Below are 115,343 nucleotides of genomic sequence, written 5' to 3'. Positions count from 1 at the left end.
GAAGCCGAGGATGAAGGCCAACAGGTCGCCGGAGCCCGCCAGTTGGACCAGCATCAGCGGCAGCAGCGCGATCACGGTGGTGGCGCACGCGGTGATGCGCACGGCGCGTCCCGGCATCCGCCGGGCGAGCGCGTCCCCCATGGTGAACCGGCCCGCGTTGCGCAGCGGTTCGGCCAGCAGGAACATCAGCAGCACGAGGGACAGGGCGGTGCTCAGCGCGAGGACGACACCGTCGTAGCCGGTCAGCGCGATGATGCCGCCGGTGGCCAGGACCGTCGCCGCGGAGATGTAGTCCCCGGCGATGGCGAGGCCGTTGCGCATCGGCAACAGTGAGCGGTACCCCGTGTAGAACTCGTCGAGGTCGTCACGGTCGGGCCCCGTCAGCACGCACAGCAGCAGGGTGACCGTCGCCACCGCCGTGAACGCCACCAGCGACATCGTCTGCGCCGAGCTGCTGAACCCGGTCACCGTGCCGCCTCCCGCCTGGCGTTCAGCTCGGTCTGTATACGGATCCGGTCCGCCATCGGGTCGACACTCCGGCTCGCCGTGTACTCGTACAGCCCGATCGCCAGGCACATCACCGGGACCTGGAGCAGGCCGAGCAGCAGTCCGGTGGAGACTCCGCCGGTCAGCTCCCTCGTCATCAGGCCCGGCGCGAACGCGGACAGCAGGAGGAAGAGGAGGAAGTAGCCGAGGGCGGTGAGCGTCGCCACCCGGCGCAGTCTGCGGTACGCCGTTCGCAGGAGGCGGATGTCGCTGTGCCGGCCCATCGCCCGGTGGCGGGGCAGTCGCCGTCTCGCGGGTTCCGGGAGCGGCTGCTGCCAGGGATAGGTCAGGGGGGAGGGCGCGCGATCGGGGTGGGGCCTCTGGTGCCGATGAGGGCGCGGGTGCGGCGGTTGGGGCTCCGGGGGCGGGTGTGGGGACGAGGACGCGTCGGACATCCCTTTTCTCCTTGCGTGACTCGGGTCCGGGGCGGACCGCAGGGAGCTGGGGGGTGCGGGCGACGCACGCTACCCGCAGGTGGGCGGGTGTGTCGCGCTTTCGGCGAACTGGACGGCCGGTGGTGATCGGGTACCGGCGGAGGCCGCGTGGACGGGCCGGCGGCCTCAGTCCTCCGCGGTCTTGATCACCGGGAATCGTCGTGGCGCGATCAACAGCAGCACCAGGAAGGCGATCCCGGCCGCGCAGGCCGCGCCGAAGTAGACGGAGTGAACCGCCGCGGCGACCGCGCGGCGCAACTCCTCGGAGGCGCCGCCCGGTTCGTCCAGCGCGCGGGTCACCGCGTCCAGGTCGCCCGCGCCGCCGAGCCGCGCGGCCAGCACGCCGTTGGCGACGGCGCCGAACAGGGCGGCGCCCAGGGTCTGGCCGGTCTGGCGGCAGAAGAGGACGGACGCGGTGGTGGTGCCGCGCTCGGCCCAGCCGACCGTCGACTGGACGCCGATGAGCAGGGGGAGTTGGAAGAGGCCCAGGGCGCCGCCGAGCAGCAGCATGAGGAGAGCCGGCTGCCAGGGCTCGCCCGGGTAGGGGAGGAAGGGGAAGGCCAGCAGGATCACCGTCGCCGTGCCGATGCCGATCATCGCGGTGTTGCGGAAACCGATGCGGCGGTACACGTGCTGGCTGAGCGCGGCCGACAGCGGCCAGCTCAACGTCCATACGGAGAGCACGAATCCGGCGGCGATCGGGCCCAGGCCCAGCACCGCCTGGGCGTAGGTGGGCAGGAAGACCGTCGGCGCGACCATGAGCAGTCCGAGCGCACCGCAGGCCAGGTTCACCGCGGCGATGGTGCGCCGCCGCCACACCCAGCCGGGGATGATCGGCTCGGCGGCCCGCCGTTCGATGACCACGACGGCCACGATCAGCACGACTCCCGTACCGAGCAGGGCCGTTGAGGGCGGGGACAGCCAGCCCCAGGCGACGCCGCCCTGCACCAGCGCGGTCAGCAGGACGCCGCCGCAGGCGAAGACGGCGAGCGCGCCCGCCCAGTCGACGCGGGGTCGGGGGACCGGTTCGCGCCGGGGCTCGTGCAGATGGCGGACGATCAGCCACAGGGCGACCGCGCCGATCGGCAGGTTGATGAGGAAGATCCACCGCCAGTCGGCGTACGCCGCGAGGACACCGCCGAGCGCGGGGCCCGCGACCGCCGAAGTCGCCCACACCGTGGACAATTTGGCCTGGATCTTCGGGCGTTCCTTGAGCGGGTAGAGATCGGCGGCGAGTGTCTGGACCGTGCCCTGGAGGGCGCCGCCGCCCAGCCCCTGCACGACGCGGAAGGCGATGAGCGCGGCCATGTTCCAGGCGGTGGCGCAGAGCAGTGAGCCCACCATGAAGAGGACGGAGCCGGCGATCAGCACCGGCTTGCGGCCGAAGGTGTCGGAGAGCTTGCCGTAGACGGGGAGCATCACGGTCACGGCCAGCAGATAGCCCGAGAACAGCCAGGAGAAGACCGAGAAACCGCCCAGGTCGCCGACGATCTGCGGCACGGCCGTCGACACGATGGTGGCGTCGAGCGCCGCCAGCGCCATGGACAGCATCAGCGCGGCGACGACGGCGCCTCGCTTGTCCGTGCCGGCGGCGGGGCCCTGAGCGGCGTCGGGTATGGCGGGTCGGGTACGGCCCACTGGATTCCTTCCCCCTGCAACTATCTGCCGGGGACACTCTGCCACTTGACCCTCACGTCGCGGCAGGGTGGACGCTGGAGCGGGCCGCGGGTGGAGACGACCCTGAGGAGCACTCCGCCCACGGGTGGACAGCCCCTAGGGGTATCTCCGCATCGGAGGCAGGGGCGGGGTCGTACCGACGGAGGACGAGATGGCGAAAGGCCGTCCTTAACCTGGCTTTATGCCGCTGAGAGCAGTGCGACGGCACGGCTCGGGGCGGCGGACCGGACCCACACGGGTGGCCGGCCGCACCTTCGGGGGTGGGGTTTTCCCCCGCACAAGACGGGTCCGGGCACCAGCGCGCCGGACCCCCTCCGGCCAGCAGACTCATCGACGTAACCAGTTGAAGCGAATCATCCACGCACCACCTGACGCGGGTCATCCGCTGACCGACTTAGGAGACATACCGTGACTTCGGCTGTAACCATTCCCAGGCACGGGGGCACTGGAGAGCGTACGGCCGTCGCCGCACGAGCGCGGCAGGTCGTGAAGGCGTACGGGTCCGGTGAGACCCGCGTCGTCGCCCTGGACCAGGTCGACGTGGACATCGCGCGGGGGCAGTTCACCGCGATCATGGGCCCCTCGGGGTCCGGCAAGTCCACGCTGATGCACTGCCTCGCCGGGCTCGACACCGTGTCGAGCGGACAGATCTTCCTCGACGAGACCGAGATCACCGGGCTCAAGGACAAGAAGCTCACACAGCTTCGCCGGGACCGGATCGGCTTCATCTTCCAGGCCTACAACCTGCTGCCCACGCTGAACGCGATCGAGAACATCACGCTCCCGATGGACATCGCCGACCGCAAGCCCGACAAGGGCTGGCTGGCCCAGGTCGTGGAGACCGTCGGTCTCAAGGACCGCCTCAAGCACCGGCCCAACCAGCTCTCCGGCGGACAGCAGCAGCGCGTCGCCGTCGCCAGGGCACTGGCCGCCCGGCCCGAGATCATCTTCGGTGACGAACCGACCGGAAACCTGGACTCCCGCGCGGGCGCCGAGGTCCTGGGCTTCCTGCGGCGCAGCGTCGACGAGCTCGGCCAGACCATCGTGATCGTCACGCACGACCCGGTGGCCGCCTCGTACTCGGACCGCGTGCTGTATCTCGCGGACGGCCGGATCGTCGACGAGATGTACCAGCCGACCGCCGACCAGGTCCTGGACCGCATGAAGGACTTCGACGCCCGGGGACGTACGTCATGACTGTCATGAAGACCTCCAGGCGCAACTTCTTCGCGCACAAGGGGCGGATGGCCCTGTCGGCCGTGGCCGTCATGCTGTCGGTGGCGTTCGTGTGCGGCACGCTCGTCTTCACCGACACGATGAACACGACGTTCGACAAGCTGTTCGCGGCGACCTCCTCCGACGTGACCGTCAGCGCCAAGGACGCCTCGGACAGCGGCGAGACCCAGTCCGAGAACGGCAAGCCGCCGGTCGTCCCGGCCTCCGTGCTCGGCGAGGTCCAGAAGTCCCAAGGCGTGAAGTCGGCCGAGGGCACCGTCTTCTCGACCTCGGTGACCGTCGTCGACGCCGACAAGGACAACCTGTCGCCCACCAGCGGCGCCCCGACCATCGTCGGCAGCTGGAACAGCAACGAAGCCCGCACCATGAAGATCAGCTCCGGTGCGGCTCCCCAGGGCGCCGACCAGGTCATGGTCGACGCCGACACCGCCGACAAGCACCACCTCGCGCTGGGCGACGAGATCGGCGTCATCAGCGCCGTCGGCACCCACCACGCGAAGATCTCCGGCATCGCCGACTTCACCGTCACCAACCCCGGTGCCGCGATCTTCTACCTGGACACCGAAACCGCACAGCAGGCCCTGGTCGGCGAGTCCGGCGTCTACACCAACATCAACGTCACCGCCGCGGCCGGCGTCACCGACGACCAGCTGAAGCGGAACGTGGTGGCCGAACTCGGCGGCGGCTACCAGGTGCAGACCGCCAAGGAGGTCTCCGACGCCAACGCCAAGGACATCGGCGGCTTCCTGGACGTGATGAAGTACGCGATGCTCGGCTTCGCCGGAATCGCCTTCCTCGTCGGCATCTTCCTCATCATCAACACCTTCTCGATGCTGGTCGCCCAGCGCACCCGCGAGATCGGCCTGATGCGCGCCATCGGCTCCTCCCGCCGGCAGGTCAACCTCTCGGTGCTCGTCGAGGCGCTGCTGCTGGGCTTCTTCGGCTCGGTGCTCGGGGTCGGCGCAGGTGTCGGCATCGCCGTCGGGCTGATGAAGCTCATGGGCCTGGCGGGCATGCACCTCTCGACGGCCGACCTGACCGTCGCCTGGACGACACCGGTCATCGGACTGGCGCTCGGCGTGCTGGTCACGGTGTTCGCGGCGTACGTGCCGGCAAGGCGTGCCGGCAAGGTCTCGCCGATGGCCGCGCTGCGCGACGCCGGAACACCGGCCGACGGCAAGGCCGGACTCGTTCGCGGTCTGATCGGTTTGCTCCTCACCGGCGCCGGAACCGCCTCGCTCTACGCGGCGGCCACCGCCGACAAGGCGACCGAGGGCTCCCTCGTCCTTGGCCTCGGCGTGGTGCTGACCCTCATCGGGTTCGTCATCATCGGCCCGCTGCTCGCCGGAGTGGTGGTCCGGGCGCTCAGTGTGGTGGTGCTGCGGGCCTTCGGACCGGTCGGGCGGATGGCCGAGCGCAACGCGCTGCGCAACCCGCGCCGCACCGGCGCCACCGGAGCGGCCCTGATGATCGGCCTCGCGCTGGTCGCCTGCCTCTCCGTCGTCGGCTCCTCGATGGTGGCCTCCGCCACCGACCAGCTCGACAAGACCGTCGGCACGGACTTCATCATCCAGTCCGACAGCGGCCAGCTCGTCACCCCGCAGGCCGTGCGGGCCGTCAAGGACACCGAGGGCCTCACCCGGGTCACCGAGTACAGGCTGGCCGACGCCGACTTCACCACCCCCGACGGCAAGACCGTCAAGGACACCGCGATCACGGCGGCCGACCCGACGTACGCCCAGGACCTGGAGACCAAGACCGTCCAGGGCGACCTCGCCGACGCGTACAAGCCTGGCTCGATGTCCGTCCACGAGGAGTTCGCCAAGGACCACGGCATCACCCTCGGGTCCAAGATCGGGGTCGACTTCAAAGACGGCTCCGAGGCACGGCTGACGGTCCGGGCGATCACCAGCAGCGACGTCGTCATCGACGCGGGCGCGATGTACACGTCGATCGACACCCTCGCCAAGTACGTCCCGGCCGACAAGATGCCGCTCGACTCGCTGGTCTTCGCCTCCGCGAAGGACGGCCAGGAGGCCGCCGCCTACAAGTCGCTGAAGTCGGCGCTGCACGACTACCCGCAGTACAGCGTCCGCGACCAGACCGACTACAAGGACGCGCTCAAGGACCAGATCGGCCAGCTCCTCAACATGATCTACGGCCTGCTCGCCCTGGCGATCATCGTCGCGGTCCTGGGGGTCGTGAACACCCTGGCGCTGTCGGTGGTCGAGCGGACCCGTGAGATCGGCCTCATGCGGGCCGTGGGCCTCTCCCGCCGGCAGCTGCGCCGCATGATCCGGCTGGAGTCGGTGGTCATCGCTCTCTTCGGTGCTCTGCTGGGCCTCGGTCTGGGCATGGGCTGGGGTGCGACCGCGCAGAAGCTGCTGGCCCTGGAGGGTCTGAAGGTTCTGGAGATCCCCTGGCCGACGATCATCGCCGTCTTCGTCGGCTCCGCGTTCGTGGGTCTGGTCGCCGCGTTGATCCCGGCCTTCCGGGCCGGGCGGATGAACGTTCTGAACGCGATCGCCACCGAGTAGCCACCGTGTACGGGGGTCACGGGGGAACGGGGGGTACGGGGGAACGGGGAACGGGCCCGGTGGCCGGAGGGGATGCCCTCCGGCCACCGGGCCCGAGCGCGTGGCCTGGGGGCGGGCGTGTTTCTCGCCCCCTCCGCCCCTACCCGTCCCCTTCTCTCGGGGGCTCCGCCCCCGGACCCCCGAGCCTCAAGCGCCGGAGGGGCTGTCCCGGGCTCCGCCCCGGGCCCCCGCTCCTCAAACGCCGGAGGGGCTGTCCCGGGCTCCGCCCCCGGGCCCCCGCTCCTCAAACGCCGGAGGGGCTGTCTCGGGCTGATCCCACCCCGCGGTGAGCGCGGCGTCGACGTACGCTGGAGGACCCCGGCCCGGAACACGTGTCGGGCCCTTCGCGTTGCCCCCTCCCGGGATGGAAGCCCTTCATGAGCCTGCACGGTCTGCTCGACGCCGTCGTCAAGGACGCCGCACTCAAGGAAGCGGTGCGGGCGGCCGCCGACGGCAACCGGATGCACATCGACCTGGTCGGCCCGCCCGCCGCCCGCCCCTTCGCGGTGGCGGCGCTGGCCCGCGAGGCCGGCCGTACGGTGCTGGCGGTGACCGCGACGGGCCGCGAGGCCGAGGACCTGGCCGCCGCGCTGCGCTCCCTCCTCCCCTCCGAGGGGATCGTGGAGTACCCCGCCTGGGAGACGCTCCCGCACGAGCGGCTCTCGCCGCGCTCGGACACGGTGGGCCGCCGCCTCGCCGTGCTGCGCCGGCTGGCGCACCCGCGCCCCGACGACCCGGAGACCGGCCCGGTCTCGGTCGTCGTCGCCCCCATCCGTTCCGTACTCCAGCCGCAGGTCAAGGGCCTGGGTGACCTGGAGCCCGTCGCCCTGCGCACCGGCCAGAGCGCCGACCTGGGGGAGGTCGTCGAAGCGCTCGCGGCAGCCGCGTACTCCCGCGTCGAGCTCGTCGAGAGACGCGGCGAGTTCGCGGTCCGCGGCGGCATCCTCGACGTCTTCCCGCCCACCGAGGAGCACCCCCTTCGGGTGGAGTTCTGGGGTGACGACGTCGAGGAGATCCGCTACTTCAAGGTCGCCGACCAGCGCTCCCTGGAGGTCGCCGAGCACGGGCTGTGGGCCGCGCCCTGCCGGGAACTGCTGCTCACCGACGACGTACGGGAGCGGGCGGCGCGGCTGGCCGAGGAGCACCCCGAGCTCGGCGAACTGCTCGGCAAGATCGCCGAGGGCATCGCCGTCGAAGGCATGGAATCGCTGGCTCCGGTCCTGGTGGACGAGATGGAGCTGCTGATCGACGTACTGCCCGAGGGCTCGATGACGCTGGTGTGCGACCCGGAGCGGGTGCGGACGCGGGCCTCCGACCTGGTGGCGACGTCGCAGGAGTTCCTCCAGGCGTCCTGGGCGGCGACCGCGGGCGGCGGTGAGGCACCCATCGACGTCGACGCGGCCTCCCTGTGGTCCATCGCGGACGTACGGGACCGGGCGCGCGAGCTGGACATGATGTGGTGGTCCGTCTCGCCCTTCGCCGCCGACGACGAGCTCGACGCGGACACCCTCAAGCTCGGCATGCACGCCCCCGAGACCTACCGGGGCGACACCGCCAGGGCGCTGGCCGACACCAAGGGCTGGCTGGCCGACGGCTGGCGCACGGTGTTCGTCACGGAGGCGCACGGCCCGGCCGCCCGTACCGTCGAGGTGCTCGGCGGCGAGGGCATCGCGGCCCGCCTCGACACGGATGTCGCGGACATCAGCCCCTCGGTCGTGCACGTCTCCTGCGGCTCGATCGACTACGGCTTCATCGACCCGGCGCTCAAGCTCGCCGTCCTGACGGAGACCGACCTCTCCGGCCAGAAGGCGGCAGGCAAGGACGGCGCCCGGATGCCGGCCCGCCGCCGCAAGACGATCGACCCGCTGACCCTGGAGACCGGCGACTACATCGTGCACGAGCAGCACGGCGTGGGCCGCTACGTCGAGATGGTGCAGCGGACCGTCCAGGGCGCGACCCGCGAGTACCTGGTCGTCGAGTACGCCCCCGCCAAGCGCGGCCAGCCGGGCGACCGCCTCTACATCCCCACCGACCAGCTCGAACAGATCACCAAGTACGTCGGAGGGGAGTCCCCGACCCTGCACCGGCTCGGCGGCGCCGACTGGACCAAGACCAAGGCGCGGGCGAAGAAGGCGGTCAAGGAGATCGCCGCGGACCTCATCAAGCTGTACTCGGCCCGCATGGCGGCCCCCGGGCACGCGTTCGGCCCCGACACCCCCTGGCAGCGCGAGCTGGAGGACGCCTTCCCGTACGCGGAGACCCCCGACCAGCTCACCACCATCGCCGAGGTCAAGGACGACATGGAGAAGACGGTCCCGATGGACCGGCTGGTCTGCGGCGACGTCGGCTACGGCAAGACCGAGATCGCGGTGCGCGCCGCCTTCAAGGCCGTACAGGACGGCAAGCAGGTCGCGGTGCTCGTCCCCACCACCCTGCTGGTGCAGCAGCACTTCGGGACCTTCTCCGAGCGCTACTCCCAGTTCCCGGTCAACGTAAGGGCGTTGTCCCGCTTCCAGACCGACACGGAGGCGAAGGCCGTCCTGGAGGGACTGCGCGACGGCTCCGTCGACCTCGTCATCGGCACCCACCGGCTGTTCTCCTCGGAGACCAGGTTCAAGGATCTGGGCCTGGTCATCGTCGACGAGGAACAGCGCTTCGGCGTCGAGCACAAGGAGCAGCTGAAGAAGCTCCGCGCGAACGTCGACGTCCTGACGATGTCAGCCACCCCGATCCCCCGCACCCTGGAAATGGCCGTGACGGGCATCCGCGAGATGTCCACGATCACGACCCCGCCGGAGGAGCGGCACCCCGTCCTGACCTTCGTCGGCCCGTACGAGGAGAAGCAGATCGGCGCCGCGATCCGCCGCGAACTGCTGCGCGAGGGCCAGGTCTTCTACATCCACAACCGGGTGGAGTCCATCGACCGGGCGGCGGCCAGGCTGCGGGAGATCGTCCCGGAGGCGCGCATCGCGACGGCCCACGGCCAGATGTCCGAACAGGCCCTGGAACAGGTGGTCGTCGACTTCTGGGAGAACAAGTTCGACGTGCTCGTCTCCACCACGATCGTCGAGTCGGGCATCGACATCTCCAACGCGAACACCCTGATCGTGGAGCGCGGCGACAACTTCGGCCTCTCCCAGCTGCACCAGTTGCGCGGCCGGGTCGGCCGTGGCCGCGAGCGGGGCTACGCGTACTTCCTGTACCCGCCGGAGAAGCCCCTCACCGAGACCGCCCACGAGCGGCTCGCGACCATCGCCCAGCACACCGAGATGGGCGCGGGCATGTACGTCGCCATGAAGGACCTGGAGATCCGCGGCGCGGGAAACCTCCTGGGCGGCGAGCAGTCGGGCCACATCGCGGGCGTCGGCTTCGACCTGTACGTACGGATGGTCGGCGAGGCGGTGGCGGACTACCGGGCCTCGCTGGACGGCGGCGTGGAGGAGGAGCCGGCGCTGGAGGTCAAGATCGAGCTGCCGGTCGACGCGCACGTCCCGCACGAGTACGCGCCGGGTGAGCGGCTCCGTCTCCAGGCCTACCGCGCCATCGCCTCCGCCAACACGGAGGAGGACGTCAAGGCCGTACGGGAGGAACTCGTCGACCGCTACGGCAAGTTGCCGGAGCCGGTGGAGAACCTGCTGCTGGTGGCCGGTCTGCGGATGCTCGCGCGCGCCTGCGGAGTCGGCGAGGTCGTCCTCCAGGGCAACAACATCCGGTTCGCGCCGGTGGAGTTGAGGGAGTCGCAGGAGCTGCGGCTGAAGCGGCTGTACCCCGGGACCGTCATCAAGCCGACCGCGCACCAGTTGCTGGTGCCGCGCCCCAAGACGGCGAAGGTCGGGGGAAAGCCGTTGGTGGGACGGGAGTTGCTGGGATGGACGGGGGAGTTCCTGGCCACGATCCTCGGGTCGTGAGCCGGGGCCCGGCCGCCGCGCGGACGGTGGCCGGGAGGGTTTGACCGGCCCGGCAGGGGAGAGAAGGACAGCGGCCCGGCGGGCGCCCTCACCGGGTGCGTCCGGCCGGACGAAGAGGACCGGAAAAGGGGAGGGGCGTCGTGGTGCGTCTGAGGGGTGGGGGTGTCGGGTCCGCGCTGGCGGTGTTCGTCGTCGGTGTCAGCCTCGGTGTCAGCGGCTGCAAGATCGAGGCCGACGAGGGTGCCGCGGGTCCGCAGGAGACGGCGGCGGGCGGTCCCGCCCTCACCGCGGTGGACTCACTGACCGTCAAGGGGCGCGCTCCCAAGTCGGGTTACGACAGGGAGAAGTTCGGCACCGCGTGGGCCGACACCGACTCCAACAGCTGCGACACCCGCGACGACATCCTCAAACGGGACCTGGACGACGTGAAGTTCAGCGACGGGGACTGCAAGGTGTCCTCCGGGGAGCTCAACCCGGACCACTACACCGGCAAGGACGTCACGTTCACCCGCGGTCGCAGCCTGGTCGACATCGACCATGTCGTCGCCCTCTCGGACGCCTGGCAGAAGGGCGCCAAGTACTGGGACGAGAGCAAGCGGATAGCTCTCGCCAACGACCCGCTCAACCTCCGCGCCGTCGACTCGAGCACCAACCGCAGCAAGGGCGACGGCGACACGGCGACCTGGCTGCCGCCCAACAAGGCCTACCGCTGCACGTATGTCGCCGCCCAGGTGGCCGTCAAGAAGAAGTACGAACTGTGGGTCACCAGCAGCGAGAAGGCCGCGATGAAGAAGGTGCTCGCGACCTGCCCCGACCAGAAGATCCCCTCCGGCGGCAACCCGACGGACGCACCGGCCCGCTTCCACGCGGACTGAGACTGAGGACGGGCGGGGGCGGGGGCGGCACCACCGGCGGGGGCCTGAGCCGGGTGCCTGACTCTGGTGCCTGAGGGGGGAGCCTCCCGTCGGGCGCCGGAACCGTATCCCTGTGCGCGACCGCCCTCTACCGTGACTCGCATGGAGCTGAAGGTGTCGAGTCTCGCCGAGCGCCCGCACATGCTCGCCCAGGTGATGGGGATGGCCGACACCTGGCCGGAGTTCATCCGCCACGACCCCGTCGGCAACGCGCACTACGGCCGGATCGCCACCGAACTCCCGGAGTACGTCCTCTTCGCCGAGGACGAGCGAGGAGAGGTGGTCGCACACGCGTACAGCGTGCCGTTCGCGCTCGACGAGGGCGAGGACGAGGGCGGCGACGACGGCCACGTCGGCCACGTCGGGCAGGACGGCTGCGGCGGCCCCGGTGGTCTCGGCGGCCACGGAGGGCACCGTCAACTGCCCGGGCGGGGCTGGGACGACGTGCTGGCCCGCGCCTTTGCCGACCGGCGCCACGGCACACCCCCGGACACGGTGAGCGCCATCTCGGTCGTGGTCGCCCCGGGGGCCCAGGGCGGCGGTCTGTCCGCCCGGATGCTCTCAGCGATGCGGGACAACGCCCTCGCGCACGGATTCGGCGAGGTCGTCGCCCCGGTCCGCCCCAGCGCCAAACACCTGGAACCCCGGACGCCGATGACGGAGTACGCCTTCCGCACCCGCCCCGACGGGCTGCCGCACGACCCGTGGCTGCGCGTCCACGTCCGGGCGGGCGGCGTCGTCGAGAAGGTGACGCCGGTGTCGATGACCGTCGCGGCCTCGCTGGAGGAGTGGCGCGGCTGGACGGGGCTGCCCTTCGACACCTGGGGACCGGTCGAGGTGCCCGGCGCGCTGGTGCCGGTGCACTGTGAACCGGAGCGGGGGTACGCCGTGTACGTCGAGCCCAACGTGTGGGTGCGGCACACACTTTGACGTCGGCGTGGTGGCCGGAGAGGTGGCCGACGGCCCGCCGGGCGAGGGCTCGCCCCGCTTCCGAGGAGCACGTGAAGTGATCGGCCCGGCAACGGTTCGGTACAACCCGGGACCGGTTGTCCTTGTCGGCCTATACGCTCGGACCTCGAACTCGTCAGTCCGTCCTCATCAGGTCATCGGGAGCAGTCATGTACGGCCACGGCGCGGCGCCGCCCTCCCGCAGTTCGGGCACCGTCATCTTCCTCCGTGTGCTGATCGCCTCCGCCGGATTCCTCACCTGCGGCCTGCTCACGTGCCTCCCGCTGTTCCGGGTCGCCGTGCTGCGCGGCAAGTGGTACGACTGGGTGCTCGGCTGGGTGAGCATCCCGGTCGCGATCATCGGCCTCGTCGTGATCGGCTCGCTGCCCGAGTCGGACCCCAGGACCGATCTCGCGCTCTCCGCCATCCTCCTGCTCGGCGCTTTCGGCTCCGTGCACTTCCTGGTCGCCGACATCCAGCACCACCGCGACCGGCAGCTCCCGTTCCCCGGGTACATACCCCAGCCGCCGCCCCGCACCGGTTACGGCTACCCGCAGGCCGCGTCCCCGTACGCCGCAACGCACCAGCAGACGCCGATACCGCAGACCCCGATGCCTCAGACGCCGACTCCGCAGACTCCCGTACCGCAGACCCCCGTTCCGCCCCCCGCGCCCCCGCAGCGTCCCGCGCCGGCCCGGATCGACCAGGTGCGCGCCGAGCTCGACGAACTCAGCGACTACCTGCGCAAGCGCGAGGGCAACGAAGGGGACAGCCGGTGAGCGTGGCGGCGAAGCGCATGGTCGCCGACCGCTACGAACTGTCCACGCTCATCGGGCAGGGCGGTATGGGCCAGGTGTGGACGGCCTACGACCAGCGTCTGGACCGGCGGGTCGCGGTGAAGCTGCTGCGCCCCGACAAGGTCGCGGGCCAGGAGGCCGACGAACTGCGCCGCCGCTTCGTGCGCGAGTGCCGGGTCACCGCGCAGGTCGACCACCCCGGACTGGTCACGGTCCACGACGCGGGCAGCGAGGGCGAGGAACTGTTCCTCGTCATGCAGTACGTCGACGGCGCCGACCTCGCCGACCACCTCACCGAACACAGTCCCTACCCCTGGCAGTGGGCGGTGTCGGTCGCCGCGCAACTGTGCGCCGTGCTGAGCGCCGTGCACGCCGTCCCGATCGTCCACCGCGACCTGAAGCCGCGGAACGTGATGATCAAGCAGGACGGCACGGTCACCGTCCTCGACCTCGGCGTCGCCTCCGTCATGGACACCGACACCACCCGCCTGACCCACACCGGCTCACCCATCGGCAGCCCCGCCTACATGGCGCCCGAGCAGGCGATGGGCGGCGCCGTCGGCCCGTACACCGACCTGTACGCACTGGGCGTACTCCTCCACGAACTCCTCAGCGGAGACGTGCCGTTCAGCGGCTCGACGGCCCTCGGTGTCCTGCACCGCCACCTCTACGAGCCGCCGGTCCCGGTCCGCCGGCTGCGTCCCGAGGTCCCGCCCGCCCTGGAGGATCTCGTCCTGCGGCTGCTCGCCAAGGACCCGCAGCACCGGCCGGGGTCCGCGCAGGAGACGTACGAACAGCTGCTTCCGCTGCTGCCGGGGCGCGGTATGCCCACCAGCGCGCCGCTCGACCCCACCCGCCCGTTCCTGCGCCCGCACGCCCCCTGGCCGGACCGGGCGCTCGTTCCCGCGCCCCAGCCGCAGGCCGCGCCCGTCGTGGAGAAGCCCGATGTCGCCGGCGCGGTCGACGAGGTGAAGCGGCTCCTCGGCGAGGGGCGCATCACGCAGGCCGTCGACATCCTCGGCGCGATCCTGCCGGCCGCCGCCGCCGAGCACGGCGCGCACTCCGCCGTCGTGCGCACCCTGCGCAAGCAGTACGCCGCCACGCTCATGGACGACGGCCAGTACCGGCGCGCGCTGCCCGAACTGCGCCGCCTCGCCGACGAACGGGCCACCGAGGCGGGCCAGTCCGACCCGCAGTCCCTGCGCTTCCGCTACGACATCGCCCAGTGCCTCGAACAGCTCGGCGAACCGGGCGCCGCGCTCGGGGAGTACCGCTCGCTGCTGCCGTACTACGAGAACCACTACGTCGCCGGTGACCCCGGCCAGGCCCTCGAAGTCCGCCGCCGCATCGGCCATCTGCTGCTGGCGCTCGGCGACCGCGGCTCCGCCCACGACACACTCGCCCGCCTGCTGCACGACGTGGAACGCATCAGCGGGCCCGGCCATCCGATGACGACGGAGATCCGGCGGACCCTCCAATGGCTGGGACAGGTACGGGGATAGGTACGGGGTCAGAACCCGCACGGGGCCGCGCCGGTGGCGGTCACCGGCTGACGACGGGCGTCACGCCGGGCCCGGGACGATGCCGGGCCCGGGGCGATGTGCGGTGCGGCGGTGCCTGAACTGCTCGCGAATCGTTGGTCGAATGGGTGGCCGAGAGCTGGGCCACTGCCTAACATCGATCACCGCAAGACTTTGTGCACCGTCGCACAATCTCCTCGGGAGGCTTCCTTGCACCGCCGCCGTCGCACCGCGCTCGTCCTGTCCGCCGCGCTCGCCGCCGCGGCCCCCCTTCTCACCGCCTGCGGCAGCGAGGCGCATCCCGGTGCCGCGGCCGTCGTCGGCGGGGACCGGATCACCATCGCCCAGCTGGAGAGCCGCGTGAACGAGGTGCGCACGGCACAGCGCGCCGCCACGCCGGACCAGGCCCAGTACGAGCAGGCGGTCACCAAGACCGCCAGTCTCACCCGCGACACCCTGCACACCATGGTCCTGGACCGGGTCCTCGACCAGGCGGCGGCGAAGGCCGGCGTGAGCGTCACCCGCAAGGACACCCAGCAGCTCCGCTCGTCGCTGGAACAGCAGGCCGGCGGGGCGAAGGCGCTGGAGGCGGCCTGGCTCCAGCAGTACGGGGTGGCGCCCAAGCGACTCGACGACAGCCTCCGCACCGAGATCGAGGCCCAGAAGCTCGCCGCCGCGATCGGTGCCGACATGAACACCACCGAGGGGCAGGCCACCTTCTGGAAGGCGATGTCCGACGCCTCCAAGAAGCTGGACGTCGACCTGAACCCGCGTTACGGCGCCTGGGACGTCAAGAAGAGCAGCCGCGTCGACGTCAAGACGCCGTGGCTGCGAGAGGTCACCGCCGGGCAGACGCAGGAGACCGCGTAGCGGGTGGTCCGGGCGGGCCGGGCACCCCAGGGGCGGCCCGGCCTGGGGATAACCGGTGGGGCGGTCGGTGGTGTGGGTTACGTTCGATGAGTGAACGCAACCAGCTTCGACGGCACCGACGCCCTCGCTTCCGGCGGGGAGACCTCCGGCACCGGGGCCGACGCCTCCGGCCGCATCGTCCTGCTCACCACCAGCCACCGCGTCGCCCCCGGGCTGCTGTCCTGGCCCGCCTGGCAGGCACTGCGCGACGCCGACCAGGTGCTGTGCGCGGACGGCACGCACCCGCAGCTCCCGTACCTCCGCGAGGCGGGCATCACCGTCGACGAGAGGGCACCGGACGCCCAGGAGCTGATCGACGCCTGCGCCGACGGGCGCACGGTGGTCGTCGTCGCCACCGGCGAGGGCGAGCCCCGGCTCACCGACGGCCTGGCCAGGCTCGCGGGCTCCGGCCGCATACAGATGCCGGACCTGGAGCTGCTCCCGGCCTCCTACGACCTGCCCGGCGCCCGGCTCCTCGACCTCGTCCAGGTCATGGACCGTATCCGCCTCGAATGCCCCTGGTCCTCCCAGCAGACCCACAAGGGCCTGGTGAAGTACGGCATCGAGGAGGCGTACGAACTGGTCGAGGCGATCGAGGAGGGCGACCGCGACGAACTGCGGGAGGAGCTCGGTGACGTCCTGCTCCAGGTCGTCTTCCACGCCCGGATCGCCGAGGAGGGCGGCCCCGGGGACGAGGACACCCCGTTCTCCATCGACGACGTCGCCGCCGGCATCATCACGAAGCTGATCCACCGCCATCCGCACGTCTTCGGCGACGAGACCGCCACCACCCCCGAAGAGGTCAAGGAGCACTGGCTGCGCACCAAGGCCGAGGAGAAGCGGCGGACCTCGGTGACCGAGGGCATCCCGCTCGGCCAGCCCGGTCTCGCCCTGGCGTCGAAACTGGCATCCCGGGTACGCACGGCGGGACTTGAGGTCGAACTCCCCCAGGGCGACGGCATCGGCTACGAACTCCTGGCCCTGGCCGCCCGCGCCGAAGCCGAGGGCGTGGACCCGGAAACGGCACTCCGCACGGCAGCGCGGACCTACCGGGACGCGATCCGTGCGACGGAGCGGCCCACGCAGGTGTGACCGTCGCGGGCGGGGATCAGCCGTCCGGGGCGCGGCTGGACGGGTTGTGCCAGTTCGGCTGGGGGCGGTCCAGGAGCCACTCCGCCGTGCCCAGGGGTCGGGTGCGGTCCTCCGCGGTCGGTGCCAGCAGGTCGTGGAAGATCCGCTCGGGCGGCGTGCCGAGGGCGGGAAGCTCGGCGCCGATCTCCTCGACCAGCCTGGGCGGCCCGGCGAGATAGACGTCGTGCCGCTCCCAGCCCGCGCGGTTGCCCAGCGCGGTCAGCAGCCGCTCGGTCGCCTGCGCCTTGGGCCGGCCCGGCGCGGGAGTGATGAACGTGGCCGAAAGCAGCGGAAGCCGGGCCTGGAGCCCTTCGACGGCCGAGCGGTCGTACAGATAGGAGGTGTCCCGGGCGACGAGGAAGAGCCGGGCCTCGTGCGTCTTGTCGAGCTGCTGGAGAAGCGCCTTGACGGGGGCCCAGCCGGTACCGGCCGCGACGAAGGTCAACGGCCGCTCCACGGGCGTCCGCAGGGTCATCCCGCCACCGGGGGCGCCGAGCCGCAGGACGTCCCCCTCCCGCGTCCGGCGGACCAGGGCGGTGGAGAGCACGCCGTCCTGGACCCGGCTGACGTGCAGGTCGACGGTGTGGTCGGCGCGGGGCGCGTTGCCCAGCGAGTACGGCCGCCAGATGCCCGGCAGCTGCGGGGCGTTGACGCTGACGTACTGGCCGGGGGCGTACCGCAGCCGCCGCTCGGGCCGCAGGGTCAGCACGGCGAGGTCCTCACCGTGCCGGGTGCGGGACACGACCTCGGCGTCCCACCAGGACGGTTCGCCCGCCTGCTGCGATTCCCACGCGCCCTGGAGCATGACGTTGGCGATCGCCCCGTACGCCTCGACCCAGGCCTTCTCGACCTCCGAGTTCCACGCCGTCCCCGCGACCATGGTGAACGCGGCGATCAGACTCGCCCCCACGGCGGCGTAGTGGTCCGGCTCCGCGAGGTACTTGCGGTGATCCCGCCCCAGCTCCCGCAGGTAGTCGGGCAGCGCCGGATCCCCCAGCCGCTCCATCACATACGTCAGCGCGGCGAACAGCCGGTCCCGTTGCCGCTCCATGTCCTGTGGAAAGTCCAGCGGAAACAGCTCGCGTACGTCCGGGTGGTGCCGGAACAGATGCGAGTAGAAGTACTTGACCGCGAACTCGGCCCGTCTCTCGACGACCGCGAAGCTGGATCTGAGTATTTCGGGGTCCACTTCGCGAATGTAGGGAGTTGTCGAGTCACGAAGTCAAACAGCAGGCTATTTCTGGACAGCCTGGGGTGAAGCGTGCGGGGGCGGACGACGGGGCGCGGGAGGCCTCTGCGGTCAGGGACCGACGCCGGGTCGCCGCCGCGGCGAAGCCGAGCGGCTTCACCGGCCGGACGAGCCGCTGAGCAGGGGCTTCGTGGAGCCGGGCGGACTCGGCGACCGCGCGGCCGGGAACGGGCCCCGGGTCGCCGCGGAGTGCCGACTCGGGCGGCATCCCGCTCCCGCTCCGCGCCCGTAGAACGGCATGAGGTTCCGTGTCCGTGAGGCGGCGTCCTGCTCCGCATCCGTAAGGCGGCGTCCCGCTCCGCGTCCGTAGAACGGCATACGGTTCCGCGCCCGTAAGACGGCATAAGGTTCCGCGCCCGTCAGGCGGCGTCCTGCTCCGCGCCCGTCAGGCGGCGTCCCGCTCTGCGTCCGTGAGGCGGCGTCCCGGGCTTTGCGCCCGTAAGGCAGCGTCCCGCTCCGCGCCCCTCACTTGGCCGTGAACTCCACGGGCAAGTTCCGTAGTCCGCGCATGATCAGGCCGCCCCGCCAGCGCAGGTCCACCGGATCGACGGCGAGCCGGAGGTCCGGCAGCCGGCGCAGCAGGGTGGCCAGTGCGGCGCGGCCTTCGAGACGCGCGAGCGGGGCGCCGATGCAGTAGTGGATGCCGTGGCCGTACCCGAGGTGCTGGTTGTCCCTGCGGGAGAGGTCGAGTGTGTCCGGTTCGTCGAATCGGGCGGGATCGCGGTCGGCGGCGGCGAGGACCACGAGCACGGGGTCACCGGAGGCGATCTCCTGTCCGCCGATCTCGAGCGGCTCGGTCGCGTAGCGCCAGGTCGCCAGCTCGACGGGACCGTCGTAGCGGAGGAGTTCCTCGATGCCGGTGTCGAGCAGTTCCTGTTCGCCCCGCTCGATCGACCTCTGGAGTTCCGCCCGCTGCCCCGGGTTGCGCAGCAGTGCGTAGGTGCCGTTGCCGATGAGGTTGATGGTCGTTTCGAAGCCGGCGAAAAGCAGCACGAAACACATGGCCGCGGCTTCGTTCTCCGTGAGCTGCTCGCCGTGGTCGGAGGCGCGGATGAGCCCGGAGATGAGGTCCTCGCCGGGACCGGCGTGCTCCGGGAGAGCCTCCCGCTTGCGGTGGATCAGCTCGGCGAGGTACCCGCGCATCTTCTTCACGGACCGCGCGACGCCGCCTCTCGGCCCGCCCCCGTGCCGGATCATCATCCCCGCCCAGTCCCGGAAGTCGTCCTGATCCTCTGGGGGGACGCCGAGCAGATCGCAGATCGCGTAGATGGGGAGCGGGAAGGCGAACTCGTGGATGAGGTCGGCGCTCCCGGTGTGCGCGAACCGGTCGATGAGGTCGTCGGTCAGTTCCTGGACCCGTGGGGCGAATTCGGCCACGCGGCGCGGAGTGAACGCCTTGGAGACGAGCCGGCGCAGGCGCGTGTGGTCCGGGGGATCGATGTTGAGCAGGTGGGTCATGAGGTTGGCGCTGCGCTCGCCGGGGATGCCCGTCCTGTTCTTGCCGTGGGCGTCCGCGGAATGGTGCACGGGATTCTTGGAGAGCCGTGCGTCGGCGAGCGTCTGCCTGGCGTCCGCGTACCGCGTGACGAGCCATGCCTCGACCCCGCTGGGAAGGGTGGTGCGGTGCACGGGCGCGTGCTCGCGGAGCCACGCGTAGGCGGGGTAGGGGTCGGTGGCGAACTCCCAGGTGAAGAGTTCGGGTCTGCTGTGCGGGACGTTCACGGAGCGACGGTACCCGGCGCCGCACTCCCGGGAGGGCGGCGAAGCGGTCAATTCACCCGCAATCGCCCGGCGTGGCGAACAGGGCGTCTTCCGGGGCGACATGCCGCGCACTTGAGGGCATGTCGCCCCACCGACTGAGCGCCAACTCCCTTGGCGGCGGTCGGATGCGCGGCCGGAAGGCAGGCAACTCGCAGGAGATTCCGCCGGTTTGCGCAGGCGCGGCAGGCTCGTTATACGCGGATTGCGCATGCTTCCAGGGGAGTTCACTGGTCCGCTCCACTTGTCCCCCGGGTGGTCACAAGTGACTTGAGGGGCGCAAAAAGCTGACGCTCCCTCAACATTGTGATCTTCACGTGATCTGCGCTGCATCGACTTGTGACAAGCGTTCGAGTGTCGATACGTTCCTCGTCAGCGCGGATCATCCGTCGCCGGCGTCCTCGGGCGTCGCTGTTGTCACCTGCTGTCACGCGAAAGGTTTCCGTATGCTCACCGGGAACGGCCGTCATCGTCGCCCCCGTCAGGCCCCGGCTCTCGTCGTCGCGGCAGGGGTCACCGGATCGGCCATCGTGATCCCGTTGCTCGCCGCCACGGGTGCGAGCGCGGCCGACGCCACGACCTGGGACCGCGTCGCGGAGTGCGAGACGGGTGCCTCCTGGAGCGAGAACACCGGCGACGGGTACTACGGCGGGCTGCACTTGACCCAGTGGGACTGGGAGAACTACGGCGGCCTCGACTTCGCCCCGAGCGCCGACCAGGCCAGCCGCTCGCAGCAGATAGCCGTCGCCGAGAAGATCCTCGACGGACGCGGAATCGCCGCCTGGCCCACCTGTGGCCCCCTCTCCGCGCTCAGCAAGGAGTCGGCCCAGGTGGACATCGACACCGGCATCGGAGGCGTCCTGACGCCGTCCAGCGGGTCGACGGATTCGACGGATTCGACCGACTCGACCGGCCTGTCCGGCTCGACCGGCTCCTCCACCCCCTCGCCGTCCGCCTCCCCCTCCTCCTCGGCCTCCTCGGACACCTCCACGGATTCGGCCAAGTCGGGCAATGTAGACGCGAGCGCGACCAAGGGTGGCGATTCGGACAAGTCCACCCCGAGCGCCGATCCTTCGGGCACGGCGAGCGGCTCCGGACGTCACCGCGGCACCTCCGCCGATGACGCGGCCGCCGACCGTACGGACGACAGCTCGGCCGGGCGCCACGCCTCGCGCGACTCCGCGACGGCCCGTGAGACCCCCGCGGCCTCCTACCCGGCCGTCGTCGACGAGAGGCTCTCGGTCATCGCGGACGCCTTCGGCCTCGTCGGTCAGTGGCTCGACCCGTCCGCCGCGGACGAGGAGGCGGCGGACGTCGAGGCGCCGGTCATCTTCCCCGGTCACGGCCTCGACAATGCTGCCGAACCGGCCCAGAACTAGGCAGAGTTCGCGTCATGGTTCGGCCGTGAATGTCCGGTTTGGCGAGAATGAGAGATGGATCTCAGACCCCCTGATCGTCTTTGATATTCCGCCGTTCGCCTGTCTACGGTCGTGACCGCTCGCCACTGGTGAGCCCCGTGGGTCGCAACGCCGAATCCTGCCAACGGCCTTACGGGAACAGTCGTCGCGTCAAGCGCCGTAGGCAGGAGCGGGGGACCCAAGGTAAGTGCCGGGCCCGGTGGTTGACCGGGAACGGCTTGGGGTGAAGACGTGCGCCGAGAGGTGCGCGGCCGGGCACTCACCCGCCCGAACCCGACAGCTCACCTCGCAGGCGTCGGTGAGGGGATCACTTCATGCTGCGTTCGTGCAAGGGCAAGCACCGTCGTCCGACCGTTCTCGACCGGACCGCCCGCATCGCCACCCTCGCGGGAGTGACCGGCGTCGCCGTCGCCGCCCCGCTGATGGCGTCCGGCACCGCCTCCGCCGCCACCACCTCCGAGTGGGACACCGTCGCCCAGTGCGAGTCCGGCGGCAACTGGTCCATCAACACGGGCAACGGCTACTACGGCGGCCTGCAGTTCTCCGCCTCCACCTGGTCCGCCTACGGCGGCAGCGCCTACGCCTCCACCGCCGACCAGGCCTCCAAGTCCCAGCAGATAACCGTCGCCGAGAAGGTCCTCGCGGCCCAGGGCAAGGGCGCCTGGCCGTCCTGCGGCACCGGCCTGTCGGGCGCCGCGTACGACGGCGGCACGAGCGACTCGTCGTCGTCTTCGTCGTCCTCCTCCTCGTCGTCCTCGGACAACTCGCAGAGCACCACCCCCTCGCAGCAGCCGAGCACGAAGACCGACGAGCAGCGCGCCTCGCGTTCCTCGGAGCGTGCGACCGCCGCCAAGAAGACCGTCCAGACCCCGACCGGCAAGACGGTCAAGAAGGGCGACGGCGAGTACAAGGTCAAGAAGGACGACACCCTCAGCGCCATCGCCGAGGCGAAGAACGTCAAGGGCGGCTGGCAGAAGCTGTTCAAGCTGAACAAGGACATCGTCGACGACGCGGACTTCATCTACCCGGGTCAGCAGCTCCACCTCAGCTGACGGCCGAGGTCGCCGGCCCACGGCGGTCGGCCGGCGACAGACATCCGGTTCATGGCTGAACCACAGCCCGCTCACATACGTGGTCCTCATACTGAGGGCCTCGTGCGGGTCACCCCCCGTCCCCCACGGGCTCCCCGCTCCGGTGCGTGTTCCCCCGTACGCACCGGGGCGGGGTTTTTTCTTTCCGGGTCCGGCCGGGCGGCGCGCTCCACCCGCACCCCGGTTTTCGTTCCCTTTTTGTTCCGTTCTGGAACAATGTTTACTCTCAGTTCTGCCCAAGAGGTGGTCGACCGGCTGGCCGAAGCGTCCGGGCCGGTTAGGCTCATCCCGCGGGGCTGCCACAGTCCCGCGTACCCGCGTCACATCCCAGAAGGAGATGCTCGTGCCGTCCATCGACGTCGTCGTAGCCCGGGAAATCCTCGACTCGCGAGGGAACCCCACCGTCGAGGTCGAGGTCGGCCTCGATGACGGCAGCACCGGTCGTGCCGCCGTCCCGTCCGGCGCCTCCACCGGCGCCTTCGAGGCCATCGAGCTGCGCGACGGTGACCCCAACCGCTACCACGGCAAGGGTGTCGAGAAGGCCGTCCTCGCCGTCATCGAGCAGATCGGCCCGGAGCTCGTCGGCTACGACGCCACCGAGCAGCGCCTGATCGACCAGGCGATGTTCGACCTGGACGCCACCGACAACAAGGGCTCGCTCGGCGCCAACGCCATCCTCGGCGTCTCCCTCGCCGTCGCCCACGCCGCCTCCGAGGCCAGCGACCTCCCCCTCTTCCGCTACCTGGGCGGCCCGAACGCGCACCTGCTGCCCGTTCCGATGATGAACATCCTGAACGGCGGGTCGCACGCCGACTCCAACGTCGACATCCAGGAGTTCATGATCGCCCCGATCGGCGCGGAGTCCTTCTCCGAGGCGCTGCGCTGGGGCGCCGAGGTCTACCACACCCTCAAGAAGGTGCTGAAGACCAAGGGCCTGTCCACCGGTCTCGGCGACGAGGGCGGCTTCGCCCCGAACCTGGAGTCCAACCGCGCCGCGCTCGACCTCATCCTCGAGGCCATCAAGCAGGCCGGTTACGTCCCCGGCGAGCAGATCGCGCTCGCGCTCGACGTCGCCGCGTCCGAGTTCTACAAGGACGGCAAGTACGAGTTCGAGGGCAAGTCCCGCTCGGCCGCCGAGATGACCGAGTACTACGAGGAGCTCGTCTCCGCGTACCCGCTCGTCTCCATCGAGGACCCGCTGTACGAGGACGACTGGGCCGGCTGGAACGTCATCACCGAGAAGCTGGGCGACAAGGTCCAGATCGTCGGCGACGACCTCTTCGTCACCAACCCGGAGCGTCTGGCCCGCGGCATCGAGGAGGGCTCCGCGAACGCCCTGCTCGTCAAGGTCAACCAGATCGGCTCGCTGACCGAGACGCTGGACGCCGTGGAGATGGCGCAGCGCAACGGCTTCAAGTGCATGATGTCGCACCGCTCCGGTGAGACCGAGGACGTCACCATCGCCGACCTCGCGGTCGCGGTGAACTGCGGTCAGATCAAGACCGGCGCCCCGGCCCGCTCGGACCGCGTCGCCAAGTACAACCAGCTGCTGCGCATCGAGGAGATCCTCGACGACGCCGCGGTGTACGCCGGCCGCAGCGCGTTCCCCCGCTTCAAGGGCTGAGCCGTACAGGCTCGGTAGCGTCGTACGTACGTCCCCGTACTCGGTCCCGTACCGTGTGCGGGGACGTACGTACGTGCAGGCAGGGATCGGGGAGGCGGGACTCATGGCCGTGAAGGACCGGGACCGGTTCTCCACCGCGACCAGGATCAAGCTGCTCGGCGAGCAGACGGCGGCCCGGGTCTACCGCTCCCAGACCAAGCGGCAGGCCCGCCGCTCGCGGCTCACCGGACGGGCGGCGCTCCTCGCCCTCGTCATCTGTTCCCTGGTCGTGGCTCTGGCGTACCCGATAAGGCAGTACGTGTCCCAGCGCGCCGAGGTCGCCGGTCTGGAGCGGCAGCGGGAAGAGGCACGCGCCCGGGTCGAGCAGCTGCGCGATCTCAAGGCGCGCTGGCAGGACGACTCGTTCGCGGAGCAGCAGATCCGGGACCGGCTGCACTATGTGATGCCGGGGGAGACCGGCTACATCGTGATCGACCCGGACGCGGCGAAGCAGTCCCGGGTCGACCAGGGCGCGGCCGACCGCCCCTGGTACTCCAACGTGTGGGACGGCGTGGACGAGGCCGACCGCTCGGGCGGGTGACGTACCGCCCGGCCGCCGCGGCCGATGACGTGTCGTCCGTGTCCCGCGTTACGTAATCCCACAGCCGACCCAAGGAAAGACAACACCCAGGCATGCAGACGCCCCCGCCCACCACTCCCTTCACCGAGCCGACCGACGCAGACGTCGAGGCCTTCAGGCAGCAGCTCGGGCGCCCGCCGCGCGGGCTGCGCGCGATCGCGCACCGCTGTCCCTGCGGTCAGCCGGACGTGGTGGAGACGGCGCCCCGCCTTCCGGACGGGACGCCGTTCCCGACGACGTACTACCTGACGTGTCCGCGGGCGGCCTCCGCGATCGGCACGCTGGAGGCCAACGGGGTCATGAAGGAGATGACGGAGCGGCTGGCGGACGACCCCGAGCTGGCCGCCGCCTACCGCGCCGCCCACGAGGACTACCTCGCCCGGCGTGACTCCATCGAGGTGCTGGAGGGCTTCCCGAGCGCCGGCGGCATGCCGGACCGGGTGAAGTGCCTGCACGTGCTGGTGGCCCACTCCCTGGCCGCGGGCCCCGGGGTGAACCCGCTGGGCGACGAGGCCATCGCGATGCTGCCGGAGTGGTGGCGCAAGGGACCCTGCGTGACGTTGTCGGGGGACGCGTGCGCGGTCCCCGCGGAAGAGGAGGCCTCCCGATGACCCGTGTCGCCGCCGTCGACTGCGGTACGAACTCGATCCGGCTGCTCGTCGCCGACGCGGACCCGGCGACGGGGGAACTCGTCGACCTGGACCGCCGGATGACGATCGTCCGGCTCGGCCAGGGCGTGGACCGGACCGGCCGGCTGGCCCCCGAGGCGCTGGAGCGCACCTTCGCCGCCTGCCGGGAGTACGCGGCGGTCATCAAGGAGCTCGGCGCGCAGCGGCTGCGGTTCGTGGCGACCTCGGCGTCCCGGGATGCCGAGAACCGCGACGAGTTCGTGCGCGGGGTGCTGGACATCCTCGGTGTCGAGCCGGAGGTCGTGACGGGCGACCAGGAGGCCGCGCTCTCCTTCACCGGCGCGACGAAGGAGCTGACGGGCCGCGACGGGCTCGCGAGGCCGTTCCTGGTGGTGGACATCGGCGGCGGTTCGACGGAGTTCGTGGTGGGCGACGACGAGGTGCGTGCCGCGCGCTCCGTCGACGTCGGCTGCGTGCGGCTGACCGAGCGGTACCTCGTGCACGACGGGAAGGTCAGTGACCCGCCGACGGCCGCCGAGGCGGAGGCGATCCGCGCGGACGTCGAGGCGGCCCTCGACCTCGCCGAGCGGACCGTTCCGCTGCGCGAGGCGCGCACGCTGGTCGGGCTCGCGGGCTCGGTCACCACGGTCTCGGCGATCGCCCAGGGCCTCCCCGAGTACGACTCGGCCGCCATCCACCACTCCCGGGTCCCCTACGAGAAGGTCCGCGAGATCACCGAGTCCCTGCTGGCCTCGACGCACGCCGAGCGGGCCGCGATCCCGTCGATGCACCCGGGCCGCGTCGACGTCATCGCCGCGGGCGCCCTGGTGCTCCTCTCGATCATGGAGCGGATCGGCGCGGCGGAGGTCGTGGTCAGCGAGCACGACATCCTCGACGGGATCGTCTGGTCGATCGCCTAGCGGCGGCGCCGCGGCGGGGGAGAGGCGGGGGCCGCCCGCCCCCGCCGGGCGCCTCTCCTGAGCAGGTGGGACAACGTATGAGCGCCCTTTCGGGCCTTCGGAATCCGCTCGGCGACACGCCGCCGGAAAAGTTCGTGAAGTTCTTCACAAGGAAAAGGGCCCTGTTGGGCGAGGAATTCGCCCCCATGGTCCTTCCGGGCGGCTCACCAGGCCGGAAGCGGTGCTCACAGGAGCGTTCGGGGCGTGTTTCGGGCGTGTGAAACGGGGGTCCGCGCGGCTCGGCCGAGAGGCGTTCGCGGGGACGGAGTGGCTGCTCACGCGGTGTTGACAACGGTCCGAACCGGACGCCGGTTTCACCGTGGCGGCATGACTTCGATCACGCGGGCCGCGCAGTGTAGCAGAGGGTCCGCGAATGCTTGTGAAGGGGCTCACGAGCGACCCCCCAGGGGCAGGTGGATACTCGATTGCATGAGCACCACGGAGCGTCCCAGGATCCTCGTAGTAGGCGGTGGGTACGTAGGCCTGTACGCAGCTCGGCGCATTCTCAAGAAGATGCGCTACGGAGAGGCGACCGTCACGGTCGTCGACCCCCGGTCGTACATGACCTACCAGCCCTTCCTCCCCGAAGCCGCCGCCGGCAGCATCTCCCCGCGGCATGTCGTCGTCCCGTTGCGACGCGTGCTGCCCAAGGCGGAGGTCCTCACCGGCCGGGTCACGACCATCGACCAGGACCGCAAGGTGGCCACGATCGCCCCCCTCGTGGGTGAGGCGTACGAGCTGCCCTTCGACTACCTCGTCATCGCGATGGGCGCGGTCTCGCGCACTTTCCCGATCCCCGGCCTCGCCGAGCAGGGCATCGGTATGAAGGGCATCGAAGAGGCCATCGGCCTGCGCAACCACGTCCTCGAGCAGCTCGACAAGGCCGACTCGACCACGGACGAGGAGGTCCGCCGCAAGGCGCTCACCTTCGTCTTCGTCGGCGGTGGCTTCGCGGGTGCGGAGACCATCGGCGAGGTCGAGGACATGGCCCGCGACGCTTCGAAGTACTACTCCAGCGTCTCCCGCGAGGACATGCGCTTCATCCTCGTCGACGCCGCGGACAAGATCCTTCCCGAGGTCGGGCCGAAGCTGGGCCTGTACGGCAAGGAGCACCTGGAGAGCCGGGGCGTGGAGATCTACCTCTCCACCTCGATGGACTCCTGCGTCGACGGTCACGTCGTGCTCAAGAACGGCCTGGAAGTCGACTCCAACACGATCGTCTGGACGGCCGGCGTCAAGCCGAACCCCGTTCTCTCCCGCTTCGGTCTGCCGCTGGGCCCGCGCGGTCACGTGGACACGCAGACCACCCTCCAGGTGCAGGGCACGGACTACATCTGGGCCGCGGGCGACAACGCCCAGGTGCCGGACGTCGCCGCCCGCAAGGCCGGCGTCGAGAACGCCTGGTGCCCGCCGAACGCCCAGCACGCGCTGCGCCAGGCGAAGGTGCTCGGCGACAACGTGATCTCCGGTATGCGGGGCTTCCCGCAGAAGGAGTACGCGCACGCCAACAAGGGCGCGGTGGCCGGTCTCGGCCTCCACAAGGGCGTCGCGATGATCGTCATGGGCAAGATGAAGATCAAGCTCAAGGGCCGTCTCGCCTGGTACATGCACCGTGGCTACCACGGTCTGGCCATGCCGACGTGGAACCGCAAGATCCGCGTCATCGCCGACTGGACGCTCGCGATGTTCCTCAAGCGCGAGGTCGTCTCGCTCGGCGCCATGGAGACTCCTCGCGAGGAGTTCTACGAGGCCGCCAAGCCGGCGCCCCGTCCCGCCGCGGCCACGGCCGCGCCCGCCAAGGCCGAGAAGGCCGAGGAGAAGGCCAAGGCCTCCTGACGTCCGGTCACAGAACGCCCCGAAGGGGCCTCCCGCCATCCGTGGTGCGGGAGGCCCCTTCGGCGTTTTTGCCCCCCTCGGTCTCCACGGCCTTCCCGCGGCGGCCGACCGGCGCCAGAAGCGTGGCCTCTGCATGTATTTTGCGAAGCCGTGACGCGCCTGAGGGACTGCGCGCGGCGCTTCTTGGTGTTTACGTGGATGTTGGAGCGTCAGGGAGTGTCGTCACGGAGGTGTGGGCCATGCAGGACGCCGCGATGCGTCTGAAGAGCCTTGTCGAACAGTTGCTGGGAGCCCCGTTCCCGCTGCGTATCCGCGCCTGGGACGGCTCGGAGGCAGGCCCGCCCGCCGCCCCCGTACTCCTCGTCCACAACCGCCGGGCCGTGCGCCGGCTGCTGTGGAAGCCGGGGGAGCTGGGTCTGGCGAGGGGATGGGTGGCCGGGGACCTCGGTGTGGAGGGCGACCTCTACAGCGCCCTCGACCTGATGTCCGGGCTCGTGTGGGAGCGGGGAGAGGACGCGCGGGGGACCGCGGAGGCCCTGCGCGACCCCGAGGTGCGCGCCGCGGTGCGCGGGCTGGTCAAGCTGGCGGGACCGCTGCCGCCCGCCCCGCCGCCCGAGGAGGTGCGCAGGAACCGCCACCTGCACACCAGGCGGAGCGACAGGCAGGCCATCAGCCACCACTACGACGTGGGGAACGACTTCTACGAGATCGTCCTCGGCCCGTCGATGGTCTACTCGTGCGCCTACTGGGAGGACGGCGGGACCCTTGAGGACGCCCAGCGCGACAAGCTCGAACTCGTCTCCCGCAAGCTGGACCTGAAGGCCGGTCAGCGGCTCTTGGACGTCGGCTGCGGCTGGGGTTCCATGGCCATCCACGCCGCCCGTGAGCACGGCGTCAGCGTGGTCGGCGTGACGCTGTCGCAGGAACAGGCCGCGTACGCCCGTAAGCGGGTCGCGGACGAGGGGCTGACCGACCGGGTGGAGATCCGGGTGCAGGACTACCGGGACGTCGCGGACGGGCCGTACGACGCCATCTCCTCGATCGGCATGGCCGAACACGTGGGTGCCGAGAGATACCTGGAGTACGCCGAGGTGCTGCACGGGCTGCTGAAGCCCGGCGGGCGGCTGCTCAACCACCAGATCGCGCGCCCGCCGCGCCGGGACGAGTCGGCGTACCACGTCGACGAGTTCATCGACGCGTACGTCTTCCCGGACGGCGAACTCGCGCCGGTCGGGACGACGGTGACCCAGCTGGAGCGGGCCGGGTTCGAGGTCCGCGACGTCGAGTCGATCCGCGAGCACTACGCCCTCACCCTGCGCGAGTGGGTCACCAACCTGGAAGCGCAGTGGGAGCGTGCCGTACGGCTCACCAGCCCCGGCCGCGCCCGCGTCTGGCGCCTCTACATGGCCGCCTCCGTGCTCGCCTTCGAGCAGAACCGCATCGGCGTCAACCAGGTGCTGGCGGTCAGGACACCGCGGGCCTCGGGATCCTCCGGGATGCCGCTGCGCTCGCGCGACTGGAACTGACCGGCGTACGGAACGACGCAGGGGCCCCGTTCCACGCGGAACGGGGCCCCTTCGTCGCGTCGTACGGCTACTCCGACTTGATCGCCGACAGCATGTTCAGGCGGGCCGCCCGCCGCGCCGGCCACAGCGCCGCGAGGACGCCGACCGCCGCGGCCAGGAGCAGGAAGAGCCCCATCCTGGCCCAGGGCAGGACCAGTTCGTACGTCGGCATGGTGCTGCCGATCAGCTGACCGGCGGCCCAGCCGAAGAACACGCCCAGGCCGATGCCCAGGACGCCGCCGAAGAGCGAGATGACCAGGGACTCCAGCCGGACCATCCGCTTGATGCCCTTGCGGTCGAGGCCGATCGCGCGGAGCATCCCGATCTCCTGCGAGCGCTCGAAGACCGACATGGCCAGGGTGTTGATGACCCCGAGGACCGCGACGATGACCGCCATCGCGAGCAGGCCGTAGAGCATGTTCAGCATCAGCGTGAAGATGCTGGCGATCTGCTCGGAGATGTCCTTCTTGTCCTGGACCTGGATCGCCGGGTTGTCGCCGAGGGCCTTCTCCAGCTTGTCCTTGGTGGCGTTCGAGGTGCCGCTCGACGTCTTCAGCATGACCTGCATGTCGTAGGCGTCCGTGGTGTGCGGGTTCAGCGTCGAGCTGTCGAGCATGATGCCCGAGATCATCTCGTTGCCCTGGTAGACGCCGGCCACGGTCAACCGCTGCTTCTCGCCGTCCTCGTAGGAGACGGTGAACTTCGAGCCGGCCTTCCAGCCGTGCGACTTCGCGGTGTCGTCGTCGACCACGACCTGCGTCCCGCCGACCTTGAACGAGCCCTCGTCCAGGGTGAGATCGGTGAGCTTGGCGATGGAGGCGCCGTTGACGCCCGTCAGGTACTCGGTCTGCTTGTCGATGCGCGAGGGCGAGTTGCGCAGCGCGCTGGTGTCCGTGACCCCGTCGAGGCCGGCGAGCTTCTTCTCGACGTCCGGCGAGAGCGACCGGCCGTTGGCCATCGAGATGACGTAGTCCGCCTTGATCGCGGAACTGGCCATCTTGTCGATCGACTTCTGGAGGCTGCCCGCCATCACCGTCATGCCGGTGATCAGGGTGAGGCCGATCATCAGCGCGGAGGCGGTCGCGGCGGTGCGGCGCGGGTTGCGCACGGAGTTCTGGCGGGCGAGCTTGCCGGCGACGCCGAAGAGACGGAGCACCGGGGAGGCCGCCGCGATCAGCGGGCGGGACAGCAGCGGCGTGAGGACGAAGACGCCGAGGATGAGCAGGACCGCGCCCAGACCCATCGGGGCCTGGCCGTCCGAGCCGCTCATGGTCGTCGCGAACAGGACGACGGCGATGCCGGCTCCCGCGAAGAGTGCGCCGATGGTGTTCCGTACGACCAGGGACCTGGTGGTCGCCTGCGCGTGGACGCTGCTCATCGCGGCGACCGGCGGGATCTTCGCCGCGCGGCGGCCCGGCAGCCACGCGGCGAGCATCGTGATGAGGACGCCGACGAGCAGCGCCGTGACGACGGTGCCCGGCGAGATCACCAGCGGGCCGTCGGGCACGGGCGCGCCGAGCGTGCCGATCAGGGAGCGCATTCCGGCGCCGATGCCGATGCCCGCGACCAGCCCCGTGACGGCCGCGACCGCGCCGACCACGAAGGCCTCGACGAGCACGGTCCTGGTGACCTGCCTGCGGGAGGCGCCGACGGCGCGCAGCAGCGCGAGTTCCTTGGTCCGCTGGGCGACCAGCATGGTGAAGGTGTTGGCGATGATGAACGTGCCGACGAACAGCGCGATGCCGGCGAAGACCAGCAGGCCCGTCTTCATGCCGCTCATCGCCGAGGAGATCCGCTCGGCCTGGTCGGCCGCGGCCTTCTCACCGGTGGTGGTGGAGGCGACGTCCTTGGGCACGACCTTGCCGAGCTGGCTCTGGAGGGCGGTCTGGCTGGTGCCGGCCTTGGCCTTCACGTCGATCTGGGCGTAGCTGCCGACGGAGTCGAAGAGCTTCTGCGCGGTCGCCGTGTCGAAGAGGGCGAGGCTGCCGCCGGCCGCGACGTTGCCGTCGTCGGTGGTGAAGATGCCGGTGACGGTGGGCGTCAGGACGGGGCCGTCGACGGACAGCCGTACGGTGTCGCCGACCTTGTACCCGGTCCGCTTCGCGGTCTCGGAGTCGATCGCGACCTGGTTCGGGCCGCGCGGCGCGCTGCCGCCGGTCAGCGGGTACCGGGGGTCCTTGTCGCCCCAGTAGTTCCCGCCCGCCGACTGGAAGCCGTCGCCGACGAGCTTGCCGTCCTTGTCGGCTATGGCGGTGAAGCCGTTGACGACGCCGATCGCGGAGGCGGCGCCGGGGACGTCGGCGGTCTTGTCGAGCAGCTCCTGAGTGAGCTTCTGCTCCTTGCCGACCGTGTCGCCGGTGTCGTCCTGGACCTCCGGTTCGACGACGACGTCGACCTGGTCGAAGCCCTTGGCGGAACTCGACTGGTAGGCGTCCGAGATGGTGTTGGTGAAGACCAGGGTCCCCGACACGAACGCCACGCCGAGCATCACGGCGAGCACGGTCATCAGGAGCCTGGCCTTGTGCGCGAGAACGTTGCGCAAGGCGGTACGGAACATGGGGTCTCAGTCCAAGGAGGGTAGGAAGTCTGCGGCGGCGCGCGGGTGGCGCCGGGCCTGGCGGACCGAAGAGCGTCAGCTCGTACGACCCTTCGCGTCGAACTGCTTCATCCGGTCGAGGACCGCGTCCGCGGTCGGCTTGAGCACCTCGTCGACGATCCGGCCGTCGGCCAGGAAGATGACGCGGTCCGCGTACGCGGCGGCCACCGGGTCGTGGGTGACCATGACGACGGTCTGGCCCAGCTCGCGTACGGAGTTGCGCAGGAAGCCGAGCACCTCGGCGCCCGCCCGGGAGTCGAGGTTTCCGGTCGGCTCGTCGCCGAAGATGATGTCGGGCCGGGAGGCGAGCGCGCGGGCGACGGCGACTCGCTGCTGCTGGCCGCCGGAGAGCTGGGAGGGCCGGTGACCGAGGCGGTCGGCGAGGCCGATCATCTGGATGACCGTGTTCAGCCACTCCTTGTCAGGCTTGCGGCCCGCGATGTCCATCGGGAGGGTGATGTTCTCCAGCGCGGTCAGGGTGGGCAGCAGGTTGAATGCCTGGAAGATGAAGCCGATCTTGTCCCGGCGCAACTTGGTGAGCTGCTTGTCCTTGAGGGAGCCGAGCTCGGTCTCGCCGATGCGCACCGAGCCGGAGGAGAACGAGTCCAGCCCGGCGACGCAGTGCATCAGCGTGGACTTGCCGGACCCCGAGGGGCCCATGATCGCGGTGAACTCGGCCTGCCGGAAGTCGACGGTGACCCGGTCGAGGGCGATCACCTGGGTCTCGCCCTGTCCGTAGACCTTGGAGAGTTCCGTGGCGCGGGCGGCCACCGCGGCGGTCCGGTCTGCGGGGCGGGCGGCGGTCACGGGAGTGGTGGTCACGGGAGGGTGCTCCTGTCGGGACGACGACGGTTTCCGGGGGACTGGGTCCATCGTCGCGGTCGTTCGGGGCCGTGTAGTCAGCCGCTGTTCCGGTTCCGGGCGCGACTTCGGTCGCACCGGGAACGCCCGTGTCATACCTGGGGATGACGGTCGTCCCTGAGGGGCGTCGGCCAGGGGCACGCTCACGGGTGCTGTGCGGGCCGCATGTTCGGACGGTGAAATTCCGTCATTCCGTATGCGCCGACCAAAGTCGCCCGAAAGGCTGTCTGGCATGTGCGTATGGCCTGTACCGGCGGCTGACGATCCCTCAGGCGCCAATAAAATAAGACAACATCGCCCGGCCTGGCCGCAGTTCGAGGGATGAGCCCCGATAGGCTCGGAACCTCGACGCGGAGCCCATGGCCTGCCCGGATGGTGGAATGCAGACACGGCGAGCTTAAACCTCGCTGCCCCTCGCGGGGCGTACCGGTTCAAGTCCGGTTCCGGGCACTTCCCGCTCTCGAAGCGCGGGCGCGGGTCTCGGCGGACGGCGTTCCCGCCGGGCCGGCCGGCTCCCGTGATCACCGCGCACCGGCGTACGACTTCACCTGTTGACAGCGGACCGAAGCGGTCGGAGACTCACACGGAAGATGGTGAAGGAAACTTCACCATGCGAACAATTGGGTGAACCAAGGAACGCGAAGGGGCGTGCCGATGCGTACCACCGTCGGGATCATCGGGGCCGGGCCGGCCGGGCTGCTGCTCGCGCGGCTGCTCCACGACGCGGGGATCGAGTCCGTGGTCCTGGAGAGCCGGGACCGCGCCTATGTGGAGCACCGGCAGCGGGCCGGGATCCTGGAACAGGGGACCGTCGACGTGCTGCGCGCCGTGGGCGCCGGGGAGCGGATGGACCGGGAGGGACTCCGGCACGACGGGATCGAGCTGCGGTTCGGAGGCAGGCGGCACCGCGTCGACTTTCCCGGGCTCACCGGGGGCAGCTCCGTGATGGTGTACGCGCAGACCGAGGTGTGCAAGGACCTCATCGCCCTCCAGCTCAAGGACGGCGGGCCGCTGCTCTTCGAGGCCGAGGCGCTGGCCGTGGAGGGCGTCGAGGGGGACCGGCCGCGGATCCGTTTCCGCCACGAGGGGCGCCAGGACGTGCTGGAGTGCGACTACGTGGCCGGCTGCGACGGGTTCTGGGGCGTCGCGCGCCAGGCCGTGCCCGCCGGACTCTCCCGGGTCTTCGAGCGGACGTACCCCTTCGGCTGGCTCGGCATCCTCGCCGACGTGCCGCCCTCGCACGACGAGCTCGTCTACGCCCGCCACGACCGCGGCTTCGCCCTGCTGAGCATGCGCTCGCCCACCGTCTCCCGCCTCTATCTCCAGGTGCCCGAGGGCACGGACGCCGAGGCGTGGGGCGACGAGGAGATCTGGGACGAACTGGACCGCCGCTTGGAGACCGACGACGACTGGCGGCTGCGGCGCGGGCCCATCACCGCCAAGTCCGTGACCCCGATGCGCAGCTACGTCCACGAGCCCATGCGGTACGGCCGGCTCCTGCTCGCGGGGGACGCCGCGCACATCGTGCCGCCGACCGGCGCCAAGGGCCTCAACCTCGCCGTCGGCGACGTCGTCACCCTCGCCCGCGCGCTGGTCCGGCTCCGGGACACCGGATCGGCCGAACTCCTCGACGCCTATTCCGCGAGCTGCCTGCGCCGCGTGTGGCAGGCCGAGCGGTTCTCGTACGACATGACGACCATGCTGCACCGCGCTCCCGACGCGAGCCCCTTCGAGGACCGCCTCCAGCTCGCGCGGCTGGAGCGGGTGGCGGGCTCGCGGGCGGCCGAGACCGACCTCGCGGAGGGGTACACCGGGTTCCCGCTGGACTGACCCGGCCCCGCCCGGCCCCCTCCTGACCGTCCCGACGATCATCGGCCGGTCTCGGCCGTGTCCCGGTCCGGTCATGGATTGGGGGCTCCGTCGCCGGGAATGAGGGGACCACGTAGCGTGTTCAGCGTCACGACAAGGGAAAGATCCTCCCCAAGCACTAGGCTCTTTCCTTTGCCTACCTATTACTCTTGAGCCAAGGCCACGCAGGGTGGCTATGGAGGAGTGAAATGAGGAGCAGCAACCCGGTCTTCTCGCGACGGGGCTTCAGCCGCGACAACGGCTCCGCGGGATTCAACGCGGCGCCGCAGGCCGGGGGACCCGCTGTCGGTACGCAGGCCAACCCGTACGCCCAGCAGGGCGGCGGCAACCCCTACGCGCAGAATCCCTACGCGCAGCCGGATCTCCAGCAGGGCGCTCCCCCGCAGGCCCCGGCCACCACCGGCCGTATGACGATGGACGACGTCGTCATGCGCTCGGCCATGACGCTCGGCACCGTCGCCGTCGGCGCCGTCCTGGCCTGGGCGCTGCTGCCGGTCACCAGCACCAGCTTCGGGCTCGCCATCGGCTCGGCCCTGATCGCCTTCGTGCTGGCGATGGTGCAGTCCTTCAAGCGCAAGGCCTCGCCCGCGCTGATCCTGGGTTACGCCGCCTTCGAGGGCGTCTTCCTCGGGGTCATCAGCGAGATGTACAACAGCCGGTGGTCGGGCGCGCCCTTCCAGGCGGTGCTGGGCACCATGGCGGTGTCCGGCGCGACCCTGCTGATCTACAAGGCGGGCTGGATCCGCGTGACCGCGCGGTACGCGCGCATCGGCATGGCCATCGCCATCGCCTTCATCGTGGTCATGGCGGTCAACCTGCTGCTGGTCGCCTTCGGTGTCGCCGAGGACGGCGGCCTGCGCAGCATGGGCCCGCTGGGCGCGATCGTCGGCATCCTCGCGATCGTCCTCGGCGCGTTCTTCCTGACCCTCGACTTCAAGCAGATCGAGGACGGGATCGCGTACGGAGCGCCCCGCGAGGAGTCCTGGCTGGCCGCGTTCGGCCTGACCATGTCCATCGTGTGGATCTACGTCGAGATGCTGCGGCTGGCGGCCATCTTCAGCGGCAACGACTAGTCGCGCTGGCCGGCGGAAGCCGGTAGCCAGTGACTGAAGGGCCCGCGAACCCACCGGTTCGCGGGCCCTCTGCCGTGCGGATGTCTGTCGTCTCGGTGGTGCGCGCTCAGAGCAGTTTGCGCGCGGCCCTCCTCAGGTCGTACTCGTGAATGATTGCCTTGGCGTGGCCGTACGCGAGGTCGTGCTCGGCGCGGAGCCAGCTGACCTTCTCCTCGAAGCGGAAGAGCGCGGGGCCTTCGTCGACGGTGCGCAGCCAGTCGGAGATCTCACGACCGGTGCAGTGAGGGATGCGGGCGAGCAGATTGCGATGGGTCTCCTGGGAGAAGACTTGGGACATCGGCGCCTCCGGACGCAATGGGGATGTAAGCCGGTCCTTCACGCCACCGTGCCTGAGGGTTGGGTTGTTGGCAACAGTCCCGCTGCGGCGCGTACGCTCGCCGCGTGCTTGATACGACGCCGCTGACCCGTGCCGTGGACCACTTCGCCGACCGGTTGCGGGCCGCGCCGCAGAGCCGGCTGCAACGCGGGGCCGCCGCCGAAGCGCTGGGCCTGGCCAGGGAGTTGGCCCTGCGCACCCAGCGTGTGGAGGATCCCGCAGGGGAGCCCCGCGAGATGCCCGACGCGGGCATGTTCGCCGCCGCCGACCAAATCACCGTCGCCGCGCACGATTTGGCACTCGTACTGAAGGACGAGGGGGAGCTGGCGGAAGCGGTGAGGCTCGTGGCGGAGGCGCAGAAACGCGCCGGGGTCTGATCCTCGGATCGGACCCCGGCGCGCGACGACGCTTTTTGAGCGCAGGGACGCCGTGACTACGGCGCGACCATGACTACATCGACGCCATGGCAACAACGCCGCCACGGTTACTACGCCGCCACGGCTACAGCGACGCTATGACCCGGTCGGCCAGGATGTAGATGTTCTCGTCCCCGCACGCGAACGTCAGTGCGTACGCGCCCGAGACGCCGGAGCCGCCGAGCAGGACCGGGGCGGCGCCCATGCGCAGGGCCGCGGCCAGGTGTTCCGCGGTCTCGCGGTGACCCGGCGTCATGCACAGCGTCGTACCGTCGGCGAAGACGTAGACGTCGAGGGTGCCGAGGGGGCCGGGGCGGACGTCCGCCAGCTCCGTGCGGGACTCGGCGAGTTCCTCCAGGCAGGCCACCGTGCGCTCGTGGTCGTTCACGACGGGTGACTGGACCGGGACGAAGTCCGGGTGGGAGGGGTGGCGGCGGCGGGCCGCGGCGAGTTCGGGGGAGTCCCCGGCGAACTCGTCGGCGTCCGGGCCCGGCTCGGGCACCGGCTCCAGGTGTTCGAGACCGACGAAGTCCGAGGCGCGCGGCAGGAACGGCTCGTTGTCCGGCAGCCCCAGCAGGGAGGGCATGTCCGAGGCGTCACGCGCCTCCTGGGCGGCCCAGAACGCGCGCGCCTCGGCGAGCTCCCGCTCCCGCTCCTCGGCGAGCGCCTCGGCCACGGCGGCGCGTATCTCGTCCGCGTCCGTGGCCGTACGGGCGGCGGGCACGAACCCTCTCGCCGCCGTGGCCCGGCTCGCGGCGAGCTCGGTGTGCAGGGCCGCGACCTGCGTGCGCAGCCCCTTGAGGGTGCGCAGAACGGCGACGCCCACGACCGCGGTGGCGGCCGTGGTGAGCAGCAAAGCAATCGGCATGGCGCTCACTGACGTACTCCCGGTTCAAAGTCGACCCCCGACTTCCTACATCAGCTTGAAGGGCGGACTATCCCGCTGTCAGTGCGTAACGTCACGAAAGGGACAGGACTTTGGGCCCGGCGTTTACTCGTGTAGCCGCTCTGACCTGCGTAAATCCCTCTCCGGAGGGAGATAGGTCACATCTTGGGGGGGATTGGATCACAAATCGGCCCAGACTCCCTGTGGTTGCGGGGATCCGGGCCGATTCGTTCACTCTGGGTTCAACTTCGGTCACTCCCAGGGGACTAGCTGAGGCGCTCGATGACCATCGCCATGCCCTGGCCGCCGCCGACGCACATCGTCTCCAGGCCGAACTGCTTGTCGTGGAACTGGAGGCTGTTGATGAGCGTGCCGGTGATGCGGGCGCCCGTCATGCCGAAGGGGTGGCCCACAGCGATGGCGCCGCCGTTGACGTTCAGCTTGTCCAGCGGGATGTTCAGGTCGCGGTAGCTCGGGATGACCTGGGCGGCGAACGCCTCGTTGATCTCGAACAGGTCGATGTCGTCGACGGTGAGACCGGCGCGCTTCAGGGCCTGCTTCGACGCCTCGACCGGGCCCAGGCCCATGATCTCGGGGGAGAGGCCGGTGACGCCGGTGGAGACGATGCGGGCGAGCGGGGTCAGGCCGAGGTCGCGGGCCTTGGTGTCGGACATGATCACGAGTGCGGCGGCGCCGTCGTTCAGGGGGCAGCAGTTGCCCGCCGTGACGAGTCCGTCCGGGCGGAAGACCGGCTTCAGGCCCTGGACGCCCTCCAGCGTGACACCCGCGCGCGGGCCGTCGTCCTTGCCGACGACCGTGCCGTCCGGGGTCGTGACCGGGGTGATCTCCCGCTCCCAGAAGCCGTTCTTGATGGCTTCCTCGGCGAGGTTCTGCGAGCGGACGCCGAACTCGTCCATGTCCTGGCGGGTGACGCCCTTGATCCGCGCCAGATTCTCGGCGGTCTGGCCCATCGCGATGTACGCGTCCGGGACGAGGCCGTCCTCGCGGGGGTCGTGCCAGCTCGCGCCCTCGCTGGCGGCCACGGTGGCGGTACGAGCCACCGCGTCGGCGAAGAACGGGTTCTGCGTGTCGGGCAGGCCGTCGCTCGAGCCCTTGACGCTGCGCGACACCATTTCGACGCCCGCCGAGATGAAGACGTCGCCCTCGCCGGCCTTGATGGCGTGCAGGGCCATGCGGCTGGTCTGGAGCGAGGAGGAACAGTAGCGGGTGATGGTGCAGCCCGGGAGGTGGTCCATGCCCATCTGCACGGCGACGATGCGGCCCAGGTTGTGGCCCTGCTCGCCGCCGGGGAGGCCGCAGCCGAGCATCAGGTCGTCGATGTCCTTCGGGTCCAGCTCGGGGACCTTGGCGAGGGCGGCCTCGATGATCGTGGCGGTCAGGTCGTCGGGGCGCAGGTCCTTCAGGGAGCCCTTGAAGGCACGGCCGATCGGGGAGCGGGTGGCTGAGACGATCACGGCTTCGGGCATCGACGGCTCCATTGGCGTACGGGGCGGGCAGGGCTGCTTGGGAAGTTACCCGTACGTACCGTCGGGGTCACCGCTCCGGGAGTGTGACTCCGACCGCACTTTCCAAGCGCTTGCTTTTTTCTGGCGTGGGCGCCTTCGTATCCGGTGCCACATCAGCTTCTCTCGCCCCCTCCGCCCCTTCCCGTCCCGTCTCTCGGGGGCTCCGCCCCCGAACCCCCGCTCCTCAAACGCCGGAGGGGCTGAAATTTTCCGCCGGTCGGCGCTAGAAATCTTTCAGCCCGTCCGGCGATTGAGGACGAGCGCGTCAGCGCGATGCGGGGGTCTGGGGGCGGCAGCCCCCAGGAACGGGACGGGAAGGGGCGGAGGGGGCGAAAAAAGGCTGGTGTCATGTCGACGGGGCCGGGGTCGGGTCCGTGGCCGGGACGCGCCGGCGGCGGCGGCGTTTGAGGAGGGCCCAGGGGCCGCGCGGCCCGGTGGGCATCGCGGCGGCGACCTCGGTGCCGGGCTCGGCGGCGGCCTCCGCCGCCGCCCGTGCGACCGGCAGGAACCCCTCACGCCGGGAGGCGTCGGGCCGCTCCTCCTCGGCCGGCCACAGGTTGAGCGCCGCGCAGACCGTCGGCAACAGGGCCATCGCCGCGGTCGCGTACCCCTCGACGGAGGGGTGGTAGTTGTCGGGCCCGAACAGCTCCCGCGGATTCGCCTCGAACTCGGGGCCGAGCAGGTCGCCCAGCGACACCGTACGACCGCCCTGCTCGACCGTGCCGATCGTCTGCGCGGCGGCGAGCTGCCGCGAGGCCCGGCGGGCCAGCCAGCGCAGCGGCTGCTGGACCTGCTCGACCGTGCCCAGGTCGGGACAGGTGCCCACCACGACCTCCGCACCGGCCGTGCGCAGCCGCCGTACCGCCGAGGACAGATGACGCACGGAACGCGTGGGCGGCATCCGGTGGGTCACGTCGTTCGCGCCGATCATGATCACGCAGACGTCCGGCGGCCGGGTGACGTCCGCGAGGGCCAGCGACACCTGGCGGTCCAGGTCGTCGGACTGAGCCCCGGGCAGCGCCACGTTGCTCAGCTCCACCGGCCGCTCGGCGACCGCGGCCAGCCCGGACGCGATGAGCGCGCCGGGGGTCTGCCGGGCCCGGTGCACGCCCTGCCCGGCGGCTGTGGAGTCACCGAGCATGACCATCCGCAGCGGGGGCCCGTCCTGCCCGGAGTACCCGTACCCGTAGAAACCCTCTCCGCGCGGCGCGTGCGGCGTGTGTCCGTTGCCCACCACGCGCTTCGCCATCTGCACCTCGGCGAGCAGCACACCGACCGCGGCCGCACCCACCAGGCCGATCCCGCCGCCGCCGTACGCCGCGCCCGCGGCGATCCGCCGCGCCACTCTCGCCCTCGACAAACCCGCCATGCGTAGCCGCCACCTCCTCATAGCCGTACATCCAGTGCTTGCCCCGTCAGGGCCGTTCCCCAATCTCAACGGCGCGTGAACGGTCATCGGGGGCCGTAGGCTGACCAGACCATCCCTCTTAGAACGCAGCTCCGGAGACAACGGTGCAATTCCACGACTCGATGATCAGTCTCGTCGGCAACACCCCGCTGGTGAGGCTCAACAACGTGAGTGCGGGCATCCAGGCGACCGTCCTGGCGAAGGTTGAGTACTTCAACCCCGGCGGGTCCGTGAAGGACCGCATCGCCCTGCGCATGATCGAGGCCGCGGAGGAGAGCGGCGCCCTCCGGTCGGGGGGCACGATCGTCGAGCCGACCAGCGGAAACACGGGAGTCGGGCTCGCCATCGTCGCGCAGACGAAGGGTTACAAGTGCATCTTCGTGTGCCCCGACAAGGTGAGCACCGACAAGATCAACGTGCTCCGGGCGTACGGTGCCGAGGTCGTCGTCTGCCCCACCGCGGTCGACCCCGGGCACCCGGACTCGTACTACAACGTGTCCGACCGGCTGGTGCGTGAGACGCCCGGCGCCTGGAAGCCCGACCAGTACTCCAACCCCGACAATCCGCTCTCGCACTATCACTCCACCGGCCCCGAGCTGTGGGAGCAGACGGAGGGCAGGATCACCCACTTCGTCACGGGCGTGGGCACCGGCGGCACCATCTCCGGCACCGGGCGGTACCTGAAGGACGCCAGCGACGGCAAGGTACGGGTGATCGGCGCCGACCCCGAGGGCTCCGTGTACTCCGGCGGGTCGGGGCGGCCGTACCTGGTCGAGGGCGTGGGCGAGGACTTCTGGCCCACCGCGTACGACCGGACCGTCGCCGACGAGATCGTCGCCGTGTCCGACAAGGACTCCTTCCAGATGACACGCCGGCTCGCCAAGGAGGAGGGGCTGCTCGTCGGCGGCTCCTGCGGCATGGCCGTGGTCGCCGCGCTGCGGGTCGCCGAGGGGCTCGGCCCGGACGACGTCGTGGTGGTCCTGCTGCCGGACAGCGGGCGCGGATACCTCAGCAAGATCTTCAACGACGAGTGGATGGCGGACTACGGCTTCCTGGAGGACACCGGGCCGAGCGCGCGCGTCGCCGACGTCCTCGACGACAAGGAGCACGGCCGCATCCCCACGCTCGTCCACATGCACCCGGAGGAGACCGTCGGCGAGGCGATCGACGTGCTGCGCGAGTACGGCGTCTCGCAGATGCCGATCGTCAAGCCGGGCGCCGGACACCCGGACGTGATGGCCGCCGAGGTCATCGGGTCGGTCGTGGAACGCGAGCTGCTCGACGCGCTGTTTACCCAGCGGGCCTCCCTGGAGGACCCGCTGGAGAAGCACATGTCGGCGCCGCTTCCGCAGGTCGGCTCCGGAGAGCCGGTCGGGGACCTGATGTCCGTGCTCGGTGCCGCCGACGCCGCGATCGTCCTGGTCGAGGGCAAGCCCACCGGGGTCGTCAGCCGCCAGGACCTGCTGTCCTTCCTCGCCAAGGGCGCCCCGAAGAAGTGACACGGCGGTGATCGTCCGGGCCGAAGTCCTCGCCGAGCTGCGGAAAGGCCTCTGAGCGGCGCCTTCGGGCGGGAACTTCGCAGAAGTGGTACGAGCGCGTCACGTCCACGCAGCACCGGCTTAACACGGGTCCGGCACATTAGTGGATGTCGGCAAGGGCGGGAGCGGCTCCCCGCCCCGGCCGACACCAAAACGGCGTCAAGGACCTCCGGAGCGGCTCCCGGACCTCCATGGACGCCACGGACGCGTACGCCCGGCCCTGACCCGGCGCGCGTCCCTCGCGGGGACCGCCGTCGTCCCGCCCCCCGGTAACGGGGGTGCGGCGGTCCCCGCGCAAGACCACGAAGGGCCCGGCACCTCCCCAGGTGCCGGGCCCTTCAGCTGTGTCGGTCCTTCCTCGGACAGGCCCTAGTCCTCCCAGTCCGAGTCGCGCCTGTTCTTGTCGCGGCGGCCGAAGAAGTTCGGGGAGAGCCGCGCGGCCTGGACCACGTTGACCCCCACGATCCCGGCCCAGGCGACCAGCAGGCCGGGCAGGCCCGCCACGCCCCCGCCGATCCCGGACAGCGGGACGGCGAGCACCAGGGAGACGATCCCGAAGCCGAAGCGCTCGCCGAAGGAGTCGGTCGACTGGGGGGAGCGCGATCCCCGGGCCACCACCATCTGCTGCTCCGCGAGCTGGCGTCGCACCCGGCGGTCGACCACGCCGTCAAAGCGCTGTTCGACCTTCTCCAGGAACGAGTCGACCAACGCGGACTCGTACTCGTCGCCCAGCTCCTTGCGTGCGTGCAAGGTGGCGTCGAGTTCCTTCTTCAATTCGGCGTCGCCGCGGGCATCCATACCGGTCATGATGTCCACGTTAGGGAGCCGACGCCTTCGTGGCACGGGGGTTAGCCCCCCTGTTCGCACTGGGCTGCACCCCCGTCCGGGCAGCCGCCGCCGGCCACCGGCTCCGGCCACTTGCCCGGCCTGCATACCGTCATGCAGAGTTCTCTCGACTTGAATAGGTTGTCGACGGTGCGGTGTCTGGTCGAGGGGAGTCTGCGCTCTATGTCGTCTCGGGACGAGGACACGCCGAATGGGCTGACGACCGGACTCGTGGTGCTGGACGGATGCAGCACCGGGGTCACGGACGTCGTCCGGCTCGCCGACGGGGCCGCGCGGCCCGTTCCCGGCACCGAGGCGATGAAGCGCGTCGAGGAATCCTGGGACGTCGCCCGGCAGATCGCCGCGAGCGGTCGCGTCTACGGGCGCTCCACCGGCGTCGGCGCCAACCGGAACGAGGACGTGCCGACGGCGTCCGCCGCGGGACACGGCCTGCGGCTGCTGCGCAGTCACGCCGGGGCGATCGGCGAGGAACTGCCCGCCCGCGAGGTCCGCGCGATGCTCGCCGTACGGGCCAACCAACTGCTCGCGGGCGGCGCGGGTCTGCGCCCCACCGTCGTCACGGCCCTGTGCGAGGCCCTGGAGACCGGGGTCCACCCGGTGGTGAACGAGTTCGGGTCCGTCGGCACCGGGGACATCGCGGCACTGGCCCAGGTGGGGCTGGCACTGGCCGGGGAGCATCCCTGGCGCGGCCCGGCCAACGCGTACTCGCCTGCGCTGGGCCCCGAGCCGCAGCCCCTCGACAACAACGACGCCCTCGCGCTCATCAGCAGCAACGCGCTCACCCTCGGGCAGGCCGCGCTGGCCCTGGACGAGCTGCGGGGGCTCATCGGCGCCACCCAGGTGGTCGCCGCGCTCTCGCTGATCGCGGTCGACGGCTCGCACGAGGCGTACGCGGCGCCCGTGCACGCCGCCCGGCCGCACCGCGGTTCGGTCGAAGTGGCCCGCCGGATGCGGGAGTTGATCGGGGCCGCGGACCGGCCGGTGCCGCCGCTCGGGCGGATCCAGGACCCGTACGGCTTCCGCTGCGTCCCGCAGATCCACGGGCCGGCCCAGGACGCGGCGGACGCGCTGGAGGGCGTGCTCACCGTCGAGATCAACGCCGCCGCCGAGAACCCGCTGATCTCCCCCGAGGACATGGCCGCCTACCACCACGGCGGCTTCTACCAGGCCCAACTCGCCCTGGCTCTCGACCACTTCAGGCTCGCCGTCACCCAGGTCGCCCGGCTGTCGACCTCACGCCTGTCCACCCTGAACGAGCCCGCCTACACCCGGCTGCGCCCCTTCCTCGCCGACAGCGAACCCGCGTCCTCCGGTGTGATGATCCTGGAGTACGCCGCCGCCGCGGCCCTCGGTGACCTGCGGGCCTTCTCCGCGCCCGCCTCGCTCGGGCACGCTGTACTCTCCCGGGGCGTCGAGGAACAGGCCAGCTTCGCCTCGCTCGCCGCACGGCAGACCCTGCGCGCGTGCGGCGCGTACCGTCTCGTCGTCGGCTGCGAACTCGTCGCCTCCGTACGGGCCCTGCGCCAGCGCGGCCTGCGACCCGGCCCGGAACTGCCGGCCGGGCAGGCGTTCGAGCTCGCCGAGTCGGTGCTCGACCCCGGGCAGGCGGACCGGCCGCTCACCGACGACGTGGCCGGCGCGGCCGCGCTGCTCGACCGGTTCACGGACATCTGGAGGGGGAGCGCGTCATGACCGGAGTGGAGCCAAGTACGGGCGGTAGCAAGGGCGTTGACGGGAGCATCGGTATGGCGACGGACAGTCCCGCGGCCCGGCTCCAGGCGCTCTTCGAGGGGCACCGCCTGACGCCGACCCAGCGACGGATCGCGCACAGCATGGTGCGGCGCGCCGCGGACGTGCCCTTCCTGTCGAGCGTCGAACTCGCCGAGCTCGCCGGGGTCAGCCAGCCGTCCGTCACCCGGTTCGCGGTCGCGCTCGGCTTCGACGGCTACCCGGCACTGCGCAAGCACCTCCGCGAGGTCGCGCCCTCGGAACAGGCCGTGTCCAACGCCTCGTACAACGAGTACCAGCAGGCCGTCGAGGCCGAGATCGAGAACCTCAGGCATCTGGCCGAGGTGCTCGCGGACCCGCGCCCGGTGGCCCGCGCCGGACAACTGCTCGCCGCGAGCAGGCCCCTCGTCGTGCTCGGCCTGCGCGCCGCCGCCTCCCAGGCGTACGGCTTCGGGTACTTCGCCGCCAAGGTCCATCCCGACGTACGGCTGCTGCACGAGGGCGGCACGATGCTCCACGACCGCATCGACGCGGCCGTGCACGCCGGGGCGACGGCACTGCTGTGCTTCGCGCTGCCCCGGCATCCGCGCGAGGTCGTGGAGTCGCTGGCGTACGCGAAGGCGGCGGGCCTGACGGTCGTGACGGTCGCGGACTCGGCGTTCGCGCCGGTGGCCAAGGTGTCGGACCTGCTGCTGCCGGCCGCCGTCGGCACCGGGCTGGCCTTCGACACGGCCTGCGCCCCGATGCTGCTCGGCCGCGTCCTGCTGGAGGCGATGTGCGACGACCTGCCGGACGCGCAGGCGCGGCTGGAGGAGTTCGACGCGCGGGCCGCGGCCCGGGGGCTGTTCGTGGAGTAGTCACGGTTCGGTGGAGGTCCCGTACTTCTCAGATTCGTCTCACCTTCGCTCGCTAGCCTGCCCGCCCGGAGGACTGGGACACACGAGGAGGCGGAACGTGGGGCGCGGAGGGCAGGGACTGGCCCGGGTGGCTGTCGTCGTGCGGGCGGGCGCGGCACCGCTGTGGTGGTGCGGGGTGTTCGCGGCGGGCGTCGGCCTGCTGTTGCCGGGATTCACCGGGCGCCGGATCGGCGTCATGGCCGGAGCGGTGCTGTTCATCGTCACGGCCGTCGTGGTGGCGTACGCGCGCAGGAAGCGGTACGCCGCACTGGCCCGCTCGGCGGCTCGCGCGAGCAAGCACGATGTGCTCCAGGACCGCGCGGTCACGATACGGAACTGGCGCCGGGGCCACCGCTGGTGGCTGCTGCTCGCCTTCGCCGCCGCGCTGGGCAGCTCGTTCGCGGTGCCCGCCGCCGGCGGCATGCTGCTCGCCGGGGCGGGAGTGGGCCTGTGGCTGAAGGCCGGCTGGCTCGGGCGCCGCGAACGCGCCGGGCAGGAGCTGATCTGGGTGCGGGTCGACTGGCTCGGCCGGGGCGCGGGCGCCCCCGCGGGCAAGCCGGTCAGGGCCTGCCGTGCCACGGGTGTGGCGGCGGGTGACGCCGCGCCCGGCGGAGCGCGGCGCCACTGACACGCCCGGGCCGGCGGCCGACGACCGTCACGGCCTCCGGCCGCCGGCCCGGGTCACACCTCCAGTTCCGCCTCGATCCTGCGCAACTGGTGGCGGGCCATCGCCAGGTTGGACCGCTTGGCGTCGAGGACCAGGTAGAGGAAGAGGCCGTTGCCGCCGCGCCCCTGCATCAACCGGATCAGGTGGTACTGGTCGGACAGCGTGATCAGGATGTCCTCGATCTCGGCCTTCAGGCCGAGGTGCTCCATGGTGCGCAGCTTGGCGCGTACGACGTCGGTGTTGCCGGCCGCCGCGACGGTGAGGTCGAAGCTCTTGCTGCCGCCGATGGTGCCCAGCGCCATGCCGCTGGTGTAGTCGACGAGGGCGGCTCCGGTGGCTCCCTCGATGGAGGCGAGTGCCTCTTTCAGTGCGGTTTCGGTGTTGGCCATGGTCTCCGGTTTCCTCTCAGCTTTCCGATGTTCTCGGGGTGTTGGGGGTCGGGGTGGCGGCGGCGCGCGAACCTGGCGCGCCGCGCGTGGGACGGGTACGTGAGGGGGCGGGGCCCGGTTTCACGGGAGCTCTCGCCGAGGTGACCGGTTCGCCGCGGGCCGTCGCGGCGTCCACGAGCTCGCCGATCCGGGTGCCGGAGCGGCGGCCCTCCAGGTGCAGCCGGCCGACGTTCACCCGGTCCTGGGCGAGCAGCGTCAGCACGGCGGAGCCGCCCGCCGCGTACGTCGCCACATAGCCGTGGACGCCGCGCACCAGCAGTTCACGGAAGTCGCCCTGCCCGGTGGCGTCCGACAGCCGAACGGCGACGCCCAGCGCGGCCGCGGTGAGCGCGGCCAGGCCGTCCGGCTCCACGCCCGGAGTGTCGTGGGCGAGGACGAGACCGTCGGCGCTGGCCGCGAGCGCCCCGGTCAACTGGGGTACTCGTGCCCTCAACCGGTGCAGTTCGTCGAGGACTTCGGGCTCCGCCGCCATCAGCAGTCTCCTCTCGGCACGCTGTCGTAGCGCGCGGATCACAAGGCCTCCCGCGGGTCAGGGCTCACAGGGCCTCCAATGCGTCTCTGAGCCGCCGCAGCAGGGCCACGTCGGGGTCGGCCGACGGCTGCGCGAGCACGCTGGGCACCGGAGGCGGCTGCGCCGGGGGCGCCGCCGCCACGAGCCCGGCTGCGGCCAGCCTGCGCAGGTCGACCAGGGTGTGGAAGGCGGGCCGCCCCAGCGCGAGCGAGACGTCCGCCGCGGTGCGCACGCCGTCCACCCGGCCCAGTACGGCCTCCTGTCGCAGCGGGACCGTCGGCCCGGCGGCGAGCCGGGCGCGCACCAGCGGCGCGGTGTCCGTCGCCGGGTCGGGCCAGATGCGGTGCAGCAGCTCGCGGCGGCGCACGGTCTCGCGGGCCAGCGCGGCCACCGGCACCGGGCGGACGGGGCCGAGCCAGTGCGCGGCCCCGTACCGGAAGCGGGTCGGGGTGCTGCTCGGCCCGAGCACGAAGTACGCCGCGTCGTACAGCGAACCGAGGTGGCACAGCTCCAGCGCGCCTTCCGCTATCCGGCCGCTGTCGACCAGGAACCGGCCGACCCGGTGGCGTGCTCCGGCGGCGGCTACGGCGTCCCGCCACACGCCGGGGTCCAGCACCCCGCGGGCGGCGAACAGCACGTCGAGGCCGGGTGTGGCGGGACTCTCGGCGTGCACCACCTCGCCGTCGGCGAGGTAGAGCGTGCCGCGCTCCCGGATGAGCACGCCGGTGGCCCGCTCGGCGGCGAGCCGGCTCAGCATCGGTGAGACGCCGGCCTCGGTGTCGGGCGGTCTGTCCCGCAGCGGGAGGTGCGGTGGGGGAGGTGTCCTGACCGCCGTCATCCGAGCACCAGCCGTCCGGCGAGCTCACCGAGGCGGATGCGGGCCAGCGCGAGGTTGCCGTCGGAGCGGGCCAGCCACAGATGCAGGAACACGCTGCTGTCGAAGGTGGTGCTCACGAAACGCAGCAGGTGGTAGCTGTCCCGGTTGCTGATGATCAGGTCCTCGACCGGGGTCTCCCGGTCGGACCAGTCCGAGCCGTCCGCCGGCGCGAACGCGTTGTGCTCCGCCGCGAGCCGGGCCAGCTCCGCCGCCTCCGCCGCGGTGGTCTCGTGGTCACCTCCAGGTGCGTCGCCGACCGTGCCCAGGGCCAGGCCGCTGGTCCAGTCGACCACCGCGGCACCCCGGGCACCGGGCAGTGTCATGGCTTCCAGTAGGCACTCGTCGATTCCGGGCACCGTGTCTCCCCTCCCGCCAAGGGTTCGGCCGAGTGACGCCGAAGTTACGCAACGTGCACGCCGCGGGTGAGGGTTCTGGCATTTTCCTGTGGAACATGCCCTCGGGTGACTAAGGTGGGTCAACTGAGCATATTTTCCGGCCGGTTCCGGCTGTCGCGAAGGCTTGTCGGGGGGCGCGCGCGAGTGCGTGGGGGCGTGCGGGGGTGATTGTGCGCCGGGTCGGCGGTCGTACGGGCGTGGCCGCGGGGGGTTCACGCTGCGGGTGCTGGGCTGAGCTGGGCTGAGCATTGTGGGCGGGTGCGGCTCAGCGGCCCGGCTGCGTGGCGGGGACGGGCCTGGCGGGAGCGGGCCCGTCGGGCGCAGGTGTGTCGGGCGAGGCCGGGGGTGTGCGCCGCGGCATGCCGTAGCGGCGTGCCGCGGAGCGGGGAGTACGCGCGGGCGGACGGGGACCGGCGGACGGGCTCCTGGGGCCTGTCGTCACGCGGCAGACGGGAATTTGACGACAGGCCCTAGAGCCCCGTGAGTGCCGACGCGCCCGCCCCGCCGGATTCCGCCACGATCTCGTCGAGGGTCTGGGGTTCCCGGGCGACGGCGAAACGGATGCCGCCCCTGCCGTCGGGTGCGAAGCCGTAGACGCCCGGCCGGGCGAGGGAGTTGTAGGCGTAGTGGTGCGCGAAGTAGTACGCACCGGTGTCCAGCGCCGCCGCGAAGTCGCCCTGTTCGAGGAGCGGCAGAGCGCGGCCCTCGGCGAGGAGGTCGCCCGCGAAGCAGGCGGGGCCCGCGATGTCCTGGACGACGTCCGGCCCTTCCTTGGGGCGCCCCTTCGCGTCGTACCCGGCGATCCGCAGCGGCCAGGACGCGGGCGCGTACACCGTGCGGGCGGCGATCTGCACCCCCGCGTGCGTGACCGCGACCGCCCGGCCCCCGGCGGACTTCGTGTACTCGACCCGCGCGAGCACCGTCCCGTGCTTGGCGAGCAGCGACCGGCCGAACTCGGTGACCAGCCCGTACCGCCCGTCGAAAAGACCCGGCACCACCTCGGCGAGCAGCCGCGCGTACTGCGCGTACGTCGGGCAGGTCGCGTCGGAGGCGAAGTTGACCGGCAGGCCGCCGCCGATGTCGATCGTGTCGATCTGGCGCCGTCCGATCCGCTCGTTGATCTCCTCGGCCAGCGCGTACGTCTCCGCCACGCCTCGCGCCATCAGTGACAGCGGGATGCCCTGCGACCCGGTGTGCGCGTGCAGCCTCGTCAGCCAGGGCCGGTCGGCGTAGGCCCGGACGATCCACTCCCGCGCGCCCTCGTCCCGCAGCGCCACCCCGAACTTGGAGGTCGCCGTAGCGGTGGAGAGCGCTTCGATCGAACCGCCGCCGACCTGCGGATTCACCCGGATCCCGAGCGGGGAGCCGGTCTCTCCGGACCGCACCAGGGCGTCGATACGGTCCAGCTCCTGCGGGTTGTCCGCGTTGACGGCGATGCCCAGCGCCAACGCCTCGCTGAGCTCGGCGGGTGTCTTGGCGGGGGAGTCGAGGACCGTGTGCGCGGGCGTCATCCCGGCGGCCCTGGCGAGCGCGAGTTCGCCGGGGCTCGCCACCTCGGCGCCGATGCCCTGCTCCCGCAGCAGCCGCAGTACGGGCACGAGTGGGGTCGCCTTCACCGCGAAGGCGTGCAGCACCGGGGTGCCCGGCGCGGTCACCGCCTCGAAGGCGGCGCGCAGGGCGGCGGCCGAGGCCCGGATGCCGGTGACGTCCAGGAGGGCGACGATGGGGGTTCCCTGCGGGAGGAGCCCCTGTTCCACCGCGGCCCGCACGGCGTCGTCGCGCCGCAGGACGCGGTCGCCCTCCTCGTCACCGCTCCGGGCGGCCCCGCCGACGCCACCCACGCCGCTTGTGAAACCCGCGCCGGTCGTGAACGCCGCGCCGGTCGTGGAACCCGCGTCGGTCGTGGAACCCACGCCGGCCGTGAGACCGGCGTCGGCCGATGAGCCCGCGCCACTCGACGGGCCCACGCCGGTCGTGGAACCCGCGTCGGCCGACGAGCCCGCCCCATTCGTCGGGCCCGCGCCGGTAGTGGAACCCGCGCCGGCCGTGAGACCCGCGTCGGCCGACGAGCCCGCACCCACGCCTCTCGACGAGCCCGCGCCGATCGGAGTGCCCCCCGCACCCACCGGAGAAACCCCCGCCCCCTCCGCCTCGTCACTCACCGGATCCCCCGCCATGCCCCTGTCTGCGCCCATACGTACCAGCCAAACACCCCCGGCTCGGCCGCGCTGCCCTATGCATCTATTGACTAGCTCTATTCAAGAAGTCAGGATGTGAATATCCACTGCAACAGTCCGCACAGGAGGCCGACCATGTCAGGACCCCGCCCCGTACGAGCGCCGCGCGGTACGGAACTGAGCGCCCTGGGATGGCAGCAGGAAGCCGCCCTGCGGATGTTGCAGAACAACCTCGACCCCGAGGTCGCCGAGCACCCCGACAAGCTCGTCGTCTACGGCGGCACCGGCAAGGCCGCGCGCGACTGGCGCTCCTTCGACGCCATGGTGCGCACCCTGCGGACCCTCAAGCAGGACGAGACGATGCTCGTCCAGTCCGGCCGCCCGGTCGGCGTCATGCAGACCCACGAGTGGGCCCCGCGCGTCCTCATCGCCAACTCCAACCTGGTCGGCGACTGGGCCAACTGGGAGGAGTTCCGCCGTCTGGAGGCCCTCGGCCTCACCATGTACGGCCAGATGACGGCCGGTTCGTGGATCTACATCGGCACCCAGGGCATCCTCCAGGGCACCTACGAGACGTTCTCCGCGGTCGCCGCGAAGAAGTTCGGCGGCACGCTGGCCGGCACGATCACCCTGACCGCCGGCCTCGGCGGGATGGGCGGCGCCCAGCCGCTCGCCGTGACGATGAACGACGGTGTCGCGATCTGTATCGACGTCGACCCGCGTGCCATCGAGCGCCGCATCGAGCACCGCTACCTCGACGTGAAGGCCGACTCCCTGGAGCACGCGCTCCAGCTCGCCGTCGAGGCCCGTGACGCCCGCCGCCCCCTCTCGATCGGCCTGCTCGGCAACGCCGCGGAGCTGCTCCCGCGCATGCTCGCCGAGGGCGCCCCCATCGACATCGTGACCGACCAGACCTCGGCCCACGACCCGCTGGCCTACCTCCCCGCCGGCGTCGACCTCGACGACATGGCCGGGTACGCCGCGAAGGACCCGGCCGGGTTCACCACCCGCGCCCGGGAGTCGATGGCCCGGCACGTCGAGGCCATGGTCGGCTTCATGGACGCCGGCGCCGAGGTCTTCGACTACGGCAACTCGATCCGCGGCGAGGCCAAACTCGCCGGGTACGAGCGGGCGTTCGCCTTCCCCGGCTTCGTCCCCGCCTACATCCGCCCGCTCTTCTCCGAGGGCAAGGGCCCCTTCCGCTGGGCCGCCCTCTCCGGCGAGGCCTCCGACATCCACAAGACCGACAAGGCGATCCTCGACCTCTTCCCTGAGAACGAGTCCCTGCACCGCTGGATCAAGCTGGCCGGTGAGCGCGTCCACTTCCAGGGCCTGCCCGCCCGCATCTGCTGGCTCGGCTACGGCGAACGCGACAGGGCCGGTGAGCGCTTCAACGACATGGTCGCCTCCGGCGAACTCGCGGCGCCCCTCGCGATCGGCCGCGACCACCTCGACTGCGGCTCCGTCGCCTCCCCGTACCGTGAGACGGAGGCCATGCTCGACGGCTCCGACGCGATCGCCGACTGGCCGCTGCTGAACGCCATGGTGAACGTCGCCTCCGGCGCGTCCTGGGTCTCCATCCACCACGGCGGCGGCGTCGGCATGGGCCGCTCCATCCACGCCGGCCAGGTCACCGTCGCCGACGGCACCCCGCTCGCCGGCGAGAAGATCCGCCGGGTACTGACGAACGACCCCGGCATGGGCGTCATCCGGCACGTGGACGCCGGATACGACATCGCCGAGTCCGTCGCCGACGAGCGTGGTGTGCGCGTCCCGATGCGCGAAGGCGACGAGGGCGGCGCCGCGTGACCTTCCACAGCATGTGGGCGGAGCTGCTGCCGATCGGCCGCGGTTCCGCCTCCGGCGGCTACCGCAGGTTCGCGTGGACGGCCGCGGACGCCGACTGCCGGGCGTGGTTCAGGACGCAGGCCGAGACCCGCGGCCTCGACTACGAGCTCGACCGGAACGGCAACCAGTGGGCCTGGCTCGGCGACCCCGCCGAAGGCGACGCCGTCGTCACCGGGTCCCACCTCGACTCCGTGCCGGACGGCGGCGCCTTCGACGGGCCCCTCGGCGTGGTGTCGTCCTTCGCCGCCCTCGACGAACTGCGCGCCCGCCGTACGCGGTTCGACCGGCCCCTCGCCATCGTGAACTTCGGTGACGAGGAGGGCGCGCGGTTCGGGCTCGCCTGTGTCGGGTCGCGGCTCGCCGCCGGGCAGCTCACGGCCGAGCAGGCGCACCGGCTGACCGACGCCGACGGCATCACCCTGCCGCAGGCGATGGAAAGGGCCGGTTACGACCCCGACACCATCGGCCCCGATCCCGAACGGCTCGCCCGCATCGGCGCCTTCGTCGAGCTGCACGTCGAACAGGGCCGCGCCCTCGACCTCTCCGGCGACCGCGTCGGCATCGCGAGCGCCATCTGGCCGCACGGCCGCTGGCGGTTCGACTTCCGCGGCGAGGCCAACCACGCGGGCACCACCCGGCTCGTGGACCGCCGCGACCCGATGCTGCCGTACGCCGAGACAGTCCTGGCCGCCCGCCGCGAGGCACAGCTCGCCGGCGCCGTCGCCACCTTCGGCAAGATCGCCGTCGAACCGAACGGGGTGAACGCCGTCCCCTCCCTGGTGCGCGGCTGGCTCGACTCCCGCGCCGCCGACCAGGCAGGCCTGGACACGGTCGTCACCGGCATCGAGAAGGCGGCCCGCGAGTACGCCGAGGCACAGGGCGTCGAACTCGACGTCGTCCGGGAGTCCTTCACCCCCGTCGTCGAGTTCGAGCACGCGCTGCGCGACGAACTCGCCCGGATCCTGGGCAAGGAGGCGGACCTGCGGGTCCCGGTCCTGGGCACCGGCGCCGGACACGACGCCGGAATCCTCTCCGGGACCGTCCCGACCGCCATGCTGTTCGTACGCAACCCCACGGGCGTCTCGCACTCCCCGGCCGAGTACGCCGCCGAGGACGACTGCGTGGCCGGGGTGACCGCACTCGCCGACGTACTCGAAGGGCTGGTCCGCAGGTGACGCAGACGTACTGGCTGGAACACGCCTGGCTCGGCACCCACGTCGAGCCGGGCGTGGCCCTGGAGGTGACGGACGGTCGGATCACCGCCGTCCGCACCGGCGCCGACACCCCGCCGCCCGGCGCCGAGACCCTCCGCGGCCTCACCCTTCCCGGGCTCGCGAACGCGCACAGCCACGCCTTCCACCGCGCACTGCGCGGCACCGTCCAGGTCGGCTCCGGCACCTTCTGGACCTGGCGCGAGATCATGTACAACTTCGCGGACAGGCTGACCCCGGAGACCTACCACGCCCTCGCCCGAGCCGTGTACGCGGAGATGGCGCTCGCCGGGATCACGGCGGTGGGTGAGTTCCACTACGTGCACCACGCGCCCGGCGGCACCCGGTACGCCGACCCGAACGCGATGGGCGAGGCGCTCGTCGAGGCGGCGGGCGAGGCCGGCATCAGGATCACCCTCCTCGACACCGCGTACGTCTCCGCGGGCTTCGGACAACCCCCGAACCGGCACCAGCTCCGCTTCTCCGACGGCAGCGCGGACGCCTGGGCGGAACGCTCTTCACTTCTCAAGGACCGTGATCACGCGCGGATCGGGGCGGCCGTCCACTCGGTGCGGGCCGTGCCCGCCGGGCAGCTGGCGACGGTGGCGCGCTGGGCCGAGGAGCGGCGGGCCCCGCTCCATGTGCACCTGTCCGAGCAGACCGCGGAGAACGACGCCTGCCAGGCGGCGCACGGCCGCACCCCCACCCAGCTGCTCGCCGACCACGGCGTCCTCGGCCCGCGCACCACCGGCGTCCACAGCACGCACCTCACGGCTCAGGACATCGCCCTCATCGGCGGCTCAGGCACCGGAACCTGCATGTGCCCGACCACCGAGCGGGACCTGGCCGACGGCATCGGCCCCGCCGTCGCCCTCCAGAACGCGGGCTCGCCGCTCTCCCTCGGCTCCGACAGCCACGCCGTCGTCGACCTGCTCGAAGAGGCCCGCGCGCTGGAGCTGAACGAGCGCCTGCGCACCCGCACCCGCGGCCACTGGACGGCCGCGGCGCTGCTGCGCGCCGCCTCCGCCGACGGCCACGCGGCCCTCGGCTGGGACGGCGCGGGCACCCTGGAGCCGGGCGCGCTCGCCGACTTCACGACGATCGCCCTCGACTCGGTCAGAACAGCGGGGCCGCTGCCGCGCCTGGGTGCCGAGACAGCCGTATTCGCCGCGACCGCGGCCGACGTACGCCACACGGTCGTGGCCGGGCGGCACGTCGTACGGGACGGTGTGCACGCTCTCGTCCCCGATGTGCCGAGGGCTCTCGCGGACGCCATCGACGCCCTGCGCGCCTGAGCGCCGCCCGAGCAGTCACCGCCGCCCGCCGCGGCCCGAGCCTCCACGAGGACGCCATGAGCAGCACGACCGCAACCACCACCGTCATCACCAACATCGCAGCGCTGGTCACCAACGACCCCTCCCTCGGGGACAGCTCCCCGCTCGGTCTGATCCAGGACGCGGCCCTCGTCATCGAGGGCGACCGCGTCGCGTGGACCGGTGAATCAAGAAAAGCACCCGCCACTGACAATCGGGTCGACGCCGGTGGCCGGGCGGTGATCCCGGGCTTCGTGGACTCCCACTCGCACCTCGTCTTCGCGGGCGACCGCACCCAGGAGTTCAACGCCCGCATGTCGGGCCGCGCCTACTCCGCAGGCGGCATCCGCACCACCGTCGCCGCCACCCGCGCCGCCTCCGACGAGGACCTGGAACGCAACCTCACGCACTACCTCCGCGAGGCCCTGCGCCAGGGCACCACCACCTTCGAGACGAAGTCGGGCTACGGCCTAACGGTCGCGGACGAGGCACGGGCGCTGCGCATCGCGGCGGCGCACACCGACGAGGTCACCTACCTCGGCGCGCACATCGTGTCGCCCGACTACGCCGACGACCCGGCCGCGTACGTGGCCCTGGTGACCGGCGAGATGCTCGACGCCTGTGCCCCGTACGCCAGTTGGATCGACGTCTTCTGCGAGAAGGGCGCCTTCGACGGCGACCAGGCGCGCGCGATCCTCACGGCGGGCCGGGCGAAGGGCCTGCACCCGCGGATCCACGCCAACCAGCTCTCCTACGGCCCCGGCGTCCAGCTCGCGGTCGAGCTGGACGCGGCGAGCGCGGACCACTGCACGCACCTCACGGACGCCGACGTGGACGCCCTGGCCAGTGGGAACACCGTCGCGACCCTCCTGCCGGGCGCCGAGTTCTCCACCCGCGCCCAGTGGCCGGACGCGCGCCGGCTGCTGGACGCGGGCGTCACCGTGGCCCTGTCCACCGACTGCAATCCGGGCTCGTCCTTCACCTCGTCCGTGCCGTTCTGCGTCGCGCTGGCGGTACGGGACATGGGGATGACCCCGGACGAGGCACTCTGGTCGGCCACGGCGGGCGGAGCACGGGCACTGCGGCGCACGGACATCGGCACGCTGACCCCGGGCGCCTACGCCGACCTCGCCTTCCTCGACGCACCGAGCCATGTCCACCTCGCCTACCGGCCGGGCGTCCCGCTCGTCTCCGAGGTCTGGCGGCGCGGGGCTCCGGTCAGCCAGGGGGTGCCGGCCAAGCTGTGACCGCGCCCGGCACCCCCGGGTGTCGGGGGTGCCGGGCGCGGTCACAGCCTTCGGCGGCCTTCGCGGTCGGAGGACGGAGGACGGAGAACCGTCACTCCTGACGCTCACTCCTGGACGCTCACTCCTCGACGGTCAGTCCCCTGCGCAGTCGCACCAGGGTGCGGGAGAGCAGCCGGGAGACGTGCATCTGGGAGATGCCGAGTTCTTCGCCGATCTCCGACTGCGTCATGTTGGCGACGAAGCGGAGCGAGAGGATCTGGCGGTCACGGGACGGGAGTTCGGCGATCAGCGGCCGCAGGGACTCCACGTACTCGATGCCTTCGAGGCCGTTGTCCTCGTAGCCGATGCGGTCCGCGAGCGCGCCCTCGGAGTCGTCCTCCTCGGGCTGCGCGTCCAGCGAACTGGCCGTGTAGGCGTTCGAGGCGGCCATGCCCTCGACGACCTCTTCGTTGGAGAGGCCCAGGCGCTCCGCCAGCTCTCCCACCGTCGGAGCACGATCGAGCTTCTGGGCGAGTTCGTCGCCCGCCTTGGCCAGGTCGAGGCGGAGTTCCTGAAGCCTGCGCGGTACGCGCACCGACCACGACGTGTCGCGGAAGAAGCGCTTGATCTCGCCGATGATGGTCGGCATCGCGAAGGTGGGGAACTCGACGCCGCGGCTCATCTCGAAACGGTCGATCGCCTTGATCAGGCCGATGGTGCCGACCTGGATGATGTCCTCCATCGGTTCGCTGCGGGAGCGGAACCGAGAGGCGGCGAACTTGACCAGCGCGAGGTTGAGTTCGACCAGCGTGTTGCGGACGTACGAGTATTCGTAGGTGCCTTCTTCGAGGGACTCCAGCCGCTCGAAGAGGGTCTTGGACAGGGCCCGTGCGTCCACTGGCCCCACCTGGTCGAAGGGGGGGATCTCCGGGAGTCCCGCGAGTCCGTCGGTTTCCCCGAGGAGCCGCTGGTGTGCCGGAGGGGGAGCCGACGTCGCCGTCTGGGTATGCGATTCGTCGAGCCGGGGTGACATGGTGTCCTCCATCGTTCTCGGCATATGGCCGCCGATGCCAATGCGTGCACTGCGGTGTGCGGCGCCTCCGAAGCCGGTCGGGTTGAATAGGTGTCGCTACTAGCCCTACCCGCTCCGACTCCGTTGTTGCAAGTGTGCTTAGTTATGAAATGTCCGTTTCTAGGCGGTTGTTCGGGTGTCAGGGTGTGTAGAGAAGGCGTAGTGTTCGAGTGCTTGCATCAGCAGTCACGACGCTCAGGAGAGAGACGGCATGGACCGCGGGACAGTCGGCAGCGCCCAGTCGGGCCGGCTTCTTGTCGAAGTGCGGGAAGAGGGCCCCAGCGCCGTCGTAACCCCCGCGGGTGAGCTCGATCACCACACGGCTGATTTGTTGCGTGAGCCACTCGACGACTGCCTCGAAAAGGGGTATGCGCGACTGGTCGTCGACTGCTCGCGCCTGGAGTTCTGTGACTCCACCGGACTCAATGTGCTGCTCAGCGCCCGGCTGAAGGCCGAGGCCGCGGGTGGCGGGGTCCACCTCGCGGCGATGCTGCCGGTGGTGGCACGGGTCTTCGAGATCACCGGGGCGGAGGCCGTTTTCACCATCCACGACACCCTCGCCGCGGCCCTGGCCGACTAGGCGGGCCGGGTGGATCGTCTCGAAGTGATGCCCTGGTTGTCCCAGTGTGATCAGCGGGTTACGCGCGTCACAGGTTTCGGGTCGAATAATTGGGTGTTCGGATGGTTCGGCCGGGCAGGAGACATCCTGGATATGTCGGCCGCTCCGGTGGCGGGCGCGCCGCGGGCGGATCGGTCGGTCAGCCGTCGGCGCGGACGCGCCCTGGATCTACGTACTGAGTGCTGAGTCTTGATTTGTGAACTGGTGAATCGGTGAGGTGAAGCGCTGATGAGCACCACCCGGCCATACCCGCCGGGAGACCGCGGCCCGGAGTCGGGCGACGGCGCTTCCGCGGTGACCGGCACCGGCGTGTCCCCAGGTGGCGCGGCCGTCTCCTCCGTCGGCACGGGCGCTGACGGCGGCACCGGCGACGTCGGCGGCAGCACGCCCCCCGTCGGCGGCGTGATCGGCGCCGACGCCGGCGCGGCCACGGCCATCGGCGCCGGAACGGGCAGCGATGCCGGAACGGGCAGTGATGCCGGAGCCGGAGCGGGCACCGACGCGGGCGCCGGCGGCGGAACCGAGCCCGGCCCCGGCCGGCAGGTCCGCACGCTGAGCTTCGAGGACCAGAGCGGCGTCGTGCCGCTCGCCCGCGACTTCGCCCGCCAGGCGCTGTACGCGTGGGGCTGGCTGCCCGCCGAGAGCGCCGACCGCCGCGCAGCCGCCGAGGACATCCTCCTGGTCGTCTCCGAACTCGTGACCAACGCCTGCCTGCACGCGGAGGGCCCGGAGGAACTCCGGATCGCCTGCGACAAGAAGGTGTTCCGCGTCGAGGTCTCCGACCGCGGCGCCGGCCAGCCCGCACCGCGCACCCCGCACCGCGCCGGCCGCCCCGGCGGGCACGGCATGTTCATCGTGCAGCGACTGTGCCTGGACTGGGGAGTCGTCCGCGTCCCGGGCGTCGCGGGCAAGACCGTCTGGGCCGAACTCGGAGCACCCGCCTAACCCGGCCGGCCCCCGCCCCAGGGCCGCCCGCGCTTCGAACCCGCGTGCGCACCCGTCCCGTACGTCATCGCATGCGCACCTGTGCGTCATCACGCGCGCACCCGTGCGTCATCACCCGCGTACCCGTACGTCATCACCCGCGTACCCGTGCGTCATCACCCGCGCGCCGGATCTCCTCACATCCGGCGCGCGCTTTGTCTTCCCTCCGCAGGACCCCGGGCGTACCTTGACGGCCGATCTGATGTTCCGTCAGATGTCCTGTCAGGAATGAGGCTTCGAGGTGTCGTACCGGACGTACCAGAAACGAACCGCCGCGTTCGCGTTCGCCGCGGCCCTGGCCGGCTCCGCGGTGCTGACGGCCGCCCCCGCCGCCCACGCCGACGTGGTGGACGTCAACTACCAGTGCAAGACGCCGATCGGCGACAAGAGCGCCGTCTCGCCGATCGACATCAGGAGCGAGAAGAGCGGCAGCGGGTACCGGCTCACCATGTCCTGGCAGAAGGGCGTCTCCTCCAGCCCGGTGGAACTGGGCAAGGGGGCGATGAGCCCGAGCGCCGTGATCAAGGTGGGCGGCGCGGACAGCGGCACGGTGACCGTGAGCGGCCCGGCCAACGCGGCGGCGATCCCCGCCAACACCCCCATCAAGATCAGTGACTTGAGCGGCACGTACACCCCGAAGAAGACCGGCTCGGTCACCTTCACCGCGGGCGTGCTGACCATCAAGGCGCTGGGCACGACGACCACCTGCACCCCGTCGAACAGCCCGGGACCCTCACTCACCCTCGACGTCACGGCGGCGGGCGGCGGCGGTAACGGCAGTGGCAGCGGCGGCGGTTCGGGCTCGGGCGAGCCGCAGAGCGGTCCGGAATCCGGTGCCGAACTCCCGCGGACCGGCCCCGAGGACTCCGCGATCGCCCTCGGCACGCTCGGCGGCACGGTGCTGCTCACGGGCGCGGCGGGCGTGCTGTGGCTGACCCGCAGGCATCAGGCGGCCCGCCGCTGACCCACCGGTTCGCGGCGCCACCCGTCACGTGACCACCGCTTCGCGACGAGGCCCCGCCTGCCGTCCCTTCCGAACGGGAGCCGCTGATGCCCTACGCCGTCACCCGTGTACTGGGCCTGACCGCACTGCTGTTGGGCGCCGCGCCGATGGCCGTGGCCGCCGACGGCTGGTCCGTCGTGCCGTCCGCGAACGGGCCGCGGGGGCGGCCGTACGTGTACGCGGAGGGCGCCCCAGGCACGGTCCTCCAGGACTCGGTGTCCGTGCTGAACCCGGGCGACGGGCCGCTCACCGTCCGGCTGCGCGGCGTGGACGGTGAGTGGGCCGACACCGCGGACGGCGTGTTCACACTCCGGGAGAAGGCCGCGGACACCGGCGCGTGGATCAGCTTCGCGGGCCGGGCGGACGGAAAACGGGTCCCGGTGGACTCGGTGTCCGTGCGCGTCCCCGCGCACACCCGCGCCGACGTCCCCTTCACCCTGAGCGTCCCGGCCGGGGCGGCGCCCGGCGACCATCCGGGCGCGATCGTCGCGAGCGGCGCCGGACGGACCTCGGCGGTGCGGGTCCAACTGCGGGTGGCCGGACCCGCGTTGTCGGCGCTCACCGTCGAGCACGTCACCGTGCGCGAGGGCCGGATCTCCTACGAGCTGGTCAACCGCGGCACCACCGTCCTCACCCCCGAACTCGCCGTCCACGCCGAGGGCGCCTTCGGCGAGGTCCTCGACCGTGCCCGACGCACCCTGCCCGTCGAACTCCTGCCCGGCCGCCGCGTCACGCTCGGCGAACCGTGGCGTGACACCCCGGCGCTGGACTCGGTCGACGTGCGGCTGACCGTGACGGCCGCGGGCGGCGCGCGCGACACGGGGTCCGCGTCGGTGACGTTCGTGCCGAGGAGCGCGGTGGCGGGGATCGGGGGCGCGCTCGCGATCATCGCGGCCTTGCTCGTCGTACGACGTCGCGGGGGGCCCGTGACGGACGGCGCGCGGCGGGACGGAAGGCGTTTCCCGAGCGACGGAAGGCGTTTGCCGGGTGGCGGACCGCGTTTCCCGGGTGGCGGACGACGCCCGGCGCCGGACCGTGAGGCGTGTGAACAGGCGTGCGCGGAGGACGAGTTGACGGGAGCCGTGTCGTGAGCGTGGTGGACTTCGTGGGCGGCAGAGCGCGGATCACGGCGCTGGCGGTGGTGCTGGCGCTCTCCGTGCTGCCCTTCGCCGCGAGCCCCGCGGCCGGCGCGGACAAGCCCTCCGTCCGGCTGTCCAGGTCGGAGGCCGGGACGGGCGGTTCGATCACCGTCACCGGCACCGGATGGCGGCCGAAAGCGCTGCTGATGATGCTGATCTGCGGCCAGTCGGTGCCGTCCCGCGGCGTGGTCGGCGGCACCAACTCCTGTGCCAACGCGGACGGCCGGGCCGTCACCACCGACACGAAGGGCGGCTTCCGCAGGGAACTGCCGGTCGTCGAACCGCCCGAGCCGTGCCCGTGCGTGGTGCACGTCGCCACGGTCACGGGGGAGAAGGCGCAGGCGGACGCCATCTTCATGGTCGCCGGGCACTCGGTCGAGCCGTTGCCCGAGGAGGAGAGCGGCGCGCGGCTCTCGGTGCTCACGGACACCCGGCTCGACGGTTCGAGCGGACTGCTCACCTCGTTCGGCTCCCCGCCCGCGCGCACCCTCGTCTTCACGGTCGGCAACGTCGGCACCGCCGCCGTCAAGGACCCCGTCTTCCAAGTGGGCACCTCGCACGGCGTGTTCGCCCCACGCTGGGAGGAACAGCAGTGGCGCGGCACCATCGCGCCCGGCAGGCGGGCGAAGATCGAACTCCCCGTGGAACTCGCGGCCGGGGCGCACGGCGACTACACCGTCTCGCTGAAGTACGGCGGGAAGATGCTCGCCGAGCACCCGTGGGGCGTGGGCCGCCCCTGGGGCGTGACGCTGTTCTGGATCATGCTCGCGGTGGTCGTACCGGCCGCGGTGTTCCGCGTCGCCATGGCCGGGGTGGACCGGCTGCGCCCCCGCAGGACCGCCGGCCGAGGCAGCCGCCACCGGGGCCTGCGCCTTCCCGAACTCACCCGCCGGACACCGAGTCCGAGCCGTTCCGCGGCACCGGGATCACCCACGAATCCGACTCCGACCCCGCCCGCGTCTCGCGATCCGGCAAGGACCCTCCCATGGTTCACGCCGGACAGCGATCCGGGGATCCCGGCGGCCGGTCAGCTCTCCGCACCGCACGAGAACAGTCCGAACACCCCCACGAGGAAGGGCAACACGTGAGTACGCAACGGAGAGTGGTACCGCCGGCGAGGCGGAGAGCCGGCGCGGCCGGGGCCGTGCTGATGCTCGGCGGCGCGGGCATCCTGCTGGGGGTGGCCGCGGTCCCGGCCCAGGCCGCCGAGGTGTCGTACCTGACCGAGTGTGTCCCGCCCGCGATCTCCGGTCTGCCGCCGGTCGAGGGCACGACCAGGGCGGACATCACCGCGCCCGCCGAGGCGAAGGTGGGCGACGAGGTCACCATCACCTGGAAGTTCGTCCAGGCCGCGTCCAAGAACCCGGACGTCCTCGACCTGGAGAAGGACACGGTCATGCCGACCGGCACGCTGAAGGCGGCCGGCGCCCAGACGGCAGACATCGCCATGGAGGGCCCGCGGCAGAACCCGGCGATCCCCAAGAACAGCGACATGAAGCTGTCCGACATGACGGGCACGCTGAAACTGACGGCGGCCGGCGAGGTGACGCTGACACCGGACGCGTACGGCATCAATGTCAGCAAGCCGATCTCGACCGACACCAAGTGCGCCCCGAAGGAGGCCGTGACGGCGGCGGCGACCATCAAGGTGACGGAGGGCGGCGGGACTTCGGGCGGTACGACGGGCGGTGGGCCGACCGCGACGCAGACACCGCCGACGGGTTCACCGACACCGAGCGAGAGCGGGACCGGGGGCGGCACCGGAGGCGACACCGGGGGTGACACGGGAGGCGGCGACACCGGCGGTTCCACCGGGGGCGGCGGCCAGACCGACTTCACCGGCAAGGAGGTCTCCGTCGCCTACGAGTGCAAGACACCCATCGGAGACAAGAGCGCGGTCTCTCCCGTGCAGATCAACGCCAGCAGGAACGGCGGGAGTTACGACCTCACGGTCCAGTTCAAGGGCTCCGTGATGGACAGTCCCGCCGACATCCCCGCGGACTCGGTGAAGCCCTCCATGGAGGTCACCCTGGGCGGCTCCGACACGGGCAGCGTCCATGTCGAGGGCCCCACCAACTCCGAGGCGATCAAGACGGGCGACCCGATGGAGATCTCCGACCTCACGGGCACCTACAAGCCCGGAGCGACCGGCGAATCGACCCTGTCGCCCGGCGTGCTGACGGTGGAGGCACTCGGTACGACGACCACCTGCACCCCGTCGAAGACCGAGGTCTCGCTGACCCTGGACACCACGGAACAGGCGAGCGGCGCGGCCGGAGGGAGTGGGGGCTCCTCCACCACCGGATCCGGCGGTACGTCGTCCGGCGGCGGCGGTCTCGCGGAGACGGGCGCCGAGGGCCACAGCGCGGTCAAGGCCCTCGGGCTGGTCGCGGGCACGGTGATCCTGCTGGGCGGCGCGGTGTTCACGTTCATGCCGGGGCGGCGCCTGCGCTGAGGCGCGGCCCCGCACCCGGTCGTCCGCACGAACGCCGAGGGGCCGCCGCACCGATGGTGCGGCGGCCCCTCGTACGACGGACCCGGTGGGTGTACGTCAGCGGACGTCGCCCATGAGTTCCTTGACCTTGTTGCGGTACATCCACACCGCGACACCGGCGACCACGGCGAGCGTGGCCTCCAGGGCGACGATGCCCATCTTGTTCAGGTCGACCCCGGCGATGGAGAGCAGACCGGTCGTGGCGTCACCGGCGGTGACGGCCAGGAACCAGACGCCCATCATCTGCGAGGCGTACTTCGCGGGCGCCATCTTCGTCGTGACGGAGAGGCCCACCGGGGAGAGCATCAGCTCACCGACGGTCTGCACGAAGTAGATCGCGACCAGCCACATCGCGGCGGCCTTGTGACCGCCCTCGGCGATGGACAGCGGAGCCAGGAAGAGGAAGAACGACGCGCCGACCAGCGTGAGGCCGGAGGCGAACTTCACGATGGTGCTCGGCTCCTTGCCGCGCTTGTTCAGCGCCAGCCAGAACCAGGCGAAGACCGGCGCGAGCGCCATGATCAGCACCGGGTTCACGGACTGGTACCAGGAGACCGGGAACTCCCAGCCGAAGACGGTGTTCTCGGCCGAGCCGTCGGCGAAGATCGACAGGGTCGAGCCGCCCTGGTCGTAGATCATCCAGAACACGGCGGCGGCGACGAAGAACCAGATGTAGCCGGACATCTTCGACTGCTCGGCGCGGTCCAGGTCCTTGTCGCGCTTGATCCGCACCAGCACCATGACCGGGATGATCACGCCGAGGAGGGTCAGCGGGACCAGGATCCAGTTCAGCGTGTAGTGACCGGTGGTGCCGACGATGGCGTAGAAGACGACGGCGATGCCCGCCCAGACCGCGGCCTTGCGCAGCGTCGAGGACTTCTCCGCGTCGGACAGCGGCGTGGGGACCACGGAGGAGCGGTCGGCGAGGTTGCGGCTGCCGATCAGGAACTGGCCGAGGCCGATCGCCATGCCGAGCGCCGCGAGCGCGAAGCCCAGGTGCCAGTTGACGTTCTCACCGATCGTGCCGATGATCAGCGGCGCGGCGAACGCGCCCAGGTTGATGCCCATGTAGAAGACCGTGAAGCCACCGTCGCGGCGCGGGTCGTCCGGGCCGTCGTAGAGGTGGCCGACCATCGTCGAGATGTTGGCCTTCAGCAGACCCGAGCCGATCGCCACGAGGCCGAGGCCCGCGTAGAAGGTGCCCGACGACGGCAGCGCCAGCGTCAGGTGGCCGAGCATGATGACTCCGCCGGCGACGGCGACGGTCTTGCGGGGACCCCAGACCCGGTCGCCGAACCAGCCGCCGGGCAGGGCGAGCAGGTACACCATCGACACGTAGACGGAGTAGATCGCGGTCGCGGTGGCCGCGCTCAGGTGCAGGCCACCCGGTGCGACCAGGTACAGCGGGAGCAGAGCCCTCATGCCGTAGTAGGAGAAACGCTCCCACATCTCGGTCATGAAGAGTGTGGCCAGTCCGCGGGGGTGGCCGAAGAAGGTGCGCTCGAAACCGGGGGTGCCCGGGTCTGCTGAGCCCTTCGTCAGGCTGGACGCCATGGTCGTTCCTTGCTGGTCGGGACGCGCGTGAGTGGGGTCGCGCGCCCGGTGGGGGCGGCCGGCACCGGCGGGTTCCGGCCGTCCGTCCCCACGCCCACGGGGAGTCCGCTCCGGATTGCGGAGCGATGGAGGCCGACCACCGGGATCCACGCCCTTCACGCTTCGGTGCGCTCGGGCCCGGCCACAGGTCATTCCTTTCAAGGCTGGCGAATACCAGCCCGCACACAAAAGAGACCTTCAGCGTCAAATGCTCGCCAAAGGTCCCCGCGGTGCTACAGGCGTCCGGTCACCATACGACATGTCAATGCGGCATATGGAAGGACTTGAGAGATGGATCACAGGCAGTAACGGAACCGCAGGCACCTATTCGAAGGTGTCCATCAGGATTGTCTCCCACAGTGGCAGGTCGGCCACTCCACAGCCGTGGGTAAGAATCACGGATGCCGATCACCCCGCGAGTGTCGTCCGGGGCGGACTACCATCACCCCATGACCCGTGTACTGCTCGCCGAGGACGACGCGTCCATCTCGGAACCCCTGGCCCGCGCCCTGCGCCGCGAGGGATACGAGGTCGAGGTGCGCGAGGACGGACCCACCGCGCTCGACGCGGGCATCCAGGGCGGCATCGATCTGTGCGTCCTGGACCTGGGCCTGCCCGGCATGGACGGCCTGGAAGTGGCCCGCCGGCTCCGTGCCGAGGGCCACACCGTCCCGATCCTCATCCTGACCGCGCGTGCCGACGAGGTGGACACCGTCGTCGGCCTCGACGCGGGCGCCGACGACTACGTCACCAAGCCGTTCCGGCTCGCCGAACTGCTCGCCCGCGTCCGGGCCCTGCTGCGGCGCGGCGCGGCCGAGCCCCAGCAGCCGCCCGCCACCCACGGGGTGCGCATCGACGTCGAGTCGCACCGCGCCTGGATGGGCGACGAGGAACTCCAGCTCACCGCCAAGGAGTTCGACCTCCTGCGGGTCCTCGTCCGGGACGCGGGACGGGTCGTCACCCGCGACCAGCTCATGCGTGAGGTCTGGGACACCACCTGGTGGTCCTCGACCAAGACCCTCGACATGCACATCTCCTGGCTCCGCAAGAAGCTCGGCGACGACGCGGCGAACCCTCGCTACATCGCGACGGTACGAGGTGTCGGGTTCCGCTTCGAGAAGAGCTGAGCAACCCGCCCGGAGGGCACCGTGCGCCGCCGTCTCATCCAGTCCACCCTCGCCGTGGTGCTCGTCGTGATCGCCGTGTTCGGCGTCTCCCTCGTGATCGTCGAGACGCGGACGATCAGCAGCAGCGCCCAGGAGCGGGTGGACTCCGAGGCGCTGCGGCTGGCGAGCATCGTGGACAGCCGGATCATCGGGCACGAGGACATCACCTCGGAGATCCTGAAGAACCAGGTCACCGACGAGCGGTACGCCGTGATCCGGATCCCCGGCCGGGCGCCGATCGAGATCGGCAGCAAGCCCCGCGGTGACGTCATCCACTACACGGCGAACGGCGAGGAGGGCGAGACGGTCACCGTCCAGGAGCCGCGCTCGTCCGTGACCAAGGAAGTCGGCCGCACGCTGCTGATCATCGCGGCGGTCGCCCTGCTCGCCATCATCGCCGCCGTCCTGCTCGCCGTACGGCAGGCCAACCGCCTCGCCTCCCCGCTCACCGACCTCGCGGAGACCGCGGAACGGCTCGGTTCCGGCGACCCCCGCCCACGGCACAAGCGGTACGGCGTCCCGGAGCTGGACCGCGTCGCCGACGTCCTGGACGGCAGCGCCGAGCGGATCGCGCGGATGCTGACCGCCGAGCGCAGGCTGGCCGCGGACGCCTCCCACCAGCTCCGTACGCCGCTGACGGCGCTCTCCATGCGGCTGGAGGAGATCACCCTCACCGACGACCCGGAGACGGTGAAGGAGGAGGCGACGATCGCGCTGACGCAGGTCGAGCGGCTCACGGACGTCGTGGAGCGGCTGCTCACCAACGCCCGCGACCCGCGCACCGGCTCCGCCGTCTCCTTCGACCTGGACGAGGTCATCAAGCAGCAGCTGGAGGAGTGGCGCCCGGCCTACCGCAGCGCGGGCCGCGCCATCGTCAGCTCCGGCAAACGCCATCTGCGGGCCGTCGGCACACCGGGGGCGGTCGCCCAGGTCCTGGCCGCGCTCATCGAGAACTCCCTGATGCACGGCGGCGGCACCGTCGCCCTGCGCACCCGCGTCACCGGCAACCAGTCCGTCGTCGAGGTCACCGACGAGGGCCCCGGCGTCCCCGCCGACCTCGGCGCCCGCATCTTCGAGCGCGCCATCAGCGGCCGCAACTCCACGGGAATCGGGCTCGCGGTCGCCCGTGACCTCGCGGAGGCCGACGGGGGCCGCCTGGAGATGCTCCAGGCGCAGCCGCCGGTGTTCGGCCTGTTCCTGTCGCGTACGCCCCTGAAGAAGCCGCTGACGGGCGAGGAGCTGGAGCCGACGGTCAGGTAGCCGGGTGGCTCAGCTGACGCGCTGAGCGGGCCTGGGGCGCGGCTCGGGACCGGGCCGACCGGCCGGTCCGGCCTGTTCGGCCTCGGCCTCGGCTTCGGCCTCAAGGAACGATTCGGCACTGGCCACCGCCTCACGCGCGGGCAGCGCGCGGAACACCCAGGTGCGGTACGACCAGAAGCGGAAGAGGGTCGCGACGCCGATGCCGAGGAACTTGAAGATGTTGCTCTGCAGCGGGCTGTCCCAGCCGAAGCCGTACGTCGCGAGGTACAGCACGCCGTTCTCGATCACCAGTCCCACCGCGCTGAACAGCAGGAACAGGGTCAGTTCCTTGGTGCGGCCGCCCTTGTCGCGGTCCCGGTAGGTGAAGTAGCGGAAGCCGACGTAGTTGAAGACGATCGCGACGACCGTGGCGATGACACCGGCCCGGACGACCTGGAGACCGGTCCCGTGGCGCACCAGGTTGAACGTGATCAGGTTGACGAGCAGCCCCACCCCGCCGACCGCGCCGAACTTGACGACCTCACGGAAGAGCCGGTCGAACCGGCGGCGGAACGCACCGAGCGGCTGCTCGGTGGAGGGCCCCGCAGAACCACTGCCCATGGTGTCGCCAGCCCCTGTCGGTCGCCGTCAGCCGGATACGTCAACCCAGCCATGCTAACCAGCGGCTCCCGGCATCGTCCGTGTGTACAGACTCACAGGTAAGAAAATGGGCCTGGCCGCGGGGGCCGTCGGCTCGGAGATACCGGTCCACAGGTGCGGAAACCGGCCACCGTGGCGCGGCCGATACTCTTGGAGGGTGACGTTCCCGGTAGTCGGCATGGTCGGCGGTGGCCAGCTCGCTCGTATGACACACGAGGCGGGCATCCCGCTCGGCATCAAGTTCAAGCTCCTCAGTGACACCCCTCAGGACTCCGCGGCGCAGGTGGTGGGCGATGTCGTCATCGGCGACTACCGCGACCTCGACACGCTGCGCGAGTTCGCGCGGGGCTGCGACGTGATCACCTTCGATCACGAACACGTACCCACCGAGCATCTGCGTGCCCTGGAGGCGGACGGCATCCCCGTCCGCCCCGGGCCCGACGCCCTCGTGCACGCCCAGGACAAGGGCGTGATGCGGGCGAAGCTCGACGAACTCGGGGTGCCGTGCCCGCGGCACCGGATCGTGAGCGACGTCGACGACGTCGGCGCGTTCGCGGCCGAGGGGGACGGTTTCCCGGTCATCCTCAAGACGGTCCGCGGCGGCTACGACGGCAAGGGGGTCTGGTTCGTACGCTCCCTCGCGGACGCGGCCGAGCCCTTCCGCGCCGGTGTCCCCGTCCTCGCCGAGGAGAAGGTCGACTTCGTGCGCGAGCTCGCGGCGAACGTCGTCCGCTCCCCGCACGGCCAGGCGGTCGCCTACCCTGTCGTCGAGTCCCAGCAGGTCGACGGCGTCTGCGACACGGTGATCGCCCCGGCCCCCGGCATCGCGGAGGACCTGGCGCTGCGGGCCGGCGAGCTGGCCCTGCGCATCGCCAAGGAACTCGGCGTCGTCGGCCACCTCGCCGTCGAGCTCTTCGAGACGCCCGACGGCCGCATCCTGGTCAACGAACTGGCCATGCGCCCGCACAACTCGGGCCACTGGACCCAGGACGGCGCGGTCACCTCACAGTTCGCCAACCACGTACGAGCAGTCCTCGACCTCCCGCTCGGCGACCCGCGCCCGCGCGCGAAGTGGACGGTCATGGCGAACGTCCTGGGCGGCGACTACCCCGACATGTACTCCGCGTACCTGCACTGCATGGCCCGCGACCCCCAGCTGAAGATCCACATGTACGGCAAGGACGTGAAGCCCGGCCGCAAGGTCGGCCACGTCAACACCTACGGCGACGACCTGGACGACGTACTGGAGCGCGCCCGGCACGCAGCCGGTTACCTGAGAGGCACGATCACCGAATGACCGGTCCTGTTGAATCCGGCGCCCCCGGCCCGTCCGGCGCTCCCGTCGTAGGCATCGTCATGGGGTCCGACTCGGACTGGCCCGTGATGGAGGCCGCGGCCCAGGCCCTCGACGAGTTCGAGATCCCCTACGAGGTGGATGTCGTCTCCGCGCACCGCATGCCGCGCGAGATGATCGCGTACGGCGAGCAGGCCGCCGACCGCGGACTCAAGGCGATCATCGCGGGCGCGGGCGGCGCCGCCCACCTGCCCGGCATGCTGGCGTCCGTGACGCCGCTCCCGGTCATCGGCGTCCCGGTCCCGCTGAAGTACCTCGACGGCATGGACAGCCTGCTCTCGATCGTGCAGATGCCCGCCGGAGTCCCGGTCGCGACCGTCTCCGTGGCCGGCGCGCGCAACGCCGGCCTGCTGGCCGCCCGGATGCTCGCCGCGCACGACCCCGAACTCCTGACCCGCATGCGGGAGTTCCAGCAGGAGCTGAACGACCAGGCCACCGAGAAGGGCAAGCGCCTGCGCACCAAGGTCGAGGGCGCGGGCAGCGGCTTCGGTTTCGGGAAGTGACGGCGATGAACTCCCTGCCGCTGGACGAAGCCCGCGCGTTCCTCGCCGAGTTCCCCGTGGTCGACGGCCACAACGACCTGCCCTACGCGCTGCGCGAACAGGTCCGCTACGACCTCGACGCCCGCGACATCGCCACCGACCAGAGCGCCCACCTGCACACGGACCTGGCGCGGCTGCGCGCGGGCGGGGTCGGCGCCCAGTTCTGGTCGGTGTACGTCCGCTCGGACCTGCCGGGTGCGCTCACCGCGACCCTCGAACAGATCGACTGCGTACGGCAGTTGATCGACCGTCACCCGGCCGACCTGCGGGCCGCGCTGACCGCCGCGGACATGGAGGCGGCGCGGGCCGAGAACCGTATCGCCTCGCTGATGGGCGCCGAGGGCGGCCACTCGATCGACAACTCCCTCGCCGCGCTGCGGGGGTTGTACGCGCTCGGCGTGCGCTACATGACCCTCACCCACAACGACAACATCGCCTGGGCGGACTCGGCGACGGACCACCCCTCAGTCGGCGGCCTGTCGGCCTTCGGCCGCGAGGTCGTCCGCGAGATGAACCGCGAGGGCATGCTCGTGGACCTCTCGCACGTGGCCGCGACGACCATGCGCGACGCGCTCGACACGACCGCCGCGCCGGTGATCTTCTCGCACTCCTCCGCCCGCGCGGTGTGCGACCACCCGCGCAACATCCCGGACGACGTCCTTGAGCGGCTGCCCGCCAACGGGGGAGTGGCGATGGTGACGTTCGTACCGAAGTTCGTCCTCCAGGCGGCGGTGGACTGGACTGCCGCGGCCGACGACAACCTGCGCGCCAACGGCTTCCACCACCTCGACACGACCGCCGAGGGCATGAAGGTGCACCGCGTCTTCGAGGAGACCAACCCGCGCCCGGTCGCCACGGTCTCCACGGTGGCGGACCACCTGGACCACATGCGCGAGGTCGCCGGCGTCGACCACCTGGGCATCGGCGGCGACTACGACGGCACGGCGTTCACCCCGGACGGCCTCGACGACGTGTCGAGCTACCCGAACCTCGTCGCCGAGCTGGCCGGCCGCGGCTGGTCCCGCGCGGACCTGGCCAAGCTGACCTGGCAGAACGCGGTACGGGTGCTGGGCGCGGCGGAGGACGTGGCCCGTGACCTCCAGGCCCGGCGGGGTCCCTCGAACGCGACGCTGGAGCAGCTCGACGGCTGAGCGGGGGCGAGTGCGGCTGGGTGCGGCGGGTAGGGCTGCCCATCTGTAGCCCGGGGCCAGCCCGGGTTCAGCGCGGGTCCAGCCCGGGTGCCGGCCGGGTGCGCCCGAGTGCCTCGGAGAGCCCGGGAGGCTTCCCGGTGGCAGGGCGTACCCCCAAACGCCCCACCCACCAGGAAGCCCCCCGGGCTCCGTGGAACGGTGGGTCTACTGCGAACACCGTCCAGCCCCCGGAGCGACGTCATGGCAGACCTGCAGGACGAACTGCACACGACCGCTGAAGTGGACGAGCTGGACCGGCCGGCCGCCTGGCCGCGGTCCGCGCCGCTGCCGCTCGACACCACCACCGAGGCCGTCCCGGACGCCGCGCCCGCCCCGGGGCCCGGAGTGGGCCCGGAGTCCCTGACCGCCTCCGCGGCCGACACCGACCCGCTGGAGCGGGCCCACGCCTTCCTCGCGGGCAACCCGGTCGCCGACGGCTACAGCGGTCTGCCCTGGGCGCTGCGCCATCTGCCCTGGTTCGACCTGGAGCTGGGCGAGAGCGCCGTGGACACGGACGTGCCGCGGATGCGGGAAGGCCACGTGGGCGCCCTGTTCTGGTCGCTGCACCTGCCCGAGGGCCTCGCCGGGGACCGGGCCGTCGGCGCCACCCTGGAACAGCTCGACCTGGTGCGGACCGTGGTCCGTGCCCATCCGGAGGGCCTGCGGATGGCCCACAGCGCGGCGGAGATCACCGACGCCCACCACTGCGGCCGGGTCGCCGTCGTCCTCGGTCCCGCGGGCGCGGGCGCGGTCGGCGACTCCCTCGGCATCCTGCGCAACCTGTACGCGCTCGGCCTGCGCGTCCTGACCCTCTCCAGGACGACCTGGGCGAGCGAGACCGGGCTGACCCGATTCGGCGAGGAGGTGCTCCGCGAGATGAACAGGCTCGGCGTGCTCGCCGACCTCTCCGGCACCTCGGAGGCCACGATCAGCCGCGCCCTCGCCGTCTCCAAGGCGCCGGTCCTGTTCACCCGCTCCGCGGCCCGCGCGCTGCGCCCCCACCCGGCCAACCTGCCCGACGAGGTCCTCGTCGAGCTGGGCACCGCCAAGGGCCTCTGCCTCGTCCCGCTCACCGCCGAGCAGACGGGCCCCTCCGTGCGCGACGTCGCCGACCACCTCGACCGCGTCCGCGCGCTGGCGGGCGCGGAGTGCGTCGGCCTGTCGGGGACGTACGACTCCGGTGCCGCCCACCCGCAGGACCTCGCCGACGCGTCCTGCTACCCGAACCTGATCGCCGAGCTTCTCACCCGCGGCTGGTCCGCGACCGACCTCGCCCTGCTCACCTGGGGCAACGTCCAACGCGTCCTGCGCGGCGCCGACTTCACCGCCAGAGCGGCCCAGCAGCGCCGCAAGCCGTCCGCGGCGAAGATCGCGGAGCTGGACGGCTAGCAGCGGCAGCCGCTACGCCGACTCGATCCGGCAGAGACAGAACGGGTGCCCCGCGGGATCGGCGTACACCCGGAAGTCCCTCTTGCCGCCCTCGTCGTCCAGGTCCAGCGGGCCGGCGCCGAGGGCGAGCACCTTCTCCTGCGCGGCGTCCATCTCCGCCCAGGTGCTTCCGGCGTCGAGGTCGAGGTGGAACTGCTGGGAGTCCTGGTCGGCCCGCGGCCACTGCGGCGGGACGAACCCCTCGGCCCGCTGGAACGCGAGCCGGATGCCGCCAGGGACCTCCAGGACCACCCAGTCGTCGTCCTCGGCCCGGGGCGTGCCGCCCAGCACGTGCGCGTAGAACTCGGCGAGAGCGCGGGGGTCGGGACAGTCCAGTACGACGGAACGGATACGTGCCACAGGTGCCATGACGTCCTCCGGTTCGATGGTGGCGGGACCTCAGCAGGCGCAGAGACAGAACGGGTGCCCCGCGGGATCGGCGTACACGCGCCACCCGCGCGACCGGTCCTCCGCGTCGAGTACCCGCGCCCCGAGCGCCAGCACGCCCTGCTCGGCCGCGTCCAGGTCGTCCACGGTCAGGTCCAGGTGGAACTGCTGCGAGTCGTCGCCCGCGGGCCACTTCGGCGGTACGTGTCCGGGGGCGGCCTGGAACGCCAGCGGCGAACCGCCCGGCACCTCCAGGTCGACCCAGTCCCCCTCGCCCCGCACCGTGCCGCCCAGCACCTCGGCGTAGAACCCGGCGAGCGCGCGGGGGTCGGGACAGTCCAGGACGACGACACCGAGTTTCGCGAGAGCCATGACTTCCTCCCAGGGAGACGGTTACCCACAGTCCTCATCAAGAGGTAACGGTTACTTGATGGTCCCGCATTGGGGGTAACGTCGCAACCATGAGTGGAAGAGTGCCCGCACCGGGGAGCCTGGCTCTGGTGGAGACCCTGGTGAACACGGTGGACCTGGAGTCGGGCACGGACGCCCTGGACACGGCGGAAGGACGCGCCCGGTTCGACGTGGCGGAAGGGGACCTGGCGGCGGCGCGCGAACTGCGGGAGTCCCTGCGGGTCGTGTGCCTGGCCCACGCGGGCCACCCACCGCACCGCGAGGTGACCCCGCTCCAGGAACTGCTCACCGCCGCCCCGCTCCTGCTCACCGTCTCCGCGGCGGACGGCTCGGCGACGCTGGGCCCCGCGCACCAGGGCCCGCTCGTCTCCCGCGTGGCGGCGGCGATCGCGGAGGCGCTCGTCGAGGGCACCTGGCCGCGCCTGAAGGCATGCGAGGCCCCGACCTGCCTCTGGGCCTACTACGACCGCTCCCCGGCCGGCCGCGGCCGCTGGTGCTCGATGTCGGTCTGCGGCGCCCGCGCGAAGATGCGCCGCTACCGGGCCAAGTAGCCCGCTGCTCCCCACAAGACTGGCCCGTGCGCCACGGGGGACACCTCGTGCACCACGAGAACACCTCGTGCACCACAGAACACCTTGGGCAACACGAGGTGCGTAATCAGGCCACCTCCGCCGCCGCGACGGTGGAGAATGTGCGACGACGCCGATCCGGCCGACTGAGCCTCGGCCGGATCGGCGTCGTCCGGCTGGCTTCAGGCTGTGGGACGCGCTTGAGGCGGTGGGCTTGAGGGGTGGGACGGACCTCAGGCGGTGGGACGGCCCATCGCGCGGTAGGTCCAGCCGGCGTTCCGCCACACCTGCGGGTCCAGCGCGTTGCGTCCGTCCAGGACCAGCCGCGTCGTGACCGCCTCGCCGAGCACCGCCGGGTCCAGCTCGCGGAACTCGCTCCACTCGGTCAGGTGCAGGACGACGTCGGCGCCGCGTACGGCCTCTATGGCGGTGTCGGCGTACCCGAGCGTCGGGAAGAGCCGGCGCGCGTTGTCCATGCCCTTCGGGTCGTAGACCGTGACCTGGCCGCCCTGGAGGTGGATCTGCCCGGCGACGTTCAGCGCGGGCGAGTCCCGTACGTCGTCCGAGTCGGGCTTGAACGAGGCGCCGAGCACGGCCACCCGCTTGCCCAGGAACGATCCGCCGCCGAGCGCCTGCCGGGTCAGCTCCACCATCTGCCCGCGCTGGCGCATGTTGATGGAGTCGATCTCGCGCAGGAAGGTCAGCGCCTGGTCCGCGCCCAGCTCACCGGCGCGCGCCATGAACGCCCGGATGTCCTTCGGCAGGCAGCCGCCGCCGAACCCGATCCCGGCCCGCAGGAACTTCTTGCCGATCCGCTCGTCGTGCCCGATCGCCTCGGCCAGCCTGGCGACATCGCCGTCGGCGGCCTCGCACACCTCGGCCATGGCGTTGATGAAGGAGATCTTGGTCGCGAGGAAGGAGTTCGCGGCGGTCTTCACCAGCTCGGCGGTCGGGAAGTCGGTCACCACGAACGGCGAACCGCCGGAGACCGGCGTCGCGTACACCTCGCGCAGCAGCTTCTCGGCGCCCGCGCTGCGCACCCCGACGACGATCCGGTCGGGACGCAGCGTGTCGCCGACGGCGAAGCCCTCCCGCAGGAACTCCGGGTTCCAGGCCAGCTCGGCGTCCGCACCGGCGGGCGCGAGCTCGGCGAGCCGGGCGGCCAGCCGGTCCGCGGAGCCGACCGGCACGGTGGACTTGCCGACGACCAGCGCGGGGCCGTGCAGGTGCGGGGCGAGCGACTCGAAGGCGGCGTCGACGTACGACATGTCGCACGCGTACTCGCCGTGCTTCTGCGGCGTGTTCACGCACACGAAGTGGACGTCTCCGAAGGCGCCCACCTCGGCCCAGTCCATGGTGAAGCGCAGCCGCCCGCTGGACCCCTCGATCCCGGCCACGTGCTTGCGCAGCAGCTCCTCCAGACCCGGTTCGTACATCGGGACCTCGCCCCGCCTGAGCATCTCGATCTTCTCGGGGACGACGTCGAGTCCGAGGACCTCGAAGCCCAGCTCGGCCATGGCCGCGGCGTGTGTGGCGCCGAGATATCCGGTGCCGATCACGGTGATCTTGAGGGCCATGGGGTGCTCCTGGGGTGAACCGGGTGGGATGCGGGCCCGAGCATAACCGGGGCATGCGACGGCCCCTCAACGGGCAACTTTCCCTCTGTCGCCAAGCTCACGTATCCCTGCCGTGGGCAGGCCCCTAAAATTTGGGTTACTTAACGGTAGTTAGCGTCGCCGTCACAGCGTTCAGCACTCTCGTTCAGCACTCTTGTCCAGCACCCTTATCCAGCATCCTTGGAGCGTGAGAGACCTTGGCCGGATCGGCTGACTTCGACCTGTACCGCCCGTCCGAGGAGCACGACATGCTCCGTGACGCGATCCGTTCGCTGGCCGAGGCGAAGATCGCGCCGTTCGCGGCCGCGGTGGACGAGGAGGCCCGCTTCCCCCAGGAGGCGCTGGACGCCCTGGTCTCCTCGGACCTGCACGCGGTGCACGTACCCGAGTCGTACGGCGGCGCGGGCGCGGACGCGCTGGCCACGGTGATCGTGATCGAGGAGGTGGCCCGCGTCTGCGCGTCCTCCTCCCTGATCCCCGCGGTCAACAAGCTGGGCTCGCTCCCCGTGATCCTCTCCGGTTCCGAGGACCTCAAGAAGAAGTACCTAGGCCCGCTCGCCAAGGGCGACGCGATGTTCTCGTACGCCCTCTCCGAGCCGGACGCGGGCTCCGACGCGGCCGGCATGAAGACGAGGGCCGTCCGTGACGGCGACTTCTACGTCCTCAACGGCGTGAAGCGCTGGATCACCAACGCCGGCGAGTCCGAGTACTACACGGTGATGGCGGTGACGGACCCCACGAAGCGCTCGAAGGGCATCAGCGCCTTCGTCGTGGAGAAGTCGGACGAGGGCGTCTCCTTCGGCGCCCCGGAGAAGAAACTCGGCATCAAGGGTTCCCCGACCCGCGAGGTCTACCTCGACAACGTCCGCATCCCCGCCGACCGCATGATCGGCGAGGAGGGCACCGGCTTCGCCACCGCGATGAAGACCCTGGACCACACCCGCATCACGATCGCGGCCCAGGCCCTCGGCATCGCCCAGGGAGCGCTGGACTACGCCAAGGGCTACGTCCAGGAGCGCAAGCAGTTCGGCAAGGCCATCGCCGAGTTCCAGGGCATCCAGTTCATGCTCGCCGACATGGCGATGAAGATCGAGGCCGCCCGCCAGCTCACGTACGCGGCGGCCGCCAAGTCGGAGCGTGTCGCCGCCGGAGGTGGAGAAGGTGACCTCACCTTCCAGGGCGCCGCGGCCAAGTGCTTCGCCTCGGACGTCGCCATGGAGGTCACCACCGACGCCGTCCAGCTCCTCGGCGGCTACGGCTACACCCGCGACTACCCCGTCGAGCGCATGATGCGCGACGCGAAGATCACCCAGATTTATGAGGGCACGAACCAAGTTCAGCGGATCGTGATGGCGAGGAACCTGCCGTAGCGGCGGACGAGAACAGGTGAGGGGCACCCGGACGCCGGGTGCCCCTCACCTGTTCTCGTCGTGAGGCGGGCTCAGTTGCCCGAAACCGTCACCTTCTCGTCGTTCTTCAGCTCGTTCACCAGGGTCTTGACCTTGGCCTTGTCCCAGAGGAGGTTGCCGTTGGAGGAGCCGGCGATCGGCATGTTCATGGACTTGCCGTCGCCGCCGCTGACGCTCTTCATGGCCCAGAACATGTCGGCGAGGTCCCACAGGCTCATGTCCTTGTCGACGATGAGGCTGTCGAGGCCGGCGCCCATGGTCGGGTAGAGCTTGAAGGGGTTCAGGACGGTGCCCGGCGTCGCGACCTGGTTGGCCAGCGCCGAGAGGAACTTCTGCTGGTTCTTCGTACGGTCGAGGTCGCTGCCCGCGAGCGCGTAGCGGGTACGGACGAACGCGAGGGCCTGCTCGCCGTTGAGGGTCTGCTTGCCCGCCTCGAAGTCGGCGCCGGACTTGGAGTCCTTCATGCCGCCCTTGGGGATCTCGATCTCCACGCCGCCGACCGAGTCGACGATGTCCGCGAAGCCCGCGAAGCCGATCTCGACGTAGTGGTCGATACGCAGCCCGGTGTTGAACTCGACGGTGCGCACCAGCAGTTCGGGCCCGTCCTCGGCGTACGCCGCGTTGAGCTTCACCTCGCGGCCCGTGCCCTGGTACGTCTTGCCCGACTCGGAGCCCACGAAGCTCGGGATCTCCACGTTCGAGTCGCGCGGCAGCGAGACCAGCGTGGAGCCGTTGTCGCCGGTGTGCAGGATCATCATCGAGTCGGTGCGCTTGCCGTCGGCGGAGCCGGTGTGCAGGTCCTTCTTCTCCTCGGCGGACATGCCCTCGCGGCTGTCGGAGCCGACGATCAGGTAGTTCGTGCCCTCGCCGGCCTCGGGGCGGTCGATGACCTTGGAGAGGTCCACGTCACGGTTGAGCTTGGAGTCGGCCCAGAAGTACGTGCTCACGGAGACCACAAGGAGCAGCGTCACCAGGGTGATCAGGCCCCACTTGATCCGCCGGCCCCAATTCGGCGCGCGGCGCGGACCCGGTGCCCCGCCCGGTCCCTGCGGCCCGCCGCCGTTCGGCGTGCCGTAGACCTGGCCCGAGTTGTAGCCGTTGTCGTACTGGTCGCCGTACCCCTGTCCGTCGACGTACGTCGGCTGCTGGGGCACGCCGCCGTAGGGCGGCGCGGACTGGCCGGGGCCCGGCTGGCCACGGCGGACCTGCCGCATGACGCGGGCGCTCTCCGGCTGTGAGCCTGCGCTGCCGCGTCCGTAACGGTTGCTGCGGTTCTCGTCGGGCCAATCGCTCATGCGGACCAGTGTGCAGTGCCGCACTGTGCGCCATACAAGAGAGTGAGCAGATTCATGTCATGCCTGTTGCAGAGCTGATGCAAAACGGACTTTGTGCGCCCCCGGCATAGGGTGGACGCCATGACAGACCAGGCCTCCGGCGCGGAATCCGATATTCCGGGCAAGCCCACCTCCGCGTCCCGAACCACCCTCAGCCACATCATGAGCCACAACGACACCAACCTTCTGGGCACGGTGCACGGCGGCGTGATCATGAAACTGGTGGACGACGCGGCGGGCGCGGTGGCCGGACGGCACTCCGGAGGTCCCGCCGTCACCGCCTCGATGGACGAGATGGCCTTCCTGGAGCCCGTCCGCGTGGGCGACCTGGTCCATGTGAAGGCCCAGGTGAACTGGACCGGTCGTACGTCCATGGAGGTCGGCGTCCGGGTCCTGGCCGAGCGCTGGAACGAGTCCACCCCGCCCCAGCAGGTCGGTTCGGCCTACCTGGTCTTCGCCGCGGTCGACGCCGACGGGAAGCCGCGCCGGGTCCCGCCGGTCCTCCCGGAGACCGAGCGCGACGAGCGCCGCTACCAGGAGGCCCAGATCCGCCGCACCCACCGGCTCGCCCGGCGCCGCGCGATCATGGAACTGCGCGAGAAGCGCGCGGCGGAGGGCCTGGACGAGTAGAAACAGGGCCCGCTGCCGGACGAGACGAGCAGGGCTCGCTGTCGGACGAGCGTGGCCGGCAGGCAGGCGCTCCGTCGGCTGCTCCGGCGGCGCCCCCGCCCCGCGGCGGCTGCGGCGCTGATGACCGGGCTGCGGCGCCGGTGAACGGGTTATCGCCGGTGAACGGGCTGCGGTGCCGATGACCGGGGCACGGTGCCGGTGAACGGGCTGCGGCGTCGGTGACCGGGCCATGGTGCCGGTGAACGGGCTGCGGCGTCGATGACCGGGCCACGGTGCCGATGACCGGGCTGCGGCGCCCATGGCCGGGCTGCAGCGCCGATGACCAGGCCACGGCCGATGGCCGGGCTACGGGCAGACGACCTGGTCCCCGGTCGTCACGCCGGACTCCCCCTGGTACGGATCGTCGGCCCGTACCTTCCGCACCTCCTTGAAGTCCGCCCCGGCGGTCACCTTCAGCAGCGGCCCCCGCCCCTCGACCGCGCGCAGCTCGGCCCCCGGCAGGGCCGCTGCGAGGGACTTCGCGGAGCGGTCCCAGCGGGGGTCGTAGGAGACGACGGTGCGCTTCACGGTGCGGACCGCCGCGCCGACGGGCTGCCGGGTCGTACGGAACCCGGTGGCGGCAAGCGCGCTGTCGACGCGCTTGCCGAGGCCCTCGGTGGCCGTGCCGTTCTCGACCTGGACGCGGATCTGCTGCGGGGCCACGTCGACGCGCAGGGCCTTGTCGGCGCGCGGCTTGCGCACCGACAGCGGCCTGTCCTCGCGCAGCGCCTTGAAGAGCTTCGCCGACTTGGCGGGGTCCCACTTCAGGGTCGAGCCGACGCCCTTGACGGCGTACCCCATCACCCCGATCGGCACAGTGGTGAACTCGGAGGACGACGGCGAGAAGTCCCGCATCGCCCGCCCGAGGTCGAGGAGTTCGTCCGTGCCGAACCCCTTGTCCGCGCGCACCGAGCCGAGCACGGCCCGGGTCACGTCACGGAACTTCATCGGGTTCAGCAGCACCCCCGAGGAGGTGGCGCGGGCGATCAGCGCCGCCAGGAAACGCTGCTGGCGCTGCATCCGGCCGAGGTCGGAGGATCCGTCGGCATGGCGGGAGCGGACGTACTGGAGCGCCTGCCCGCCGGTCAGCCGGTGCGAGCCCGCCGCCAGGTCGAGTCCGGTGTAGGAGTCCTTCAGCGGCTTCACGGAGCAGATCTCCACGCCGCCGAGCTCGTCCACCGTCTTCATGAAGCTGATGAAGTCGACCTCCAGATAGTGGTCGATCTTCACGCGGGTCATGCTCTCCACCGTGCGCACGGTCAGCTGCGGCCCGCCCTCGGCGTACGCCGCGTTGATCTTGATGGGGTGCGAGCCGTGCTTCTCGCCGGTGATCCGGTCGGTGTGCGCGGGCGTCTCGGCGTACGAGTCGCGCGGCAGGCTCACGACGCTGGCCCGCTCCCGGTCCTCCGAGATGTGCACGATCATGATCGTGTCGGTGCAGTGGCAGGGCTCGCCGCCCAGCCGGTATTTGCGCCGCTCCGCCTGCGAGATCTGGTCCCGGCCGTCGGTGCCGACCAACAGCACGTTCATTCCGTGGCCGGCTTCGGGGCGGTTCTTCATGTCCTTGAAGGGGTCGACCCGGGAGATGTCCGCGTCCAGGCTGGTGACCACCGCGTGCCCGATGCCCGCCGCGGCGAGCACCACCACCGAGAGCGTGGTCACCGCCCGCATGGCCCAGCGCGGCTTCCTGCGCTGTGCGGGGGGCCGCCGGGAGGGCGAGGGCTGCGGGCGACGCGGGGGGCGTGCGGGGGAGCGGGGCGGCGTGGGCAAGGGGGAACCTCCGCGAGGGCCGGCCGTGGGATCCGTGAGCACCGTAAGCCCATACGATCTGCGGCCCGGGACGAAGGGAGGGCGGCGCGCGACCGTGTCCCCCGTTCGCGGTAACGTGACGTCCGATGAGCGAGAAGTCTGACGTGCGGTCTCCCGCCGTTTCTGTGATCATGCCCGTCCTCGACGAGGAGCGGCACCTGCGCGGGTCGGTCCAAGCGATCCTGGCGCAGGAGTACGACGGCGAGATGGAGGTGGTGCTCGCCATCGGACCGTCCTCCGACCGTACGGAGGAGATCGCCGCCGAACTGGTGCGCGAGACCGCGTCCCATGACAACAAGCGCGTGCACACCGTGCCGAACCCGGCCGGCCGCACCCCCGCCGCGCTGAACGCCGCGATCAAGGCGTCCCGCCACCCCATCGTGGTACGCGTCGACGGGCACGGCATGCTCTCGCCGAACTACATCGCGACGGCCGTACGTCTCCTGGAGGAGACCGGCGCGCAGAACGTCGGCGGGATCATGCACGCCGAGGGCGAGAACGACTGGGAGCACGCGGTCGCCGCCGCGATGACCTCGAAGATCGGGGTGGGCAACGCCGCCTTCCACACGGGAGGCGAGGCCGCGCCCGCCGACACGGTGTACCTCGGGGTCTTCCGCCGCGAGGCGCTGGAGCAACAGGGCGGCTACAACGAGGAGTTCATCCGCGCCCAGGACTGGGAGCTGAACTTCCGGATCAGGGAGGCGGGCGGCCTCATCTGGTTCTCGCCCGAACTGCGGGTGTCGTACCGCCCCAGGCCGTCCGTGCGCGCGCTCGCCAAGCAGTACAAGGACTACGGGCGCTGGCGTCATGTCGTCGCCCGCTTCCACGAGGGCTCCATCAACCTGCGCTACCTCGCCCCGCCGACCGCGGTGTGCGCGATCGTGGCGGGTGTGGTGGTCGGCGCGGCGCTGACGCCCTGGGGTTTCGTCGTCCCCGGCGGCTACCTCGCGGCCATCGCCCTCGGCTCGCTGCCCGCGGGCAGGGGCCTGCCGCTGAAGGCGCGGCTGCAGATCCCGCTCGCCCTCGCCACGATGCACATGTCCTGGGGCTGGGGCTTCCTCACCAGCCCGCGGTCACTGGCACGGAAGGTGATCGCGTCACGGCGCCCGGCGGTGCTCACCTCCAACTGAGGTGTTTCGCTTACGAGTTGGGCCCCTCTCCACCGGAGAGGGGCCCAACTCGTGTTCATGCGAGGTGCATCGGCTACCAGGCGCCTTCGGCCACCAGGGTGTTCTCGGCTACCAGGTGTAGTCCGGGTCGACGTGCATGCAGGCCTTCTTGTCGGCGCCGTTGAGGGCCTCCGCCGTGTCCGGCGTCGTGTTGTCCTCCGCCTCGGCCTTGTACGCCGTACCCTCACGCCAGTCCGCGCCGACCACCAGGGTGACCCCGGAGACGTCCGTCGACTTCTGCACCGAACTCGTGGGGATGCCAAGGGCCTTGGCCACCCGTCGGGCGTCGCCCTCCAGGTCGGCGTTCGGGTAGCGGACGAGCGTCTTCTCCGCGGCGGTCGCCTGAGTCTGTTCCGCGGTGGCCTGGGTAAAGCCCTTGCCGACCAGCAGTTCGGCCACCGTGCTCGCGCGCCCGCCGACCGGGGACTGCGTCGACGTCCGGGTGCCGTTGACCACGGCCACGCCGATCTTGTCGTCCGCGGCCGCCGGGTCCGTGGAAGCCTTCTCGGTCGTCGTCTTCTTCTTGTCCTTACCGTCGAGCGAGATGTCCTCGCGCACGAGACGGAACAGCTGCTCCGCGTCCTCGGTGGGCACCACGCGCGCGCCGACGTAACGGTTCGGCATGGTCGTCATCGTGATCCGGCTCGGCTCGACCTTCTTCAGCTCGTTGCTGAGGTTGTAGAGCTTCGTCACGGTGCCCAGGCCCTTGTCGACGGTCAGCGCCGTGGTGGCCGTCTCGGCGAGCTTGCGCAGCTTGTTGGGGCTGGAGATCGTGGCGTTCTTGCGGAGCTGGCGGACCATCGAGTTCATGTACTGGTGCTGGGCCTCGGCGCGCGCCAGGTCGCTGCCGTCCTCGAAGCCGTACCGCGTGCGCAGCCACTCCAGGGCCTGCTGCCCCTGGATGTACGTGGTGCCCTTCTCCAGCTTCAGGCCCGAGCCCTTGCCGGTGGACGTGTGGGAGTAGATGTTGGCGTCCACACAGACCGGGACACCGCCGATGGCGTCGGCCATCGACACCACACCCGAGAAGTCGATCTGCATGAAGTGGTCGATGTGGATGTCGGTGAGCTTCTCCCAGGTGGCCACCGTGCAGCCGGGACCGCCGCGGCCCAGCGTCTGGTTGGTCATCGTGGGAACGGTGCTCGCCGCGTACACCTCGCCGTCGTCCGGGTCGGTGCACTTGGGAATGTCCACGAGGGTGTCGCGCGGCATGCTGACGACCGACATGTTGGTGCGGTCGGCGGAGAGGTGCAGGAGCATCTGGACGTCCGCGAGCGGGGTGCCGCCGAACGTCTCCTTCGCGCCGCCCAGTTCCTGGTTCTCCTCGGTGTCCCGGGCGTCCGAGCCGATGAGGAGGATGTTCAGCGGGGTCTGGCCGGCCGAGTTCGCCTTGGACTCGGCGGCGCGGTCCTTCGCGTCGCCGATGTTCAGGTCGTCCTTCTTGATGTTGTCGTTCAGATGCTCGTAGTAGAGGTAGCCCGCCCCGGCGCTGCCGAGTATCAGGACCGCCAGGACCATCGCCGACCAGCGCAGCACGCGGCGTCTGCGGCGCGGGCGTCCAGCGCCTGGGCGCCTGCCGCCGCCGTTCGGCCCGTTCCCCTGCGGCTTGAGGGCCATGGTGTCCTCAGCCGTCCGGCCGTCGGCTCCCTGACCGGAGCTGTCACCGGCGCCCTGCCCGGACTTGCCGCCGACGCTCTGCGCCGGCTTGCCGCCGGCGACGCGCGTCCACCTGCTGCCGGATTCCTGACCCGACTTGCCTCCGGCTCCCTGACCGGAACGGCCGCCCGTTCCCTCACCGGATTCGGCGCCGGCGCTCGTGCCCGCGCCGGAGGTACCGGCGGCCCGCTGACGGGCTTCGCCGGTCTCTGCCTGCCGGGCGTTGCCGTCGGCCCGGCGGCCGGGAGCGCCGTCCGTCACCGGAGCGGTCTCGCCGTCGGCCCCCCGGCCGGGCTCACCGCTCCCGTCGTACAGGCTGTCGTCCCAGCCGAGGTCACCGGCTCCCCGGCCGTGTGACTGCGATTCCTCCCCGCGCACACCACTTCGCGCCATCTCCCTGCCCCTCCCCACCCTGCGCCTGACAAACGGGCCCGTCCCGCGTCCAGTTGAACGTTTCTCGCGTCCTGGCCGGACGCGCTGTCGTCCTGTTGGACGCGTGACGGACCCGTCAGGTCATCACTTGGCGCACACTGTTTTGTCCGCGGTGGACTTCTCGACCGTGTCCGGCGCCTTTGTCGGAGCGGTCAGGGACACCCCCGCGCCCTTGAAGTCCTTGCCCAGGGTCAGCACGATCGCGGGCAGCCCCTGCGAGTTCGTCTCGCTCTTGCCGGGCTTCATCGCCGAACCGGACAACCCCATGAGATCCGCCAGCTTGCGTGCCTGGTCGGCCTGGTCAGGAGAGTACTCGAGGGTCGTCTTGCTCAGCGTCTCGTCGGCGTTGCCGAGCTGGCTGGACTTGGTCACGCCCTCACCATTCTGCAGCCAGTTAAGAGTTTCCTGTGCGGAGCCGGACTCGGCACCGCCGTTGTAGATGTTGACGCGGACGTCGGCGGCCTCGGACTGGGTGCCCTTGAGACGGGCGGCGACCGCGGCCGCCTCCTTCTTCTGCTGTGCCTTCACGGTCGTGAACGACACGTCGTCCTTGATCATGTCGAAGACCGGCTGAGCCGTTGTCGGGTTGACGACGACCGTCGCCTTGACCACCTCGGCGGGGTTGTCGATGACCGGCGTCGTGAGGAAGGTGATGTTCTTCGTCGGCACCTTCTTCAGTTGCAGCGCCACGTCCTTGAGCGTGCTCACCTTGCCGATGCCGGTGTCCACGGTCAGCGCCTTGGTGGCGGCCTCGGCCAGCTTCACCAGCTTGGCGGGGTTGGTGAGGGTGTCGCTGGAGGACATCTTGCGCATCAGCGAACTGAGGAACTGCTGCTGGATCTTGATGCGGTCGAGGTCGCCCGCGTTGCCGAAGCTGTGCCGGGTGCGGAGGAAGGCGAGTGCCGTCTCACCCTCGATCGTGTGCTTGCCGGCGGAGAGCTTGAGCTTCGAGTCGTCGTCGTCGACGTCCTTGGCGAGACAGACCTCGACGCCGTCCACCGCGGTGGTCAGGGTCTTGACCGCGTTGAAGTCGGCCATCATGAAGTGGTCGACGGAGATTCCGGTGGCCGCCTTGACCGTCCGCATCGTGCAGCCCGGGTCCCGGCCGTCCTGGCCGAGGCTGGTGTTGAAGCGGACGTCCGTCGAGCCCGGGATGACCTTGGTGCTGCCGTCCGACTGCTTCGTCTCGCAGTCCGGGACGTCGACGATCAGGTCGCGCGGAATGCTCAACGCGGTCGCGTTCGAACGGTCCTTGGAGACGTGCAGCAGGATCGTGGTGTCGGCGTGGCCGACGCTGCCCGAGTCGCCGTACTTCTCGTTGCCCTCACCGGTGCGCTTGTCCGTACCGATGATGAGGATGTTGAAGGCCTCGTCCTTGCTGAAGCTGCTGGCGCCCGCGCTGCCGATGTCCGTCGTCTGGACGTTGCCCTCGAGGTGCCTGAGGTAGAGGTACCCGCCGGCACTGGCGGCGACGACCACGAAGGCCATCGTGCCGCCGGTCCACAGCAGGATCTTCTTCGCCCGCGACTTCTTCGGCTTCGTGCGTCCCCGCCGCCGCCCCGGAGGCGGTTCGGCGGGCGCGCCTCGGCGCCTGCGCGGCCCCGGCACGTCGGTGTCGGGCAGGCCCGGAGAGTCTCCGGGCCTGCGGACCGGCGTGGTACGGGTGCCTGTCGGGGCGCTCCCCGCGCCGCGGTCCGGTCTACGAGGACCGGGGACCGGTGATTGCGGTGCGGAAGGCCGCAGTCGCAGTTCGTAGTCGCCGGTGTTCGGGTTGAGTACCCACTGGTCTGCGGGATCGATATCGTCCGCCCGCCCACGGCCTTGCGCGTCCACGGTTGCTTAAGTCCTCCGTCGGGGCCACGCGGCGCCTTTTCCCCCTACAAAAGGCGCTCGTCAGTCGGTCCAGCAGTGCACGACCGCAGGACAGACCTGTAGGCCGGAGCACCGGATCGCTCACACTATCCGGCCAGTTCGGCGTCAAGCGACGACAGTGACAAATTGCACCTGCCTACAACTGGGCAATCCGCCCTATTTCTCAGAGAGTTCTTAGTTCAGGGGTTCCAGGCCTTGACGGGGGTTTTACTCGCACGTGTCTTCGGCGGCCGTGTTCCCCCGGAAAGTGGGGGCCGGATCGGGGGTGGCCGAGGATCCGGCGGGTCCCTTTCCGCCCGGTTTCCCGTCCTCGTGCGAGAAGTCGAACGCATCTCCGTCGTCGCTCTCGAACGAACTCGTCGCGACGGAATCCGCCGTGTCCGCCGTGTCCGCCGTAGCCGCCGCGTCCTCCGGGAGGTCCTTAGAGACCGTCACCGGTTCGTCCGCCCGCAGCCGAGCGAAGAGCTCCTGCGCCGCGGGCTCCACGAGCTGGTCGCGGTTGGCGTTGTGGACGTACGACGTCCGGGGCACGGTCAGGAACCGGACCTGGTCCGTGGGGATGTCGCGCATCCCGCGCACCAGGTCGTACAGCCCGCGCAGACTGGCCAGCGCCGGATCCGTGGTCAGCGACGAGGTGGCCGCGTCGAGCACGGGATAGAGCTTGGTGGGGTTGAGCAGGACGTCGTTGCCGCGCACCTTGTTGACGAGCGCGCCGAGGAAGCGCTGCTGGCGGTCCATCCGGTCGGTGTCGCTGCCGTTGCCGATGCTCTTGCGGGCGCGGACGTAACCGAGGGACTGCTCGCCGTCGAGCGTCACCTTGCCCGCGGGCAGCTTCAGCTTGGCCTCCTTGTCGTCGATCGGCTCCCGCAGGCAGACCTGCACGCCGTCGACCGCGTCGACCATCTCCTTGAAGCCGTTGAAGTCGACGACCATGTGGTGGTCGACGCGGATGTCGGTGAGCTTCTCGACGGTGCGGATCGTGCAGGCCGAACCGCCCTTCTGGAACGCGTAGTTGAACATCGCCAGCATCGGTTCGGTACGTCCGCCGTCCGGCCGGCGGCAGCTGGGCACGTCCACCATCAGGTCGCGGGGCAGGGAGACGGCGGTGGCGCTGCGCCGGTCCGCGGCGAGGTGCAGCAGGATCGTGGTGTCGGACCGCTCGGTGCCGGAGTCCCGCCCGTACTTCGCGTTGCCGTTCCCGGCCCGCGAGTCCGACCCGATCAGCAGGATGTTCTGCGCGCCGCGCACCAGCGCGGTCGGCCGTTCCTTCTCGTACCGGGCGAGCTCCGCCGCGGCGTCGTTGTCCGCGGTGATGTTCCCGCTCAGTTTCTCGTACGCCGCCCAGCCCGCGCCCGCGGCACCGACCAGCAGGACCGCGACACCGGCCGAGGTGTGGCGCAGCCAGCGCCTGCGGCGGCGTATGACACCGGCGCCGGTGGGCGTGGCGCCGAGTTCCGGACCCAGGGCGCCGGGGGTGGCCGTCGGCTCGGGCGCTCCGGAGGACGTGCCTGCGGTGTCGGTCACGTCGGAGTCCACCCCTCCTGGCGTACGAGCGTGTCGCGTACTGCGTGCTCCTACGACCATGGCCCGGGGCGGGACCCGGGGGTGGACGCTGATGGGCCGAACGGATTACGCCGGGCGTCGCGGACCCGGGCTGATCCGAACGGACACCCCCTAGCGGGCCGTGGCCGTCACCCGCTCGCTCTCGATCCGCTTGGCGAGCGCGTCCTCGCCGAGTTGGCCGAGGTGGCGGCAGAGCACCACGGACCCTCCGGTGGCGAGTGCCGCGTACAGCCCCGCGCTGAGCCCTTCCCAGGTGTCGTACGGCAGCGCGGACAGGATCCGCGACCCCGGCCCCGTCAGGCCGAGCGGCAGCGCGTCCGCGCGGGCCCGCTCGACGACCTCCGCCCCCGTGTACTGCGCCCCGGCGACGACCAGCGCGGCCTCCTCGGGATCCACGGGCGCGTACGCCTGGAAACGGTCGCCCTGGGTCGGTACCTCGACGGCGTAGTCGGCGTAGCCGGCGGGCGGCGTCGGGAAACGCCGCCCGAGGGGCGCGAGGGAGAGCGCGACGCGGTCGCCGGAACAGGCGAGGCCGGCCTCGAACTCGCCGGGCCCGGCGACGACGTGGTCCGCCGCGGCCGGATCGCCCCCGACATCCGCGACGACACCGACCGAGGAGCACGCCAGCAGCCACACCGCGGTCTGCCAGTGCGCGGGCAGCAGCAGCGCGACCCGGTCGCCGGGTCCGGCGGACAACTCGTTCTGGAGGAGGTTGGCGGTCTTGGCCACCCAATTGGCGAAGGTGGCCACGGACAATTCGATCCGTTCGCCCGTGGCGTCGTCGTAGAAGGTCACCAGAGGGCGCGCGGGGTCCGCGGCGAGCGCGGATCGCAGCAGGTCGGCGGGGGTGCGGTCGGTGGCGGTCACGCGGGCAAGCGTACGCGGGGGAGGGGGCGCGCCGGGGGCGGGGCGGAGCTGCAGGGCCACCGGTTCGGACGAGTGACACCCGACGGCCCGTCAATTCCCCGATAGACAGATATGTATGACTATGTCCAGGATCAGGGGCATGCGTGGATTCCTTGTTTCCTCGGTCGGCGTCACCTGTGCGGCCGCTCTCGCCCTTCCGCTGGCCCTGTCCGCTCCGGCGCAGGCCCGCCCGCCGGCGGTGACATCCGAGCCCGCTGTCCCCGGCAGTACCCAGTCCCTGCCGCTCGCCCCGCTCGGCGGTGAGCGGGCCCTCGGCTCCGGCGCCCTCGAACAGGGCCTCACCCGCCGCGACGTACGGCCCTTCTCGCTCGTCGGCATCGTCTGGGACGACCCGGCCGGCGAACTGCGCGGCCGGGTCCAGGTCCGCACCCGTGCCGTCGGCACCGGTCACTGGTCCGGCTGGCAGGACGTCGATACGCACAACCACGAACACGCGCCGGACCCCGGCACCGCCGAGGCCGCGTCGTCCCGGGTGCGCGGATCCACGGCGCCGCTGTGGGTCGGTGACTCCGACGGCGTCGAGGTGCGTGTCCAGGCGGAGGCGGACGCGCGCGCGACGGCGGCCGGCGATTCGCTACTCCCCAGGGGGATGCGTCTCGAACTCGTCGCCCCCGGCGCGGACGCCGCCCCGGCAGGCGCGCGACCGGACGTCCGGCGCGCCGGTGCGCCACTGGGGCTCGCGCGCGGTGATGCGCAGGCGCACGCCCCGCGTGCGGGCGCACTCTCCACCGCGTACGCCCCCGAGTCCGCCGATACCACCGATCTCGAAACCGCTGCCTCCGGCGAGGTACCCGAGCTCGCCTCGAACGTGATCCCCGCGCTTTCCCAGCTGGAGACGGAGGCCGAGTTCCTCGCCGAGCGTCCGGCGGGCGACCAGCGTGTGAAGCCGCACATCGGCCCGCGTCCGCGCATCGTCACCCGCAAGGGCTGGGGGGCGAACGAGAAGCTGCGCGAGCGCGGCTTCGTGTACTCGAAGAGGGTCAAGGCGGCCTTCGTGCACCACACGGCCTCGGGCAACAACTACCGCTGCTCGCAGGTCCCTTCGGTCATCCGCAGTATCTACCGCTACCACGTGGTGAGCAGTGGCTGGCGGGACATCGGCTACAACTTCCTCGTCGACAGGTGCGGGAACATCTACGAAGGCCGCGCCGGTGGGGTGGCGAAGGCCGTGACAGGGGCCCACACTCTCGGTTTCAACACCGACAGCATGGGGATCGCCGTCCTCGGCAGCTTCGGCAAGACGAAGCCCTCGAAATCAGCCGTAACGGCCATCGCGAAGCTCACGGCGTGGAAACTGGGCCTCTTCGGTGTCAATCCGCGCGGAAAGACATATCTGAAGTCCGGCGGTGGCAATCTCTACAAAAAGGGAAAGAACGTACGACTGAACGTGATCTCCGGCCATCGGGACGGGTTCAGCACGGAGTGTCCAGGTTGGCAGATGTACACCAAGCTCGGCACTGCCCGTAAGGCGGCGGCCAAGTATCAGGGCAGGTAGACGGCCGGGCAGCACGGGAGGAACCGCACCGCCGGCCGTCGAAAGCGCCATCGAACGGTCTGCATACACTGGCCGGCCGAAACACAGTTCGGCCGGTCCCGGCAGGAAGCAGAGACGACAGGTGACAGAAGCGATCCTCCTGGTCGGCGGCAGAGGCACCAGACTGCGCCCGCTCACGGTGCACACCCCCAAGCCGATGGTTCCGGCGGCCGGGGTCCCCTTCCTCACCCACCAGCTGGCGCGGGCGAGGGCGGCGGGCGTCGAGCACATCGTCCTGGCGACCTCCTACCTGGCCGAGGTCTTCGAGCCGTACTTCGGCGACGGCTCCTCGCTCGGCCTCCACCTCGAGTACGTCACCGAGGAGGAGCCCCTCGGCACCGGCGGCGCCATCCGCAACGTGGCCTCCCGGCTCCGCTCGGGCCCGGACGACCCGGTCCTGATCTTCAACGGCGACATCCTGACCGGGCTCGACATCCAGGCACTGGTCCGCACGCACGGGACGACGGGCGCCGACGTCTCCCTCCACCTCACCCGCGTCGAGGACCCGCGCGCGTTCGGCCTGGTCCCCACGGACGCCACCGGCCGGGTGACCGCCTTCCTGGAGAAGCCCCAGACGCCCGAGGAGATCGTCACCGACCAGATCAACGCGGGCGCGTACGTCTTCCGCCGCTCGGTCATCGACACGATCCCCGCGGGCCGTCCGGTCTCGGTGGAGCGCGAGACCTTCCCGGAGCTCCTGGCCACCGGAGCCCACCTCCAGGGCATGGTCGACTCCACCTACTGGCTCGACCTGGGCACCCCGCAGGCCTTCGTACGCGGTTCCGCGGACCTCGTCCTCGGCCGCGCCCCCTCCCCGGCCGTGCCGGGCCGCTGCGGCGACCGGCTGGTCCTGCCCACCGCCAGCGTCGCCCCGGACGCCAAGCTGACCGGCGGCACGGTCGTCGGCGAGGGCGCGCACATCGGCGAGGGCGCCCGCATCACCGGCAGCGCCATCCTCGCCGGCGCCGTCGTCGAACCCGGCGCCGTCATCACCGACTCCCTCATCGGCGCCCGCGCCCGCATCGGCGAACGCTCCATCCTCACCGCCACCGTCATCGGCGACGGCGCGGTGGTCGGCCCCGACAACGAACTCCGCGAGGGCGTACGGGTGTGGTGCGACGCGAGGATCCCGAGCGGCTCGATCCGCTTCTCGTCCGACCAGTAGCCCTCCCAGCCCGTCCGGCGCTTGAGGACGAGCGCGAAGCGCGAAAGCGGGGTCTGGGGGCGCAGCCCCCAGGAACGGGACGGGTAGGGGCGGAGGGGGCGAAAAACCTCGGGCTGAGCCGCTGTGCCGGGTGCCGCCTCCACAGGCGGTGCCCGGCACGGCGGGGTCTGGCACGGCGGTGCCCCCGCTGCGGCGGGGTCTGGCACGACGGCGCCCTGGCACGCAGGCCTCGGCACGCAGGACCCGGCACAGCGGGGTTCAGAGCCGCCCGATGTCCCATCGAGGCATCTTCGGCACACGCCGAGCCGGCGCCCGCCCGGACAACAGGATCAACCGGGCCGCCCGATGCCGCTGCCCCGCGTACGGCGCGAGCAGCGCCAGCATCACGGAGTCGTCCGCGTCCCGGTCACCCGCAAGCGCGTACCCCACGATGCCGGGCAGATGAAGATCCCCCACGGTCACGGCATCCGCCGCCCCGTGACTGCGCTGCACCACCTCCGCCGACGTCCACGGCCCCACCCCGGACACCAGCTCCAGCCGCGCCTGCGCCCGCTCGGGGTCGAACGACACCGACTCCTCCAGCCGCGCGGCGACCCGCACGGCCCGCAGGATCGTCGAGGCCCGCTTGTCGTCCACCCCGGCCCGATGCCACTCCCAGGACGGGATCAACGCCCAGGTCCGCGCGGCGGGCATGACACACATCCGCTCCGGCGCGGGCCCCGGCGCCGGATCCCCGTACTTCCGTACGAGCAGCCGCCAGGCCCGGTACGCCTCGTCCGTGGTGACCTTCTGCTCCAGCACCGACGGGATCAGCGACTCCAGCACCAGCCCGGTCCGTGTGAGCCGCAGCCCCGGCCGCCGATGCCGGGTGACGGCGAGCAGCCGGTGCAGGGGCTCGAAGGCATCCGGGTCGTCCAGGGCCCCGAGCAGACCCGGGAGCCGGTCGAGCAGCCACTCGCCGCCCGCTCCCCACGCCTCGGCGTGCACCACCCCGCCCCGCATCGCGACCCGCAGGGTCCCGGTGCCGGCGGGCGTCCGGCAGGCCCGCCACACCGACCCGTCCGGCGTCGTACGGAAGGTGGGGTCGTACGGTCCACGCCGCAACGGCCCGAGCACCAGCCCGAGATCGAGGGGCCACGGCGGCGTCCACGTACGCGTCCGCCCCGGCGCGACGGCGGGCCGCGGCACCCCGCCGGGCGTCACGACATGGCCGCCGCGCACGGTCGTACGCGTCGGCCGAGGAGAGAATCTTCCAGCCACGAATGAGGTCCTAGGGGTGGTGCTCGGGATGCCCTACGAGACTAGGCGGTCCGCCCGCCCCGCCCGCCCCGGTCAGCGCACCTCGATGAACGCCCCGGCGTCCCGCGGGGGTCTGGCCCGGGGTTCCTCCGCGGCGTGTCCCACGGCCACGGCCCCCATCGGGTCCCAGTCGTCGGGCAGCCCCAGCACCTCTCGTACGACGTCCCGGCAGAACATCGTCGACGACACCCACGCGGAGCCGAGCCGCTCCCCGGCCAGCGCGACCAGGAAGTTCTGCACGCCCGCCCCGGTGGCGACCACGAACATCTCGCGCTCGGCGCCGTCCCGTCGTACGTCGCCGTAGGTGTGCGAGCCGTCCATCACCAGACACGGCACGACGAGGTACGGCGCCGCGCGGAGCACGTCCCCGCGCCGGACCCGCTTGGCGATGGACTCCTCGGACTTGCGGTCGTTTCGGAGATCCGCGATCCACGCGTCGCGCATGGCGTCGAGCAGTCGCGTCCTGGACTCCGCGGACTCCAGGAGGACGAACCGCCAGGGAGTGGTGTGGTGCGGCGCCGGGGCAGTGACGGCCGCGGCCACGGCCCGTCGTACGGCGCCGGGGTCCACGGGCTCGTCGGTGAAGGCCCGTACCGTACGCCGCTGGGTGACCGCCTCCCGTACCGCCTCCGAGGTGCCGAGCCGGAACATGTCGTCGCGCCCCCCGCGCACCATGGCCCGCGCTCCCTCGCCGTCGCCCTCGGACACCACATGGGCCAGCCCGCGCACGACGGCGACGGGCAGCCCGGCGGACTTGCCCTTGACCAGGTCGCCCGCGGCGGCCAGTTCGTCGGCGGTGGCGACGACGGTCGCGCTCAGCGGATTGCCGTACGCGTCCGTGCCGCCGCGCAGGTCGTCGAGGACACGCACGCCCGCGGCACCGATGGCGACGTCCGTGAGCCCGGTGCGCCAGGGCCGGCCGAAGGTGTCGGTGATCACGACGCCGACGTCCACGCCGAGGGTGTCCCGCAGCCCGTCCCGGATCGTCCGCGCGGAGGCGTCGGGGTCCTCGGGGAGCAACAGCACGGTCCCGGCGGGGGTGTTGGACGCGTCGACCCCGGCGGCGGCCATCACGAGCCCCTGCCGGTTCTCCACGATCCGCAGCGCGCCGCGGCGTGCCACGACCCGGACGGTCTCCGCGTCGATGGCCGCCTCGCGGTCGACGGCCCGGACGATCCGGCCCTCCGCCTTGGACACGATCTTGGAGGTGACCAGGAGGACGTCGCCGTCGATGAGCCCCGGCTCGGCCGAGGCGACGAGCTTGGCGAGGTCGTCGCCCTCGCGCACCTCGGGAAGACCGGCGGGCGCCCAGACCCGATAGCCGTCGGACCGTGCGTCGGATCCCCGCGACCCGTCGCCGTCCGCGAACCCCTCCGGAGGAAGTCCCGTGCTCAAGACTCGCGCACCTCCGCCGCCAGCGTCAGCGCCTCACGCGCCATCTGCGCCGTCGCGTCGAGGCCGGACATCATCAGTGGTACGGCACGGCAGCGGATCCCGGCGCTCTCCACGCGCTCCACGACCGACGCGTCCACCGTGTCGACGAGCCAGCCGTCGAGGAGCCCCGAGCCGTAGTGCTCGGCGACCGCGGCGGCCGTGGACTCGACGCCCACCGCGGCCAGCACCTTGTCGGCCATGCCGCGCACCGGCGCGTCCCCGACGATGGGGGAGAGGCCGACCACCGGAACGCCCGCGTCGGCGATCGCCTCCCGGATGCCGGGCACGGCGAGGATCGTGCCGATGGAGACGACGGGGTTGGACGGCGGGAAGAGGATGACGTCCGCCTCGGCGATGGCCTCCAGCACCCCGGGCGCGGGCTTGGCCTGCTCGGCGCCGACCGGCACGACGGCCTCGGCCGGCACGGAGGCCCGCAGCCGCACCCAGTACTCCTGGAAGTGGACGGCCTTGCGCTCGCCGTCGACCTCGACGGCGACATGGGTCTCGACCCGGTCGTCGGACATGGGGATGAGCCGGACACCAGGCTGCCACCGGTCGCACAGCGCCTCGGTGACGGCGCTTAGCGGGAAGCCCGCCCCGAGCATCTGCGTCCGCACGATGTGCGTCGCGAAGTCCCGGTCGCCGAGCCCGAACCACTCCGGTCCCACGCCGTAGGCCGCGAGCTCCTCCTTGAGGTGGAAGGTCTCGTCGGCCCGGCCCCAGCCCTGTTCCTCGTTGATACCGCCGCCGAGCGTGTACATCACGGTGTCGAGGTCGGGACAGACCTTCAGCCCGAAGAGGTGGATGTCGTCCCCGGTGTTGCCGATGACCGTGATGTCCGCGTCCGGCGCGGCCCGCTGAAGACCACGCAGGAACCGTGCACCGCCGATGCCGCCTGCCAGAACCACAATGCGCATGGGCATCAGTCTCGCAGGCGGGTACGACAACGCGGCAGGCGGTTACGAGACCTCAGCCCCACGAGACGTCGTCCCCGGCCCTGCGGAACCTCGTCCGCGGCCACGTCGAGACGTCGTCCTCAGTCACGTCGAGACGTCGTCCTCACCCCTACGAGACCTTGTCCGCGGCGGCCTTCTCGGTGACGCCATTCTCCGCGTCGGCCTTTTCCGCGCCGGCCTCGGCGACCGCGCAACGCGCCGCGTGCATCGGCATCTCGGTCAGGCCCGGGTAGTACACGTGCAGGCTGACGGCCGGCTCCAGGGAGTCGTTGACGACCTCGTGGACGTAGCCGGGCGCGAAGACCCGCTGCGAACCGGTGCCGAGCGCGCGCGTGCCGCGGTCGGTGTGCTCGGTCAGCGCGCCGTCCAGGACGGTCAGCACACCGCAGGAACTCCCGTGGTCGTGCGGCCCGCTGCCCTGCCCCGGCACCCAGGAGAGCAGCCAGACCTCGTAGCCGGGTCCGGTGCTCAGCCGGTGGTACCAGCGTGAGGTGGCGTCGTACTGGATGAGGTGCGCCCACCGGGAGCGGTCGGCGGCGATGGAGCGGGCCAGGCCGACGAACTCGGCCACGGTGGACGGGTGCTCGCGCGGCGGCTGGAGCAGGTGCGGTACTTCGAGGATGTCGCCGGCGATCTGGAGGTCGCTGTCGCTGTTCATGGGGTGCGGTGGTTCCTCGGCGGAAGAGTGCTGGGGTGTCGCGGACCATTTCCGTCCGGGTCACGGACGGGAGTGTCGCCCGGGTGCGGGCGGGGGTGCCGCTCCTTCACGGAGCGCCTGCCGGAGCGCGGTACGGCTCAACAGCTGGAACAGCAACAACAGCTACAGCGAGCGTGGACAGCACCGTGGGACCCGGCGGTGCGGGTCGAGGTGGGCGCCAAGTTCGCGAGCATGCCCACAAGCACATCGGTTCACACCTCGACTGTCAACTTCACGCCCGCCATCTGGGAGATGTTTCACCAGATCCGGTTCACCTGCGAGGCGAAAGGTTTGTTCAGGAGGCTCCCCGGACACATGGCGCACAACCGGGCGCACAAACCTCACCGCGAACCCGTGATCCGAATGTGATCAGGTTCGCTTCGATGTTCGCGTCGGAACGAGATCGAACTCCTGGGCGTCCTTCCCCGTGAAGGAAGCCCCGGGCCTGCCTGGGCACCTTGGGCTGTCAGGGTTTATGCCGATTTGAACACTTTCCGCATAGCCTTGGTTCCGCAGAGTGAATAAGGGGCCCAATAGCAGATCTCGGCTTGACTGGCCCGGATCGGCACACTTGTAATTTCACTCGTGTCGTTCAGCCGAAATCGGTGACGGCAGCATCACGGGGACGCGAAAGACGGACGAGGGGCGCACATGACCGAGCTGGTGCAGCAACTGCTGGTCGACGACGCGGACGAGGAACTCGGCTGGCAGGAGCGCGCACTGTGCGCCCAGACCGACCCCGAGTCCTTCTTCCCCGAGAAGGGCGGCTCCACCCGCGAGGCCAAGAAGGTCTGCCTCGCCTGCGAGGTCCGCTCCGAGTGCCTCGAATACGCGCTCGCCAACGACGAACGGTTCGGCATCTGGGGTGGTTTGTCCGAGCGTGAACGGCGCCGCCTCAAGAAGGCCGCCGTCTGAGCGTGAACGGCACCGCCCCGGCAAGACCTTCGCCCGGCCAGAAGGCGCACACCCCTACGTACCGATACGTAACGAACGGCCCGTCGCAGGTGGGTTATCCACAGGCGGCGGGCCGCCGTGTTGCCCAGCCGTTAGTGTGGGCCTCCGTCCGAGACGTCCCACTGCTCCCCGTGGGCACAGGCGTCCACCGCAGTCCAGCGAACCGGGGCCCGTACCTCGATGTCCGTGCACAGCCATACGGCAGGCCAACAAGACGCTGCCACTCCTGAGTTCCCGCGCCACGTGGTGACCGCGGTGCTCGTCTCCCATGACGGCGCCCGCTGGCTGCCCGAGGCGCTCGCCGGGCTGCTCGGCCAGGAGCGCCCCGTGCAGAACGCGGTGGCGGCCGACACCGGCAGCGCGGACGACTCCGCCCAGCTGCTCACCGAGGCGCTCGGCGCCGACCGGGTGGTGCACCTCGCCCGGCGCACCGGCTTCGGCCAGGCCGTCGAGGAGGCCACCCGCACCGCGGGTGTGCTCACTCCGGACGACCTGCCCTACCTGAAGCGCCCCAGCGGCTGGGACCCCGTCACCCGCACCTGGCGCGACGACGCGTACGACATGCCGGACCTTCCGTACGGCGAGCCCGAGCAGTGGCTCTGGCTGCTGCACGACGACTGCGCCCCCGAGCCGGATGCCCTGTCCCAGCTGCTGCGGGTCGTGGAGAACGAGGCGGAGCTCGGCAAGGAAGTCGCCGTGGTCGGCCCCAAGCTCCGCGGCTGGTACGACCGCCGGGCGCTCCTGGAGGTCGGCGTCACCATCGCCAACTCCGGCCGCCGCTGGACCGGCCTGGACCGCCGCGAGCAGGACCAGGGCCAGCACGACCACGTCCACCCCGTGCTGTCCGTCTCCACCGCCGGAATGCTGGTCCGGCGCGACGTCTTCGAGGAACTCGGTGGCTTCGACCGCCGGCTGCCCCTGATGCGTGACGACGTCGACCTGTGCTGGCGGGCCCGGTCCGCCGGGCACAACGTCCTCGTCGCCCCCGAAGCGGTCGTACGGCACGCCGAGGCCGCCTCCCGCGAGCGCCGCACCGTCGACTGCGTGGGCCGCACCTCCGCCTCCCCGCACAAGGTCGACAAGGCGGGCGCCGCCTACACCCTCCTCGTCAACGCCCGTACGGCACAGCTGCCCTGGATCCTGTTCCGGCTGATCCTCGGCACCCTGCTGCGCACGGTCGCGTATCTCGTCGGCAAGGTCCCCGGACAGGCCGTCGACGAGATCCGCGGGCTCCTGGGGACACTGCTGCGCCCCGAGCGGATCCTCGCGGGCCGCCGCTCGCGCGGCCGCCCCCAGATCGACAAGGATGAGCTGCGCCCGCTGTTCCCGCCCCCGGGCGCGACCGTGCGGGCCACCGTCGAGCAGGCCGCGGGCAGTCTCGTGAGCCGCTCCGACGCCGAGGCCACCTCCGGCGCCGGACGGCACGGCGGCGCGGTCGAGTCGGGCCCCGGCGGAGACGACGCCGACTTCCTGGAGGTCGAGCAGTTCGGCCGGGTCAAGCGCGTCGCGCGCAAGCCAGGACCCGTGCTCTTCGTCGCGCTGCTCTTCGTCTCGCTCATCGCGTGCCGGGCGCTGCTCGACAGCGGCGCGCTCGCGGGCGGCGCGCTGCTGCCGGCGCCCGGCGACTCCTCCGAGCTCTGGTCGCGCTATCTCGACGGCTGGCACGCGGTCGGCGCGGGCGGCACCCAGACCGCGCCGCCGTACCTGGCGATCCTCGCGGCGCTGTCCTCGCTGCTCCTCGGCTCCACGGGCCTCGCGGTCACGCTGCTCCTGGTGGCCTCCGTGCCGCTGGCCGGATTCACCGCCTACTTCGCCTCACGGCCACTGGTCGAGTCGCGCCTGCTGCGCGCCTGGGCGTCTGTCGTGTACGCCTTCCTGCCCGCCGCCACCGGCGCGCTCGCCGACGGCCGCATCGGCACCAGCGTCCTGGCGATCCTGCTGCCGCTCCTCGCGCGCGCGGGCATCGCTGCCAGCGGCCTGCCGAACTCCTCCGGCACCCGCGGCAGCTGGCGCGCCACCTGGGCGTACGCCCTGCTGCTGACGTTCACCACCGCCTTCACGCCGATCGTGTGGCCCATCGCGCTGGTCCTCGGAATCGCCCTCCTCGTGGTGCGCAGAAGCGAGATCACCGCCTACGGCCCGCGTTTCCTGGCCCAGCTCGGCAGCCCCCTGCTGGTCCTCGCCCCCTGGTCGCTGACGCTGCTCCCGTTCGGCTTCTTCAAGGAAGCCGGTCTGGAGTTCGGCTCCGGCGCGGCCTCCGCGCTCGACCTGCTCGGCGCCAGCCCCGGCGGCCCCGGGACCGTCAGCGGTCTGATGCTGATCGGCATCGTCCTGGCCGCGCTGGCCGCCCTGCTGCGCACCCAGCGTCAGGCCGGCATCTGGACGGCCTGGGCGGTCGCCCTGGTCGCGCTCGTCTTCGCCGTGCTGTCCAACGGCTCGGCCTGGGCGGGCCCCGCGACCCTCGTCTACGGCCTCGCGCTGCTCGCCGCCGCCGCGCTCGGCGCCGACGGCGCGCGCTCGCGGGTCGCCGAGCAGAGCTTCGGCTGGCGCCAGCCGGTGGCGGTGCTGATCGCGTTCACCGCCGCCGCGGGCCCGCTGCTCGTCGCGGCCGGCTGGATGATCGGCGGCGCCGACGGGCCCCTGGAGCGGCGCGACCCGATCCAGGTGCCCGCGTTCGTCGCCGAGGAGAGCGGCACGCGCGACCAGGCCCGCACCCTCGTCCTCGACAGCAGATCGACCGCCAGGGTCGGCTACACCCTGGTCCGCGGCTCGGGCGCCCGCCTGGGCGACGCCGAACTCGCGGCGGCGGACGGCGAGAACGAGAAGCTGGCCAAGGTCGTCGCCAACCTCGTGGCAGGTTCCGGCGCCGACCAGGCCGACGAACTCGGCGGCTTCGCCGTGCGCTACGTCCTGGTCCACAAGGGCGCGCCGCGTGAGATGACCAGCGTCCTGGACGCCACCCCCGGCCTGTCCCGGCTCAGCCAGCAGGACGGCAGCGCCCTGTGGCGCGTGGACCGGCAGGTCTCGCGCGCCGCGATCGTCCCGGCCTCCGGCGACCCGCAGTCCATCGCCGCGGGCCCCGTCGAGGTGCACACCACCGTTCCCGCAGGCAAGGAGGGCCGGGTCCTGCGCCTGGCCGACTCGGCGGACGAGGGCTGGACGGCGACCCTGGACGGCAAGCCGCTCACCCGCACCACGGTCGACGGCTGGGCCCAGGGCTTCGAACTGCCCGCGGGCGGCGGCGAGCTGGACATCACCTTCGAGGCCCCGCTGAGCCACACCGCCTGGCTGTGGGCACAGGGTGCCCTCGCCGTCGTCCTCGTGGTGATGGCCCTGCCCGGCCGCCGCCGCGACGTCGACGACGACCTCCCCGAGGAGGAGGGGGACATCCCCGCCCAGGACGTCACCGGCGACGGCCGCCGCGCGCGCCGCCTGCGCGCCCAGGCGGAGGCCGAGCAGACCGACCAGGACGACGACGCCCTCCCTGTGCACGAGGAGGAGTTCCCGCCGGAGCCTGCCGCGGTCCCGCAGCAGCAGGCGTACGGCGAGTGGGACACCCCGAGCTACGCGTCCGCCGAGTACGGCACCTACGGCGCCGAGCAGTACCAGGGCCAGGGCCGGCAGCAGTACGAGGCGGGCACCTACGAACAGCCCTACCAGGCGGACCCCTACCAGGGCGGCCAGTACGACCCGTACGCGTACGGGGGCACGGCGCCGTACGACCAGACGTACAACCAGGGCTACGACGCGAACGGCCGGCCCTACGACCCCGCGTACGACCCGTCGGCGCAGCCCCCGATGCCCCCGCAGCCGCCGCACGGCAACGACAGTGAGCGCCCCGACGGGAGCCAGCAGTGAACCGCACGACCCTGTCCCTGATCGCCGGCACGACCGCGCTGGCCGCCGTCACCGGCTTCGCCGTGCTCAACGCGCCGGACGCGTCGGGCGACGGCGCCGCGAGGACGGCCGCGCTGCTGCCCGTCGAGCGCACCAGCCTGCTCTGCCCGCAGCCGAGCACCTCCGACCTCGCCGAGACGGCGTACACGTCCTTCACCCCCGTCTCCGATGACACGGGCGACAGCGGCAAGGCCGAACTGCAGGTCGCGACCGAGGAGTCGGCGGACGGCGGCGGCAAGGCCGAGAAGCCCCTGCTGCAACTGAAGGAGCCCGGCAAGCCGGTCACCGACGACAGCTCGGGCGCCGAGGCACCCGCCCTGGTCGGCACCGCCGAGGGCAGGTTCGCGCCCGGCTGGACCGTCCAGGAGACCACCCAGGTCGCCGCGGGCACCGGCCGTGGTCTGCTCGGCACCAACTGCACCGCTCCGGACACCGAGTTCTGGTTCCCGGGCGCGAGCACCGCCGACGACCGCACCGACTATGTGCACTTGACCAACCCCGACGACTCCGCCGCCGTCGTCGACATCGAGCTGTACGGCAAGGACGGCACCCTCAAGTCCACGCTGGGCGAGGGCATCACGGTCCAGCCGCACTCCAGCGACGCGGTCCTCCTGAACACGCTCACGGACGACGCGCAGGCGAACCTCACTGTGCACGTGACCGTCCGCAGCGGCCGCCTCGGAGCCGCCGTGCAGGCCCTGGACGACAAGACCGGCGGCGACTGGCTGGCCGCCTCCGCCGACCCCGCGGGCAGCCTGGTCCTGCCCGGCATCCCGAAGGACGCCACCTCGGTGCGCCTGATCGCCTTCGTGCCCGGCGACACCGACGCCGACCTGAAGGTGCGCCTGGCCTCCCCCTCGGGGCTGATCACCCCGGCGGGCAACGAGACGCTGCACGTGAAGTCCGGCATGACCGCGTCCGCCGACCTCGGTGAGCTGACCCGCGGCGAGGCCGGCTCCCTGGTGCTCACGCCCACCGGCTCGCCGGTGCCGGTCGTCGCCGCCCTCCAGGTCGTCCGCGGCAAGGGCGACAGACAGGAGACCGCGTTCATCCCCGCCACCGGCCCGGTCGGCGCGCGCGCCACGGTCGCCGACAACACCTCCAAGGCCTCCACGCTCGCCCTGACCGCCCCCGGCGGGAGCGCCGAGGTCAAGGTCACCGCGTCCGCGGGCAGCGAGGGCGGTGAGTCGGTGACGAAGACGTTCACCGTCAAGGCCGGGACGACGCAGAACATCGAGGCGCCGGTCCCCAGCGGCCTCAAGGGGACGTACGCGCTGACCGTCGAGCCGGTCTCTGGCGGCCCCGTGCACGCCTCCCGGATGCTCACGGCGAACGTGAACGGCATCTCGGGCTTCACGATCCAGACGCTCCCGGACGACCACGGGACGGTGGCGGTGCCGGACGCCGAGCAGGACCTCTCGGTGCTCCAGAAGTAGCACCGGCCCCGCTGAGGGCGGAGGAGGGCAGCCTCGCGAAGGGCGTCAGTCCTCGCGGAGGGGGCGTCAGTCCTCGCCGTAGCGCGGATCCACCGTCTCGGGGGTGAGCCCCAGCAGCTCCGCGACCTGCTCCACGACCACCTCGTGCACCAGGGCGGCACGCTCGTCGCGGCCCTTGGTGCGGATCTCGACCGGGCGGCGGTAGACGACCACGCGCGCGGGGTGACCCTCACGGGCGGGGATCGTGCCGCCCAGGGGCACCGCCTCGTCGCTCCAGCCGTCTCCGGAGCCGTCCAGACGGGGCACCTCGAGCACGACGAAGTCGATGTCGGCGAGCTGCGGCCAGCGTCGCTCCAGCCGCTCCACGGAGTCCTGCACCAGGTCCGCGAACACCTCGGCGCGGCTCGCGGAGAGCGGCACCTGGGGAGGCGCGACGGGGCCACGCATGCCCCTGCCATGGCGGTCACGACGGCGGGGCCCGGGTGCTGCGGCGCGAGGAGGTACGGGGTTGTCCATCACTGACGAAGAGTAGTCCTCGTCAGGGGCGTGCGCCCGACCTCCACGCGGTGGACCCGAAGCGGCGCGGGATCCTGCTCCGTGGACCGCCGCGATCCCGGTCCGTGACATTCCGGTTGCGCTCCGCGCCCGTGCGATGGTCGCGCGGTGACCACTCCGGATGTCACCGGATGACCATTCCGGCCAAGGTTGGGCTCGATTCCGTATCCCTCCAAGACCGTCCCTCGCAGGGCAATTGACGTGGTTTGCGCCAAGTGGTGACCGATTCCAGGTCTGTTCGGGACCGCTCGGCGTGATGTCGCCCCAGGTCGGGGCCGGGTGGCCGGCGGCGCCTGTGGGCGTTCTCACAGCACGACACGGTGGGGTGACCTGCGAGAGAGTCGTCGCGGCCCGCTCAGGAGTGCGGTACCGTCCAACGTCGTGAGCCCTGTACGTCGCTGTTCGCGCACCGCTTGCGGCCGCCCCGCCGTCGCGACGCTGACGTACGTCTACGCCGACTCGACCGCGGTCCTCGGCCCGCTCGCCACCTACGCCGAACCCCACTGCTACGACCTGTGCGCCGAGCACTCCGAGCGCCTCACCGCGCCGCGCGGCTGGGAGGTCGTCCGGCTCGCCGACTCCTCCGGTCCCTCCCGCCCCACCGGTGACGACCTGGAGGCACTCGCCAACGCCGTGCGCGAGGCGGCCCGTCCGCAGCGGCGCGCGGCGGGAGCCGGCGGCGGCGCACGCTCGGCGGACCCGATGGAGGTCGCACGCCGCGGCCATCTCCGGGTGCTGCGCTCACCGGACTCCTGAGCCGGTTCCGCCACCGCAACCGGCTGAACGTTCCTGCCCCGACGGGCACTTCACCTCGGTGCACGTTCCGTGCACGTTTCACTCAGCGGTGCGGAAGTCTTGACGCGCACCTGCCATCGCCACGACCATGCCTCCGCCCGTGAGAAATCGCTTTCCGCATCGCGGAATCCGAGGAGGCGTACGTGTACGTCCAGGAACTGGAACCCGTGGCCGACTCGCTCGGTCTGTCCGCCCTCGTCGCGACCCTGCCCCTCGTCCTCGTCCTGATCCTGCTCGGCGGCGTCCGCATGAAGGCGCATCTGGCCGGACTGACCGGCCTGGCCGCCGCCGCACTGGTCGCCTGGCTCGCGTACGGCATGCCGGTCGGCCAGACGCTCTCCAGCGCCGCCCAGGGGGCCCTCTTCGGCCTCTTCCCCATCCTGTGGATCGTCGTCAACGCCCTCTGGGTGTACCGGATGACGGTCCGCACCCAGCACTTCGACATCCTCCGCCGTTCCTTCGGCCGGCTGTCCGACGATCCGCGCATCCAGGCACTCGTGGTCGCCTTCTGCTTCGGCGCCCTCCTGGAGGCCCTCGCGGGATTCGGCGCGCCCGTCGCGATCTGCTCGGTGATGCTCGTCGCGCTCGGCTTCGACCCGGTGCGCGCGGCGGTGGTCGCGCTGGTCGCCAACACCGCTCCCGTCGCCTTCGGCGCCATGGGCACCCCGGTCGTCACACTCGCCCAAGTCACCGATCTGCCACTGGACTCCGTCGCCTCCGTGGTGGGCCGCCAGACGCCACTGCTGGCCCTGGTCGTACCGCTCGTCCTCGTCTTCCTGGTCGACGGCCGGCGCGGGCTGCGCGAGACCTGGGTGCCCGCCCTGGTGTGCGGCACCGCCTTCGCCATCGCCCAGTTCGCCGCCTCCAACTACCTCTCCCCGCAACTCGCCGACATCGCGGCCGCCTTGGCCGGCGCGGGCGCCCTCGTCGCCGTACCGCACGCGCGCAGGCCCGCCGCCGAGCCCGTACGGGTGGCGGTCCTGACCGGCGTACGGAGCGAGGACCTGGACGTGGAGGACCCGCGGCGCGAAGTCGTGCGCGCCTACGCCCCGTACGCGCTGATCGTGGTCATCTTCTCCATCGCCCAGATCCCCGCCGTGAAGGACTGGCTGGCGGGAGCGACCCGCGTCTTCGACTGGCCCTTCCTGAACGTGGTGAATCCCGACGGCGAACCGGTCGGCGGCAACGTCTTCACGCTGCCCCTGGTGTCGACCGGCGGCACGCTCGTCCTGCTCGCCGGACTGTGCACGGCCGTCGTACTCGGGGTGCACGCGCGCGTGGCGGTCAAGGAATGGACCGCGACGGTGCACGAGTTGAGGTTCGCGATCCTCACCGTCACGTCCGTGCTCGCACTCGCCTACGTCATGAACCTCTCCGGGCAGGCGGCCACCATCGGCCACTTCGTGGCGGCGGCCGGCGCCGGACTCGCCTTCCTGTCACCGGTCCTGGGCTGGTTCGGCGTCGCCGTGTCCGGCTCCGACACCTCGGCGAACGCCCTCTTCGGAGCCCTCCAGGTGAGCGCCGCCAGGGAGTCGGGGCTCTCTCCCGAACTGCTCGCCGCAGGCAACAGCTCGGGCGGCGTCCTCGGCAAGATGATCTCGCCGCAGAACCTGACCATCGCCTGCGCCGCGGTCGGACTCGCCGGCCGCGAGGGCGACCTGCTGCGCAAGGTGCTGCCGTGGAGCATCGGGCTGTTGCTGATCATGTGCCTGATCGTGGCGGGACAGAGCTCACCGGTCCTGGGGTGGATGCTGCCCTGACGGAGGGCGGTGGTCGCGGGCGGGCTGTCACGGCCCGTCCCGATCCCCCGCGTTACTCCCGGATGACGGATTCCTCCCGGCAGATGACGAAAGAAGCCCCACATGTGACGGATGCGCGTCCGCTGCGCCACGGCCCAGCGGACTGTCGGTCCGGGCAGGTAGTTTGAGCCGACCGAAGTGGACTTCTGAAGGGTTGGCCGTGACTGCTGATCTGTCGCAGCTCGTGAAGGCGTACGACGTACGCGGAGTGGTCCCGGACCAGTGGGACGAGCCGCTCGCCGAACTGTTCGGCGCGGCCTTCGTCCAGGTGACCGGCGCCGCCGCGATCGTCGTCGGGCACGACATGCGGCCCTCCTCGCCCGGTCTGTCGCGCGCCTTCGCGCGCGGTGCGGCCGCGCGCGGGGTCGACGTCACCGAGATCGGGCTCTGCTCGACGGACCAGCTCTACTACGCGTCGGGCGCGTTCGACCTGCCGGGCGCCATGTTCACGGCCTCGCACAACCCCGCCCAGTACAACGGCATCAAGATGTGCCGGGCGGGCGCGGCCCCGGTCGGACAGGACACCGGCCTCTCCGACATCCGCGAACTCGTCGAGTCCTGGCTCGACTCGGGCACCCCGGCCCCCTCGGACGTCACCCCGGGGACGATCACACAGCGTGACACGTTGAAGGACTACGCGGCGTACCTCCGTGGCCTTGTCGACCTGACCTCCATCCGCCCCCTGAAGATCGTGGTCGACGCGGGCAACGGCATGGGCGGCCACACGGTCCCGACCGTCTTCGAGGGCCTGCCCCTCGACCTGGTCCCGATGTACTTCGAACTGGACGGCACGTTCCCCAACCACGAGGCCAACCCCCTCGACCCGGCGAACATCGTCGACCTCCAGAAGCGCGTGCGCGAGGAAAGCGCCGACCTCGGCATCGCCTTCGACGGCGACGCCGACCGCTGCTTCGTCGTCGACGAGAACGGCGACCCGGTGCCACCCTCCGCGATCACCGCCCTGGTGGCCGCCCGAGAGCTCGCCAAGCACCCCGGCGGCACCGTCATCCACAACCTCATCACCTCCTGGTCGGTGCCCGAGGTCGTCCGCGAGCACGGCGGCACCCCCGTCCGCACCCGCGTCGGCCACTCCTTCATCAAGGCCGAGATGGCCGAATCCGGCGCCATCTTCGGCGGCGAGCACTCCGCGCACTACTACTTCCGCGACTTCTGGAACGCGGACACCGGCATGCTCGCCGCCCTCCACGTCCTCGCCGCGCTGGGCGGCCAGGACACCCCGCTCTCCCGGCTCGTCGCCGAGTACGACCGCTACGCCGGCTCCGGCGAGATCAACTCCACGGTCGACGACCAGAAGGCCCGCCTCGCCGCGATCAGGGCCGCCTACGAGAGCCGCGAGGACGTGACGCTCGACGAACTCGACGGCCTCACCATCACCACCGGCGACTGGTGGTTCAACGTCCGCCCCTCCAACACCGAACCGCTGCTGCGCCTCAACGCGGAGGCCCGCGACGAGGCGACGATGGCGAAGGTGCGCGACGAGGTACTGGAGATCATCAGAGGCTGAAATCCGTTCAGCCCGTCCGGCGCTTGAGGACGAGCGCGAAGCGCGAAAGCGGGGTCTGGGGGCGCAGCCCCCGGGAACGGGACGGGAAGGGGCGGAGGGGGCGAGAAACCCGAAACCTCCACCCCCACCACCCCACCGGGGGTACGCACCCGCCGACCACCCCCACGCCGTCCACAGGCCGACGCCGGGGCCCGCCCACAGCGGTACCCTGACCAGGCCGCATCCACCTGCTCGGAAGGACACCCCATGCCGCTCGAAGCCGGCCTCCTGGAGATCCTCGCCTGCCCGGCCTGCCACGCCCCGCTCAAGGAGCAGGAGAGCGAGCTGGTCTGCACGAGCGACGACTGCGGCCTCGCGTACCCCGTCCGGGACGGCATTCCCGTACTGCTGGTCGACGAGGCCCGCCGCCCCGCGTAACGACCTGGCGATCGGAGGCTGCCGCTCATGCTCGACGAATCGCTGCTCGACAACCCCGAGGCACTGGCCCGGGCGGACCGTCGCGGCCTCCTCAGGGGCGCCGCCGAGGCGGGCGCCCATGTGCGCACCGCCGCCCGGCATGCCACCGAGGCCGGCATCCCGACGCTCAAGCCGGACGGCCGGCCCCGCGCCGTCCTGATCGCGGGCCCGGGAACCGCCGCCATCTGCGTCGCCGACCTGGTCGGCACCCTCGCCGGCGCGGGCTGCCCCGTCACCCGGCTGAGCCCCACCGGTGTGGCCCCCGACGCGGGCGCCCTGCGCTGGGAGCTCCCAGGCTGGGCGGGCCCCCTGGACCTGCTCCTGGTCGCCACCCCCGACGGCTACGAGCCAGGACTCTCCCTCCTGGTCGACGCGGCCTACCGGCGCGGCTGCACCGTCGCCGCCGTGGCCCCGGCCCACTCCCCGCTGCCCGAGTCCGTGGACGGCGCGCACGGCCTGTTCGTACCGCTGGCCGTCACCCCGTACGAGCGCGAGGAGCCGCCCGCCGCCTCCGCGCCCGGCGCCCTGTGGGCGCTGCTCACCCCGCTGCTCGCGCTCCTGGACCGCACCGGCCTGCTCACGGCGCCCCCCGAGGCGATCCAGAAGGTCGCCGACCGCCTCGACCAGGTCGCCGAGCGCTGCGGCCCCGCGATCGCGACGTACAGCAACCCCGCCAAGACCCTCGCCTCCGAACTCGCCGAGGCGCTCCCGGTCATCTGGACCGAGGGCACGTCCGCGGGTCCGGCGGGCCGCCGCTTCGCCGCCGCGCTCGCCGAACTGGCCGGACGGCCCGCGCTGACCGGCGAGTTGCCCGAGGCGCTCGCCGAGCACACCGCGCTGCTGGCCGGAGCGCTGGCCGCCGGCGCCGACCCCGACGACTTCTTCCGCGACCGCGTCGAGGAGCAACAGGCCCTCCACGCGCGCGTGGTGCTCCTCCGCGACCGCCCGGCAGGAGGCCTCACCGCCGCCCCGGCCGCCCGCGAACTGGCCCTCAGCCACGACACCGCGATCAGCGAGCTCGAACCCGAGGAGGGCGGCGAGCTGGAGACCCTCGCCGAACTGATCGCCGTCACGGATTTCGCCGCCGTTTACCTGGCGCTCGTCTCAAGAGCCTGATCTTGAGACATCCCGGGTAGACGGCACCGGACACCGCGTGTGGTGAGAAGCGCCCGCTGAGCAGCGTACGTACGGAGAGAACGACACACTATGGACCGCCTCGACAACACCGTCCGCCCCTACGCCTGGGGTTCGACCACCGCCATCCCGCGCCTGCTCGGCGTGGAGCCGACCGGTGAACCGCAGGCGGAGATGTGGATGGGCGCCCACCCCGGCGCTCCCTCGCACACCGGACGCGGTCCGCTCACCGAGGTCATCGACGAGGACCCCGAGAGGGAACTCGGCCGTGCGGCCGTCGCCAGGTTCGGCCCCCGCCTCCCGTTCCTGCTCAAGATCCTCGCCGCCGGCGCCCCCCTCTCCCTCCAGGTGCACCCCAACCTCGAACAGGCCAAAGAGGGTTACGAGGACGAGGAGTACCGCGGCATCCCGGTCGACGCCCCGCACCGCAACTACAAGGACGCCAACCACAAGCCCGAACTGATCTGCGCCCTCACGGAGTTCGACGGCCTCTGCGGCTTCCGCGCCCCGGAGGAGACCGCCGAACTGCTCGCCGCCCTGGACGTCGACTCCCTCAAGCCGTACGTCGACCTGCTGCGCGCTCACCCCGAAGAGGCCGCCCTGCGCGAGGTCCTCACGGCGCTGCTCACCGCCGACCGCGACGCCATGGCCCGTACGGTCACCGAGACGGCGGCGGCCTGCGCCCGACTCGGCGGCTCCTACGCCCCGTACGCCGACCTCGCCCACCACTACCCGGGCGACCCCGGCGTCATCGCCGCCATGCTGCTCAACCACGTCCGACTCCAGCCCGGCGAAGCCCTGTTCCTCGGCGCCGGAGTCCCGCACGCCTACCTGAACGGCCTGGGCGTCGAAATCATGGCCAACAGCGACAACGTCCTGCGCTGCGGCCTGACCCCCAAGCACGTGGACGTCCCCGAACTCCTGCGCATCGTCCGCTTCGAGGCGAGCGACCCCGGCATCCTGCGCCCGGAGGCCTCTCCCGACGGCGAAGAGGTCTACGCGACCCCCATCGACGAGTTCCGCCTCTCCCGCCACGTCCTGCCCCAGGACACCCCGCCGCGCGACCTCACCGCCGAGACCCCGCAGATCCTGCTGTGCACGGCGGGTTCCGCACGAGCCGGCGACATCACGCTCGGCCCCGGCCGGTCCGTCTTCGTACCCGCAGGCGAAAAGGTCGAAGTGTCCGGTCCCGGCACGATTTTCAGGGCGACGGTAGTGGCTTGATGTGACCACTGTGGCGGCCTGAGGCCCCGTTGGCCGAGCGGGCTGCAACAATGGCCCACTGGCAAAAGGCAGGCAAAGACCTGGACGGCGTACGAAGGGATCCCTCGAGCACATGAGCGCGTCAGGCGGCACCAAGGCGATTGTGGCGGCACTCGCCGCCAACCTCGCGATCGCGGTAGCGAAGTTCGTGGCGTTCCTCTTCAGCGGGTCGTCGTCGATGCTCGCCGAGTCCGTGCACTCGCTCGCCGACTCCGGAAACCAGGGACTGCTCCTGCTCGGCGGCAAGAAGGCCAAGCGCGAGGCAACCCCGGAACACCCCTTCGGCTACGGCCGCGAGCGCTACATCTACGCGTTCCTCGTCTCCATCGTCCTCTTCTCGGTCGGCGGCATGTTCGCGATCTACGAGGGCTACGAGAAGATCAAGCACCCGCACGAGATCGACCACTGGTACTGGCCGGTGGGCGTCCTCGTCTTCGCGATCATCGCGGAGTCCTTCTCCTTCCGGACCGCCATCAAGGAGTCCAACCCGCAGCGCGGCCAGAAGTCCTGGAAGGAGTTCGTCCGCCACGCCAAGGCGCCCGAGCTGCCGGTCGTGCTCCTGGAGGACCTCGGCGCGCTGGTGGGTCTGATCCTGGCGCTCGGCGGCGTGGGCATCGCCCTGGCCACCGGCGACGGCGTCTGGGACGGCATCGGCACCCTCTGCATCGGCATCCTGCTCATCGTGATCGCCCTGGTCCTCGCGGTGGAGACCAAGTCGCTCCTGCTGGGCGAGTCCGCGGGCATCGAAGAGGTCAGGAAGATCGAGACCGCCATCGTCGACGGCCACACGGTCACCGGCATCATCCACATGCGCACGCTCCACCTCGGCCCGGAGGAACTCCTGGTCGCCGCCAAGATCGCCGTCCAGCACGACGACACCGCCACCGAGGTCGCCGGCGCGATCAACGCCGCCGAGTCCCGCATCCGGGAAGCGGTCCCGATCGCCCGCGTCATCTACCTGGAGCCCGACATCTACAACGAGGCGGACGCGGCGAAGGGCCCGGACGCGAACGCGGCCCCGGGCGGTCCGACACACCCCGCCGCGCACTGATTCCCGCCCGCCCTCCACTGGGGGCCGCCTGGAGTCCGGACGGACTCTTTCCGCCGGATCTGCCGGACCTCTCGGACGCGCGAGACGTGTCTGACCTGCACGGAGCGACGACGATCCGGAAGGGCCGCGCCCTCCCCTCCCCGATACGGGCTGGGGAGGGCCCGGCCCACCGGTGTAGCTTGGTGGTTGAGCCAGACGTCGCTGCTGATGGCGGTCGGGCGGTCCCTCCGCGGACCGGCCGAGGGAGAGAGGGCCTCCGACGGACTGCGTTGCGCGCATCGGGCACTCCTGTGCCCGGCGGAGCACGTGTGCCCCGCCGCCGCGCAGACCAGCCGTACCACCTCGCCCCAATCCCGATACCGAGGAGCAGCTCGACATGACGACCGTCGACACCCGACAGGACTTCAAGGTCGCCGACCTCTCGCTGGCCGTTTTCGGCCGCAAGGAGATCACCCTCGCCGAGCACGAGATGCCCGGCCTGATGTCGATCCGCAAGGAGTACGCCGCGACGCAGCCCCTCGCGGGTGCCCGCGTCACCGGCTCCCTGCACATGACCGTGCAGACCGCCGTCCTCATCGAGACCCTGGTCGCCCTCGGCGCCGAGGTCCGCTGGGCGTCCTGCAACATCTTCTCCACCCAGGACCACGCCGCCGCCGCCATCGCGGTCGGCCCGAACGGCACGCCCGAGAACCCCCAGGGCGTCCCGGTCTTTGCCTGGAAGGGCGAGACCCTGGAAGAGTACTGGTGGTGCACGGAGCAGGCGCTGACCTGGCCGAACACCCCCACCGGCGGTCCGAACATGATCCTGGACGACGGCGGCGACGCCACCATGCTCGTCCACAACGGCGTCCAGTTCGAGAAGGACGGCAAGGTCCCCTCCGTCGACACCGCCGAGTCCGACGAGCACCGCGTAGTGCTTGAGCTCCTCGGCCGCACCATCACCGAGGGCTCGCAGAAGTGGACCCAGCTCGCCTCGGAGATCCGCGGCGTGACCGAGGAGACCACGACCGGCGTCCACCGTCTCTACGAGATGCACCGTGACGGCACCCTGCTGTTCCCGGCGATCAACGTGAACGACGCCGTCACCAAGTCGAAGTTCGACAACAAGTACGGCTGCCGCCACTCCCTGATCGACGGCATCAACCGCGCCACCGACGTCCTCATCGGCGGCAAGACCGCGGTCGTCTTCGGCTACGGCGACGTGGGCAAGGGCTGCGCGGAGTCCCTGCGCGGTCAGGGCGCTCGCGTGATCATCACCGAGATCGACCCGATCTGCGCGCTCCAGGCGGCGATGGACGGCTTCCAGGTCACGACGCTCGACGAGGTCGTCGACAAGGCCGACATCTTCGTCACCACGACCGGCAACAAGGACATCATCATGGCCGCCGACATGGCCAAGATGAAGCACCAGGCGATCGTGGGCAACATCGGCCACTTCGACAACGAGATCGACATGGCCGGCCTCGCGCAGATCCCGGGCATCGTCAAGGACGAGGTCAAGCCGCAGGTCCACACCTGGACGTTCCCCGACGGCAAGGTCCTCATCGTCCTCTCCGAGGGCCGCCTGCTGAACCTGGGCAACGCCACCGGTCACCCCTCGTTCGTGATGTCCAACTCGTTCGCGGACCAGACGCTGGCCCAGATCGAGCTGTTCACCAAGCCCGAGGAGTACCCGACCGACGTCTACGTGCTCCCCAAGCACCTGGACGAGAAGGTCGCGCGCCTCCACCTCGACGCGCTCGGCGTGAAGCTGACGACGCTCCGCCCGGAGCAGGCCGACTACCTCGGCATCAAGGTCGAGGGCCCGTACAAGTCGGACCACTACCGCTACTGAGCCCGCCGCCGAGCAGCGGTACCACCGCTCGGCTCACGGAAGTCAGCAGGCCCTCGCCGTCACGGCGGGGGCCTGTCCCGGATGAGGACCTGAACCCCCATGCCCCGCGGCCGCTATTCGCTCCATGATCCGCACGATCACACCCCCCTCGCCGAAGAACACTTCCACTGCGCGCCCGGCCCCTCCGGCTGGCGCTACGTCTCTCAGCTCACCGCCCCCTCCGGCGACCACGCAGGCTCCGTCGACCTCGCCATCGACGACCTCGGCCGCCCCATCCGTCTCGAACTGAACGCCGCGAGCTGGCAGGTCCGCGGCGCGGCGCTCGACGGCGTCACCTGGGTCCGCACCGACCCCGCCGGCACCCGGGCCACCGAAGGCAACGTCCGCGCCCACGCGTTCACCGGCACCTCTCCCGCGTTCCTCGTCGCCACCGCCCGTCTCCTTCGCCTCACCCCGTCCGCCGCCGCGACCCGCGTACGCCTTGTCGCCTTCACCGACCCCGTCCTCGCCCCGCGTACCCTCGACCAGTCCTGGGCCCTGATGTCGAGAGAAACACACGCCACTGACAACGGCCCCCTGACCGTGGACGAATACCAGGTCACAGCCCTGGACACCGGCGAGCAGCACGCCGTGCACCTCACGGGAGACGTGGTGCTAGCGGCACCCGGCATCGAGCTGGAACACCTCGAGTCGCCCCCGTCCGTCCTCACCTGACGACGTCCGCCTCTTCCCGACGAGATGTGCGGACACCGCCCGCATCGAGCGCATCGACCGTGGTGGTCGCGGGCTAGGCGGGCGGCGCGAATCCGGTGGAGGGACGGTCGACCTGATCGGGCCGCAGCGCGGCTGGCGGTGCCGCCACGGGCTGCGGTGCCACGCCCTGCGGCGCCTGTGCCGTCCAGGAGGGCGCGGCGGCGGGAGGGCCTGAGGGGCCTGACGGGTAGGGGTAGGCGCCGGGTCGCACCGGAGCGGGTCCGACCGCGCCCGGCGCCGCGAACACGGGTCCACCCGGAACACCGTGCGTGGCCACGGCCGCCCCACCGCCGAAGGACCGCCGGGCCTCCCGCATCTGCCGCTCCTGCACCACGGCCGCCAGATAGGCCGCCGGCGGAATCCCGGACGGCGCCGGGGCCCCCGTACGAGCGGCCAGGTCGGTGGCGAGCCGCTCCGCCATCGCCCCACCGACCTGCGGATCCAACTGCTGCATCCGCGTCAGGTATTGCCGGATGGCCAGCCACAGCCCGTCCGGAACCGCGGACAGATCAAGCTCGGAGAAACGCCCCATGAGCCAGGGCGGCGGCGGAGGCACAAAACCCGAACGACCGGCCGGCACCCTTTCCCGTACGACGAGGGTCCCCGCGAACACGTCACCCAGCCGCCGCCCGCGCGCCGACACCAGCGAGGCGATGCACGCGATGATCCCGAACGTCATCAGTAGCTCGACCACGCCCACGGCACCGCGAACCAGCGCGTGCCGGAACCGGATCGGTCCGCCGTCGTCGCGCACCACCCGCAGCCCGAACGCCAGCTTGCCGAGCGAGCGACCGTGGCTGAGGGTCTCCACCGCGATCGGCCCGCCCACCAGGACGAGAAGGAAGCACGCGATCGAAAGGGCGACCTGCGCGGCCTCGTCCAGTGAGGCCGTCGCAGCCACCAGGCCGATGGTCACGACGACATAGACGGTCACCAACACGACCAGATCCAGCAGGACGGCCAGCGTCCGGCTCGGCAGTTTCGCGGGGCGCAGCTCCAGCGCCACCGCCTCGCCCGTCACTAGCTCACTCACGTGCGCCGTCCTTCCCCTGACCTGCCTCGAGAACAGCCAGTCTGCCAAGCTGAGGGCACATCGCGCCGCAGTACGACAAGCTGACACTTACGACGAGCAGCCGAGGAGCAGCCAACCAGATGGACCTCGACGTCTTTGTGTCCGCCCACCGGGCCGAGTGGGACCGGCTCGACGCACTGATCCGCCGCCAACGCCGCCTCACCGGGGCAGAGGCGGACGAACTCGTCCTCCTGTACCAACGCACCGCCACCCACCTCTCCCTGATCCAGTCGAGCGCTCCCGACCCTCAGCTGACGGGACGCCTCAGCCAACTCGTTGCACGCGCGCGAGGAGCCGTGACAGGCACGCGCCGAGCCTCCTGGCGCGATGTCACGCGGTTCCTGGCGCACGGCTTCCCCGCTGCGGTCTACCGCTCGCGGCACTGGTGGGTTCCCACCGCTCTCCTGTCCACCGTGATCGCGGCCCTCCTGGGATGGTGGATCGGCACGCACCCCGAGGTCCAGTCGGCGATCGCCGCCCCCAGTGAACTGCGCGAACTCACCCGCCCCGGCGGCGAGTACGAGACCTACTACTCCAGCCACCCCGCCGCGTCCTTCGCTGCCCAGGTGTGGACGAACAACGCGCAGGCCGCCGCGATGTGCCTGGTCCTGGGTGTCTTCCTCGGTCTGCCCGTGATCTGGATCCTCTTCCAGAACATGCTCAACCTGAGTATCGGCATCGGGCTGATGTCCTCGGCCGGACGCCTCGACACCTTCCTGGGCCTGATCCTGCCCCACGGCCTCCTGGAGCTGACGGCCGTCTTCGTCGCCGCGGGAACGGGCCTGCGACTGGGCTGGACTCTGATCGACCCCGGCCCTCGTCCCCGCCGAACCGCACTCGCCGAAGAGGGCCGAGCCGCCCTCGGCATGGCAATAGGCCTGGCCCTGATCCTCTTCATCTCAGGAGCCATCGAAGGCTTCGTCACGCCGTCCGGTCTCCCCACCTGGGCCCGCATCAGCATCGGGATCGCCGCTGAACTGGCCTTCCTCGCGTACGTCTATGTACTGGGCGGCCGTGCCGTACGGGCCGGCGAAACCGGTGACGTCGACGAGGCCGAGCGCAGTGCCACTCTCCCGACAGCTGCCTGATGTGCGTCCGCCCTTGCTGACCTGCTAGTCTCCTCTTCGCCCCACAGAAGCCGTTGACGCGGAGACGGTGGGGAGGTAGATTAGAACAGTTGCCTAGAAACGGATCCGTCCGGTGGCAGCGGTCAGGGTCTGCCTGCTTCTGGAAACGTCGTTTTCCGAGGGGCCCCTCCCGATGATTCAGAAATGGATGCCGGTCAGTTCGGCCGAAAACCTCTGATAAAGTCGGAACCGCCGGAAAGGGAAACGCGAAAGCGGAAACCTGAAAGGCACCGAGGAAATCGGAACCGGAAACGGTCTGATAGA

The 115,343-nt window shown here is 71.2% G+C and carries 94 protein-coding genes, 1 tRNA gene and 1 riboswitch (1 of these 96 running past the window's edge); of the genes, 60 read left to right on the top strand and 35 right to left on the bottom strand.

The window, feature by feature from the left end; all coding sequences use genetic code 11:
• The 3 genes from ACIP79_RS20370 to ACIP79_RS20360 all read right to left on the bottom strand — a co-directional run.
• Positions 1–468 carry the 5' end (the start) of a cation acetate symporter gene (locus ACIP79_RS20370; protein ID WP_401225175.1) on the bottom strand. The gene continues 1,173 nt to the left of window position 1, outside the view, so only the first 468 of its 1,641 coding nucleotides appear in the window; it begins with the start codon at positions 466–468; its stop codon lies beyond the left edge, outside the window.
• Positions 465–770 carry a DUF485 domain-containing protein gene (locus ACIP79_RS20365; protein WP_401225173.1) on the bottom strand — a complete coding sequence of 102 codons (306 nt, stop codon included), beginning with the start codon at positions 768–770 and terminating at the stop codon, positions 465–467. The genes ACIP79_RS20370 and ACIP79_RS20365 overlap by 4 nt, the downstream gene beginning before the upstream one ends.
• Positions 771–1,106: 336 nt before the next feature.
• The gene (locus tag ACIP79_RS20360) at positions 1,107–2,618 is read right to left on the bottom strand and encodes an MFS transporter (RefSeq protein ID WP_401225170.1); all 1,512 of its coding nucleotides are present in this window, start codon (positions 2,616–2,618) and stop codon (positions 1,107–1,109) included.
• Positions 2,619–3,065: 447 nt separating this feature from the next.
• On the opposite strand from ACIP79_RS20360, the gene ACIP79_RS20355 reads away from it, so the two are divergent.
• From ACIP79_RS20355 to ACIP79_RS20315, 9 genes are all read left to right on the top strand, one after another.
• Positions 3,066–3,854: an ABC transporter ATP-binding protein gene (locus ACIP79_RS20355; protein ID WP_401225167.1), complete on the top strand. Its 789-nt coding sequence runs from the start codon at positions 3,066–3,068 to the stop codon at positions 3,852–3,854.
• Complete coding sequence (locus tag ACIP79_RS20350; protein ID WP_401225164.1) at positions 3,851–6,430, top strand: ABC transporter permease; 2,580 nt, start codon at positions 3,851–3,853, stop codon at positions 6,428–6,430. The genes ACIP79_RS20355 and ACIP79_RS20350 overlap by 4 nt, the downstream gene beginning before the upstream one ends.
• A gap of 416 nt (positions 6,431–6,846) precedes the next feature.
• Positions 6,847–10,377: a transcription-repair coupling factor gene (mfd, locus tag ACIP79_RS20345; protein ID WP_401225162.1), complete on the top strand. Its 3,531-nt coding sequence runs from the start codon at positions 6,847–6,849 to the stop codon at positions 10,375–10,377.
• 140 nt (positions 10,378–10,517) lie between these two features.
• A complete protein-coding gene (locus ACIP79_RS20340; RefSeq protein WP_401225161.1) occupies positions 10,518–11,252 on the top strand; it encodes an HNH endonuclease family protein in 735 nt (244 codons plus the stop codon).
• 141 nt (positions 11,253–11,393) lie between these two features.
• Positions 11,394–12,221 carry an N-acetyltransferase gene (locus tag ACIP79_RS20335; RefSeq protein WP_401225159.1) on the top strand — a complete coding sequence of 276 codons (828 nt, stop codon included), beginning with the start codon at positions 11,394–11,396 and terminating at the stop codon, positions 12,219–12,221.
• Between the two features lie 188 nt (positions 12,222–12,409).
• Positions 12,410–13,018, top strand: a complete 609-nt coding sequence (locus tag ACIP79_RS20330) for a hypothetical protein (RefSeq protein WP_401225158.1) — start codon at positions 12,410–12,412, stop codon at positions 13,016–13,018.
• A 17-nt stretch (positions 13,019–13,035) separates the two neighbouring features.
• The gene (locus ACIP79_RS20325; RefSeq protein ID WP_401225638.1) at positions 13,036–14,538 is read left to right on the top strand and encodes a protein kinase; all 1,503 of its coding nucleotides are present in this window, start codon (positions 13,036–13,038) and stop codon (positions 14,536–14,538) included.
• A gap of 228 nt (positions 14,539–14,766) precedes the next feature.
• On the top strand, positions 14,767–15,426 hold the full coding sequence (locus tag ACIP79_RS20320; RefSeq protein WP_383683438.1) for a SurA N-terminal domain-containing protein: 660 nt from the start codon (positions 14,767–14,769) through the stop codon (positions 15,424–15,426).
• Between the two features lie 90 nt (positions 15,427–15,516).
• Positions 15,517–16,557, top strand: a complete 1,041-nt coding sequence (locus ACIP79_RS20315) for a nucleoside triphosphate pyrophosphohydrolase (protein WP_401225155.1) — start codon at positions 15,517–15,519, stop codon at positions 16,555–16,557.
• Positions 16,558–16,573: 16 nt separating this feature from the next.
• On the opposite strand, the gene ACIP79_RS20310 is transcribed toward ACIP79_RS20315, so the two are convergent.
• Together ACIP79_RS20310 and ACIP79_RS20305 are read right to left on the bottom strand one after the other, a co-directional pair.
• Positions 16,574–17,785: a globin domain-containing protein gene (locus ACIP79_RS20310; protein ID WP_383683437.1), complete on the bottom strand. Its 1,212-nt coding sequence runs from the start codon at positions 17,783–17,785 to the stop codon at positions 16,574–16,576.
• Positions 17,786–18,310: 525 nt separating this feature from the next.
• Positions 18,311–19,567, bottom strand: coding sequence for a cytochrome P450 (locus tag ACIP79_RS20305; protein ID WP_401225153.1), 1,257 nt, complete (start codon positions 19,565–19,567; stop codon positions 18,311–18,313).
• A 482-nt stretch (positions 19,568–20,049) separates the two neighbouring features.
• Between ACIP79_RS20305 and ACIP79_RS20300 the strand changes: the two genes are divergently transcribed.
• The 8 genes from ACIP79_RS20300 (at position 20,050) to ACIP79_RS20265 (ending at position 29,305) form a co-directional block, all read left to right on the top strand.
• Complete coding sequence (locus tag ACIP79_RS20300; protein WP_401225151.1) at positions 20,050–20,982, top strand: transglycosylase family protein; 933 nt, start codon at positions 20,050–20,052, stop codon at positions 20,980–20,982.
• Positions 20,983–21,166: 184 nt separating this feature from the next.
• A riboswitch (cyclic di-AMP (ydaO/yuaA leader) is annotated at positions 21,167–21,331 on the top strand.
• A 4-nt stretch (positions 21,332–21,335) separates the two neighbouring features.
• Complete coding sequence (locus ACIP79_RS20295; RefSeq protein ID WP_401225149.1) at positions 21,336–22,073, top strand: transglycosylase family protein; 738 nt, start codon at positions 21,336–21,338, stop codon at positions 22,071–22,073.
• Positions 22,074–22,449: 376 nt separating this feature from the next.
• On the top strand, positions 22,450–23,736 hold the full coding sequence (eno, locus tag ACIP79_RS20290; RefSeq protein ID WP_383683429.1) for a phosphopyruvate hydratase: 1,287 nt from the start codon (positions 22,450–22,452) through the stop codon (positions 23,734–23,736).
• 103 nt (positions 23,737–23,839) lie between these two features.
• Entirely contained in the window at positions 23,840–24,316 is a 477-nt protein-coding gene (locus tag ACIP79_RS20285; protein WP_383683427.1) for a septum formation initiator family protein, read from the top strand.
• Between the two features lie 92 nt (positions 24,317–24,408).
• Complete coding sequence (locus ACIP79_RS20280; RefSeq protein WP_401225146.1) at positions 24,409–24,966, top strand: DUF501 domain-containing protein; 558 nt, start codon at positions 24,409–24,411, stop codon at positions 24,964–24,966.
• Positions 24,963–25,904: an exopolyphosphatase gene (locus tag ACIP79_RS20275; protein ID WP_401225144.1), complete on the top strand. Its 942-nt coding sequence runs from the start codon at positions 24,963–24,965 to the stop codon at positions 25,902–25,904. Before ACIP79_RS20280 ends, ACIP79_RS20275 begins: the two co-directional genes overlap by 4 nt.
• A 468-nt stretch (positions 25,905–26,372) precedes the next feature.
• A complete protein-coding gene (locus ACIP79_RS20270) occupies positions 26,373–27,779 on the top strand; it encodes an NAD(P)/FAD-dependent oxidoreductase (RefSeq protein ID WP_383683422.1) in 1,407 nt (468 codons plus the stop codon).
• A gap of 239 nt (positions 27,780–28,018) precedes the next feature.
• Entirely contained in the window at positions 28,019–29,305 is a 1,287-nt protein-coding gene (locus ACIP79_RS20265; RefSeq protein ID WP_401225141.1) for a class I SAM-dependent methyltransferase, read from the top strand.
• Positions 29,306–29,372: 67 nt separating this feature from the next.
• Here the strand turns inward: ACIP79_RS20265 and ACIP79_RS20260 are convergent, their stop codons facing one another.
• Positions 29,373–31,901, bottom strand: a complete 2,529-nt coding sequence (locus ACIP79_RS20260; RefSeq protein WP_401225138.1) for an ABC transporter permease — start codon at positions 31,899–31,901, stop codon at positions 29,373–29,375.
• A 75-nt stretch (positions 31,902–31,976) separates the two neighbouring features.
• Positions 31,977–32,747, bottom strand: coding sequence for an ABC transporter ATP-binding protein (locus ACIP79_RS20255; RefSeq protein WP_383683448.1), 771 nt, complete (start codon positions 32,745–32,747; stop codon positions 31,977–31,979).
• Positions 32,748–33,167: 420 nt separating this feature from the next.
• Between ACIP79_RS20255 and ACIP79_RS20250 the strand changes: the two genes are divergently transcribed.
• The 3 genes from ACIP79_RS20250 to ACIP79_RS20240 all read left to right on the top strand — a co-directional run bounded on the left by ACIP79_RS20250 (position 33,168) and on the right by ACIP79_RS20240 (position 35,743).
• Positions 33,168–33,251: transfer RNA gene (locus ACIP79_RS20250), tRNA-Leu, on the top strand.
• A 204-nt stretch (positions 33,252–33,455) separates the two neighbouring features.
• Positions 33,456–34,631: a 4-hydroxybenzoate 3-monooxygenase gene (locus ACIP79_RS20245; protein WP_401225136.1), complete on the top strand. Its 1,176-nt coding sequence runs from the start codon at positions 33,456–33,458 to the stop codon at positions 34,629–34,631.
• A gap of 227 nt (positions 34,632–34,858) precedes the next feature.
• On the top strand, positions 34,859–35,743 hold the full coding sequence (locus ACIP79_RS20240; protein WP_401225133.1) for a Bax inhibitor-1/YccA family protein: 885 nt from the start codon (positions 34,859–34,861) through the stop codon (positions 35,741–35,743).
• A 106-nt stretch (positions 35,744–35,849) separates the two neighbouring features.
• Here the strand turns inward: ACIP79_RS20240 and ACIP79_RS20235 are convergent, their stop codons facing one another.
• Positions 35,850–36,080: a DUF4287 domain-containing protein gene (locus ACIP79_RS20235; RefSeq protein ID WP_148008763.1), complete on the bottom strand. Its 231-nt coding sequence runs from the start codon at positions 36,078–36,080 to the stop codon at positions 35,850–35,852.
• A gap of 104 nt (positions 36,081–36,184) precedes the next feature.
• Between ACIP79_RS20235 and ACIP79_RS20230 the strand changes: the two genes are divergently transcribed.
• Positions 36,185–36,496 carry a hypothetical protein gene (locus ACIP79_RS20230; protein WP_401225131.1) on the top strand — a complete coding sequence of 104 codons (312 nt, stop codon included), beginning with the start codon at positions 36,185–36,187 and terminating at the stop codon, positions 36,494–36,496.
• 124 nt (positions 36,497–36,620) lie between these two features.
• On the opposite strand, the gene ACIP79_RS20225 is transcribed toward ACIP79_RS20230, so the two are convergent.
• The 3 genes from ACIP79_RS20225 to ACIP79_RS20215 form a co-directional block, all read right to left on the bottom strand.
• The gene (locus tag ACIP79_RS20225) at positions 36,621–37,403 is read right to left on the bottom strand and encodes a hypothetical protein (RefSeq protein WP_387188110.1); all 783 of its coding nucleotides are present in this window, start codon (positions 37,401–37,403) and stop codon (positions 36,621–36,623) included.
• A gap of 284 nt (positions 37,404–37,687) precedes the next feature.
• A complete protein-coding gene (locus ACIP79_RS20220; RefSeq protein ID WP_401225129.1) occupies positions 37,688–38,908 on the bottom strand; it encodes an acetyl-CoA C-acetyltransferase in 1,221 nt (406 codons plus the stop codon).
• A 385-nt stretch (positions 38,909–39,293) separates the two neighbouring features.
• On the bottom strand, positions 39,294–40,316 hold the full coding sequence (locus tag ACIP79_RS20215; protein ID WP_401225127.1) for an SGNH/GDSL hydrolase family protein: 1,023 nt from the start codon (positions 40,314–40,316) through the stop codon (positions 39,294–39,296).
• Positions 40,317–40,459: 143 nt separating this feature from the next.
• On the opposite strand from ACIP79_RS20215, the gene ACIP79_RS20210 reads away from it, so the two are divergent.
• Positions 40,460–41,854, top strand: coding sequence for a cystathionine beta-synthase (locus ACIP79_RS20210; protein ID WP_401225125.1), 1,395 nt, complete (start codon positions 40,460–40,462; stop codon positions 41,852–41,854).
• Between the two features lie 408 nt (positions 41,855–42,262).
• On the opposite strand, the gene ACIP79_RS20205 is transcribed toward ACIP79_RS20210, so the two are convergent.
• Positions 42,263–42,691, bottom strand: a complete 429-nt coding sequence (locus tag ACIP79_RS20205; RefSeq protein ID WP_401225636.1) for a hypothetical protein — start codon at positions 42,689–42,691, stop codon at positions 42,263–42,265.
• Positions 42,692–42,901: 210 nt separating this feature from the next.
• Between ACIP79_RS20205 and ACIP79_RS20200 the strand changes: the two genes are divergently transcribed.
• From ACIP79_RS20200 to ACIP79_RS20190, 3 genes are all read left to right on the top strand, one after another.
• Positions 42,902–44,431, top strand: a complete 1,530-nt coding sequence (locus ACIP79_RS20200) for an aromatic amino acid ammonia-lyase (protein ID WP_401225123.1) — start codon at positions 42,902–42,904, stop codon at positions 44,429–44,431.
• A gap of 53 nt (positions 44,432–44,484) precedes the next feature.
• Positions 44,485–45,324 carry a MurR/RpiR family transcriptional regulator gene (locus tag ACIP79_RS20195; RefSeq protein WP_401225121.1) on the top strand — a complete coding sequence of 280 codons (840 nt, stop codon included), beginning with the start codon at positions 44,485–44,487 and terminating at the stop codon, positions 45,322–45,324.
• Positions 45,325–45,421: 97 nt separating this feature from the next.
• On the top strand, positions 45,422–45,991 hold the full coding sequence (locus tag ACIP79_RS20190) for a hypothetical protein (protein WP_401225118.1): 570 nt from the start codon (positions 45,422–45,424) through the stop codon (positions 45,989–45,991).
• A 53-nt stretch (positions 45,992–46,044) separates the two neighbouring features.
• Here ACIP79_RS20190 and ACIP79_RS20185 read toward each other — a convergent pair whose 3' ends face one another.
• The 5 genes from ACIP79_RS20185 to ACIP79_RS20165 all read right to left on the bottom strand — a co-directional run bounded on the left by ACIP79_RS20185 (position 46,045) and on the right by ACIP79_RS20165 (position 50,103).
• Positions 46,045–46,419: a hypothetical protein gene (locus ACIP79_RS20185; RefSeq protein WP_401225115.1), complete on the bottom strand. Its 375-nt coding sequence runs from the start codon at positions 46,417–46,419 to the stop codon at positions 46,045–46,047.
• 16 nt (positions 46,420–46,435) lie between these two features.
• The gene (locus ACIP79_RS20180; RefSeq protein ID WP_401225113.1) at positions 46,436–46,951 is read right to left on the bottom strand and encodes a roadblock/LC7 domain-containing protein; all 516 of its coding nucleotides are present in this window, start codon (positions 46,949–46,951) and stop codon (positions 46,436–46,438) included.
• A gap of 64 nt (positions 46,952–47,015) precedes the next feature.
• Positions 47,016–47,828 carry a transcriptional regulator gene (locus ACIP79_RS20175; RefSeq protein WP_401225111.1) on the bottom strand — a complete coding sequence of 271 codons (813 nt, stop codon included), beginning with the start codon at positions 47,826–47,828 and terminating at the stop codon, positions 47,016–47,018.
• The gene (locus ACIP79_RS20170) at positions 47,825–48,223 is read right to left on the bottom strand and encodes a hypothetical protein (RefSeq protein WP_383680192.1); all 399 of its coding nucleotides are present in this window, start codon (positions 48,221–48,223) and stop codon (positions 47,825–47,827) included. The genes ACIP79_RS20175 and ACIP79_RS20170 overlap by 4 nt, the downstream gene beginning before the upstream one ends.
• Positions 48,224–48,732: 509 nt before the next feature.
• Positions 48,733–50,103, bottom strand: coding sequence for a diaminopimelate decarboxylase (locus tag ACIP79_RS20165; protein ID WP_401225634.1), 1,371 nt, complete (start codon positions 50,101–50,103; stop codon positions 48,733–48,735).
• Between the two features lie 471 nt (positions 50,104–50,574).
• On the opposite strand from ACIP79_RS20165, the gene hutU reads away from it, so the two are divergent.
• From hutU to hutI, 4 genes are read left to right on the top strand one after another with little or no spacing between them, the layout of a single operon-like run.
• Positions 50,575–52,248 (top strand): urocanate hydratase, encoded by a 1,674-nt coding sequence (hutU, locus tag ACIP79_RS20160; protein ID WP_401225109.1) that lies wholly within the window; start codon positions 50,575–50,577, stop codon positions 52,246–52,248.
• On the top strand, positions 52,245–53,462 hold the full coding sequence (locus tag ACIP79_RS20155; protein WP_401225107.1) for an allantoate amidohydrolase: 1,218 nt from the start codon (positions 52,245–52,247) through the stop codon (positions 53,460–53,462). Before hutU ends, ACIP79_RS20155 begins: the two co-directional genes overlap by 4 nt.
• A complete protein-coding gene (locus tag ACIP79_RS20150; protein ID WP_401225105.1) occupies positions 53,459–54,793 on the top strand; it encodes a formimidoylglutamate deiminase in 1,335 nt (444 codons plus the stop codon). The genes ACIP79_RS20155 and ACIP79_RS20150 overlap by 4 nt, the downstream gene beginning before the upstream one ends.
• A 56-nt stretch (positions 54,794–54,849) precedes the next feature.
• Positions 54,850–56,058, top strand: coding sequence for an imidazolonepropionase (gene hutI / locus ACIP79_RS20145; RefSeq protein ID WP_401225103.1), 1,209 nt, complete (start codon positions 54,850–54,852; stop codon positions 56,056–56,058).
• Positions 56,059–56,176: 118 nt separating this feature from the next.
• On the opposite strand, the gene ACIP79_RS20140 is transcribed toward hutI, so the two are convergent.
• Complete coding sequence (locus tag ACIP79_RS20140) at positions 56,177–57,070, bottom strand: RNA polymerase sigma factor SigF (protein WP_401225100.1); 894 nt, start codon at positions 57,068–57,070, stop codon at positions 56,177–56,179.
• A gap of 250 nt (positions 57,071–57,320) precedes the next feature.
• Here ACIP79_RS20140 and ACIP79_RS20135 point away from each other — a divergent pair, with 250 nt between their 5' ends.
• The 6 genes from ACIP79_RS20135 to ACIP79_RS20110 all read left to right on the top strand — a co-directional run bounded on the left by ACIP79_RS20135 (position 57,321) and on the right by ACIP79_RS20110 (position 63,309).
• Complete coding sequence (locus ACIP79_RS20135) at positions 57,321–57,689, top strand: STAS domain-containing protein (RefSeq protein WP_383680180.1); 369 nt, start codon at positions 57,321–57,323, stop codon at positions 57,687–57,689.
• Positions 57,690–57,956: 267 nt separating this feature from the next.
• The gene (locus tag ACIP79_RS20130; RefSeq protein WP_401225098.1) at positions 57,957–58,673 is read left to right on the top strand and encodes an ATP-binding protein; all 717 of its coding nucleotides are present in this window, start codon (positions 57,957–57,959) and stop codon (positions 58,671–58,673) included.
• Positions 58,674–58,953: 280 nt separating this feature from the next.
• Positions 58,954–59,676, top strand: coding sequence for an LPXTG cell wall anchor domain-containing protein (locus ACIP79_RS20125; protein WP_401225095.1), 723 nt, complete (start codon positions 58,954–58,956; stop codon positions 59,674–59,676).
• A gap of 86 nt (positions 59,677–59,762) precedes the next feature.
• Entirely contained in the window at positions 59,763–60,806 is a 1,044-nt protein-coding gene (locus ACIP79_RS20120) for a hypothetical protein (protein WP_401225093.1), read from the top strand.
• Positions 60,807–60,820: 14 nt separating this feature from the next.
• Entirely contained in the window at positions 60,821–61,942 is a 1,122-nt protein-coding gene (locus tag ACIP79_RS20115; protein ID WP_401225632.1) for a hypothetical protein, read from the top strand.
• A 62-nt stretch (positions 61,943–62,004) separates the two neighbouring features.
• Positions 62,005–63,309 carry a hypothetical protein gene (locus tag ACIP79_RS20110; protein ID WP_401225630.1) on the top strand — a complete coding sequence of 435 codons (1,305 nt, stop codon included), beginning with the start codon at positions 62,005–62,007 and terminating at the stop codon, positions 63,307–63,309.
• 96 nt (positions 63,310–63,405) lie between these two features.
• Here ACIP79_RS20110 and ACIP79_RS20105 read toward each other — a convergent pair whose 3' ends face one another.
• Positions 63,406–64,902 (bottom strand): oligopeptide:H+ symporter, encoded by a 1,497-nt coding sequence (locus ACIP79_RS20105; RefSeq protein WP_401225091.1) that lies wholly within the window; start codon positions 64,900–64,902, stop codon positions 63,406–63,408.
• 488 nt (positions 64,903–65,390) lie between these two features.
• Here ACIP79_RS20105 and ACIP79_RS20100 point away from each other — a divergent pair, with 488 nt between their 5' ends.
• Both ACIP79_RS20100 and ACIP79_RS20095 read left to right on the top strand, forming a co-directional pair.
• Entirely contained in the window at positions 65,391–66,068 is a 678-nt protein-coding gene (locus tag ACIP79_RS20100) for a response regulator transcription factor (RefSeq protein WP_037748267.1), read from the top strand.
• A gap of 21 nt (positions 66,069–66,089) precedes the next feature.
• Entirely contained in the window at positions 66,090–67,367 is a 1,278-nt protein-coding gene (locus tag ACIP79_RS20095; protein WP_401225088.1) for an ATP-binding protein, read from the top strand.
• 9 nt (positions 67,368–67,376) lie between these two features.
• On the opposite strand, the gene ACIP79_RS20090 is transcribed toward ACIP79_RS20095, so the two are convergent.
• Positions 67,377–67,967 (bottom strand): GtrA family protein, encoded by a 591-nt coding sequence (locus tag ACIP79_RS20090; protein ID WP_401225086.1) that lies wholly within the window; start codon positions 67,965–67,967, stop codon positions 67,377–67,379.
• Positions 67,968–68,163: 196 nt separating this feature from the next.
• On the opposite strand from ACIP79_RS20090, the gene ACIP79_RS20085 reads away from it, so the two are divergent.
• The 4 genes from ACIP79_RS20085 to ACIP79_RS20070 all read left to right on the top strand — a co-directional run bounded on the left by ACIP79_RS20085 (position 68,164) and on the right by ACIP79_RS20070 (position 72,481).
• Complete coding sequence (locus ACIP79_RS20085; RefSeq protein ID WP_401225084.1) at positions 68,164–69,303, top strand: 5-(carboxyamino)imidazole ribonucleotide synthase; 1,140 nt, start codon at positions 68,164–68,166, stop codon at positions 69,301–69,303.
• Positions 69,300–69,863, top strand: coding sequence for a 5-(carboxyamino)imidazole ribonucleotide mutase (gene purE / locus ACIP79_RS20080; protein WP_387188093.1), 564 nt, complete (start codon positions 69,300–69,302; stop codon positions 69,861–69,863). The genes ACIP79_RS20085 and purE overlap by 4 nt, the downstream gene beginning before the upstream one ends.
• 5 nt (positions 69,864–69,868) lie before the next feature.
• Positions 69,869–71,053, top strand: coding sequence for a dipeptidase (locus ACIP79_RS20075; protein ID WP_401225081.1), 1,185 nt, complete (start codon positions 69,869–69,871; stop codon positions 71,051–71,053).
• Between the two features lie 240 nt (positions 71,054–71,293).
• Positions 71,294–72,481 (top strand): dipeptidase, encoded by a 1,188-nt coding sequence (locus ACIP79_RS20070; protein ID WP_401225079.1) that lies wholly within the window; start codon positions 71,294–71,296, stop codon positions 72,479–72,481.
• Between the two features lie 12 nt (positions 72,482–72,493).
• Here ACIP79_RS20070 and ACIP79_RS20065 read toward each other — a convergent pair whose 3' ends face one another.
• A complete protein-coding gene (locus ACIP79_RS20065) occupies positions 72,494–72,889 on the bottom strand; it encodes a VOC family protein (protein WP_401225077.1) in 396 nt (131 codons plus the stop codon).
• A gap of 30 nt (positions 72,890–72,919) precedes the next feature.
• Positions 72,920–73,279: a VOC family protein gene (locus ACIP79_RS20060; protein ID WP_383680161.1), complete on the bottom strand. Its 360-nt coding sequence runs from the start codon at positions 73,277–73,279 to the stop codon at positions 72,920–72,922.
• Between the two features lie 89 nt (positions 73,280–73,368).
• Here ACIP79_RS20060 and ACIP79_RS20055 point away from each other — a divergent pair, with 89 nt between their 5' ends.
• Positions 73,369–73,869, top strand: a complete 501-nt coding sequence (locus tag ACIP79_RS20055) for a CGNR zinc finger domain-containing protein (protein ID WP_401225075.1) — start codon at positions 73,369–73,371, stop codon at positions 73,867–73,869.
• A gap of 251 nt (positions 73,870–74,120) precedes the next feature.
• Here ACIP79_RS20055 and ACIP79_RS20050 read toward each other — a convergent pair whose 3' ends face one another.
• A complete protein-coding gene (locus tag ACIP79_RS20050; RefSeq protein WP_401225072.1) occupies positions 74,121–75,464 on the bottom strand; it encodes a UDP-glucose dehydrogenase family protein in 1,344 nt (447 codons plus the stop codon).
• A 236-nt stretch (positions 75,465–75,700) separates the two neighbouring features.
• On the opposite strand from ACIP79_RS20050, the gene ACIP79_RS20045 reads away from it, so the two are divergent.
• Positions 75,701–76,873, top strand: coding sequence for an acyl-CoA dehydrogenase family protein (locus tag ACIP79_RS20045; protein ID WP_383680158.1), 1,173 nt, complete (start codon positions 75,701–75,703; stop codon positions 76,871–76,873).
• 71 nt (positions 76,874–76,944) lie between these two features.
• On the opposite strand, the gene ACIP79_RS20040 is transcribed toward ACIP79_RS20045, so the two are convergent.
• Positions 76,945–78,207, bottom strand: coding sequence for an LCP family protein (locus ACIP79_RS20040; RefSeq protein ID WP_401225070.1), 1,263 nt, complete (start codon positions 78,205–78,207; stop codon positions 76,945–76,947).
• 120 nt (positions 78,208–78,327) lie between these two features.
• Here ACIP79_RS20040 and ACIP79_RS20035 point away from each other — a divergent pair, with 120 nt between their 5' ends.
• Positions 78,328–78,876, top strand: coding sequence for an acyl-CoA thioesterase (locus tag ACIP79_RS20035; RefSeq protein ID WP_383680154.1), 549 nt, complete (start codon positions 78,328–78,330; stop codon positions 78,874–78,876).
• Positions 78,877–79,221: 345 nt separating this feature from the next.
• Here ACIP79_RS20035 and ACIP79_RS20030 read toward each other — a convergent pair whose 3' ends face one another.
• Positions 79,222–80,586, bottom strand: coding sequence for an LCP family protein (locus tag ACIP79_RS20030; protein ID WP_401225067.1), 1,365 nt, complete (start codon positions 80,584–80,586; stop codon positions 79,222–79,224).
• A gap of 224 nt (positions 80,587–80,810) precedes the next feature.
• Here ACIP79_RS20030 and ACIP79_RS20025 point away from each other — a divergent pair, with 224 nt between their 5' ends.
• The gene (locus tag ACIP79_RS20025) at positions 80,811–81,854 is read left to right on the top strand and encodes a glycosyltransferase family 2 protein (RefSeq protein WP_401225065.1); all 1,044 of its coding nucleotides are present in this window, start codon (positions 80,811–80,813) and stop codon (positions 81,852–81,854) included.
• Between the two features lie 108 nt (positions 81,855–81,962).
• Here ACIP79_RS20025 and ACIP79_RS20020 read toward each other — a convergent pair whose 3' ends face one another.
• The 4 genes from ACIP79_RS20020 to ACIP79_RS20005 all read right to left on the bottom strand — a co-directional run bounded on the left by ACIP79_RS20020 (position 81,963) and on the right by ACIP79_RS20005 (position 88,283).
• Positions 81,963–83,510: an LCP family protein gene (locus ACIP79_RS20020; RefSeq protein ID WP_401225628.1), complete on the bottom strand. Its 1,548-nt coding sequence runs from the start codon at positions 83,508–83,510 to the stop codon at positions 81,963–81,965.
• Positions 83,511–84,065: 555 nt separating this feature from the next.
• Positions 84,066–85,814: an LCP family protein gene (locus ACIP79_RS20015; protein WP_401225063.1), complete on the bottom strand. Its 1,749-nt coding sequence runs from the start codon at positions 85,812–85,814 to the stop codon at positions 84,066–84,068.
• A gap of 246 nt (positions 85,815–86,060) precedes the next feature.
• Positions 86,061–87,377: an LCP family protein gene (locus ACIP79_RS20010; RefSeq protein WP_401225061.1), complete on the bottom strand. Its 1,317-nt coding sequence runs from the start codon at positions 87,375–87,377 to the stop codon at positions 86,061–86,063.
• A gap of 150 nt (positions 87,378–87,527) precedes the next feature.
• Positions 87,528–88,283 carry a TIGR03089 family protein gene (locus ACIP79_RS20005; RefSeq protein WP_401225059.1) on the bottom strand — a complete coding sequence of 252 codons (756 nt, stop codon included), beginning with the start codon at positions 88,281–88,283 and terminating at the stop codon, positions 87,528–87,530.
• Between the two features lie 139 nt (positions 88,284–88,422).
• Between ACIP79_RS20005 and ACIP79_RS20000 the strand changes: the two genes are divergently transcribed.
• Both ACIP79_RS20000 and ACIP79_RS19995 read left to right on the top strand, forming a co-directional pair.
• Positions 88,423–89,838 (top strand): peptidoglycan recognition protein, encoded by a 1,416-nt coding sequence (locus ACIP79_RS20000; protein ID WP_401225056.1) that lies wholly within the window; start codon positions 88,423–88,425, stop codon positions 89,836–89,838.
• A gap of 121 nt (positions 89,839–89,959) precedes the next feature.
• Complete coding sequence (locus ACIP79_RS19995) at positions 89,960–91,042, top strand: sugar phosphate nucleotidyltransferase (protein WP_401225053.1); 1,083 nt, start codon at positions 89,960–89,962, stop codon at positions 91,040–91,042.
• Between the two features lie 258 nt (positions 91,043–91,300).
• On the opposite strand, the gene ACIP79_RS19990 is transcribed toward ACIP79_RS19995, so the two are convergent.
• From ACIP79_RS19990 to ACIP79_RS19975, 4 genes are all read right to left on the bottom strand, one after another.
• Entirely contained in the window at positions 91,301–92,302 is a 1,002-nt protein-coding gene (locus ACIP79_RS19990; protein WP_401225051.1) for a DNA-3-methyladenine glycosylase family protein, read from the bottom strand.
• Positions 92,303–92,374: 72 nt separating this feature from the next.
• Positions 92,375–93,736, bottom strand: a complete 1,362-nt coding sequence (locus tag ACIP79_RS19985; RefSeq protein ID WP_401225049.1) for a coenzyme F420-0:L-glutamate ligase — start codon at positions 93,734–93,736, stop codon at positions 92,375–92,377.
• A complete protein-coding gene (cofD, locus tag ACIP79_RS19980) occupies positions 93,733–94,692 on the bottom strand; it encodes a 2-phospho-L-lactate transferase (protein WP_401225046.1) in 960 nt (319 codons plus the stop codon). Before cofD ends, ACIP79_RS19985 begins: the two co-directional genes overlap by 4 nt.
• A 148-nt stretch (positions 94,693–94,840) precedes the next feature.
• On the bottom strand, positions 94,841–95,389 hold the full coding sequence (locus ACIP79_RS19975) for a cysteine dioxygenase (RefSeq protein WP_401225044.1): 549 nt from the start codon (positions 95,387–95,389) through the stop codon (positions 94,841–94,843).
• 690 nt (positions 95,390–96,079) lie between these two features.
• Here ACIP79_RS19975 and ACIP79_RS19970 point away from each other — a divergent pair.
• From ACIP79_RS19970 to ACIP79_RS19960, 3 genes are all read left to right on the top strand, one after another.
• Positions 96,080–96,343 (top strand): WhiB family transcriptional regulator, encoded by a 264-nt coding sequence (locus ACIP79_RS19970; RefSeq protein WP_003975777.1) that lies wholly within the window; start codon positions 96,080–96,082, stop codon positions 96,341–96,343.
• A gap of 219 nt (positions 96,344–96,562) precedes the next feature.
• Positions 96,563–100,240 carry a glycosyltransferase gene (locus ACIP79_RS19965; protein WP_401225041.1) on the top strand — a complete coding sequence of 1,226 codons (3,678 nt, stop codon included), beginning with the start codon at positions 96,563–96,565 and terminating at the stop codon, positions 100,238–100,240.
• The gene (locus ACIP79_RS19960) at positions 100,237–101,715 is read left to right on the top strand and encodes a DUF5719 family protein (RefSeq protein WP_401225039.1); all 1,479 of its coding nucleotides are present in this window, start codon (positions 100,237–100,239) and stop codon (positions 101,713–101,715) included. Before ACIP79_RS19965 ends, ACIP79_RS19960 begins: the two co-directional genes overlap by 4 nt.
• A gap of 66 nt (positions 101,716–101,781) precedes the next feature.
• On the opposite strand, the gene ACIP79_RS19955 is transcribed toward ACIP79_RS19960, so the two are convergent.
• Entirely contained in the window at positions 101,782–102,231 is a 450-nt protein-coding gene (locus ACIP79_RS19955; RefSeq protein ID WP_383680204.1) for a metallopeptidase family protein, read from the bottom strand.
• Between the two features lie 369 nt (positions 102,232–102,600).
• Between ACIP79_RS19955 and ACIP79_RS19950 the strand changes: the two genes are divergently transcribed.
• The 9 genes from ACIP79_RS19950 to ACIP79_RS19910 all read left to right on the top strand — a co-directional run bounded on the left by ACIP79_RS19950 (position 102,601) and on the right by ACIP79_RS19910 (position 112,841).
• A complete protein-coding gene (locus tag ACIP79_RS19950) occupies positions 102,601–103,026 on the top strand; it encodes a DUF3499 domain-containing protein (protein WP_399215476.1) in 426 nt (141 codons plus the stop codon).
• Between the two features lie 182 nt (positions 103,027–103,208).
• Entirely contained in the window at positions 103,209–104,825 is a 1,617-nt protein-coding gene (locus ACIP79_RS19945; protein WP_401225036.1) for an L-lactate permease, read from the top strand.
• A gap of 199 nt (positions 104,826–105,024) precedes the next feature.
• Complete coding sequence (locus ACIP79_RS19940) at positions 105,025–106,389, top strand: phosphomannomutase/phosphoglucomutase (protein ID WP_401225035.1); 1,365 nt, start codon at positions 105,025–105,027, stop codon at positions 106,387–106,389.
• 246 nt (positions 106,390–106,635) lie between these two features.
• Entirely contained in the window at positions 106,636–106,806 is a 171-nt protein-coding gene (locus ACIP79_RS19935; RefSeq protein ID WP_383680124.1) for a Trm112 family protein, read from the top strand.
• Between the two features lie 27 nt (positions 106,807–106,833).
• A complete protein-coding gene (locus ACIP79_RS19930; RefSeq protein ID WP_401225032.1) occupies positions 106,834–107,961 on the top strand; it encodes an SIS domain-containing protein in 1,128 nt (375 codons plus the stop codon).
• Positions 107,962–108,051: 90 nt separating this feature from the next.
• Complete coding sequence (manA, locus tag ACIP79_RS19925; protein ID WP_401225030.1) at positions 108,052–109,203, top strand: mannose-6-phosphate isomerase, class I; 1,152 nt, start codon at positions 108,052–108,054, stop codon at positions 109,201–109,203.
• Positions 109,204–109,315: 112 nt separating this feature from the next.
• Positions 109,316–110,293: a cation diffusion facilitator family transporter gene (locus tag ACIP79_RS19920; RefSeq protein ID WP_401225028.1), complete on the top strand. Its 978-nt coding sequence runs from the start codon at positions 109,316–109,318 to the stop codon at positions 110,291–110,293.
• Between the two features lie 376 nt (positions 110,294–110,669).
• Positions 110,670–112,127, top strand: coding sequence for an adenosylhomocysteinase (gene ahcY / locus ACIP79_RS19915; RefSeq protein WP_401225027.1), 1,458 nt, complete (start codon positions 110,670–110,672; stop codon positions 112,125–112,127).
• Between the two features lie 99 nt (positions 112,128–112,226).
• The gene (locus ACIP79_RS19910) at positions 112,227–112,841 is read left to right on the top strand and encodes a hypothetical protein (protein ID WP_387188255.1); all 615 of its coding nucleotides are present in this window, start codon (positions 112,227–112,229) and stop codon (positions 112,839–112,841) included.
• A gap of 73 nt (positions 112,842–112,914) precedes the next feature.
• Here ACIP79_RS19910 and ACIP79_RS19905 read toward each other — a convergent pair whose 3' ends face one another.
• Entirely contained in the window at positions 112,915–113,913 is a 999-nt protein-coding gene (locus ACIP79_RS19905; protein ID WP_401225024.1) for an RDD family protein, read from the bottom strand.
• 119 nt (positions 113,914–114,032) lie between these two features.
• Between ACIP79_RS19905 and ACIP79_RS19900 the strand changes: the two genes are divergently transcribed.
• Entirely contained in the window at positions 114,033–115,040 is a 1,008-nt protein-coding gene (locus ACIP79_RS19900; protein ID WP_401225022.1) for a stage II sporulation protein M, read from the top strand.
• Positions 115,041–115,343 lie beyond the last annotated feature (303 nt).

Origin of the sequence: Streptomyces sp. NPDC088747 (genome assembly GCF_044751025.1) — a bacterium.
GTDB lineage: Bacteria > Actinomycetota > Actinomycetes > Streptomycetales > Streptomycetaceae > Streptomyces.
The sequence above is the reverse complement of the archived record's forward strand: the minus strand, read 5'-3'. Positions and strand labels throughout refer to the sequence as shown.

What these genes read in the sequence shown, in the direction of transcription:
- ACIP79_RS19970 (WP_003975777.1), top strand. Translation starts at nt 96,080, where the DNA reads ATGACCGAGCTGGTGCAGCAACTGCTGGTCGACGACGCGGACGAGGAA.
- ACIP79_RS20225 (WP_387188110.1), bottom strand. Translation starts at nt 37,403, where the DNA reads ATGCCGATTGCTTTGCTGCTCACCACGGCCGCCACCGCGGTCGTGGGC.
- ACIP79_RS19900 (WP_401225022.1), top strand. Translation starts at nt 114,033, where the DNA reads ATGGACCTCGACGTCTTTGTGTCCGCCCACCGGGCCGAGTGGGACCGG.
- ACIP79_RS20195 (WP_401225121.1), top strand. Translation starts at nt 44,485, where the DNA reads ATGGCGACGGACAGTCCCGCGGCCCGGCTCCAGGCGCTCTTCGAGGGG.
- ACIP79_RS20020 (WP_401225628.1), bottom strand. Translation starts at nt 83,510, where the DNA reads ATGGCCCTCAAGCCGCAGGGGAACGGGCCGAACGGCGGCGGCAGGCGC.
- ACIP79_RS20200 (WP_401225123.1), top strand. Translation starts at nt 42,902, where the DNA reads ATGTCGTCTCGGGACGAGGACACGCCGAATGGGCTGACGACCGGACTC.
- cofD (WP_401225046.1), bottom strand. Translation starts at nt 94,692, where the DNA reads ATGCGCATTGTGGTTCTGGCAGGCGGCATCGGCGGTGCACGGTTCCTG.
- purE (WP_387188093.1), top strand. Translation starts at nt 69,300, where the DNA reads ATGACCGGTCCTGTTGAATCCGGCGCCCCCGGCCCGTCCGGCGCTCCC.
- ACIP79_RS20240 (WP_401225133.1), top strand. Translation starts at nt 34,859, where the DNA reads ATGAGGAGCAGCAACCCGGTCTTCTCGCGACGGGGCTTCAGCCGCGAC.
- ACIP79_RS20325 (WP_401225638.1), top strand. Translation starts at nt 13,036, where the DNA reads ATGGTCGCCGACCGCTACGAACTGTCCACGCTCATCGGGCAGGGCGGT.
- ACIP79_RS20280 (WP_401225146.1), top strand. Translation starts at nt 24,409, where the DNA reads ATGCAGACGCCCCCGCCCACCACTCCCTTCACCGAGCCGACCGACGCA.
- ACIP79_RS19920 (WP_401225028.1), top strand. Translation starts at nt 109,316, where the DNA reads ATGAGCGCGTCAGGCGGCACCAAGGCGATTGTGGCGGCACTCGCCGCC.
- ACIP79_RS20065 (WP_401225077.1), bottom strand. Translation starts at nt 72,889, where the DNA reads ATGGCACCTGTGGCACGTATCCGTTCCGTCGTACTGGACTGTCCCGAC.
- ACIP79_RS20040 (WP_401225070.1), bottom strand. Translation starts at nt 78,207, where the DNA reads ATGAGCGATTGGCCCGACGAGAACCGCAGCAACCGTTACGGACGCGGC.
- ACIP79_RS20060 (WP_383680161.1), bottom strand. Translation starts at nt 73,279, where the DNA reads ATGGCTCTCGCGAAACTCGGTGTCGTCGTCCTGGACTGTCCCGACCCC.
- eno (WP_383683429.1), top strand. Translation starts at nt 22,450, where the DNA reads ATGCTCGTGCCGTCCATCGACGTCGTCGTAGCCCGGGAAATCCTCGAC.
- ACIP79_RS20245 (WP_401225136.1), top strand. Translation starts at nt 33,456, where the DNA reads ATGCGTACCACCGTCGGGATCATCGGGGCCGGGCCGGCCGGGCTGCTG.
- ACIP79_RS19965 (WP_401225041.1), top strand. Translation starts at nt 96,563, where the DNA reads ATGTCCGTGCACAGCCATACGGCAGGCCAACAAGACGCTGCCACTCCT.
- ACIP79_RS20220 (WP_401225129.1), bottom strand. Translation starts at nt 38,908, where the DNA reads ATGCCCGAAGCCGTGATCGTCTCAGCCACCCGCTCCCCGATCGGCCGT.
- ACIP79_RS19955 (WP_383680204.1), bottom strand. Translation starts at nt 102,231, where the DNA reads ATGGACAACCCCGTACCTCCTCGCGCCGCAGCACCCGGGCCCCGCCGT.
- ACIP79_RS20185 (WP_401225115.1), bottom strand. Translation starts at nt 46,419, where the DNA reads ATGGCCAACACCGAAACCGCACTGAAAGAGGCACTCGCCTCCATCGAG.
- ACIP79_RS19975 (WP_401225044.1), bottom strand. Translation starts at nt 95,389, where the DNA reads ATGAACAGCGACAGCGACCTCCAGATCGCCGGCGACATCCTCGAAGTA.
- ahcY (WP_401225027.1), top strand. Translation starts at nt 110,670, where the DNA reads ATGACGACCGTCGACACCCGACAGGACTTCAAGGTCGCCGACCTCTCG.
- ACIP79_RS20215 (WP_401225127.1), bottom strand. Translation starts at nt 40,316, where the DNA reads ATGGCGGGTTTGTCGAGGGCGAGAGTGGCGCGGCGGATCGCCGCGGGC.
- ACIP79_RS20275 (WP_401225144.1), top strand. Translation starts at nt 24,963, where the DNA reads ATGACCCGTGTCGCCGCCGTCGACTGCGGTACGAACTCGATCCGGCTG.
- ACIP79_RS20285 (WP_383683427.1), top strand. Translation starts at nt 23,840, where the DNA reads ATGGCCGTGAAGGACCGGGACCGGTTCTCCACCGCGACCAGGATCAAG.
- ACIP79_RS20180 (WP_401225113.1), bottom strand. Translation starts at nt 46,951, where the DNA reads ATGGCGGCGGAGCCCGAAGTCCTCGACGAACTGCACCGGTTGAGGGCA.
- ACIP79_RS20140 (WP_401225100.1), bottom strand. Translation starts at nt 57,070, where the DNA reads ATGTCACCCCGGCTCGACGAATCGCATACCCAGACGGCGACGTCGGCT.
- ACIP79_RS20295 (WP_401225149.1), top strand. Translation starts at nt 21,336, where the DNA reads ATGCTGCGTTCGTGCAAGGGCAAGCACCGTCGTCCGACCGTTCTCGAC.
- ACIP79_RS20025 (WP_401225065.1), top strand. Translation starts at nt 80,811, where the DNA reads ATGAGCGAGAAGTCTGACGTGCGGTCTCCCGCCGTTTCTGTGATCATG.
- ACIP79_RS20000 (WP_401225056.1), top strand. Translation starts at nt 88,423, where the DNA reads ATGCGTGGATTCCTTGTTTCCTCGGTCGGCGTCACCTGTGCGGCCGCT.
- ACIP79_RS20350 (WP_401225164.1), top strand. Translation starts at nt 3,851, where the DNA reads ATGACTGTCATGAAGACCTCCAGGCGCAACTTCTTCGCGCACAAGGGG.
- ACIP79_RS19910 (WP_387188255.1), top strand. Translation starts at nt 112,227, where the DNA reads ATGCCCCGCGGCCGCTATTCGCTCCATGATCCGCACGATCACACCCCC.
- ACIP79_RS20175 (WP_401225111.1), bottom strand. Translation starts at nt 47,828, where the DNA reads ATGACGGCGGTCAGGACACCTCCCCCACCGCACCTCCCGCTGCGGGAC.
- ACIP79_RS20090 (WP_401225086.1), bottom strand. Translation starts at nt 67,967, where the DNA reads ATGGGCAGTGGTTCTGCGGGGCCCTCCACCGAGCAGCCGCTCGGTGCG.
- ACIP79_RS19935 (WP_383680124.1), top strand. Translation starts at nt 106,636, where the DNA reads ATGCCGCTCGAAGCCGGCCTCCTGGAGATCCTCGCCTGCCCGGCCTGC.
- ACIP79_RS20135 (WP_383680180.1), top strand. Translation starts at nt 57,321, where the DNA reads ATGGACCGCGGGACAGTCGGCAGCGCCCAGTCGGGCCGGCTTCTTGTC.
- ACIP79_RS20035 (WP_383680154.1), top strand. Translation starts at nt 78,328, where the DNA reads ATGACAGACCAGGCCTCCGGCGCGGAATCCGATATTCCGGGCAAGCCC.
- ACIP79_RS20300 (WP_401225151.1), top strand. Translation starts at nt 20,050, where the DNA reads ATGCTCACCGGGAACGGCCGTCATCGTCGCCCCCGTCAGGCCCCGGCT.
- ACIP79_RS20365 (WP_401225173.1), bottom strand. Translation starts at nt 770, where the DNA reads ATGGGCCGGCACAGCGACATCCGCCTCCTGCGAACGGCGTACCGCAGA.
- ACIP79_RS20270 (WP_383683422.1), top strand. Translation starts at nt 26,373, where the DNA reads ATGAGCACCACGGAGCGTCCCAGGATCCTCGTAGTAGGCGGTGGGTAC.
- ACIP79_RS20330 (WP_401225158.1), top strand. Translation starts at nt 12,410, where the DNA reads ATGTACGGCCACGGCGCGGCGCCGCCCTCCCGCAGTTCGGGCACCGTC.
- hutU (WP_401225109.1), top strand. Translation starts at nt 50,575, where the DNA reads ATGTCAGGACCCCGCCCCGTACGAGCGCCGCGCGGTACGGAACTGAGC.
- ACIP79_RS20105 (WP_401225091.1), bottom strand. Translation starts at nt 64,902, where the DNA reads ATGGCGTCCAGCCTGACGAAGGGCTCAGCAGACCCGGGCACCCCCGGT.
- ACIP79_RS20205 (WP_401225636.1), bottom strand. Translation starts at nt 42,691, where the DNA reads ATGGATGCCCGCGGCGACGCCGAATTGAAGAAGGAACTCGACGCCACC.
- ACIP79_RS20260 (WP_401225138.1), bottom strand. Translation starts at nt 31,901, where the DNA reads ATGTTCCGTACCGCCTTGCGCAACGTTCTCGCGCACAAGGCCAGGCTC.
- ACIP79_RS20055 (WP_401225075.1), top strand. Translation starts at nt 73,369, where the DNA reads ATGAGTGGAAGAGTGCCCGCACCGGGGAGCCTGGCTCTGGTGGAGACC.
- hutI (WP_401225103.1), top strand. Translation starts at nt 54,850, where the DNA reads ATGAGCAGCACGACCGCAACCACCACCGTCATCACCAACATCGCAGCG.
- ACIP79_RS20265 (WP_401225141.1), top strand. Translation starts at nt 28,019, where the DNA reads ATGCAGGACGCCGCGATGCGTCTGAAGAGCCTTGTCGAACAGTTGCTG.
- ACIP79_RS20070 (WP_401225079.1), top strand. Translation starts at nt 71,294, where the DNA reads ATGGCAGACCTGCAGGACGAACTGCACACGACCGCTGAAGTGGACGAG.
- ACIP79_RS20120 (WP_401225093.1), top strand. Translation starts at nt 59,763, where the DNA reads ATGCCCTACGCCGTCACCCGTGTACTGGGCCTGACCGCACTGCTGTTG.
- mfd (WP_401225162.1), top strand. Translation starts at nt 6,847, where the DNA reads ATGAGCCTGCACGGTCTGCTCGACGCCGTCGTCAAGGACGCCGCACTC.
- ACIP79_RS20335 (WP_401225159.1), top strand. Translation starts at nt 11,394, where the DNA reads ATGGAGCTGAAGGTGTCGAGTCTCGCCGAGCGCCCGCACATGCTCGCC.
- ACIP79_RS20130 (WP_401225098.1), top strand. Translation starts at nt 57,957, where the DNA reads ATGAGCACCACCCGGCCATACCCGCCGGGAGACCGCGGCCCGGAGTCG.
- ACIP79_RS20030 (WP_401225067.1), bottom strand. Translation starts at nt 80,586, where the DNA reads ATGCGGGCGGTGACCACGCTCTCGGTGGTGGTGCTCGCCGCGGCGGGC.
- ACIP79_RS20110 (WP_401225630.1), top strand. Translation starts at nt 62,005, where the DNA reads ATGCTCGGCGGCGCGGGCATCCTGCTGGGGGTGGCCGCGGTCCCGGCC.
- manA (WP_401225030.1), top strand. Translation starts at nt 108,052, where the DNA reads ATGGACCGCCTCGACAACACCGTCCGCCCCTACGCCTGGGGTTCGACC.
- ACIP79_RS20100 (WP_037748267.1), top strand. Translation starts at nt 65,391, where the DNA reads ATGACCCGTGTACTGCTCGCCGAGGACGACGCGTCCATCTCGGAACCC.
- ACIP79_RS20075 (WP_401225081.1), top strand. Translation starts at nt 69,869, where the DNA reads ATGAACTCCCTGCCGCTGGACGAAGCCCGCGCGTTCCTCGCCGAGTTC.
- ACIP79_RS20235 (WP_148008763.1), bottom strand. Translation starts at nt 36,080, where the DNA reads ATGTCCCAAGTCTTCTCCCAGGAGACCCATCGCAATCTGCTCGCCCGC.
- ACIP79_RS19930 (WP_401225032.1), top strand. Translation starts at nt 106,834, where the DNA reads ATGCTCGACGAATCGCTGCTCGACAACCCCGAGGCACTGGCCCGGGCG.
- ACIP79_RS20050 (WP_401225072.1), bottom strand. Translation starts at nt 75,464, where the DNA reads ATGGCCCTCAAGATCACCGTGATCGGCACCGGATATCTCGGCGCCACA.